The following is a 114,880-nucleotide window of genomic DNA, read 5'->3' as shown; positions in this document are numbered from 1 at the left end:
AACTCGGCAGCAAGATGCTCTCCGTGAGGTTCGATGAAATCGCGCCGGACCATGAGACGTATAACGAAATCGTCGCCAATTTGCTGTTTGAAGTGGCCAGGGAGAAAGAAATCGATCCTAGGCTGTGAGGGACGGAGCCGGTTCTGGTAAGCTTGTGTGATCGGAAGACCTTGACGGGGCGTGATTGGTATTCGTTGCAAACGGTAGGCGGCTTGGGCGTCTACCGTTTGCCCCTTTTGTGGTATAATGGAAGTAAAAAACTGAGGCGAAAAGCAAGCCGTTGGAGCTGAGAACGAATGACCGAACTGCTGGAACCGTCCGTTGATTTCGTGTTCAAACAAATCTTCGGCAGCGAAGAAAATAAAGACGAAGTGCTGTTGAATTTTTTGAACGAAGCGCTGCGGGAAACCGAGCCGAAGCCGTTTGTTAGCCTGACCTTGCTTAATCCGCAGTTGGATAAAAATGCGCTGACCGACAAGCAGGCCATTCTGGATGTCCGCGCCCAAAACGAGGATGGCAAACAGGTGAATCTGGAAATCCAGGTCAGCAATAAATACGACATGCCAAAGCGCAGCTTATATTACGCGGCGAAGATGTACGAGGAGCAGCTGGGGGAAGGCCAGTTCTACAAAAGCTTGAAGAAGGTCATCTCGATCAATATCTTGACCTTCAATCAAATCCCGAATGACCGGTTCCACAACATCGCTTTTTTCAGCCCCGGTGTATCCATAGCCAGTTCCCTCCCATCGTTGGCTTGATCCGTGACATTATAAAAAGAAGACCAGAGCTACGGCTCCGATCTTATCATCAAGTGAAATGAATAGATAACGACGCTGGAATTTTTAAGCCAGAACAAGGAAACGCGGGCGCTGTATGAGATGCGGAAGAAGGCGCTGCTCGACGAGCAATCCGCGCTAGACTATGCGGAATCACGGGGCAGGGCGGAAGGAAGACTTGAGGGAAAGTTGGAAGGGAAGCTGGAAGGAACGCTGGAGATTGCGGCAAATATGCTGCAAAAAGGCCTGCCTGTCTCTCTGATTGCTGAAGTAACGGGCTTATCGGAAATGGAGATCGAAGCGTTGAATAAAAAACTGCATTAGAATCCCAATTCGTTTCCTTTAATAAAAAGATCGGAGCCATAGCTCCGGTCTTTTTATATTTCATGAAAAACTTTCCACTTGTCGTAATACTTTCGCCATGTTCGTTTCGGCGCAAATCAGCGAAGATAAGATACACAAGGCGAAGCCGTCCATTCAGAGATTAAAATTCAATACCCGAAGGTGATAACGATGAGATTAGCCGAAGCTTTAATGAATAGAGCCGATTGCCAGAAGCGCATCGAACAATTGAAAGTCCGCTTGAACCGTAGTGCGAAGGTGCAGGAAGGAGAACATCCGCCGGAGGACCCGACGAATTTGTTCCAAGAAATGAACGACACGCTGCAAGAGCTGGAGTCGTTAATGACCGCGATCAATCGGACGAACGCCCAAACGGTGCTGCACGACGGAGTTACCCTTGCCGACGCTTTGGCGAAGCGGGATATTCTAGGGATTCGCCGAACGATGATCCAAGAGGTCATTAATGCCGCGGCGATTAAGCAGGACCGTTACAGCAGATCGGAAGTGAAATTCATTCCGACGGTTCAGATTGCCGAACTGCAGAAGCAGGTCGACCAGTATTCCAAAGCTTACCGGGAGCTGGATACCGGCATTCAGGAAATGAACTGGAAAACCGAGCTGCTGTAAGCAACGATCATCTGTGTTAGTTGGTAGCCTTTTGTCTGAAGGCGAGCACCACCCGCCAACTGGGCAAGTTGGACTCCCTGGTGGATGTGAGGGGCCATGTCCGCAGGTTCGATTCCTGCATTTATGATTTAAGCCCAGTACATCTTACAAGCGTACTAGTTCTTGTAATTGTAACGACCGGGTGCTGATTCAGACAAAGCGGCGAGGGCGGGGATGGGGAACTAACGATGATACGCGTCTGAGACGCTATATCATACATTGAGGTTGATGTACGGAAGGCGTACCGAGGCAGGGATTTCCTACAATCCCGCAGTGCCCGCGCATCCTATGCGCCGGTATCCTGTACGGCCGATCCGGCATGAATCTGCCATTATTTTGGGTTCGAATCCCAAATCGTGTGGGACGATTAAGCTCCGTGGGGAGCACTCGACTTTTAATCGAGCGAAAATGATATGCTGTGACCTTCAAAGGAATCCTCAGTGGCTTCCACAGCATACTGCGGCCGGGCTTTGCAATCCGCGGATACCGGACGGAGAAATCGACGCGACCGCTAAGGAGAGAGCGAACGGGAGAACGGCTGCAATGGAGCCGAACCGAAGTTCGTCAGCTCCAAGGCCGGAAGCTCCGGCTCCTCCGTTCTTAAGCGGGATTCCGCCAGGGGCGCAGGAGGGTTCCTTTCGCAGGTCACCAACCAATGAAAGGCAGCTTAGCGATGAGCTGTTGAAGGAGGATTTACCATGTTTAAAAAAGTAACCATTCAAACCGACGAGCGTGGCTTGCTGTTCCGTAAAGGAAGCTACGATAAATATTTGCAGCCCGGCACGTACCGCCTCTCGTCTTTTTCAGATGAGACGGTTGTCGTTCTCAATATAACGAGGCCTTTTGCGGTGGAGGGGAAGGACTTACAGTTGTTCCTCCACGATGACCAGCTCTTGCGGGAGCTGGATGTGATCGAAGTGCAGGACCACGAATATGTGCTGCATTACGAGGATGGCAAATTCGCCGGGCTGCTGACGGCCGGAAGATATGTGTTCTGGAACATTTTGAAGAAACACGCTTATGTCCGGGTGGACATCTGTCAGCCCGAATTGCCTGCGGAGGTCGATCTGGCGGTCCGGCCCAGACTGATGTCGTATTGCCAGACGTTCGAGGTGGCCAGCTACGAATCGGGCGTGCTGTTCTATAACCATGTGATGCAAAAAGAACTCAAGCCCGGCAAATATTATTTTTGGAAAGGGCCTACCGCTGTCACGGTGAAGACCGTTGACCTGCGCCAGCAGCAAATGGACATGACAGGACAAGAGATGATGACCGAGGACAAAGTGACCTTGCGGCTCAATTTTGTCTGCCAGTACAAAATCGTGAACCCTCTGCGCGCTCTCGAGATCAAATCGTTTGAAGATCAGATGTATATCCAACTGCAGCTCATTTTGCGGGAATATATCGGCACCCTGAAGCTGGACGATCTGCTGAAAATGAAGCAGGAAATCGCGGCGTTCGTGCTATCCCGGTTGAACGAGAAGAGCGAGGATTATGGCGTCGCCTTCGTATCGGCCGGCGTGAAGGATATTATCCTGCCCGGCGATATCAAGGATATCTTGAACACAGTGCTCCTAGCTGAAAAAAAGGCTCAGGCCAACCTGATCACCCGCCGTGAGGAAACGGCATCGACGCGCAGCCTGCTCAATACCGCCAAGCTGATGGATGAGAACCAGACGCTGTACCGGTTGAAGGAGCTGGAATTCCTGGAAAAAATCTGCGAGAAGATCGGCACGATCTCACTCACCGGCGGCGGCAACCTGCTGGAGCAGCTGAATTCGCTGCTGGGAGACAAGAGCGCAGGGAAAGCATAATCGATAGGTTTATCAGCGGGTCGCCTTGGCGACCCGCTTTTTAGGTTGGATTGATTTTGCAGCCGCTAGAGTTGTTCGTGCGCTCCACTTGCACGTTTCCATTGTGAAACGGCAATGCCCGCCAGGATGAAGCCGACACCCATCCATTGCAATACCGAGATCGGTTCGGCAAAGGCGAGCCAGGCCAGCAAAACCGACACCGGAAGCTGCACCGAGCCGAGCAGTGTTGCAAGTCCGGTGCTGATCCTCGGCGCGCCGAACATAAAGCACAGCGTTGGCACGAGCATACCCAACAGCCCGATGGCAAGAGCCAGCAGCCAAAATCCGTTCCACGTTACCTCGGTCACTATAGATACAGGTGGAAATAGGAGCAGCACGAGCAATAACGCGCCTGTTGCCATAAGGGGTCCCCGCAGCCACGGGCTTACTTCCGTGGCGACTTTTCCGCTGGCATACAGCGTACCGGCATGGGAGAAGGCCGAACCGATGCCGAGTACGACCCCTAGCAGCGATAATTGCGCCAATTGGCCGTCAAGCACGCCAGCGGCGCATATCGCGCCAATCATCGAGACCGAGACAGAGAGCAGCGACCTGCGATCCGGTATGACCCGTTGAAACAGCCATTCGTACAAAACCCCGATCCAAACGAATTGAAACAGCAAGACGACGGCGACCGAAACCGGAACAATTTGCATGCAGGCCGTATATAACGAGCCGGTTACGCCCATGAGCGTGCCAAGGGCCACTAGTTTCAACATCGCTGTCAGCGACGGCTTTCGGATATACCGGCGTTTCCATATGGCGACGCCCCACAGCAAAATCGTACCGACGACGAATTGCGCACCGCTGATCGTTCCCGAAGCGAGTCCGTGGGAGTACCCGATCTTGACAAAGGCCGCAAGCACTCCGTAGCATAACGCACCGGTCAAAACCAGCCCTGCCGCCCGTCTCTGCGACATGAAGATCATCCTCTCTATAGATAGCAAGCAAAGCAAAAAGGCAGACCTTCCGCCGGAGCAACCGGGGGAAAGCCTGCCCTACCGCACTCTTACCCGTGCAAACCGTATCCAACCGGCCGACGAAGCTTAGCCGTTCAGCGCATTTTTCGGCAGATCGGTCGGTAATGCAGCCGGTTGTTTGCAGCTGCTTGCGACATGGTAATGCTCGCCCCGTTCGGAGGATAGATGGAAGCCGTGCATCAATTCAAGCACATGATAAGCCAAATCTCCGTTGGCGCGGTGCTCTCTTCCGTTGATTAACGCATAGGCCATATCCATGACGCCCAATCCCCGGCTGTTTTCCGTGAACCCGTGCGTCAACGGGATTTCCATAAATTCGGTCTGATTATGCCGTTTGATATAGACCGGGCCGCCGAACGTATTGGGGTCTGGGACAATCAGCGTGCCGGTCGAGCCGTAAATCTCGATGTGCGGCAGCTTCGTCCCCCAGATGTCTACGCTCGTAATGATCGTGCCTACCGCGCCATTCTCGAAATCGATCGTTCCCGCGATATGCGTCGGAACCTCGACCGGAATTTTTTTGCCGTAGTCGATGTCGTTCGTGATTGTTCTTTCCGGATAGGTCATTTGCGCCGAACCAGATACGCGGCGGACCGGACCGATGAGATGAATGAGCGCCGTTAAATAATACGGTCCCATGTCGAACATCGGCCCCGCACCGACTTGGTATAGAAATCCCGGATTCGGATGCCAGCTTTCGGGTCCGGAGCCCATCATAAAGGCCGTGGCCGCGATCGGCTTCCCGATCCAGCCGTCATCGATCAGCTTGCGGCAGGTTTGAATGCCCCCGCCCAGGAATGTATCGGGCGCCGAACCGACCAGCAGGTTGTTCCGTTTAGCCGCAGCCAGTATGGTTTGACCGTCTTCCAAGCGGATTGCGAGCGGCTTTTCCCCGTACGTATGTTTTCCCGCTTCGAGCGCTCGAAGATGAACCTCCGCATGCGCGGCTGGAATCGTCAGGTTGATAACGATTTCGATCTCCGGGTCGGCCAGCAGCTCGTCGACCGTGCAGGCTTTCGGAACGCCGAATTCTTCCGCTCTTGCTCTCGCCCTGTCCAGGTCAAGGTCAGAGCATGCGACGATATCCAGGATGTCGAACTTTTTCCCTGCTTCAAAATAAATCGGGCTAATGTTGCCGCAGCCGATAATGCCCACTTTGACTTTTCTCACTTTGATTCCTCCCGTTTTACGCCTTGAACAGCTCGGAGATGTTCCGGTAGCTGATGGCGACGCTCTCCAATTGGTTACGAGTCGTCAAATCCTGCTCGACGAAGACGTATTTCGCAGCGCCGATCTGTTTCACGGCGTTCAGGATGCCTTCGATGTTCAGCGTGCCTTCGCCGACTTCCGCGAATTGATCGGCTTGGTGCAGCGTAAGGAACCGTTCGAAGGTGATGTCCGAATCTTCGCCGAGGACTTCCAGCAAATTAACCGGGCTGGCATTGGTCGGCAAATCTTTCTGATGAACCAAGTCGCAGCGGTTTCCAAGCTTTTGCAGGTAGGCAATCGGATCGACGCCGCCCCGGACGGCCCAGTACGTATCGAATTCGATCTTGACGAGATCCTGGTCCGTATTTTCAACAATAATGTCGAGCACATACTGTCCGTCGAATTGTTGGAATTCCTGAAAATGGTTATGATAATAAAAATCCAAACCGCCTTTTTTATACGCTTCGCCGTGCCGGTTCAGCAATTGGCAGCATTCGAGCACTTCCTGTTTGTTTTTGAAGAAGGCGATGCCCAAGGCGATGGCGGTACTGCCAAGCTCCTGATTATAGGCAATAATCTCTTCGTACCGGTCGAGCGGGCTGATGTGGCTGGAAACGACCTTCATGCCTAGGGCGTCCAACCGTTTGCGCAGCTCCGTGGCGTTCGGCTTCAGACCGTCTTCCGCGTTGTGATTGGCGATTTCCAGGTTGCGATAGCCGATTTCCGCCAGCTTCTCCAGCGTGCCCCAATAATCCTTTTGCAGTTCGTCTCTGACGGAATAAAGTTGAAGTCCGAATTGTAAGCTCATGATTTACACCCTCCTGAATGATGGTTAAAAAAATTATTTCTTTTTCATTTTGTCCCAGGCGGCCTGGAACTCGCTTAGCATTTGATCGCCGTTGATTTTGCCGGCAATATATCTCTGCATCGAAGCCCCGAACTCTTGCGCGGCTCCGTCCGGATATTTCGCCCAGTGCCAGCCGAGAATTTTGCCTTGCTCGATATATTGCAGCACTTCGGCGCCGATGCTTCCAAGATCGGCCGGGTTCGCCTTGATGTTGGAGAACGCCGGGATGAATTTGAACTCTTTGGTCAAATATTTCTGTCCGGTTTCGGAGGAGACGAGCCAGTTCAAAAACTCCTTCGCTTCTTTCTTGACCGGCGACTTGTTGTAGATGACCCAGTTGTTGGCCGGACCGACGAACAATTTATCGTTCATCGCCGGGTCGTCGTTGATCGGCATCGGGATGATGCCAACGTTCATGCCCGGATTGAGCTTGTCGAGGACGGGCTGGAGCCAGTTGCCGCCCTGATTGATCGCCGCTTTACCGGTTGCGAATTGCGTGGAAGCGCTGTTATAATCGGTCGTCAGACTGTTTTTGTTGCCGTATTTGATCATGACATCGAGCAGATGCGTCCAATCTTTGAAGATGGCGTTCCCGGTAATTTTGGTCGAGCCGTCGTTCAAGCCTTTGATAAACGCATTCGGGTCCGGCTGCTTGGCAAACGCGTTATTCGCGCTGTGGAAGCCGAGCGGAAACCAGTTGTCGAATTGGTTGACGAACGGTTGATTGCCTGCCGCCTGAAGCTTTTTGGCCGCTTCTTCCAGTTGAGTCAACGTCTTCGGAGTCTCGGTAATGCCCGCTTTGGCGAACATGTCCTTGTTGACCAGCAATCCGAGTCCTTCCAGCCCGACGGGCATGCCGTACACTTTGCCGTCCCGGGTCGTCGGCTCTTTGGCAAGCGGGATCTCGTCTTTCACCCAAGGCTGGTCGGAGAGGTCTTCCAAGTATTCGACCCACGCGTCCATCTGCTGGTAGCCCTCGTTGTTGAAAATATCCGGCATCTCGCCGGAAGCGAACCGTGCTTTCAACTGCGTCGCATAATCGTCGCCGCCCAGCAGCGTATCGATTTGCAGCTTGACGCCGGGGTGCGTTTTTTCGTATTCGTCTTTCAGCTTGTTGAATTGCTCGGCAATTTCCACCTTGAAATTCAAAATTTTCACTGTTACGACGCCTGCCGGCTTCTCTTGCCCTTTCGCCGCCTCGTTCCCCGCCTCATCTTTGCCGCCGCAGCCGCTCAATACGGAGCCCATCAAAGCCGCGGCACCTACAACCGATAGCCACTTTTTCATCCTGTCTGCCTCCCCCTTCATCGATGTTGTAGCGCTACATGAGCCCATTCTAGGGCAGATTCCACAGCTTCGACACTCATCGCATTGACTGTTTAGGTGGACAAATTTGCGTTCTTTGCTAGCCCTTGACCGCGCCCGCGGTAATCCCTTGAATAATATGCCGCTGCAAAATGAGGAAGAAGACGAGAATGGGGACGATGCCCATTACGAGCGCCGCCAGCGCCAAATCCCACTGCTTCATGAATTGGCCGAACAGCGAGTTGGTCGCCAATTGAATCGTCTGGAGCTCCGGCTTTTGCAAAATAAGCAGCGGCAGCAGAAAATCGTTCCACATCCATAAGCTCTGCAGGACGACGACGGTGATGGTCATCGGCTTCAGCAGCGGAAAGACGATCCGCCAAAAGATGCCGTAAGGCGTGCAACCGTCCATCACGGCCGCTTCTTCGATTTCGAGCGGGATCGATTTCATAAATCCGTGGTAGAGGAAAATCGCGAACGAAACGCCGAGTCCTGTGTAGCATAAAACAATCCCAGGCAAACTATTCAAAAAATGCAGCCAGTTGCCGACCTTCACAAGCGGAATCATTACCGCTTGAAACGGCACGACCATCGCGGCGATGAACAGGGAGAATAAAATCCGGTTCGCCTTGGTCGGACGGCGCAGCAAACGGTAAGCGGCCATGGAAGAGACGACGATCATGCACAGGTCGCTGAACACCGTGATCAGCAGCGAATTGCGCAAGGCGCGGGGAAATTTCAGCACCTCCCAGGCCCGCTCGTAGTTGTGCCAGTTGAGGCTTTTCGGCAGCCCGGAGGTGTCCGTCAGCAGCTCGGCGAAGCTTTTGAACGAATTGGCGAGCACAAAATAAAACGGCGAGAGAAAGAGCAGCGCGGCGAGCAGGATGATCAATTCGGTCGTGAACCATTTCGGGCCGTACGATTCGGCTTTCATTACATTTCGACCTCCTTTTTCTTCGTAATCGTGACCTGAATCAACGTAATAACGGTGACGACGACAAAGAAAACAAAGGCTTTAGCCGTCCCCAGTCCGTAGCGGTTGTTTTTGAACGCTTCGAAATAAATGTTCATGGCGATCGATTCGGTGGATTTGTACGGTCCGCCCTGGGTCAACGAGAAATTGAGGTCGAACGATTTGAACGCCCACGAGATGCTGAGGAACAAACAGACGGTGACGGCCGGCATGATGAGCGGCAGTACGATATGGCGCAAGGCTTGCAGGCTTGTCGCCCCGTCGATCGCGGCGGCTTCCAGCATGTCCTTCGGCACGTTCGTCAGCCCCGCGATATAGATGACCATCAGATATCCGGCCCCTTGCCAAACGCTGACAATCACAAGCGCCCAGAACGCCGTCGCTTCCGTACCCAGCCAAGATAAATTGAAAAATCCAAGACCGGTTATCCGTCCGATTGAGGCGAAGCTTTGCGTGAAGATGAACTGCCAAATAAAGCCTAACAGCAAGCCGCCGAGCACGTTCGGCATGAAGAAAATCGTCCGCAGCAGATTGCGGGTTTTCAGCGGCTTCGACAGCAAATACGCGATGAGGAAGCCGAGCACATTGCTGATCAGAACGACGGCCATGGTGAAACGGGCGGTAAACCAAAACGAACGGCCGAAATCCGGATCAGCGGTTAGGATCGTTCGGTAGTTTTGCAAGCCGACCCAGCCAATCCGGCTGGACACGCCGTTCCAATCGGAGAACGAATAATAAAGGCCGAGCAGGAATGGCAGCACCATGACTACGGCATACACGAGCAGCGCGGGCCCGACGAAGACCGTCTGCTGCACCGCTTGCGAGGTCAGCCATCTTTTCATAACAGGTTCCTCCCTAGTCTAGGATGTGTGAAAGTAACTTTATTGTAGCGACGGGGCCTAATCATTCCCACTCAGGAATTTGAGAAGATAGGTGGACGATTTTGACTCTGCGATGTTAGAATGAAAGCGCTGACAACACGAAAAGCAGGATGAGAAAGGCGGAACGACAATGCGTCTGCTGCTTACAAGCGTACGGTACAAGCTGATCGCTCTGATGCTGATTTCGATTGTGATTCCTACGTCCGCGTCGATCGTCGTTACCTACTTCTATACCAAGGAATCCGTGAAGGAACGGTCCATCATGGAAAATACGCGGCTGCTGTCCGAGGGGAAATCGAACATCTCCAATTTCCTCGGCGCGGTCAACAACGCTTCGCTTATTCTGTACTCCAACAAAAAGCTGGACGGTATTTTATCCAACGGCGTAGCCGACCCTGCGGATCAATCTTACGTGTACACCGCGCTGCAGCTCGTTTCCAAAGCAACGAACAATATTTATCAAGTGTATTTGTATTTGAATAATGGACAAGACTCGTTCTTAATGAACAAGGACAATTTCCTGCGCGGACAAGCGAAAGCTCCGCCGGCAGAGCTGAACATCGCCCCTTATGCCGCCAAATCAATTCCGACGCATTGGAGCAACGACTACGGCCTGCAGCAATTTCCGCAAACGAATCCGGGGCTTGTTTTTTCCATCTACCGCCCATTGTTTCGGGTGCCGACCTCGGAGCAGATCGGCCTGCTGGGGATTGACGTTCAGGTGGACGCCCTGCGCAAATTATGCGCTCAATTGTACGATGCGGCTCATGAGGACATGTACATTTTGGATGGGGACGGAACGGTGATCTATGCGTCGGACGAATCGGAAATCGGCAAGAAGCAGGAGCAATCCTGGGTCCGGCACATGCTGGGCGATGACGCAACGTCGGGGAGTATGGAAAAAGACGTATCCGGGTACGACGGCATCATTTTATTCGATAAAATCAAGCTGTCTTACTTGGATTGGACAGTCGTGAAGCGAATACCCGGAGATTATTTGTTCGGACATGCCCGTACATTGACCATGATCAATACCGTCATCGCCGTCTTGTCCTTATCCGTTGCGACCGCGGCGGTTCTCTACGTTTCGATCCGGTTCACGCATCCGATCAAGCAGTTGATTCGCAGCATGAGCAAGATTCAATCGGGCCAACTGGAGGAACCGATCGAGATCGTGCGCAACGACGAATTCGGTATTCTCGCCAAAAAGTTCCGCACGATGATGGAGACGATCAACGACCTCATTTTCCGCGAATATAAGCTTAAGCTCGCTAACAAGACGACGCAGCTCAAAATGCTGCAGGCGCAGGTCAATCCGCATTTCATCAACAACGCGCTGCAGTCCATCGGCGCTTCCGCGCTGGATAACGATGCGCCCGACGTGTACGAGCTGGTCTCATCCTTGGGCCGCATGATGCACTACAGTATGAATACGAAAGATACGATCGTGCCTTTATCGCAGGAGCTCGCTTACGTCGACCATTACCTGCTGCTGCAGCGGCAGCGGTTCGAGGAGAAATTGAAGATCGAGTACGCTTTGGACGAAGCGGCCGGCCCGGTTCCGATTCCGAAAATGATCATTCAACCGCTCGTGGAAAATTATTTTAAACACGGATTTCATAAGTCGCATCAGACGGGCGTACTAAAGATCGGCACGGCATTGCTGGACGGGAAGCTGCAAGTTGTCGTAGTAGACAACGGAACGGGCATCTCCGAAGACCGGCTTGCCACCTTGAACGGCAAATTGTCCGGCACGCCATCCGAGCCGTCCGATAGTGGAGAGCGGATCGGGCTGATGAACGTCATGTTCCGGCTTCGCCTTTACTACGGGGAAGAAGCCAGCCTGCAGCTCGAACCGAACGAGCCGCACGGTCTAAAAATCACGATGATAGTACCCACTACACATCAAGAGGTGACTGTGCTATGAAAGTGTTACTCGTCGATGATGAAAAGCATGTCCGTAAAACGGTCCGCAAGCTGATCGATTGGGAAGCCTTCGGCTTTCATGTGGTGCTGGAAGCGGAGGACGGCACGGAGGCGGTGGAGCTGATCCGGGAGCAGCGGCCCCAGTTGGTCATCACGGACATCATGATGCCTGTGAAATCGGGCCTTGAGCTGATGGAATGGATGGAAATTCACGCGTCGGACTGCAAAAAGATCGTCATCAGCGGCTTCAATGACTTCGAGTTTGTGCGCCACACCGTCAAGTACGGGGGTACCGACTATTTGCTGAAGCCGATCGACCGCGGTCATCTGCAGGAAGCGGTCGGCAAAGCGGTTGCCAGCTGGAACGAGGCCAACCGGGCCAAGCTTCAGTTTCACGAGAAAAATAAGGAAGTCAACGAGTTAAAGCCGATGTACCGCGACAAACTGCTGTCTCGGTTATTGACCGACGCCGCTTCGGGCAGCGCGCCGCTGCCTGGGGAATCGTATCTTCGCGAATTTCCCGTGCTTGCGGCCGTACGTTCCTGTCGGGTCGCCATTCTTGACCTGAACACGATGCAACGGCCGATCCGGGACAAATACAAGGCAAGTGTTGACTTACTTTTCTTTTCCGTGCTGAATATTTGCAACGATTTTGTGCAAACGGCGGGCCGAGGAACGGCTTTCCGCAATTGGAACAAGCCTTACGAAATCGTGCTGCTGCTCTGGGACGAGCCCGACATGGCTGCAAGATGGCTGCGGAAAATTTCCGAGGGGATCAGGCAGACGTTGAAAGGGGCGGTCGATGTCGGCATCAGCGCGGAATGCTCCTTCCCGGACGGCCTTGACCAAGCGTATACACAGGCGCTGGAAGCGTTAAACGGGCGAAACCTGCTCGATCTCGCTGCGCGCAACCATGAATATCGTCCGTCACCGGCGATGCCGCGTATTGGAACGGTGCGGTTCGGCAAATATGAAGAGAAGACCCGGCTGGCGGTCAGAAGCGGAAATCACGAGCAAATCCGGCATGCGGTCGGCGAATGGTTTCAAGACATTCGCGCCATGCCTGCGATTACAATGGAACAGCTAAAAATGTGGTGGGACGAGTTCAACGTAGCGCGGGCCGGATGGGTGGAGGAATTTTTCCAAGCAAGCCATGAATCGCCACGATGGCCGCATGAGAACGGTCCATTTGTCGTTCCGCTCGACGAGGACGGAAAGCTTTCTTTGTCGCAGCTGCAGCAGATGATGACGGACCGGCTGATCGAGCTGTCGCAAATTTTGATTTCCATGCAGGCGGTAAACAGCAACCCGATGCGCGAAATCGCCCGTTACATCGAAACGCACTATACCCAGGACATTACCTTGCAGGACATCTCTGCACGGTTTCACTTAAACCGCGAATACATTTCCCGCAAATTCAAAATGGAATTTCAGGAAACGATGATCGATTTCGTGAACCGGATTCGGGTGGAGAAAGCGAAGCTGCTGCTCATCAGCCCCTACCTCAAAGTCGTCCAGATCGCACAAATGGTCGGGTACCATGACGAAAAATATTTCAGCCGCGTCTTCAAGAAGCAGGAGCAGATGACGCCGAACGAGTTCCGGAAGCAGGCGTTGAAGGAGCTTGGCTGAGTTTGTTGAGAAAGTGGTCAATTGTGAGAATAGATGTTACGAGGGGGTGGGGGTATACACTTCCGGTTGCTGCTCCACCCCGCAAAGTGAAGGTGATTCAAGGAAGTTCAATCCGAATACTTTGCGGGGACCCCGAGTCCACAGGAAATTTTGATTTGAAGCTGCTTAGCAGCGGGTATTTCCTGTGGACAAAGGCGAACGCTAACGCTCCTCCAGTGCATACCCCACCTCACTCTGAAGCCCGCCCCGAGGGGACGGGCTTGTTTTTACTTCCTCCCAGCGGTTTCCACAGCTTTCGGCTCGCGAAATCGGGTATGATTTATATACATGGCGTATAAAAAGCGGGAAGCTTTTTTCGTTCTATCGGCGAATAGATTGTAAGCGGTTTCTATATTACTATTTAACCAGGTAAACTTTTGAGGACAAGCTGCACGACAAAAAAGAATGCGCTTTCTTCGCAACATAGACTATCCCGCAAGGAGGTTAATCCATGATTCAAGTTAACACCTTGGTCAAGTCATTCGGCTCCGTTAACGTCCTGAAAGGCATCAATTTAAACGTACAGGAAAAAGAAGTCGTCGTCATGCTCGGCGCAAGCGGCTCGGGCAAAAGCACGCTGCTGCGCTGTCTGAACTTCCTCGAAATTTATGACGACGGGGAAATTTATATTTTCGGGGAGAAGCGAGATCCTCACAAGTCGAACCTGAATCAGATCCGGCAAGAGGTTGGCATGGTGTTCCAGCATTTTAATCTGTTTCCCCATAAAACGGTACTGGAGAACGTGATCGAAGCTCCGATTCATGTTAAGAAGCTCAAAAAGAAAACGGCCATCGATACCGCCTACGACTTGCTGGACAAAGTGGGGCTGAAGGATAAGGCGCACGATTATCCCGGCATGCTGTCCGGCGGGCAAAAGCAGCGCGTCGCCATCGCCCGGGCGCTCGCCATGGCGCCGAGAGTGATGCTGTTCGACGAGCCGACCTCGGCTCTGGACCCCGAGCTTGTCGGCGAGGTGCTCCAAGTGATGAAGCAGCTTGCCAAGGAAGGCATGACGATGATCGTCGTCACCCATGAGATGGGCTTCGCCCGCGAGGTAGCCGACCGGGTCGTCTTCATGAGCGACGGAAAAATATTGGAGGAAGCCCATCCCGAACAGTTTTTTGTCAATCCGCAGACAGAGCGGGCCCAGCAGTTTTTGCGCAGCATCCTTTAAAAAAGCAACGCAACCTAAGATCAACTTACAGGAGGGACTTGTTCATGAAAAAAGGTATGATCGTTTCCTTGTTGTCGATGCTGGTAGGGGCTATGCTGCTCGCCGGTTGTGCTTCGACAGGCAACACCCCGTCTGCAGCTTCGGCCGACGGTAAAGATTCCGGACAAGTGAAAGCGTTTCATTTTGCAATGAGCGGGCTGTACAAGCCTTTCAACTACAAGGAAAACGGCAATCTGGTCGGCTTTGACGTCGAATTCGGGAGCGAGCTGGCCAAGAAAATGGGCGTCAAAGCCGAGCCGGTGACGAACCCGTGGGAAACGATCATTCCCGGTCTTCTTTCGAAGAAATACGATGCGATTCTGGGCAGTATGGCGATTACGCCGGAACGCCAGAAGACGGTCAGTTTCACGACGCCTTACTACCGGTCGGGCGCGCAAATCTTCGTCGCCAAGACGAACGAGACGATTAAATCCGCGAACGATCTGAAAGGCAAGAAGATCGGCGTGCTCAAGGCAAGCTTATTCAAAAGTTTGGCGGCCGAGCGGACGGATGCGGGCAACATTACCGAGTACGATAGCGATCTGACGGCGTTGCTGGATCTGCCGACGGGGCGAGTAGATGCGGTCATTACGGACGATTTGGTCGGCTTCCGCATGATCAAGGAGAGCGCCACGGCGATCAAGGCTGTAGGGGAGCCGCTGACGATGCAGGAAATGGGAATCGCGGTCCGCAAGGAGGACCAAGCCCTGCTGGATCAATTGAACAAGGCCATCGACGAAATGGTCAAGGATGGGACGTACGACAAGCTGAGCGAGAAATGGTTCGGCAAAAATATTTTGCAAAAGTAACGAAACGATATTCAGATGAGGTGACCCGATGATCGAAATCTTGCTGTCCAGTTACGACGTGTTTCTGAAAGCGACTTGGCTGACCGTTCGCATAACGTTTGTTTCTCTTCTGCTCGGAAGCGTCATCGGTCTTGTATTTGCCTTTTTCCGGCTGTCGAAGAGCCGTGTCTTGAACGCTGTAGCGAAATTCTACATTACGCTGATCCGCGGCACACCGCTTATTATCCAGATCGCCGTACTGTACTTTGGGATATCCAACATCATTTTGCTGTCGCAATTTTGGGCGGGGGTGTTCGCGCTGGCGATTCACGGCGGCGCTTACATCGCGGAAATTTTCCGCGGCGCGATTCAATCGATCGACCGCGGTCAGATGGAGGCGGCCCGCTCGCTCGGGATGACGTATCCGCAGGCGATGCGAAGAATTATTTTGCCGCAGGCGTTCAAAATCGCCATTCCTCCACTTGGCAACCAGTTCATCCTCGGATTGAAGGAATCTTCGCTTGTCGCTTACGTCGGCATGTCGGATTTGTGGGGAGCGGCGTTAAGCGAAGCGGCCTCGAATTTCAAGCAGCTCGAAACGTACGTGGTGGCAGGGTTGTATTATTTGGCGCTGGTTATGCTCTTTACGTTTGTGGTGGGCAAGCTGGAAGCCAGACTCGATGTGAACGCCAAAGCGAAAAGCAGGGGAGCGAGCGCCAAGCCGCGCGCCCGCTACAGCTCCTCGGAAGAGACGGTCAGCTTGTAGGCCATGATCGCGATCTCCAGCTTCAAACGATCCTCCGACGATTGAAGATTGCGCCGGGTTTTCTTCTCGATCTGGTTCAGCCGGTATTTCAGCGTATGGCGGTGAATGAACAGCTCGGCCGCGGTCACGTGCAGGCTCTGGTTATGGTATAGGTACGTTTCCAGCGTTTGAAGCAGGTCGGCTCCTTGCCGCTTGTTCTGCATCAAGGCTCCGAGCTGCTCCTCGGCAAACTGCCGCAAATCCATGCCGAGCTCTTGCATCTGGATCAGGAAGTGATACAGTCCCAGATCGTCATAATGGACGACGGACTTCGGCTTGTGCAGCAACTTGGCGAAGACGAGAGCTCGGTGCGCTTCCTGTGTGCTTTTGGCCAGGTCGGCAAGGTCAGTGTAGCTTTTGCCGATGCCGATCCGCAGCGGGTGTTCGGGATAGAACGCGCTCCATTTATCGGAGATGTCCCGTACGGCCAGAAGCGAAGCTTCCTCCGCGGCTTCGGGAGCCGTTCCTCTGTTTCCCGTTCCCATGAGAACGACGCAGCCGTCCAGCCGGTTGCGCAGCAGAAACTGGCGGTTATGCTTGCTCATCGTCTGGTTCACGACCTGATACAGCCGGTCCAATATGTCGTCCAGCGTACGGCGCTCAAGGTCAGGCGGAAGGTTCTCCACCTTGATTTGCAGCACGGCCTGACTACCGCTCGGATCGAAGCCCAGCTTTTTCCCGCGCTCGATCACTTCGGCTTTATTGGTAAAATTTTTGCTTAACACTTGATCGAGAAATTCGCCTTGAAAACGGATTTCCGTATCCAAAATTGCTTTATGCCGCAGGAATTCAATCGCATACACGGTGGCCGCATGCTCGACCGCGATCTGGTCGATGTCTTTCCATCGTTCTTTATCCTTGATGGCCGCAATCCAGCCGTAGTTCGTCTGATTCGCCATGACCGGATAGAGCGAAATTGTGTATTCGCTTTCATGATTGTTTAAATGAAGAAGCTGCTGTTCAAAAGGCGGCTGCAGCGGCTCGGAAAAGAGCAGAAGCCGATCCTGACCGATCCGGCGGACCGCGTCATGAACGATCCGATCCGAAACGATAGAGGCATCCGCATCGAACAGCACGATGCTGCCGTCCGTCAGCCGCGACAGTGTCTCGGTGATCGCCTGGATGCCTTGATTGTCCAAGACCAGACGGGTAAATTCCTTGTGGATGTTGATCGAATGCTCGAACATGCGGAATTGGTTGTTGACGATCTGTTCCAGAATCGCCTTGGTAATGACCGAAAAGTTGATATCCGTCGGGATTTCCAGCAGCGGAAGGGCGGAACGGTTCGCAATGTCGATGAACGATTGGGGAATTTCGCGCAAGTAAAACCCGGTGTACATCGCGACGCCGGACAGCTTCTTGTTGGACAGCAGCTTGTGGAACTGGTTTCGTTTCTCTTCGCTTTCCATCAGGCCGAAGCCGGTCGTAATCAGAAACTCGCCTTCCTGCAGCCGATCGATGTCTTCGATGACCTCGACGATCGTGACCCATTTGATGATATTGTTCATGCCGTCGAATCCGGCGACCAATTTCGTCTTCGACATCACGGGCAGCTGGATCGCTTCTTGAATGCTAATTCCCATAGGAATGATCCTCTTTTCTGTGCGGATTGGCTTGAGTCAGTTATATCATGGCCCGTAATTTCGGGCAAGCTGGAATTTATACCTGATGTATAAAAAATCGCGCACATTTTGGATTCGTCGGTCGAATAGATCGAGCGCTTGAGCTGGTTTAAACTACAAGTAATTGCAGCCATAACGCAGAGGCCGGAGGTGGAACGATGGCAGTCGATACGGTTCGGCAAACGGAACAACCAAGCGTCTTGGAGCGAACGCAGCATCTCATCAAGAAGGCGCTGGAGCATATGGGCTGCGCGGAATCGTTCTACGAGCTGTTGAAGCGGCCCCTTCGCTTGATGACGGTTTGCATTCCCATACGCATGGACGACGGCTCCGTCCGGGTATTTACCGGCTACCGGGCTCAGCATAACGATGCGGTGGGGCCGACCAAGGGCGGCATTCGGTTTCATCCCGCGGTAACGCCGGAGGAAGTGACTGCTTTGTCGATGGGGATGAGTGTTCAATGCGGTCTGACCGACCTCCCGTACGGCGGGGGCATGGGAGGCATCGTGTGCGATCCGCGCACGATGTCCGCCGCCGAGCTGGAGCGGCTGATCCGCGGGTATGTCCGGGCGATCAGCCAGATCGTCGGCCCGGCGAAGGATATCCTGGCCATGGATATGTACACGAATGAGCAAATGATGGCTTGGATGATGGACGAGTACAGCCGTCTCCGCGAGTTCGACTCGCCCGGCTTTATTACCGGCAAGCCACTCGTACTGGGCGGTTCGGCGGGCAGGGAGTCCTCGACGATCAAAGGCGTGACGATCGTGCTGCGCGAAGCGGCGAAGGCGTCCGGTATGCAGATCGGCGGCGCGAAGGTGATCGTTCAAGGGTTCGGCCATGCCGGAGGCTATCTGGCCAAATTTCTGCACGACGCCGGAGCGAAGATCGTAGGGATTGCGGATGCCGGCGGCGCTCTGTACCATCCGGACGGTCTGGATGTCGATTATTTGCTGGAAAAACGGGATGCGTCCGGCGCGGTCACCCATTTGTTCGCAAGCGCTATCTCCAACCGGGAGCTGCTAATGCAAGCCTGCGACATTCTCATTCCGGCTGCCGCTGAAAACCAAATTACGGAAGAGAACGCGGCCGGCATTCAAGCGAAAATCGTCATCGAGGCGACGAGCGGACCGACGACCGCGAAGGCTACGGAAATTCTCACCTCCCGAGGCGTGCTGCTCGTCCCCGACATGCTGGCAAACGCCGGCGGCGTTGTCGCTTCATATATCGAGCGGGTTCAAAACAACCAGGGCTACTATTGGTCCGAAGAGGAAGTTTATCGGAAGCTGGACCACGTTTTAGTCAAAGCCTTTCACGGGGTCCATCGGATCGCGCTGGAAAGCAAGGTGGACATGAGGCTGGCCGCCTATATGGCGGGCCTCCGCAAAATGGCGGAAGCCATGCGCTGGAGAGGCTGGATTTAACACAAGCGTAAAGAGGGGAACCGACATGACGGATACACATTTGATCAAACCGATTCTGGACTACAACTATCCTACGGTGGCCAGCGGAAAAGGAATTTATCTCTATGATACGGACGGCAAAACGTATATCGACGGCTGTTCCGGGGCGGTAACGGCGAGCATCGGCCACGGGGTGCCGGAAATCGTCGAAGCGATGAAGGCGCAGGCGGAAAAAGTATCGTTTGCGTACCGCGCCCAGTTTACGAGCGAGCCTGCCGAAGAGCTTGCGCGCCGGTTAAGCGAATGGTCCGAGGGGCGCTGGAACTGGTCCTTTTTCGTCAACAGCGGCTCGGAAGCGACGGAGACGGCGATGAAGATTGCGATCCAGCATTGGCAGGAGAAAGGCCGCGACCGCAAAAACCGCTTCATCTCCCGCTGGATGAGCTATCACGGCATTACGATGGGCGCTTTGTCCATGTCCGGCAATATTTTGCGGCGCAAGCGGTTCATCCCGCTGCTCGAGGATTACCCGTCCGTCTCTGCGCCGTACTGCTACCGCTGTCCGCTGAAGGAAGCGCATCCCGGCTGCGGCATGAAATGCGCGCAGGAGCTGGAAACGTCGATTCTGCGCATCGGGCCGGAGCATATCGCCGGATTTATCGCCGAGCCGATCATCGGCGCTTCGGGAGGAGCGGTAACGCCGCCGGAGGGATATTATCAGGAAATCAAGCGCATCTGCGACAAATACGATATTCTCTTCATCGCGGACGAGGTGATGACGGGGCTCGGAAGAACCGGCAAGAAGTTCGGCAGCGAGCATTGGGAGGTCACCCCGGACATCGTCGCTTTGGGTAAAGGCATGAGCGCAGGCTACACGCCAATGGCGGCGACGCTGGTCAGCGACAAGGTGATGGAGCCGATTCTGAAAGGGTCCAAGTCGATCATGGCGGGCCACACGTACAGCGCCAATCCGCAATCCGCCGCCGTCTGCCTGGCCGTGCTGGACTATATGGAAAAGCACGATTTGGTTCGCGCAGCCGAAGTGAACGGCGAGTATCTTCTCGGCAAGCTGCAGGAGATGGCCAAGCGATTGGATATCGTAGGTGACGTGCGGGGCAAAGGGATGCTGCTCGGATTGGAGTTCGTGCCAGATGTACGGACGAAGGGGATTTTCCCGCTATCGCTCGGCGTGACGGCTCGGGTCATCAAGCGTGCTTTTGACAAAGGACTGCTCTTGTACCCGGCATCGGGAGGCATCGACGGAGCGGCCGGAGACGCGATTATCGTCTCTCCGCCATTAATTATCACCCGAGAACAAATCGATAGCCTAGTAAGTATATTGGAAAATAGTATTTTCGAAGTGCAAGAGGAACTGCGGACGGAAGGTCATTTGAATAAAGCGGCGGTATAGGGGGAAGACGCATGGAGCTTGTAAAAAAGCGAAGCAAGGTCGCCGGGCTGGAGGACGCGCTTCAACACATACGCGACGGGATGACCCTGATGTACGGGGGCTTCGGAGGCGTGGGCAATCCTCCGTCATTGTGCCAAGGCATGTTGGATAAAGGCATACGCGATCTTGTTCTGATCGGCAACGACTGCGCGTTCCCGGATATCGGCATCGGGAGGCTGATCACGGCGGGCCGGGCCAGGAAGGTCATCGTTTCGCACATCGGCTCCAATCCAAACGCTGGCCGGTTCATGAACGAGGGCGTGCTTGAGGTGGAGTTCAGCCCGCAAGGGACGCTGGCCGAACGCATCCGCGCCGGAGGCGTTGGCTTGGGCGGCATCTTCGTCGATGTCGGCATCGGTACGATTGCCGAAGAGGGCAAGCAGCAGATCGTGCTGGATGGCAAGCCGTATTTGATCGAGACGGCGCTGACCGCCGAGGTCAGCATCGTGCACGCACAGAAGGCCGATCCGTACGGCAACTTGATCTATGACAAAAGCGCCCGCAATTTCAATCCGCTCGTCGCGATGGCCGGAGATTACACCATTGCCGAGGTAGACGAAATCGTGCCGCTCGGCGAATTGGACCCGGAATGCATCGTCACCCCGGGGATTTATGTCGATATGGTCATACCGAGTCAAGGAGTGAACTGGACATGGGCGTGGGAGTAGAAGACAGCCGTTACCGGATCGCCCGGCGGGCGGCGCAGGAGATTCAAGACGGGATGCTCGTAAATCTCGGCATCGGGATTCCGACCTTGGTGGCCAATTATGTGCCGCCGGAGAACCAAGTGTTTTTTCATGCGGAGAACGGCATTCTGGGCACCGGTCCGAGCCCGGCCAAGGGGAGCGAAGATCCCGCGCTGTGCAATGCCGGAGGCTTTCCGGTGACCATCGTGCCGGGCGCATCGTATTTCGACAGCGCGACGGCGTTCGGGATCATTCGCCGCGGCTATGTGGACATCACAATTCTGGGTGCGCTCGAAGTGAGCCAGAACGGGGATTTGGCGAACTGGATCGTTCCCGGCAAACGGGTGCCCGGCATGGGCGGAGCGATGGAGCTGGCGCAAAAGTCGCGCAAGGTCATCGTGCTGATGAATCACACGAACAAGCAGGGCGAGTCGAAAATATTGAAGCAGTGCTCGCTGCCTTTAACCGCGCCGCACTGCGTGGATATGATCATTACCGAAATGGCTGTGATGGAAGTGACGGACGAAGGACTTGTTTTGCGGGAAGTGATGGCCCCCTATACAGCAGAAGATGTCATCCGGCAGACGGCAGCGGAATTGATCGTTCCGTCCGTCGTGTCCACGATCCAATAAGGGAGGCAATCCGTGATGAATGAAGTCGTTATCGCGACGGGAGTCCGCACGGCGGTCGGAGCTTTCGGCAAGTCGCTGCGGGATGTGCCGGCCACCGAGCTGGGGCGTCAAGTGCTGACGGGCCTGATGGCAAAAACGGCGCTGCCGAAGGAAGAGGTGGGCGAAATTATTTTCGGCCACGGCTATGTGCACGGCGGAGGGCTCAATTCGGCGCGAATCAGCTCGCAGCGGGCCGGCTTTCCGCTAACGGTGCCGGGTCACGTTGTCATTAAAGCGTGCGGCTCGGGCCTCAAGGCAATCACAAGCGCGGCGCTGGCGATTGCGGCGGGGCAAGAGGAAGCCGTCATTGCGGGCGGCGTGGAAAGCATGAGCAACGTGCCTTATTTGGTCCGAAACCGCTGGGGCACGAAGTTCGGCCATGTCGCGATGGAGGATGCGCTGCTCGCCGACGGGCTGACCTGCTCGTTGGGGAACGAGCATATGGGCATGACCGCGGAGCGGTTAGCCGAGCAGTACGGCATTTCACGGGAAGAGCAGGACCGGTTTGCCTTCGAAAGCCACCGGAAGGCGGCCGACGCGGTCCGCAGCAGGCGGTTCAACGACGAAATCGTGCCGCTGGAGCTGCAGGAGCGGCAAGGCGTCCGGCTCTTCGATCGCGACGAGTCGCTGCGGGAAGATATCGAGCTGGCGAAGCTCGCCAAGCTGCCTGCTGTCTTCAAGCAAGGCGGCACCATCACCGCAGGCAACGCCTGCCCGATGAACGACGGCGCAGCCGCTTTGCTGCTCCTGTCCCGCAGCAAAGCGGAGCGGGCGGGCATCAAGCCGCTGCTCAAGGTCAAGGCGTTCGCCAGCGCCGGAGTCGATCCGGGCGTGATGGGCATCGGGCCGGTGCCCGCCGTCCATAAGGCGCTGCACAAGGCGGGGCTGACGCTCAACGATATCGGGCTGATCGAGCTGAACGAAGCGTTCGCCGCGCAAGCCCTGGCCGTCATCCGCGAGCTGAAGCTGAACCCGGAGCGTGTCAACGTCAACGGCGGCGCGATTGCGCTGGGGCATCCGGTAGGCGCTACCGGAGCGAAGCTGACCGTGACGCTGATGCACGAAATGCTGCGGTCCGGCGTGAAGTACGGCATGGTGACGCTGTGCATGGCCGGTGGCATGGGCATTGCCGTGATCTACGAGAACGTGAGCGAGGCGTAGAGGGTTGATATTTTTGGGGGTTCGGTGAAATGAGGAGCGGAGCGAGCGGAATCATTCTGGAGAAGCGCAGCGGTCGCCTTTGTCTCCGGATTCTAACCTCTAAATGGGTTATTGAATGAAAGAATCCGGGGACAAGAGCGATCGGAAGAATGATCCGCACGCACAGCACTCTCCTTTTCACCTTATCTGCGCACAAGGAGGAGTAACATGTCAGAGCTCCAAGCACGGATTAAGCAGTGGATGCGCACGAACAGCGAGGAAGGTATGGCCTTCCTGCAGCGGCTGGTGCAGGTGCCAAGCACGCAGGGCCATGAAGCGCCGGCGCAGGCTTTGGTCGCCGAGAAGCTGCAGCAGATGGGCTTAGAGGTCGACGTATGGGAGCTGGACGGGGAAGCTTTGAAGAAGCATCCGTACTTTTGCTCCTCGCGGCCGGATTTCGATAACTGCCCGAATGTGGTCGGCATTCTGCGCGGGTCCGGTGGCGGCAAGTCGATCATTCTGAACGGCCATATCGACGTCGTCCCGGAGGGGGAGCGCGAGCAGTGGTCGGACGATCCGTACAGCGGTGCAATCCGGGACGGCAAAATGTACGGCCGCGGCGTCACGGACATGAAAGGCGGCAACGTCTCGCTGCTGCTGGCGATCCAAGCGATTCAAGGGCTGGGTCTCCGATTGAAAGGCGACGTCATCTTTCAGAGCGTCGTCGAGGAGGAAAGCGGCGGGGCTGGCACGCTCGCGACCGTGATGCGGGGCTACCAGGCCGACGCGGCAATCATCCCGGAGCCGACGAATATGCGTATTTTTCCGAAGCAGCAGGGCTCGATGTGGTTTCGGATTCAAGTGAAGGGCCGAGCGGCGCACGGCGGTACCCGGTATGAGGGAGTCAGCGCCATCGAGAAAAGCATGCTCGTCATCCGCCACATTCAAGCGCTGGAGGAGAGGCGCAACGCCCGGATCACCGATCCGCTTTATCAAAATACCCCGATTCCGATCCCGATCAACATCGGGGTCATCCAAGGCGGCAACTGGCCGTCCTCGGTTCCCGATCTCGTTCGCTTAGAAGGTCGGATGGGCGTCTCGCCTGAAGAAACGATCGAGGAAGCGAAGCTGGAGATGGAGCAGTGGCTGGAGCGGCTTGCCGAGCAGGACCCGTGGTTCAAGGAGCACGCTCCCGTGTTGGAATGGTTCGGCGCCCGCTGGATTCCCGGGTCGATGGACATGGAGCACGAGCTCATGCACACCTTGACGGAGCAGTACCGCAAGGTCGCCGGGACGGAGCCGGTCATCGAAGCGTCCCCGTGGGGAACCGACGGCGGCCTGCTGACCCAAGCGGGCAAGACGCCTGCTATCGTGTTCGGGCCGGGGGTTACGGAGGTCGCTCATTACCCGAACGAATATATCGAGCTGGAAAAAGTGACGGAAGCTGCGGAAATCATTGCTTTGACGCTTATCCAATGGTGCGGACTGGACGAAACGAACGGTTAAACTGGCGTTTTTTTGCGGTACGGTAAGGTAAGGGACCTCATCTCTCATGTTTATTTTCAAGCCGAAAGGGGAACAACCCAATGACAGCCCAACGTAAATTCGTATCGGTTGCAGCCGAATTGCCGGGAGCGAAGACAAAAGCGCTTCTGGAGCGCAGACAGCAAACGGTATCCAAGGGAGTCGGCAATAACCATCCTTTGTTTGTCGAGAGAGCGCAGGGGGCGCTGCTGTACGATGTGGACGGCAACGTGTTCCTGGACTTCGTCGGCGCGATCGGCACCATCAATACGGGCCACAGCCCGGCCGAAGTCGTAAACGCCATCAAGGCGCAGGCGGAAAAGTACATTCATACGTGCTTCCATGTGGGGATGTATGAACCTTATGTGGCTTTGTCGGAAAAGCTCGCCGAGATCACCCCGGGCGATTTTGCGAAGAAAACCGTGCTCTTGAACAGCGGCGCGGAGGCGGTTGAGAACGCGGTGAAGATCGCCCGGAAATATACGGGCAAAACGGGTATCGTCTCGTTCACCCGCGGCTTCCACGGCCGTACCCTGCTCGGCATGTCCTTGACGAGCAAAGTGAAGCCGTACAAATACCAAATGGGGCCGTATGCCCCGGCAATTTATAAAGCGCCTTTTCCGTATCCGTACCAACGTCCCGCATCGATGACCGAAGAAGAGTACGGGGACTTTTGCCTGAAGCAGTTCGAGGATTTTCTGCTGACCGAGGTCGCCCCGGAAGAGCTGGCGGCGGTCATTATGGAGCCGGTGCAGGGCGAGGGAGGCTTCATCGTTCCGCCAAAATCGTTTGTGCAGGGCGTCTTTCAGATTTGCAAGAAGCATGGTATCTTGTTTATTGCCGATGAGATTCAGACCGGCTTCGGCCGGACCGGAGAAATGTTCGCTTCGACGCTGTTCGATATCGAGCCGGACCTTATCACGCTTTCCAAATCGATCGCCGCAGGTCTTCCGATCAGCGCCGTCGTTGGTAAAGCGGAGATCATGGACGCCCCGAACCCGGGCGAAATCGGCGGAACCTATGGCGGAAGCCCGCTCGGCTGCGCCGCGGCTTTGACCGTGATCGAGATGATGCAGCGCGAAGACCTCCCGGGAAAATCGCGCGTCATCGGCGAAACGATCCGCAATCATTTTCACAAGCTGCAGGATGAGTTTAAAATCATCGGAGACATTCGCGGCTTAGGCGCGATGTGCGCCGTAGAGTTCGTCGATCCGGATACCGGCAAGCCGGCGAAAGAGTTCGTTGCAGCTTTGCTGCAAGCTTGTTATCGAAAAGGAGTGGTCCTGCTCGGCGCAGGAGTCCACAGCAATATTGTCCGTTTCTTGACCCCGCTGGTCATTACGGAGGAGCAGCTGCAAGAAGGGCTCGACATTATCAGCGAGGCCATGGCAGAGCTGAGCGCCGTATCAGCCGGCGCGGGTAAGGCGGACTGATCGTATCGCATAAGGAGGCGGATTTACTTCATGAAAAAGCATGCATTCATCGACGGAACTTGGGTTGAGACGAAAAACTACACCCCGCTGTACTCGCCGTACTCCAAAGAGAAGCTGGCCGAAATCGCTTCGGCTGACCTCACTGAGACCGAACTGGCGATCGAAGCGGCGGTCCGCTGCAAGCCAGTCATGCGAAGCATGCCGGCCCACCAACGGGCCCGTATTCTGGAAACCGTGTCCCGCCTGCTGGAACAGCGCCGCGAAGAAGCGGCCCGCCTCATCGCGCTGGAAGCCGCTAAGCCGATCAAAGCCGCTTTGATCGAGGTGGACCGGACGATCCAAACGTATAAGCTGGCCGGCGAGGAAGCGAAGCGGATTCACGGCGAAACGCTGGCGATGGACGCTGTTCCCGGAGGGGAAGGTCGCTTCGCTTATACTGTGAGAGAGCCGCTGGGCGTGGTCGGGGCGGTCACTCCGTTCAATTTCCCGATGAATCTGGTCGCTCACAAGCTGGGCCCGGCCATTGCCGCGGGCAATACCGTCGTCCTGAAGCCTGCGGGCCAGACGCCGTTATCCGCGTTCTTCATCGCGGAGCTGTTCATGGAAGCCGGACTTCCGGCCGGCGCGCTGAACGTCGTCACCGGCGCCGGCAGAGTCATCGGCGATAAAATCGTCGAGGATCCCCGCGTCGATGTCATTACGTTCACGGGAAGCCCGTCCGTCGGCAAAAGCATCCGCGCGAAAGCCGGATTGAAGCGAGTCACGCTGGAGCTTGGCTCCAACTCCGCGGTTATCGTGGACAGCGACGCCCGGATCGATTCCATTATTGCGCGCTGTGTGACGGGCGCTTTCTCGTTCCAAGGCCAAGTCTGCATCTCCTTGCAGCGGGTGTACGTCCTGGAGGATAGGTATGACGAATTTGTCGAAAAATTCGTCGCAGCGGCCAAGCAGCTCAAGCTTGGAGACCCGCTGGATGCGGATACGGACGTGTCCGCTATGATCTCCGAACGGGAAACGGAGCGGGCCGTGGCATGGATTCAAGAAGCCGAGCAACAGGGGGCAAGCGTGGCGCTGGGCGGAACGGCCGAAGGCGGGACTCTTGCGCCTACGGTGCTGCTGAACGTTCCTCCTGACGCACAAGTGTCGTGCAAGGAAGTGTTCGCTCCGATTGTGCTGATCAACAGGGTCCGCTCGGTGGAAGAGGCGGTAGACTGGGTCAACCATTCCGTCTACGGGCTCCAAGCGGGGATTTATACTGACAACCTGCACACCGCCATGAACGCAATCGATAAGCTGCATGTCGGCGGCGTCATGATCAACGACATTCCGACTTTCCGGCTCGATCACATGCCCTACGGTGGCGTGAAAGAAAGCGGCGTCGGACGCGAAGGCATCAAGTACGCGGTGGAGGAATTGACGGAGCTGAAGCTGGTGGTGTTTAACCGGAGTCGGTAAGGTGTTGGGGAAGGTCTAAAAAGGAAAAGTATTCATCAAGCGCCGGATATTTACCGATTGAAATCACCTGCTCTGAAAGCAGTTCAACATCATCATTGGTTCAGAGGAGACGGCGTCAAATTTTTGCAGAGGCTTGAATTAAACAGAGGTAGATCCAGATATTGTGATCTACCTCTGTTTTATATTTTTCTAAATTTAGTAAACTGTAACCTCGTAAATAACTTGATTGCTTGGATACGGAGCTATTTTTATACTCTATCCTTGAACTTGCCAATCATTACGATAGCTTCATCACAAGTCCGCCGACCGAGGAATGTGTAAAAAAGCTTTTGCTCCGAATAAATAAAATTTTGCACTATCTATCGGTAAAGATAGGGGACGATCCTAAATGGTCCTTCTAGAAATAGCGGAACACTGCTTCTTACGAAGCCACTGCTAATCCTCTCTATCCTCCAAGATCTGATCAATAATTAATAAGTGTTGTGTAATCCGCTTCTTCCGATAATGCTTGCACCAATTCTGTACGATAGATAGCAAAAACAAAGAAGTTACAATAACAGCGATTGGAGCAAAAGATACAAAAATCGATGAAAATAACTCATTAATGCTGCTTTCATCAGATAACGAGGCAGATCCATTTTTGCTTTGAATCGAAAGAAAATTATTCGTAGTGGAAACGAAAACTCCTAAAATAAAAGTGCCCACAGGTAATATAAATTTTACGAAAAGATCGACAGCAATTTGAAAATACGTTGTTTCAGTATCATACGATTTAAGTAAGATACGGATTTCTTTTAATTCTTGGGTTTCGATCTGGTTATAGGCATAGTAAGTTTGATGAAACCTGTAGTTTTTAATTTTCTTTTTATTTCTTCCCCGAACTTGATTCCAACTTTTCGTGTGCTGCGCAATCGGACCTTCTAGGCGTGACTTGAACATCTCTAATAGAATGGCTTCAATCGTTACGAACAAACAATCGATAATGATGACAATCAGTGTAGTTTGACTCATGGTTAGCCTCCGAAGATGGAAGAAGATACATACACTATACGGCATAATGGGTTTTGGTTCTAATAATTTTACATAGATACAGGGAAATGTAAATATCTGTAGAATGTATCGTGAATGCGAAAAAACCGCTCTTAAGAAGCGTAGATGTGGTCAGGTTCACGTGAAGCTGGATAAGAAGCATGTGGACTTGGCTCAATCGATTTTGGGGATGGAGCTTAGGGGAGAGGGTTACATGGTATGAGATGGTCGGAAGTTTGCAGCCGTTACCCTAGATTGTTTTGGTGGAAGCCCTTAAGGCCATGTCGAGCAATCACATGCGTCATTTTATATGAATAGGTAAATTGTAAAATTGCTGTATATAATTACATTTTTTAATAAAATAGGGATGCGTGGAGGTGGGCTATGGAGAAATTCGGAAGTAAGAAGGATGGCGTTTTTGCGGCTATCCATTGGGGGCTTATTATTGCCCTGATTTTTTTGGCGGTGCTTAGCATTTTGTTGAAATTCTGGATCATTATCCCGGTGCTGCTGCTTATTTTCGCTTTTTTCATGTGGACGTGGTTCACAACGAATTATGAGGTACAGCAGGATACGCTCATCGTCAAATCCGGCCCTTTTCGCTGGAGAATCCCGATTTCGTCCATACGGCGGATACGGAGAAGCAAGAACGGAACTTCCAGTCCGGCTCTGTCGCTAGACCGTTTGGAAATTACCTACACCCAAGGAAGTATCCTGATTTCGCCCGACCAGGAGCAGCAGTTTTTGACGAGGTTCAAAACGTTAAACCACAAAATTGAAATCGAATCCTAATACCAAGCAACCACGACGGCCCTGCAATCCTCGCTGGAATGGCAGGGCAGGATTCCTGTTGGTCATTGTAAGGAGCTGTGGGGGCTAGTTGTCGTTCCGGCCTTCTTCCTGCTGCGCAAGGTCTTTAACCCACAGATTCATATCCTCGAATTTGTCGTAAATCTCGACGCTTTTCGTCAGTCTGCCGTAGTAACGGTATCCCATCTGCCCGAGGGCGGCATTCATGCCGAACGAAAGGGCTCTCGCCAGTGAATAGGCGCAATAGATGCTCCTACTGCGCAATTCTTCCTCCAGAGCAAAAATGAGCACTCTCATGAGCCCAAGTTTGCGGTAAGCGGGGAGCGTAGCACAATCCGTAATTTCCGCATTGCGGTACGCTTCGTTAATTTCCGCCGAGGCGGCGCTGATCAGCAGACCCGCTTGTTCCACGATATAAAAGACGTTGCCCTCCCGAATGACCTTCTCGACGTACCAAGGCTGACTCATGGGGGTCGGGTACGTTTGAAACACTTGGCCGTACAAAGCGGCAAGTGCCTCGGCATCTTCCGGCTGGGCGATGCGCAGCGTGCAGTCTGCGGGGATCTGCGGGTGTTCTGGTTTCAAGGGGAGCTGAAGCACTTGCCCCAAAATCTGATCCTCCTCGATCCAATAATCGCTGGTCCGGCGCTCCAGATCGAAATAAACAGCCATGCAGTACGCATCGCTGCCAAGGAAATAGCCCTTATAAATCCCTTCGAGCATACAGCCTTTAGATAAAAAGGCAGGCCAATCTTCTTCGCGCGACTTGACGAAGGCTTTGGTTAATGCATGCTGGCTGGCAAGCTCGCACATCCGCCCGTAAATAGCATCGATATTTCCCCGGTAATCATCTACCCGTATTCGTTTGTTAAAGAAATCGAGGCAGACATGCATCTCGTAATCGCATCCTTGCTCAACATGATTGGTATAGTAAGCTTGTTCTTCCAGCATTTTTTTCCTCCTCAGAGCTTTTCGTAGAAAAGCTGACTTCGTAAAGCTGACTTCGTAAGCATAGGCTTAGTTTTCCAAAGGAAAACTATCTTCGTAAGCATGGGCCAAGCTTTCCGCAGGAAAGCAGTCTTCGCAAATCCGTCCATCCCTAAGTTTAAAGCAAAAACAGGGCCAATGCGAGAGAGGATCACGTCCATTCTCCCGGCGGACAAAAAGTTTTGCTGCAAAACGATGGCAAAGTGCAAAAGATTTTGCGGCGCTATATGGCTTCCATCCGGTCTGTAAGGATATTTCGTCCCCAATCCTCAGTTGGCATCAACTTTGCTTATATACCATATGGTAAAAATAATGACAACCTGAAGAGGGGAGAGAATGAACGATGAAATGTATGTGGTGCGATGCGGAACCGATCCGCGAGAGTGTAAAAGATTGCTATTGGGTCGCGCCGGACGGGAAAACGGCGGTGCAGATTCTGGAAGCTCCGGCGCTGGACTGCCCTAATTGCGGACAATACGTTACCGAAAGCATGTCGCAGCGAATCGAAGAGGCACTTTATTTGAATGATTTCTTTGCGCTGGGAAGCAAGTTCCGTTACGAAGAGCTGATAAACGCGCCGCGAATCAACAAATTTTCGAACAAGGGCTGACCCGAGACCCAGGGACGCGGCTACTACCTGCCACAGCCCGAATAAAGCCCTCGACGCTCCCTAGGGGGATGCGCGAGGGCTGTTTCGCTTGCCTGGACGTTCTCGCCGGGGGCTGACCGCCCGTCGTGCTGCGCCATACCAGCCCCCAAAAAGGCATGTATAGCAGCCCACCACACAAACTTCCGCATGCCAAAATCCTTGCACGGCCCCCGCCTACCTAGCGCCCTAAGGGGGAGCCGCCAAAACTCCCCCTATCGCAAATGCCTCACGCCTCTGCGCCCGAAGCATCCTCCTTCTGCTTCACCGCTTTGATCAGCTTCTCCTTCATTTCATCCCGCTTTTGCCGGCGGTCTTTCAGCGAGGTATGCTCGGAAGCTTCTTCGTACGATTTTCTGCGGCCGATACGGTGCAAGTTTTCCGGCACCAGGTTGAATTTTTCGTCCTTCATGAGGGCGATAATTCCGGTGCTTGCCGGCACTTGTTGGATGCCGTAAATTTCGTTGAAATATTCGTCGGCGCGGCCCGGGACATAATTTTTCGGTTCCGGGTATCCGACGATAACGCCTTCATAGTTGCGCAGAATGACCTTGTCCTGGCTTTGCGAGATCAGATAGTTCGGCTGCAGCGCGATTTTACCGCCGCCTCCGGGAGCGTCGACGACGAAGGTCGGGACGGCATAGCCCGAAGTATGGCCGCGCAGGGCCTCGATAATCTCCAGCCCTTTGGACACGGGCGCGCGGAAATGACCGATGCCTTCGGACAAATCGCATTGATAAATATAGTAGGGGCGGACGCGGATTTTGACCAGCTCGTGCATGAGCTTTTTCATAATATGCGTGCTGTCGTTAATGCCCGCCAGAATGACCGCCTGATTCCCGAGCGGAACGCCAGCGTTAGCCAGCATTTCGCAAGCCTGCTTTGCCTCGGCCGTAATTTCCAGAGGATGATTGAAATGCGTGTTCAGCCATACCGGATGGTACTTTTTCAGGATGTTGCACAGGTTTTCCGTAATGCGCTGCGGGAAGACGACCGGAGCCCGCGTGCCGATCCGGATAATCTCGACATGGGGGATCGCCCGCAAATTTTTCAATATATATTCCACAATATTGTCGTTGATGAGCAAACCGTCGCCCCCGGACAGGAGCACGTCGCGGACTTCCGGCGTGCGGCGGATGTAGTCAATGGCGTCGTCCAGCTGCTTCTTGGGAACCCCCATGCCCACTTGGCCCGAGAAGCGGCGACGTGTACAGTAACGGCAGTACATCGAGCATTGATTCGTCACCAGAAACAGCACCCGGTCTGGATAACGATGGGTTAAGCCCGGCGTCGGGGAATCTTCGTCCTCGTGGAGCGGGTCCTCCAGATCGTATTTCGTCTTCAGCAGCTCTGCGGAGATCGGCACCGACTGCAGGCGGATCGGGCAGCGGGGATCGTCCGGGTGCATAAGCGAAGCGTAATACGGCGTTATATTCAATGGAATCGTTTGCGTCGAAATGCGCACGCCTTCCTCTTCCTCGGGCGTCAAATTGACGACCTGCTTCAACTCGTCCAAGGTGCGGATCGTATGCGTCAACTGCCACAGCCAATCGTTCCACTGTTCCTCCGTCACGTCTTTCCACAGTTCGACGACGTCTTTCCAATGCCTTTTGCTGCTGAGAGGGGGAACGTTTGCTTTGCTTTGCGGGTCCATCATCGGTACGCTCATCGCGAGCACCTCCATCAATCGTTTTCACTTTGATAATAAGCAAAAATCGTGCCAAAGCCGGATGATGCCGGCGTGATAAAAGTAAAAAAAATTTGTCCAAAACAGCTAAATTGTAAATATATTAAATTGTGTAATATATTATAAATATTGTATAATAATACCATATACCAATGCGCAAACGAGTCAATTGGCTGCCGGGGGAAGGAAAAAAGGGGGAAAGCGGATGAGGGGATGAAGCGTTCCCGAATAGTCGGGATACCGTCGAACCAAGGTTACCTTTTTGTTTGGCCGTGTTTTTAGGGGAATTTGCGCCGGATCGGTATCCCCTCATGCTTGGCTTGATGCGAAGGACAAGCTTGCAGCGGAGGCCGGTCCCGGCATACCAATTACTTAAAGGAGCAGGCAAGCCATGAAAAATGTAACCATTTTAATCTTAGGGTTCAGGGAAATCGTTTTATTGGGGCTGACGACGTATCTTAGCAATCAGCGGGACCTTTGCATCTTTAGCGAAAAGTATGAATCGGAGAAAGAAACTTTCGAACTAATTCAATGCCTTCGGCCGGACGTTTTAATTTTTGAATTGAATCTGGAACAAGAAAAGGTGTTATCGGTTATTGAAAAGATGTGCAAAGCTTTTACGAACCTGAAGATCATGATTTACTCCGCTTATGAAAGCTTTTTTTTAGAAGACAAGGTGCTTTTAGCGGGTGCGGCCGCTTTTTTAACCAAAGATACAACGATGCATGAAATCTATGAATCGATCTTGATGGTCAGCAAAAAGTTCAAAATCTCCAATTACAAAAAAGCGGAGAGCAACTGCCTGTCCCCTCAGGAAGAAAAGGTGCTTGAATTTATTGCCTTAGGGCTTACAAACAAGGAAATTTCCAAACAACTTCACATTAGTGAGCGAACGGTTTCTTATTACGTAAGCAGCATCTTGATCAAGCTGGACGCACAGAGCAGAGTGGGGGCGGCATTAAAGGGCGTTTTAAAAGGCTATGTCAAAAACGAAGTCGTTGAGCTGATCCTGAAATAAGGAGCTTGCAATCACAATCCGCCAAATTGCAGAAACAGGCAAATGAATTTTTCTACATTTTACGTTATGCAACAATAATGGAAATAGTAAGATAAGAATCACACCGGGGATGGTTAACCTTCAAAATCAAAGCAGGGAAAGGAGGTACCGCAATGACAGACAAAAATCAAAATATTTTTGAATTGGATGTCCAAGTATTGAAAGGGCAATCATCCGTCGAACCTCAAGTCACAAGCGTCGCTCTCTGCACGCCGGGCTGCAATCCGACAGCTACGCTGTGTACAAGCTGCGCGTTTAACTGCACCTACAAAGCACCTTGTAAGTAAACCAAGCCGGTCATGCAAAAGAAGAGAAGCAGCTCTTGCTTCTCTTCTTCCCAATGCACAAGTGACTTGGTTCAGTATATTCCCACGATAAGGACGGATGAATATGGCTAAACTGCTCGCGGATCCATCCCTCACCCGATTCGGTTCTTTATTTACGGCCCTACCCTTTGTTATGATGCGCATGCCATTATTGCCGCTGGAGTCGTTTCGGACGATTCGCGAAGGGGATTTTTACATAGACTCGCTGCAGCGGTTGCTTGACACCGATTATGTAAACGAAGCGATCGCTGTAGCCAGCCCGAGCTTATATGAAGCGCTCCCGCATTTGGAGCGGCGAACGGATGAAAGGAAGACAAAGCAGGCGGCATCAAGCGCCTTGAAATATATATCGCGCATGTCGACGCGACCGACCCCATTCGGTCTATTTGCGGGCGTAGCCGTCGGCTGCCTGGCCGATACAACCGATGTCCGCTTGAATGCCCCCGAATATTACCGGAAGCGGACAAGACCGGATATGGAATGGCTGCTGCAGGTGGTTCATCAATTGGAGCGGCGCCCGGAGGTCGTCAGGCAGCTTCGGGTGATAAGAAATCATGCCGTTCAATGTACCGGCGGAAGACTGGAGTTGCTTTATCCGACAATGTCGGGACAGGCCAAACAGGCGGAAAACGGACACGATAACAAGATATCCGTCCGGGCGACTCCCCCGGCGGTGTACGCGTTGGAGCTTGCCGATCATCCGGTGAAATTCGAAGAGCTGATCCGCAGCTTGGCGTCCCGATATGGAAAGGAAGGCACGGACGAGCAGGTGATTGCCGACTTTGTATGGACCTTATTTACGAAGGAATTTTTAATCAGCGAGCTTCGGCCTCCGTTGACGGGAGTTTCCCCCCTAGACTATGTAATCGAGAGGCTTGAGCCTATACAAGGCGCGGATGAAGAGAAACGGCTGTTATCCCATGTGCGAACCCTGATTCAGGAATACGACGCCTGTCCGTTGGGGGAAGGAACGGAGCTGTACAGGGATCTCACGAAGCTCATGCGACAGCACGGAGAGACCGCGTCGGTCGTTCAAGTCGATTTGGCACTCTCTTCGCAAAAGATCGAGCTCAACCGCTCGATCGGCGAAGAAGCGGCGCGAGTCGGTGAAATCTTATGGCGGCTTTCCCAGTCTCAACGCGGTTTTGCCCATTTAAAAGAGTACCATACCCGTTTCTTGGAGAAGTACGGGGATTGCTGCGACGTGCCTATACTGGAATTGTTGAACGAGGAGACGGGACTCGGCGTTCCGGCTTCCTATCTGGTCTCGCCATTCAGCAGGAAAGAGGAACCTTCCGAAAAAACAAAGCGGGCTATCGAATGGGAACGTCTGACCATGGACAAGCTTGCCGGCGCTCTGTTCCATCGTGAAATGGAAATTGAATTGACGGACGAGCTCATCGAGCGGTTGGCGGATGGGGACAGCGATGCGGACGAGGCTCCCGATTCGATCGAGGTATATTTCGAAGTCATGGCTTCGTCACCAGAGTCGATCGACAAGGGAGAGTATACGCTGGCGCTGGGGCCTAATCCGGGGTCTCTTGAGGCCGGGTCCACCTTCGGTCGGTTTCTCGATATGTTTGACGACGAAACCCGGGACAAGCTGTGGCAAATCCGAAGCCGTCAACAACAATCCCGGCCCGATGCGGTCTTTGTCGAGGCTTCCTATATTCCCCAATATGGGAGAACAGCCAATGTGATGCTTGCGCCGAATTTGCGCGATGTTGAAATTGCGATCGGAACGAATAGCGCCGCAGGAAAGATTCCCCTGAAGCTGGATGACATTCTTGTCAGCGCCACAGCGGAGAGGTTGTATCTCAAATCGGCTTCCTTGGGCAAGGAAGTGGTTGTAACGGCCGGACATATGCTTAATTTTCAACAATCTCCGCCGGTATATCGGTTTATGCGCGAGCTCTCCTTTGAAGGCGTCCGAACCTGGCAGCCGTTCGAATGGGGGAGGCTGGAGCAGTTTGTTTTTTTACCCCGCGTGCGCTACGGCCGGACCATACTGTCTCCTGCGAAATGGAACTTGTATCCGCATAATGTTTCAACCGCCGGCAAGGTGGAGAGCGATGGCGAGTGGCATGACCGATTCACCGCCTGGAAGAACGAATGGATGGTCCCGCGCTACGTTTACATGGTGTTTACGGATCATCGCATTCTGCTGGATTTGGAGAATAAACAATTTATGGACGAAGTGCGAAAAGAACTGCTGGCGAATCAGCACGTCGTTCTTCACGAAATGACAGGCTCGTTCGAAGAGCGTTGGGTCTCCGGAGCCGGGGGCCGTTATAGCATGGAATGCGTAGTTCAGCTTGAGAAACGGCAAAAGACCTCCCGTTCCGTTCCGATCTCCCCGATCGTCAAAACGTGTTCCAAGGAAGAGCTGGCGAAGCTTCCGGGAAGCGACTGGTTATTTGTGAAGCTGTATGGCGGGGAGGATCGTCAGGATGAAATCATTGCGGGCGCCATTGTTGAATTTGCCGAGGCGGCCTTGCGGAATGAACTTGCCGATTCCTGGTTTTACATGAGGTACAAAGACCCTGATCCTCATATCCGGCTTCGGTTTCACGGACAGCCGCACGTATTGCTCGGGAAATTATTGCCCTCGCTGCACGATTGGGCCAACGCTTGCATGAAAGAAGGTCTGATCCAGAAACTGTCGGTTGATACGTATGAACGGGAAGTGGGGCGTTACGGAGGACCGTCCTGCATCTCCGATGCGGAGCGGGTATTTTTTGGCGATAGCAGGACCGCCGCGTCTTTGATTCGTTTGCTGCGTTATACGACATTGGAGTGGCCGAATTATGTGGTTGCCGCCGTAAGCGCGATCCAGATCATGAGTGAGTTCGGGATGAACTATTCCGAGCAGTTGGACGTACTGAACAGAATGATCGATAAAAACGATTATCGGGACGACTATCGGCCTTGGCGGCGGGAGCTGATAAGCGTTCTCGGTTCCGATCAGTGGCAGGAGTTGAGACAACGGCCTAGCGGGGAGTCGATCCTGCAGTCGTTCGCACACCGATCCGCCGCTTTACGCGCCTATGGGGAACGGGTTGCGGAGGAAAACCTGAACCGAAGGCTGTGGAACGAAACGCCGAATATCATCTCCAGCCTCATGCATATGCATTGCAACCGACTGTTGGGGATCAATCAGGAGCTGGAAAAAAAATCGTTGGCTTTTGCCGGCCATGCGCTCGATAGCCTTCTTCAATATTGGAAGCATGTGAAATAAGCGAATCGGCGCCTTGCGGGATGATAAAGGGGGAGACGTAATGCCGGACAACCGGACCGAAACTATGGATATGATCAGCGTTCCTAACGTCATTCGCTCATTTGGCTATTGGCCCCGCGTGTTTCAATTGCTTTGGAAGGCTTCCCCATTTTATCTTCTCGCCATGACGTCGCTAAATTTAATACAAGGCTTTTTACCGGCTCTATCGATCGGGGCAACCCAGCAATTAATCAACAGCCTTACGTCAAGCTGGGATGAGATGGTCGGCTCTTTTCTTTTTTTTGTCGGCGTGATGTTGTGCACGTTGTTGTCCTCCTCATTGCAAAGTTATGTGGAAACGCTGTTCCAAGGAAAGCTCTCCAACTCGATAAACCTACAGGTGATGGAAAAGGCGGCCAGCCTGACGTTGTCCGATTTTGAAAATGCCAAGGTGCAGGATCAACTGAAGCGAGTCCAGAACGATTCCGGACATCTGCCCTTTCAGATCACCAAACAGATGTTTGGCATCGTCAGCAATCTGGTTTCTTTGGCCGCGATTTCGGCGATTTTAGTGGTGTGGAAATGGTGGGTGGCGCTTCTGCTTTTCCTCATCCCGTTGGTTTCGTTTGTCTTCTATTTACGATTCGGACAGCGGCAATTTGTAGTCAATTGGAAGCGGGCGGACCGGTCCCGGACGGCCTGGTATTTAAGCTATTTGTTGACCCGGGACAGCTCCTTTAAAGAAGTTAAGCTTTATAATTTCGCAAGCCATTTGATTGCAAAATACAGGGAAATCGTGGAAGGCTTTTTGCGCGAAGACCGACGGCTGGCCCGCAAGCAGGCAGGGCTCACGTTTACTTTTCAATTCATTGATTTAGGGATGTTTTCATTGATCCTATTTTTGGCATTCTGGTCAGCATTTCAGCGGCAAATTCAGCTTGGGAATGTGGTCGGCATTATTCAGGCCATTACCCAGATCCAGAGCAAATCGCAAAGTATGGTTCAACAAGTGCTGGGTTTGTGTCAAAGCAATCTATACATGGAGCAATTGTTTGCTTTTTTGGATATTCGTGCAGGCAGGACGGAAAGGCGGGACAAGGATGCTCCTGCTCCGGATAAACCTGAAGACAGGCCGGTTCTTCGGATCGAAAGAATCGAATTCAAGGATGTATCTTTTAGCTATCCGGAGCAAAATCAGGCTACCCTGAGGCACATCGGCTTTACCATGGAGCGGGGAGAATCGCTGGCTATTGTCGGGCACAACGGATCGGGAAAATCGACGCTAATCAAGCTGTTGATGCAATTGTATACGGCCGGTCAGGGACAAATTCTGGTCAATGGCCTGCCTGTGCAAGCCTACGACCTTTCCGCGTATCAGGAGCGAATCGGGGCCGTTTTCCAGGATTTCGTACAATATGAAATGCCACTGCGCCATAACGTCGGATATGGGAACATTGAAGAAATGGATAATGAGCGGAAATTATGGCAAGCTTCCTCGGCTGCGGGCATCGATGCTTTCATCGAAAAGCTGCCCAAGCGGTTCGATACCCAGCTCGGCCGTTGGTTTGAGGACGGCTATCAATTGTCCGGCGGACAATGGCAGCGGGTGGCCATCGCAAGAGCGTTTATGAGAGACGCCGATGTTTACATTCTCGATGAACCCAGTTCATTTCTCGATCCGCAGGCCGAGCGCGAAGTGTTCGAAAGATTCCGCGAGCTGGTCAACGGCCGCATCGGTATCTTTATCTCTCACCGGTTATCCTCCGTCGCATTTGCGGACAAGATTATGGTTCTCCATCAGGGGGAAGTCGTTGAGATAGGTACGCATCGCGAGCTGATGAACAACAACGGAACGTATGCCAAGCTTTATCGTATTCAAGCGGATACCTATATTCGGCAGGCTGCGGAGCAGCGGGATTATACCAATATCGTATAAAGGCGGGATCGGACATGGAAGCTGCGAAGGATTGGGTATGCACAACGGCGAACAGCGAATTGGCCGCAAGCTTGAGCTTGGAACTGGCAAAGCGGTTGAAAGACCCGGCCCGGGTCAAACAAATCGTGACCGCCCCCGGCAACATTTCCATGCTGGGCGGCCACCCGTGGGACGACGTCGCCTTGGCGGCCGGTTACCCCGGGACCATCCTTCTGTTTACGCAATGGGACCGACAGGCCCCCGACGAGGGTTGGGATCTCGTTGCCCATAGTCATTTATTGGCGCTGCAGGAAGGCTTGAGGCAAAAAGGCTGCCCGAATATATCCATGTTTTGCGGACTCGCGGGCGCGGCGTTCGCCGTGATGTCCGCATCGCGAAAAGGAACGCGGTATACGGGATTTATGGCGGAGCTGAATGAGCGGATCGCGGACGGGGTATTGGATATGGTCAAAGACTTCAGACAGTCTGCAGAGACGGAGCGGGGCGTTTCGCCTACATTTTACGATGTTATTATGGGCTTGACGGGAACGGGCCGCTATTTGCTGGAATGGAAACATAACGACAAAGCCGCTTCCGCTCTAACGGCGATATTGGAGTATCTGGTCGAGTTGACTTATCCGATCGAGGTGAACGGTTATTCCGTTCCCGGATGGTATGTTCCGCAAAAATACCAGTTTACGGATCAAGACAAAGTGAACTTTCCCAACGGATCGTTTAATTGCGGATTAGCTCACGGCATTCCGGGCCCGTTTGCTCTCATGAGCCTTGCGCTTCAAAAAGGCGTCGAGGTGAAGGATCAAAGAACGGCGATGCGGCGTATCGCGCAATGGCTGATGGATCACGCGGCGATGGGAGAACACGGACATTTCTGGCCCAGCGTGATTTCCTTCGAGCAGGAAACGGCTCAAGAAGGGGAGCTGCAACGGACGAGAGACGCATGGTGTTACGGGAGCGCCGGCGTTGCCCGTTCGTTATTTCTGGCCGGCAGAGCTCTTGGCGACGAGCTTTTGTGCCGCTGGGGGGTGCGCGGGTTCGATTCCATCTTCGCCCGACCGGAAGAGCAATGGAGGTTGGACGGCCCAACGTTTTGCCACGGCCATTGCGGACTGTTGCAAATGACGTTAAGAATGGCCCAGGATACCGGGGAGGAGCGATTTAAGGGTTACGTTGATCGGCTTTCGGATATCGTGTTCCAATACTACGAACCCGATTCGCCTTTGGGATTCCGGGATCTGGAAATCACCCAAGGGATTGAAAAAGCCGGCTTGCTGGACGGAACGCCGGGCATCGCTCTGACCCTGTTATCGTTGTCGCTACGTACAGAACCGACATGGGATTATCCTTTTTTAATCGCCTAGCGCCGAAGAACCGTCCGGACAATCCGGACGGTTCAGAGTATTGAGAAAGAGGTTATTGGCTGAATTAGAGATGCAAACGGAGGTGGGGTATGCACTGGAGGAGCGATAGCGTTCGCCTTTGTCCGCGGGAAATATCCGCTGCGAAGCGGCTTCAAATCAAAATTTCCTGCGGACCCGGGGTCCCCGCAAAGTACTAGGACTGAGCTTCTCTGATTCAACTTCACTTTGTGGGGTGGAGCAGCGACCGGAAGTGGATACCCCACCCCTTCGTAACCTCTATTACTCAATTCACTACTTTCTCAACAAGCTCGACCGTCCGGACAATCCGGCCGGTTTTTTATTTTTTCCATCCATTTTGGAAAGGTAAGACTTTTGTAAGCCTTTCTTTAATGGACCGTAAGACGTCTCGCTTATCATAAAATCATCGAATAAGAAAATAGGGAGGAAACATCGTCATGCGGCACATCGTAAAAACCGAAGGCTTAACCAAGCAGTTTGGCAGACAGCATGCCGTCCGGGATGTCAGCTTAGCCATATCGGAGGGATGCGTATACGGGCTTCTTGGCCCGAATGGAGCCGGGAAGACGACGGTTCTGAAAATGCTGGTCGGTCTTCTGCGTCCGACTTCAGGGACAATCGAGCTGTTCGGCGAGCCTTGGCAGCGACAACAATTAGCCCGTGTCGGAACGTTGATTGAGACGCCGGGACTTTACAATCATTTAACCGGCAGGGAAAATCTTCAGGTTCATCAGCGCTTGCTGAGACTGCCGAAGCAGCGGGTTGACGAAGTTCTCCGGATCGTCGGACTGAGCGAGGTGAATCCCCATAAAAAAACGGCCGCCTATTCGCTTGGCATGAAGCAGCGGCTTGGCATCGCGATTGCTCTGCTGAACCAACCGAAGCTGCTTATTCTCGACGAGCCGACCAACGGGCTGGACCCGATGGGCATCCGCGAAATGCGTTCCCTGATTCATTCGTTTACCGAACAGGGAATGACCGTTATTCTGTCCAGCCATATCCTTAGCGAAGTCGAGCAGATCGTACAGGAAGTGGGGATTATCAATCGGGGACAGCTTCAATACCAAGGTACGCTTCAAGATTTGAAGAAACTGGGCAGCGAAAAAGATGATCTTGAATCGTTGTTTATGCGGTATATCGAAGAAAGCGGAGAAGGGAGAGTCGGCTGATGGCGTACTACGATTCGGAATGGCTTAAATACCGCAGAACCTTAACGCCGTGGCTCGTCGTCTGCGGCCCGTTGGTTTTTGCTTTGGCTCAGATGGCGTTTAATATGATCAGTCCCCTTGAAAATACGTGGGAACATATCTTGATGAATGTGCATAATTGGTGGGCGATTATCGGGTTTCCGTTCGGCGTAATCCTGCTGACCGCTCTTGCCGTTTTTTATGAAAGGCGTTCCGGAGCATTAAAGGTGCTGAATGCGTATCCTCTGCAGCCGGCAAAGCAGTATGCCGCCAAATTTGCGGTTACTTCCGTTCATGTTCTCATCGCCAGTTTCGTCTTTGTCGTATTTGTATTTGGCTTGAACTTTTGGGCCGCGTCCGGGTCCGTTCCCTGGGACAGCTTGCTTACCGGTTTTCTGTGCGCCTGGCTCGCGGGATTGGCGCAAATCGCGATCATGCTGTGGATTGCTCACGGCTTCGGCTTTGGATTGACTGTCATCGTCGGCTTCATCGGCATCGTTTCGGGAATTCTTATGTCCGAACAGCCCTACTGGATCATGAATCCGTGGGCCTGGCCGATCCGCTGTCTCATTCCTCTCTTCAAATTTCATACGAACGGTTTGCCGCTAGAGCCCGATAGTCCGCTTCAAGACCCGTCCCTTATCTTAATCGCCGTTGTCCTGGGGATCGTTTCGGCAGGAATTGTTACCGGCTTCGGCATGCTATGGTATAACAGGCGGGAGGTCCGTTAACCGATGTTCGCGAGCGTTTGTTCGGAGTGGATCAAATATCGGCGAACGGCCATTCCGTGGATTGCGTTTTTGGCTCCTCTGGCATTTATGGGGATCGTATTACTGTATGCTTATCCGCATCATGGGGAGAAAACCGCCGATACGTTGGTTCAGGATATGATGGATCAAGCCGCACAGCTCTGGTACGGCGTTTGGTTTCCGTTGGGTTGGGGACTTCTTACCGGGTTATCCGCCCAATTCGAAGCTGCTTCCGGCAATTGGCTTGCCTTGCGCGTTAGAGAAGTTTCGCCTGCCAAGCTTTATGGAGCCAAAATGATTGTCCTTGCGATCTATACGGGACTCAGCACTTTATGGCTGTTCATTCTGCTTGCCGTTGCCGGAAACTTATTGGGCGTTCCCGACGCCGAGCCGTGGTGGGCCGTAGCGGCCGCATTGCTTGCGGGCTGGATCGCCTCCCTCCCCTTATTGTTCATCTCCTTATGGCTGGCGGAAGCATTCAATTGGGCGGTTGCCGTCGGGTTTGGGACCATAGGCATATTGATCGCCTCCCTTATCGGGGCGACGAGTCTTGGCAACGGCAACTGGACATTTATTCCTTGGTCCTGGCCGATAAAATTTACGTATATGAGCTATCTTTCCCTGACGCAGAGCGGGGAGAACCTATTTCCGGTAACCGTTTATTGGAACGTTCTTGTATCGGCTATCGTCCTGAGTATGGCAATAACAGGAATTAGTGTAAAATGGTTTAAAGACAGAGAAGTCAAATAGACGGACGCGGAGTGAAAACGGTGACCTATGTGCTGCGAACCGCATCATTAACCAAGAAATATAAAAGCAGGAACGTGATCAATCATGTGAATTTAAACATCCAACGCGGAGAAATCTATGCCGTCCTAGGCAAAAGCGGCGCGGGGAAAACGACGCTGCTGCGTATGCTGATGGGGCTGGTCAACCCGACCGGCGGGGAAATCGAATGGTTCGGCCAAAAATCGATACGCACCAATCCCCGGCTGTACGAAAAAATTGGCATCATGACAGGAGCTTCCGGATTTGTCCCCCACTTGACCGCCGCGGAAAATCTGGACATTCACCGGATGTTGATGGGCGTCCCTTCCCGCCGGTACGTCGATGAGGCGCTGGAAAACGTAAATCTTACGGCCGCCAGTAATATCCGCTTCGCCAAATTATCGTTCGGCATGCAGCAGCGGCTTGGCCTCGCCAGAGCGCTGCTGCATCAGCCGGAATTGCTGCTGCTGGATGAGCCGTTTAACGGGCTCGACTCACAGGAGATGCAGCAAATGTACCATTTGCTCGGCAGCTTGTCCCAGAGCCGTAAGACGGCAATGGTCATTTCGAGCCGTGTGGTAAGCGTCGTTCAACCGATCGCGAGGCGGATTGGTGTATTGCATGAGGGGACGATCGTTGCGGAACTTGATGACGATACGCTGGCGCTCAAGACGCGTCAATATATCCGTCTGAGAGTGAACGACGACATGAAAGCCAGCTTCCTGCTGGAACAATACATGGCTGTTTACGATTACATCGTTTTGCAGCCGGGATTGATTTTGATTTATGAACACATGGAGTGCTTGCCGGACATTGCCCGTCTGATGGTCGAGCATAAGGTGGATATTTTGGAGCTGTGCCCGGTCCAAAGAAAAATGGAGGACTATATGATGGAGCTGATGAGAGAAAACGGCCGGGAACCGAATCCTTGACGAAGGCGGGTCATGAAGGAGGGAAACCGCATGCTGACGCAAACCGTCACAGAGCTGATGAAGTTCAAACGTTCGAAAATGGGTTGGATTGTCGCCTTTTTGGTTATGGCGGATTGTTTCTCATGCTTCTTGCAGCTTGGTGCCAAAGACCTGACCTGGGATATGTTTTTAAACGAAAGATATATGAACCTCTGGATTCGTCCTGCACTGTTCACCTTTATTACGGGCTACCTCTTCACAAGGGATATTGGACTGCAAAGCGCCGGCATGCTTTTTACTTACCCGTTTCGCAGAAGCCAATGGTATTTCTCTAAGCTGGCAACGGCGGCCGCGATCATCGCCATGCTGCTGGCTCTTTCCTTTGCGATGCGTGTATTGATTGGACTGCCGCTGCTCTCCGAGCCTGCGGGCTTTGCTATTCTGAGCCGCCAGTTTATGCAGCTTGTTCTGACATGGCTGATCTATATCGGGCTTGTTCCGCTGTCCGCCTGCATTGCCTTATGGGTACGAAGCACCGTAATACTAGCTATGGCGAGCCTTGGAATTCTCATTCCCGGCTTTATGCTGGCCGTAATGTCCAGCGAATATATGAACTTGAATCCCTGGCTGCTCCCCTATTTATATTCGCACTATCCAAGCAACTTGCCGGATATGCCTTTATGGGACACGGGGTTATTCGTGACAGGAACCGTCGTTGTATTGTCCATGTTGGTCGGTTTGTACGTGTATACGAAAAAAAACGCCAATTACGAGGAAAGGGCGTAATTAGGCGCAGGCGAACGGCTGGCGTCGGCAAGCTCTTTTGAACTCATGACAGGCAATAGACGTGTTGATTCCTACCTTAGAGACAGGAATAATTTTACATTCGGGGCAAGGATGGAGTACCATGGAATTATCGCGAAAGATTGCCAAGAAGGTGAATAATAATGAGTTCAATTTCTATTTTGGTTGTGGAAGACGATTTGGAAATTAGCCAGCTTGTCGCAAGCGCGCTTGAGAAGGAAGGGTACGAGGTAGATATGGTTCATAACGGGGAAGAGGCGTGTCGCAGATTTCTGGATAGGCATTACGATTTGGCGATTCTGGATATTATGCTGCCGGGGGTTGACGGATTGGAGCTGCTGCGCAGAATCCGTGAAACGGACAAAATTCCCGTATTGATCTTGTCGGCCAAAGATCAGGAAGTCGATAAAATCGTCGGTTTGGGCCTGGGCGCGGACGATTATCTCACGAAGCCTTTTTTGCTTGGAGAATTGCTGGCCCGGGTGAAGGCCCAACTGCGCCGTTATCTTTATTTTCGACCCGGCCATTCGGACGCAGCTCCGGTTTCCATATTAACCTACAACGGCTTGAAATTGAATTTGTGTACGATGGAAGTGAGTGTGAATGATCGGCTTGTCGCGCTGACTTCAAAGGAATTTGCCATTTTAAAATTATTGATGTCCTCGCCCAAAAGAGTATTTACGAAAACGCAAATTTTTGAGCAAATATGGGACGACCCTTACGCTTCCGAGACGGACGAAAATACAGTGATGGTCCATATCCGAAGACTTCGCACGAAGATCGAGCCGGACCCTTCGCAACCCGAGTATGTTCAGACCGTATGGGGAATCGGGTATCGGCTGGGGGGGAAGGAACGCCAATGAGCGCCGTTTCGATCCTTCTCGTGTTTTTTATGGCGGCTTGCGCCGTTTTATTGGCTGCTTATATCCAATGCCTCAGGCAAATACGAAGCATCACCCAAACGCTGCTGGAGTTTCAGTCCGGATGCGAAAGCGGCCCTGTATTTATCCGAACCCGCAGCATGGCCCTGAAGAGGTTGGCCGAGCAGTTGAATCTGCTTGCGGAACGCGTAAGGACGCTTACCGAGCGTATGGAGCATCTGGAAGCGGTGCAGAAAAGAATCATGACCCATATCGCGCACGACTTGCGGACTCCGCTCACTTCGCTTTCCGGCTATGCCGAGATGTTAAAGAACGATAGGGCATGGGACGAAGCCGCGGCCAAAAAATACATCGATATTATTTTTGCGAAGTCTCAGCGCTTAAGCGAATTGGTCCGGAATTTTTTCGAGTGGGCGAAATTGGAAGCCGACGATGCTCCCTTGAACTTTCAAAGGGTCGAATTGACGGCCAAGCTGCAGGAAATCGTTGTGAATTTCGTGCAGGAGTTTGAAAAAAAAGAAACGGTTCCGATTTTGGAGCTCCCTCGTCACCGGGTTTTTGTCTGGGCGGATGTATCCGGGCTTGAACGAATTTTGAACAATCTGATCTCCAATTCCATTCAGCACGGCCATGACGGAAAAACGCATGGCATTAAAGTGTGGGAAGAAAAAGACAAGGAGAGGGTCTGGATCGAAGTGTGGGACCGTGGGAGAGGCGTTGATCCTTCCGATATCCCGTTTATTTTTGAACGTCTCTATAAAGGGGGAGGACCCTCTCTCGAAGCTTCGCGCGGAAGCGGGTTAGGGTTAAGCATAACCAAAAAATTGGTCGAGAAGCACGGGGGCGAAATTGTTGTCCGCAGCACACCTTTTGAACAAACGGCCTTTTCATTTTATTTAAAAACAGCTGAGCCCTGATTTTTCTCTGTTACAATTAGGGCATGAAGCCATGGGCTCCGGGGTTATTTTTCCCTCGGAGCCCTATTGCGTTGGAGGGATTGCCCTTCGGAAAGGTAATAAGACTACGGCTTCCTCGCGATCCCGTACCGGTTCAGCTTGTACTGCAAAGCCTGCCGCTTGATCCCCAATGCTTGAGCGGCAAGGCTGATGTTGTACCCGTGACGCTTGAGCGCGTCGACGATCGCCTCCCGCTCCATCTGCTTCATCCGGTCCGTTAATTTCCCTGCCGGGAACGCCGTGAGGTCCGGCTTCCGCAGAGCGGGGGCCGGCACGGGACAGGGAGCCTCCCTCAGATTCGCCGGCAGGTAATGATCCTCAATGATCTCCTCTTCCGGCTCGATCATATTGAAGGCGGATTCGATGGCATGCCCCAATTCGCGAACGTTACCGGGCCAAGCGTAGGCCATGAACCGCTGCATGGCGGACGGAGCCATGCCCATAATTTTCATGCCGAACATCGGATTGAACTTCTCGATAAAATGCTGCGCGAGCAGCGGAATGTCCTCATGCCTGCGCAGCAGCGGCGGGAGCTGCAGGTTGACAACATTGAGCCGGAAAAAGAGGTCGTGCCGCAAAATGCCTTTGTCCAGCGCTTCCTGCGGTTCCATGTTCATCGCCGCCACGATTCTGACGTTCACCTGCTGCTCCGTCGTCCCCCCGATTCGCCGCACGATGCCGTCCTGCAGCACCCGCAGCAGCTTGGCTTGAAGCAGCAGGTCCAAGCTGTTGATCTCGTCCAGAAACAGCGTGCCGCCGCTGGCCTGCTCGAACAAGCCCGCTCGGTCCACCGCTCCAGTGAACGCGCCCCGGGTTGTACCGAACATGATGCCTTCCATCAGGTCGCCGGGCACGGCGGCGCAATTCTGTGCAATAAACGGATGATTGCGGCGGACGCTGGCGTTGTGCATGCTCTGGGCAAACAACTCCTTGCCTGTGCCCGTAGCCCCGCAGATGAAGACGGGAGAGCTGGTGCGAGACGCTTTTTTGGCCGTAGAAACCGCTTCCAGAAACGCCGGGCTTTCTCCGATTAAGTCGCTGAAATGATAGCGTGCCGCACCCGTCTTTTTGCCGTCCTTCTGCTTGGCTTGGTACAGCTGGTGACGCAGGTCCAGAATTTGATCGTGAAGCTGAACGATGCTTGTAATATCCTTGGCGACCTCCAGAGCACCCGTAAGCTGGCTGTTATCGAAGAGCGGATACGTGCGGTTGATGGTCGTAATGCGTTTGCCCGTAACGTTGACGTAGGTCTGTATTTTTTCGGGCACCTCTTGTCCAGTCTGCAGCACTTTGGCCAGCGTGCTCGTTTCGTGGGTTAAGGAAGGGTAGACGTGAAAAATATTTTTATGCAGCACTTGCTTCCGCGCAAGGCCGTCGATCTCCGCCATTTTGTCGTTATAAAAGACGGTCGTGCCTTCCTGGTTCACCAGATGGACGCCCACGTCGACCATATTTAATATTTTCTCGAAATATTGGGACCCGAATTCGTTCGGATCGGACATCAGGATCACCGCCTCCAGAAAAATCTCTCAACTAAAAAAATATGACATATCGAATAAGAAAAGAACACCGGCCCCCTCGCGCGAATAAGGTACGGAACTATTCTACTTGATAAACACAATTAAGGCAAAATTTTGAAATGTTAAAAGAGTCATGGACGCAGAGAATTTTGCACTCGTAGAAAGCCTGGCGAAAAAATTTGCGCCGCCGAGAACCAAACGGAGACTGCCAAGACTCTAATGGGGTGTATTGAATATGCGGGAGAGGAAGATGTACAATGAAACCTTATAAAATCCTGATCGCAACAACGGTTGCGGCGGCTTGTTTATGGCTTCGATTCCGGCGGCGCAGTTGCCGCAGAAGGCTTTTGCAGCAGAGGAGTTGATCGGAAAGTCGCTGACGGAGCTCGATCGGAAGACGGTGGAAGGGGCACGTCAGGCGATGCAGGAGCTGTGGCAGGGCAAACCCGTACACATCGAGCTGGAGGATAAAGTTATGGGAGAAAATGACGTTCAGTTTGTCATTGCTTCCAATCGTACGTACAAGAGTTTTCGCCGCTGGATAAAGAGCAGCCCGTTCGTCTGACGACCTATACGATGCCGCAAATCGAATTTTATAAGGAACTGGAAATGCGGATCCCGATTCGCTGATGGGTTTAAAGCCGTGCGGTCCTTGGTTGATGGACTTGCACGGCTTTTTTTAGACTACATCCAAGCGAAATAAACGACGGCGGCCAGGAGCAGGTTAGGGAATCCGATCATAAAACAATACGTTGCCCACTTCCCTCTGGCCGCTCTATCATTGGCGGTACTGGTCCAATAGTTGGCCCTCGCCCGATCACCGCTTACCCAGGAGCCTGTAAGGATGGCCGCCACTCCTATAAAAATCAGCCCGAATATCCCGGCATACGTATAAACTATGGCAGGGTCTTGCAAAAAGATAGCGGTCAGTGCGATAACGAGCAAGCAGCCTAGCCCAAGGATGAAGGAGTTTCTCATAAGCGATCACACTCCATTTTCGATGAAATCTTATCCGTTAGTACTTTCTCATTTAAGTTTACTATCGATTACAAAAATTTTCCATAGTTCTTCGATCGGAACGACGGATCTGGCGCGATCGGTAACGGGGCCGCCGTCCGCCCACAAGAACGGATAAATCAAAACCCCCTGATTTCCATCGATAGGCCGCATCTCTTCCGCCCAGCCTTCCCAACGAAAAGTCTCATAAAATTTTTGCACATCGCCAAAGCAAGTCCAATATAAAAAATCCGAAAACCCCATATCCAAGCTTTCCCACTCCAATGTATCGGGAGCAAAATAAAACACATCTCCCGGCTTACCCTCGAAAGCTCCGCCGTTCAGCGCAAAAAAGCCACCAACTACGTCGTCGGCTATTAAGAACGATGAAGGAAGTCTTGTGCTTTTTCCATCGGCGTCGATTTCATTCCACGTGATCAAATTCCTCGGCAGCCGACGACTGCCGGAGCCCAAGATGCGCAGCCAACCGTTCTCGATGAGAATGCCACCGGTATAGTACGCGACCGTACCCAATACGGATCGGGTCGTCACTTGCAGTTGATGCAGCACTTCTGCGGCTTCTTGCGGATTCGCAGGTAAAATCTCGACAGTGTTGGCCGCTTTGGCAACCCAGTCCTGCACTTCCAGCCATGTGGATTCCGATTCGTCAATGAGTTCATCCAACGATTTCATTTACAGCACCTCATTCTATGTAGAGATCGAATTAACTTCGACGAGAGCAAAATCCCGGCATTCGCACTCGACGGTGGCCTGCCGTAATGTTTTCATCCCTGTGACGGTAATGGAGCTGCCGTTGGTTAATTCGCCGTTTACAAGGATCATCTCGCCGGTTGCCCCTGTTTTGCGAAGCCATCCGCAGCCTCGGACAAGATGGTTTTGAACGAACGACACCGTGATCCAGTAGTCGTCCAAGGAATCCGGCCAGTGAAGCGGCTTGATACCTTCTGCCAGCAGCCGTTGAATACGCCAAGTTCCATGGGTGGGTACAAACACCTCTCCGTCCTGTGCGCCTGCAGCCGCTTCGTCCAAGGTCGCGGGCGTCGCGTTTGAAAGATAAAACGCATCCTTGGCCTCAGGCCCTGGAGTCAGGTGACCGCTGCAACTGATCAGTCTTATGATCAGACCGCTCGTGGCTCCAACGTAATCGCCAGCAGACAACCGTGCTTTGCTTAAAGGAATGACGGTGGCAGCCGTTATTTTGTTGCCTTGGAGCCTCAACGGACGCGCGGAATGTTCAAGTAACATAAAGGTCATCGTAAGTAAGCCCTCTCTTCATCCAAAAATTATACAACAACACGATCTCGATAAAAAATTTAACTATGCCGGGTTTGCGTTTTAAAATGGACGAGATATTTGATCGGACGTATATATACTGCTATACCACTTCTATCCAATCTGGATGCGGATATATCAAAATTTAGAGTTTATTATTGGAAAAATAGGTATAAAGTAGTATAATTCAACTGTCTCCAATTTTTCGTCAATCCTCAATCCTACAAAAAACGAGGGGCAGCATAACCTGACAGCGTGGCAAATTCCATATACTGCATGAAAAGAATCTCATACGGCGCGACGTTATCTATAGTTGGTTGGGAGGTCGAAAATGTGATTATTTTTGCCGATTGGTTACAGCGTACAGACTATCCGGTCGCAAGCATAGCGACCATGGAGCATCAAGTGCTAAAAAAGTGGGATGAGCAGATCAAATCCGCCGGCCTGCACAGGGATACAGTGCGTATATCTCGGCTCTCGCCTGAAAGGATACGTGAAAAGCTTGTATCGCATTCAGCGCTCATCCGGGTGTTGTTGAGCGAAATAGAAGCCATGCAGGAATTATTGTACATAACACATTTTTTTGTCATTGCCGACCCTTCAGGAGTCATCCTGGAGCTCGGGGGGAAAGACGATATTTTGCAGAATCTAAGGTTAATCAATATTGGACCTGGAACATTGTGTACGATTAAGCACTCCGGGTACAGTGCGATAGCTATGGCGATGGAAACGGGAATGACAGCTATCGTTCGGGGGAATGAGCATACGCTTCAATTATTTCGGGATGGGAACTGCATTTGCGTTCCGATACGGGTTGGAGGAGTCGTTCAAGCCTATGTAAATTTAATGTTTGCCGTCGAAATTGACCCGACCTTCGCTATCCCTTTATTGCGGTATATCGCCACCCAGGCTGAAAAACGGCTTCAAGCGGATATCGGGGGGGGAGGACGTGAGGATGTCTACGATCGGTTTGCAGCATACCAGCTTACCGGACGGCAAAAAGAAGTAGCTTATAAATGGCTTCAAGGTCAGACCTGCGTACAAATCGCACAATCCCTCTATCTCTCGGTGCATACCGTCCGTACGGTGCTGAAGACCATTTATGAAAAGACGGCAGTCAATAGCAAAGTGGCTTTCATACGCAAATTTACCGGGTGAGCAATAAATACCTCATTTGCGGTATTTATAGGGTATCTTATTTGAGATAGTATGAATTCAACCCACTATTCATCGCAAATCGTCATCCTGTGTCTGGCGAATACTACAGGAGACGTTGATCTTTTGGAAATGAACTCTGAATAAAAGTCGGAATTTTCAAATGATTCATGCGGATTGTGGGATGCTGAGCTTTAAGCTTCAACAATAATCGAAGGGGAGGGGATTGGCGGTTAAGCGGTGAGGGCGTCTATTTATATGTAATACAAAATTCGCTTTAAAATAGGAGGAGAAGTGAACGATGAAGAAGAAAATCCTTTCCGTTGTGGCAGTACTAGCAGTTTGTATGTCGCTCAGCACATCGGCCTTCGCAAGCGGTATAGCTAGGGACGATCGTACGAATATATTTTCTGACCCAAACGATGATTTTACCGGATACTTTTCAGAAAAACATACCCGACATGAATTTTCCTGGTATAACGGCACGGGTAAGGACCAAACATATTACCTCTATTTCTGGCAGCCTAAGGGTACGACCAAACAAGGCTACGGAATCCTATCTGTAGGCGTTAGCGGCCCTCGTCTGGGAGCGTCTCAACAGTTGTGGAACTCAAATGGGCGTTCTGATTGGCAAGTTTTTGTTCCGGCTGGCGACACCCTGTCTGTAACAACTGGGGCTGTCATGCCGGGTGAAATTGATCCAAGCGTACCTTATGAACTCGATTTTCAAAGAAGCTACCACCCGCAGTAATTTGAACATGGCGGCGGCATTGCCGCTGAGTGGATGTCTTCGAGCAGGTACGATGTCGACGATACGCATAAAAAGCGCCGAGTTTTTAGTTGGCGCTTTTTCCTATTTTCGGCCCTGTACCAGCGTAGCTGTCACGAAGGGCAATTGCATGAAAATTAATTGTAAAATTATTTACGCGTATACTTTGCCCTGGTGTCACAGACGCACGACCAAGACATCAGTACCCAAGTTAGAAAAATTTCAGGCATTGGTGTACTCAAGCTTCTCGCATATGACCAAACTGCAATCAGCCATACTCGCCTGGGCCAATCAAGATGAACAGATTGCAAAGCGAGTGAAGGCGATAGAGCAAGAGCCCATAATGTCGTTGGTTTACTCATAGGTTGGGAAGTATTAGGCCTCATTGCGCAAGATGGTTTGATCAATTCGGTGAATAAAGGGTTACTTTCTATACTCACTATTTTCGAAAAAATCCTCTTCTAAATAAGGATAGTTCAGTAGTGCTAGATCTTCTTTATCTAAATAACTGGTTTGATATTCATCTGAATGGGTATTGATCTTTAAACACCCTTTTATTCTTTTCATTTGTGGATAGGAGGAATGATTTTCTACAAGCATGTCTAGATCGTTCAACCGCAACAGCTTTCCAAATAATTCAAGAAATTTAAGATACCCGATATCAAATAATCGAGTTATAAATTGAATACTAATAAAAACATTCGTATCTACACCATATGCTTCGAGATTTGCCTTCCGATAACGTTCTGTATAGTCATCCTCATCATCTAAATTAATGCTCATTGAAAAATATGTGCAACTGACACTTACGCGTTGAGTATAAGACCTATTCCATACTTCTGCCTCATAATCAATTAATTCTACAAATAATACTTCGCATATCATATTGTAGAGCAAATTCCCCAATTCTTCTTTAGGCAAATTAGAACCAATACATAACGAATAATCCATTTTACTCATACCTCCAATACGCTCTAGTTACTTGACGGCCTTCAATGAGACTAATAGTTCATTTAAATGTTTTAAATCCTTGTGAGTTTGACTTAATATAAACTCAATAAGTTCAGCCCTTTTTTCAATAGGATAATCATTTAAATTTAACACTACTCTTCTTGCTTGATCCGTAGTTTTATCTCTGAGCATTTTAAGAATGTTCTTTAGATTAGTTGATTCAGGAGCATAACAATCAAACACCTGCCGCTCTATTATGAAGTCCGGGTTTTTATTAGGATTAATACCATATCCGTTTCCACCAAAACCATTTCCATTGGGGACTTCGTCGAGCATTATCGTGCGGTATCCGTTTTCCGCCAGCACATCGGTGCCGAAATGTGAAGCTAGACGCTGAAGAAACTGCCAATCCGTTTCTTCATATTGCAGTAAAAACTTGCGGATGCTCCGGTCTCCGCTAATTTAGAGCATGAAAAAAGGCTCATTCCTCCTCATAGTCAAGTTGGAATAAACCTTGAAAGTTTGTCAAGTTCTTGTGTTTCTTGTGTTGGTTGTATTGTACGGGTTTTGCTCTGGTAAATCAAAAGGAATAATCTAAGATCTTTTGCTTTTTAACTCAGAAATGATCTCTGTAATTCCACTTGTGATTGCAGAACCGATGACCTCGGAATAATTATTAAATGAAGAATTGCTTTCTATTATTGAATCAAGTAAATTTTTAAATTTTCCTTCAACCATAATTCTAACACCCTTAACTAATTCTCCAGTATCCCCATTTTGTAAATCATCTTCTAAAATAATAAAATTGTCCATAATGTCTAAAACTTTTTTAAAATCCCCATCTACTACTATTGTAACCCCCGTTGCAGTTTCTCCAGAGTTTTCAATAAGAAATTCATCTTCAAAAATTTGAATCTGGTTTTTCAAAGAAGCTCATCCTTCCATTATTTTTTGCATTCTCCGGAATTATTTTTTTAGCATCTTTTTCATAAATTCCCAACCAGCCAGTTGGAACAAAATCTTCATAAGATCCAGGTTCTCCAAAAAACGAGTAAAAAATTTTGTTGTCAAAATCTAAATAAAAGGAGGTTTCAACTTCGGAATTCACTCCATCCAAGTATACCTCAGAATACAAGTTAAAGTAATCAACCAATTCTGTATAGTTTACTTTATATTCTTTCATAGCTTCTTGAAACTGTCCTATATTTTTTTCAGACAGTATTTCGCATCCTACACGTTCTTCATAATCAGCCTCTGTTTCAGTTACTTCAGGTTGATTGAGTTTTCTTCTGAAGGCGTTGTCTAATGCTAGCAAATCCATAATCCATAATTCTTTTTCGCTCACATACCAATTATGTTTTCCTTCATGTTTCACTAAAACTACCACGGTATCAGGAAAATTTGGTTCTACTTTCAAAGCTGAACACCCCCCTACTTAAGTATTTTAGCATTTTTAGCGAATTCTTCGATCCAATCGATCCAGATAGGTGGAGCTCAAGAGACAATCCTGGCTGATGAGGGTCAACTATTTTCGGCGCGGTTCTACCTTGATTTAAAGGGTTCTTTTTATAATATTTCTGAGGAATTGCATTCTCCATTATCATATCATGAAACCAATTATCAACTTCAAACTCAATAATGTAAGATCCTTCGCCTTTTTTTTGCAAGAAATATTCTGCATGTTCTGAAGTTTCAGCACTCACATTTAAATTACTTTTTTTAGTCACTACAGAAACAGTTCCGTCATCATTTACAATCATTCCTTCAAAGCTGCCGTGCTCGCCCTTGGTTTGCACTCTGTAATACTTTACAGTATTTTCTTTGTCAGGTGTGCTAACACGCGAGCCACTTTCACCCGGCGCCTCGGTTTGTTTTCCTTGAGAAGCCCTGGGTGGTGTAGACTTACTCGACATCCGATTGGAAATCTCATACCACCTACCGCTACGGCTAAGGCAGCCATAGGAGCTGCGAATTCCGCAAGCAGGCCCCCCGTAATCATCGCAATGTCGACGGACATTCGGTAGTTGTCTTCGTTGCCGTCAAACAGGGTGTCTCTGATGAAGTTGAATGCTTTTGATTCGGTATCTCCTTTATTTGCGAAGCTTATATCCTGAATCCCTTCGCCTATATCGGCTATTCCCAAAGCGACCATGTATGCCGCAGATGCTACTGCAACAGCTCCTGCGGCAGCTACAGCAATACCGAATCCCGTCCAACTAGCGAGTGCGCCGAACCCTACGGCAGCCACGCCAACTTCGCATATAATAGCCCCTGCACACGGCATTGAGCAATCCGAACGCAATGCCTGCTATGCCCTTGTTTTTGCGCTCCTTGCTCGCTTCGTGAACATAGGCTTTGTAAGCTTCGAGCTTCTCGGCCGCTTGAACCGCTTGCCGCTGGCCTTCCGAGCTAAAAGCTCCTTCTAAAATTATGTATCTGTATCAGCCGGCAGGGCTTTGTTTCTTTTATTGGCAATATTGGACTTTGAATTCATGTGAAAATCTCCATATTTTTACCAAGACTGTGTCATTGCTTGCATTACTCTGCGGCACTCTGGCGGGTTTGAAGCGATGCTTTTTGACGAGGCTTCCTAAAATGGGATAACATAGAGATGGTCATTCGTTTAATTATTGGAGGAATTCATATTGGAAGCTGTTATACGGCATCGGTGGAATTTAAGCGAGATGGAAGCCATTGAATTACAGCGGGAATTAGCTCAAAAAGTGATCACCGAGGACCGGCTTGACCCGATTCATCATGTTGCCGGAGTAGATGTTGCATATAGCAAAAACAATGACACGCTAATTGCGGCGATTGTCGTTTTAGAATTAGATTCATTGAAAATCGTAGAATCCGTTGTTATTGAAGATACGGTTCAATTCCCATATATCCCAGGTTTATTTTCGTTCCGAGAGCTTCCTCCGATTATAAAAGCATTTGAAAAGATAAAGACCACTCCGCAGCTAGTCGTTTGCGACGGACAAGGGCTCGCCCACCCTAGACGATTTGGATTAGCCTGTCACTTGGGGGTCCTTTATGATATCCCCACCATCGGGTGTGGAAAAACAAAGCTGTCAGGTAATTTTACAGAACCCGATCAACATAGGGGAGCCCAGTCACCATTAATCGATAACTGTGAGATCATCGGGAATGTATTAAGAACACAGAAGAATATTAATCCCATCTTTGTTTCCATCGGCCATCGGATATCCTTAGCGACTGCCTGCCAATGGATACTCGAACTCTCACCGAAATTCCGGTTGCCCGAAACGACTCGGCAAGCCGATCAGCTTGTGAAAAAGACCTTGTCGCTTCACAACCATTCCCGGAGTTAATAAAAGATGGGCGAATACCGCCCATCTTAGACTACATAGTAAGCCACAACGAAATCCATCAAGTCTTTAGCATCCAGAAGGCTTCATTCAACCGTCTAGTATGGTAACGGATAAGGTATTTTTACCAGACTGTTATCTCCCTAAAGACTCATTTAATGATGATGATAATTATTCCTCTAGCTTATAACGGCTTCTATATTCAGGAATTCTGTCACGAACAACATTATAGCTCGGATCTTCTTCACTTATTTCCCATGTTTCTACTATATCTCCTGTTTCATCATAAGTTATAGTAATTATGTGAACATTTCTAACCACAATACTTTGAGATCTTAATCGACCATTCTTATAGAACTCTTTTGCAATACCATTCGTCGTATTATGATCGGTCTCATTTAATTCCTGCAACTCGCCTGTGGGATAGTATACTCTCTCAATACCGGTTCTAAAACCATCTTGCACGTCAAATTCCCAGACAAGTAGCCCATTATTATAGTCTACTATTACTCCGTTAAAAGGTACTGTTTTATCCTGATCAATATAAAAGATATGTTCACCGGTATGAATATCATCTTTAACAAAAAGATCATAATAATTTATTTTTTTCATATATCTACATCCTAAATTTTTTTACTTTAAAATAATCACATAATTGAGGCATTAGCAACTTTGATCTAGTAGTCAGTATTGACAAATTTATCTCAGTTGAGAGGTTATACAATTTATTTTACAGACCCTCTTGCTTGTACCATTAACCTACTCCAATGCCTTCCGGTAATGATTATTATTTCTTCCTCTAGGGTTACCGCGTATTCTTCAACATCTTTACTTATGCTTGCTTCGTCATCGATCTTTCCCTCCTTTGGTTTTGCCCATGCAAAAAGGCTCATTCCTCAGCGTTCGAGTGGAATAAGCCTTTGATAAGTTTATCAAGCTGTTTGTCAAGTTTTTTAAGTGTTTGGGTTTAATCGTTAATGGGGTAGCCCCACCAAGCTTAAACTACTAACTTAATTACTTAATCTTTGAAGGAAATCTGCAAACACGGCTCTTGTTGCGTTACCGCAGCAATTCATTTTTATTCTGATGTTTTCTATAAGACTTTTATTACTCAATATTAATTGTTTATTCTCTGCATTGATAAAACTTCTCAATGAATCTGCACATACTTCTATTAATTCTTCATCATCAGTGTCAATCAATAATAATAGAGCTCTCAGTTCATAAATATTATTTGCATCATCCAAACAATAAGCCAAATTGCGTTTCCATTCCACAGTCTTATTACTAATTTCGTTTAGTAAAACTTCCCAATCTTGTTGAGTGAATTTTGATAAAATTTCAGTGGCTCTTATAGCACCAACATCATACCAAAAATCATTTTTACTGTTTTCATCAGAAAATTCAGTAATATATTGATTAAATTTATCGTACAAGTCGAAGCATCTCCTATCAGTTAAGCTAAGGTATTGGATCAAAATTTGTTGTTGGTTTTCCTCCAACTGGGAAACCAGAAATAATATCATCTCCATGTTTTATAACTTCAATTTCTACACTATGTATTATCCCTCGATGTAGAGTTAGCCCTTCTGAGCTACGTATCCCTACAGCTGGAGAATCACCAACTTTTTTGATTGAATTGATAATTCCAGCATCAGACCATGATTCGGGAAATAAAGTACTTGTCTTTATTTTTGATAGATTTCCATCAGGAAATTGTGTAGTAAATTTCACACTCCTTGTTCCATCAGGATTTACTCTTATTTCTTGAACAGCATAGTTTGGGTTCGCATTATTAATATTTGGTGAGTGCCCTCCTATGAGTTTATTAGAGCCTGTAATTCTTTGTCCTTCAAGTATTTTTTTCTCAACTTCTGGACTTAACTTAGACACCACTGACACTATCGGAGATGGATTACCCGTCTCCTCAGTCTCCGAAGGCTTCCCAGATGTTTTCCCTGTGCTTGGAGCTTCCGCATCCTCCATCTGCTTATTCGTACCGGGACCGCCTCGCTGCGGTTTCCTTTCCCCGGCGCCGGGTGGTGTAGATTTACTCGACATCCGATTGGAAAATCTCACGCCACCTACCACTACGGCTAAGGCAGCCATAGGAGCCACGAATTCAGCGAACAGGCCCCCTGTAATCATCGCAATGTCTACGGACATTCGGTAGTTGTCCTCGTTGCCGTCAAACAGGGTGTCCCTGATGAAGTTGAATGACTTTGATTCGGAGTCTCCTTTATTTGCGAAATTTACATCTTGAATCCCTTCGCCTATATCAGCTATTCCCGAAGCGACCATGTATGCCCCAGATGCTGCTGCAACAGCTCCTGCGGCAGCTACAGCAATACCGACTCCCGTCCAACTAGTGAGAGCGCCGAAGCCTACGGCTGCTACGCCAACGGCGCAGATCATAGCCCCGCACACGGCATTGAACAATCCGCCCGCGATGCCTGCTATGCCCTTGTTTTTGCGCTCCTCGCTCGCTTCGTGAACATAAGCTTTGTAAGCTTCGAGCTTCTCGGCCGCTTGAACCGCTTGCCGCTGGCCTTCCGAGCTCAGCATGGGATAGTTCTGCGGGACCGTGCCGGTAATTCGTATTTTCGAAGCCAACAGCTTATGGATTTCATCAATCCCGACGCCGCTCATCGGTCCTTGCATGAGAGTTAAGCTCTTCGTCGCTTTCAAGCTGACTTGCTTCGGCGGAGGAGGGGGAGGGGGCGCGTCCGGGTCTGCGCTTGGATCAGTCCATCCGATCGTTAATTCCTCACCAGGCTTGACGCTGATTTTCTTCGAGCTTGTAAACTGTATTCCGTCCTTGTCATTCATTGTAATGGACAGCTTGCCGCTTGTGAAGGTGATGTTTCCTTCGCCCAATTCCATTGCTTTCCCATAGTTGCTGACGAATGATTTTACATTGGGATTACTCATCTTCGGATGGCTCTTCATGCTATCTCCCGATCCACGAACAGAGCTGGTGACAAAGGCATGATTTTCGTTACTATCCGGAAAATAGAGCTGGATGCGTGACCCTGCTTGGGGCATGCTGTACCATGCATTGTTGCCTTCTGCTGCATAAGGAAACCAACTCGTCCCTGTGTGTGGCTCATCGTCGTCGATGTCCAGATGAATCTTCACCATTTTCCGGTTTACGGCTATCGCTCTTCCCTCCAGCGACAATCCGGTTAGCAGCGGATTGACACGATAGGGCCGACATATTCCTTTGGGAGAAGCGATCGTGTAGGTCATTCTGACACTGCCGCCATGCAGCTCGATTGTCGATCCAACCACGACAAGCTCTTTGCCGCGGAGCGTAACCGTATTTCCCACAGGGAGCAGTTGGTCGCTTACGACCTCATAGGCTCTGAAATCTTCCTCCGTCAAATCCGTCTGACCTTGCTGAGCCGTCGAAATCATATAGTCCTTCAATGCTTTCGTTACAACGTAGGAACCTTCGCCAAGCTCGATATGTCGGTCAATTTGCGGCATCCCAAACCACAGCCTGGGCTTTGCCTCGGTTACATCCGGTACCAAAACGGTGCCGAAATGTGAAGCCAGACGCTGAAGAAACTGCCAATCCGTTTCTTCGTATTGCAGTAAAAACTTGCGGATACTCCGGTCTCCGCCCGCCATATCGATGAAATCTGCATGCGGGTAATGCTGCAGCACTTGCCCGATTACGTCAGCGTAGCTCATGCTTCGATCTTGGAAGCTGCGCGAACGACGTTTTGTATCCAGCTCATAGGTGGAGGAGATGCCTTCCACTTCGGCTACGTAGACATCTCTGGTCATGCGAATTGTTAGGTTAGAGACAGTACCGGCGAAGATGCGTTCGTCCCGCTCTCCGACCCGTTTGAACACTTCAATCACATCGCGGTGACTGGCGGCTTCCATATATTTTTCCATCTGCTCTTCCGGGATGATTCCGCTAAAAGAAACCCGCGCATGTTCGCCCGGTTGTCGCACGATCTTGATGGCAGTTACCGCTTCCAGCTCATAGGGCCAGCGCAGCTTCATTTCCCGGCTGGCCATCGTTATTTCAAAGGCGCTCATACATTCGCCCCCTTTCTTGCCCGTCGGTTTTATCCTTTCTTGTCCATGAGGATGATGCCGCCCCATTTGCAGACTAGCGTTGCTTTCTCGGTCAGAACCGGCTCACCGCCGACCAGAACGTCTTCTTTGTCTTGCATCCACCGGGTCCCTGGCTCGAACACAGGCTGGCAGGGCAGCATCCCGTTCGCCGCTTTATCGATCTCGGTTGTTGATGTGAAAAAGAACCAACTGGTTGTTGTAATTTCCTCCTTGGCGCCGGGATTATTCGGATTGTTGCATGACCCGAAGGAGATGATGTTTTTGCCGACTGTGCAGTCGGTAATATTGAGCAGTGGTTGTTCCTTCACGGTTACCCCATGGCTGGATGGTAAATTCAACACGTCCGGAGCGCTGCCGCAGGAGCAGCGAATAGGGGTTCCCCGTACGACATAAGTCGCTTTCACGTCACCGGTATCTTGTATACCCGCCATGTTCCTCGTCTCCCTTCACCGTTTCTGCTTTTGTTAACTGAAATCCGTACAAGTCCCTGCGCAGCAGGCTTTCCGCGAGATCCAACCGGATGACGGTATAGGGCTGAAGAACACTAGGTACATGAAACATGACCTGGTCTCCGATACGGCTTTCGTCAAGGATCAGGCGGGTTACCAGACCTAAGGGGTCATGCTCGCTGTGTGCGGATTTACAATCGATGACATCCAATTCCGGATGCCAATACACTTGCTGCTGGCCGTTTTGCTTGTCGATTAGAATCGCCATATGCAAAGCCAGAGCGGGAACATATTTTTTCAGTATTCTTTTAAAACCGTTGGATACGAGCTGCAAAGGCCGCTCCAAGTAATCCGGATATTCGTTGTTCTCGTGATGCCGCACATACAGAATAGGGGGATCCTGGTTTGGATTGCCCCCGAATACTTTTGCGGAGGAGGGAACGATCGGCACTGCGCTTTGTATTCTCGTATCCTGTGAAATTAGGAAATAATCCATCGCGATTCCCGCCGTTTCCTTCTAAAAGTTTCGTTGATACTTTTTATACCCATCGAATGCTGCGTCGCTGACTCTCATCCAAAACAAGCCGTTCCGCAGCTTCCTTGGAAAAGAGTGCGCCGTCCAGATTGGCTCCGGTAAAATCGGCACCGTCTACGATCGCGTCGATAAAATACGCTCCCGCTAACTCTGCGTAAGCAAACGAGGCTCCGGTAACGTTTGCGCCCGTAAAGTTTATACCCTCGACCCCGTAGTACCGGCATTGTTCCGCATCCCACGTATTTTGGTTCGCATGGATTTCGCTGAGATCGGCCCCTTGGAGATCGCAGCTCCGCAGGTCGGCGTCATACAGGCAGGAGGCACGAACATCCGCTTCCCGCAGGTTACAGGCTTCAAAACGGGTCCCCACGCCTATGCAGAAGCGCATATCGCTGCCGGTTAAATCCGCTTGCCGGAAAACCGTATATCGAAAATCCAATCCTGCGAAATCTCCACCGGAACCGTCAATAGCGGGGATGATTTCGTATACATACGCCAATTCTTCTTTCTTTTTGAGCCACTTTAGCGCTTGAATCGGATCTTTTGTCTGCCGCTCTTCGCGATATACTTGCTCGCTAATATCCATATACTCGCCTGCCCGGATTTCAAAATGCTCCGCCATGGCAATTGGACGAAACTCTTCCATCGTCAGGAGCTGAGGCATTGCGTAACGGATGAGATGGTGAACGTACAAATGAAACAAAGGCGCTTTCTGCAAGGCCAAACGTTCTACCTGCGATTCACTGATCGCATCAAAATAGGCCTTCCTTCGAACATTCAAGTCGTGCTTCCATTGTTCCCAGAAGCGGAATGCCCAAGCCGCCGAATAGTCCGCCTCGCATTCGCTTGCGTCAAGAAACCACGTGCTGTCATACGCTTGCAGCCTGTTCGTATATGTGCCGGACAGGAGGGAGGTTCGCAGCATGGAACAAACGATAAACCCGATTGGAGATTTCTCACCCTTCTCTTGCATCGTTCGAATCTTCAGGCAAAATGCCTCGAACGTCTCTAGCCATTCCCGGGCGAGCGCGTCTTTGTGCTCGATATAATAGGCGTGCAGACGCCGAATGTGTTCTGCCGTTACATCCTCTACGACCGTAGCGTTAAAATGGCGCCATGCTTCTTCTTTTTTCATCGTTGCTATGTCCTTAATTGGTTTTGACTTGCGAGCCGCTAATTTTGATTTCGCCTTCTTTGATCTCGATGGAGTTTCCTTGACATTCCATTTTTAGAGATTTGCCAGCGGCTACTTTAATGTCCGGCGCTTCGAACGAAATCTCCTCTGTCGAGGAGAAGTGAATCTTGTTCGGGCTTGCGACGGTGATGACTCCATCGTCGGTCAGCTTGATATAGACGCCTGCATTTGCCATAATTTCGATGCCAGTCGGCAAAAATTTGATAATTTGTCCATGCTTCGTTTTTAAATAGGGAATATCCGGGTTGCACATCGGATCTTCCGGTTGTCGAGCCGCGTCCGGCGCCTCTCTTCGCACGGAGCTGATGGCAATCGCCCGTTCTTCCCGAGAATTCGGAAAATAGATGCGAATACTGTCTCCTACCTCCGGCATGCAGTACCAGCCCGTATTGTCTTCTGAAGCAAAAATGGTCGAGTACGGAAACCAGGAAGCTTCCTGCGGATGCTGCTCATCATCGATTTCAAGATGAACCTTCACCTGATCACGCTTGACGTGCAAAATTATTCCTTGAAGGGATAGTCCGATAATGGCTGTATTGTATGCGGTTGGAACGACCAAGCCTTGCCGGGGCGCGAGTACGTAAGCATGCTGCAGGATGCCTTCCGTCATGACAGATACGGCTTCACAGACGAACAACTCTTTTTGCCGAAATACCACTTGAGTCCCCAGCTCTAGCATCTCATTCGTATGTACTTCATAGGAGATAAAATCGTGCTCGTTCGCTTCTTTTCCATGGTTTTGCGTAATGTCGCGGTATTCACTGATCCGCTTGTTTACGGTAAAGGAGTGTACATCCAGATTTCCTTTCCATTTTCCTTCGGGAATGCCAAAAACGAATTTAGGTGCGGCAAAATAGGGGACGGGGACAAGATAAGTGTGAAACCGGGAAGCCATACGCTTCAAAAATTGCCAATCCGTTTCCTGATACTGAAGTACAAACTGGCCAAGCGTTTGTCCGCCGGAAGCCAGATCCATCACGTCTGCATCGGGATAGGAAGAGATTACCCGTTCGAGCACCTGCCCGTAAGTCATGCTGCGATGCTGAAACGATTGATTATGCGGTTGAACGTCCAGAAGATAGGTGTAAGAGGCGGCCTCAATTTCAATAGAGTACACTTCTCCAATTTTCTTCATGCGGACATTCGTCACGATCCCGCTGAACAAGGTCGCGTAATCGTCCGCAAGCCGCTGTCTCACCTCAATAGGGGTGTGAAGGGATGTCGTGTCGACATAGCTATCTTGCAATTGCTCGGGAACGATCCCCGTTAAAGTCAGTCTGGCATGCTCATTGAGTTGTTGCTCGATCCGAAGCTCGGACAGACGGCTGAATTGATAAGGGGTAATTTCCAGTTGGTCATATGTAATAAGGTTTGAACTCATGTCGTACTGAACTCCCTTCCGTTACTTGCGAATCTCTTTCAGCGATTCCATGAGGCCCATGGCAATCGGCTTCCAAATTCGTCGTTCCTGTTCCCTGCAGTTGAAATTGCAAACCAGTCCTTTGCCGCGCCATGCCGTCAAATATACGAGATTGAACACCTTCCCGTCCAAAGCGGGACTGAGAAAAAGCAGGTAACCTATCGTTTTATCATTCACTTGTGTGACGCCGTTATCGATCCAATCGTTGGAAGGTTGAAATTTGGTCATCATATCCAGCATAGCGTCCTTGGCCGCTTCGACTTCGTCATCCTGAAGCGGCTGGGGGGTGTATTGAAAGCCTAGACTGGTGTCATACGCCGGATCGCTGTAAATGTACTTCGGTCTTGACTCGAAGGGGTATTTGGCTCTGGCAATCGGCTCCGGCATTAGGGCGAACCCTTTGGGAAGACGGGTAGACAGGGCGTACTCCGGGATGAGAATCTCTTCAAATTCCATCGATCCGTATTTCGTATGAAGCGCACCTTCCATGATGCTTGCGCTCACTTCTTGCTGCGACAGCATTTCTTTTGCCGGGGGCGGGGCTTCGCCTGCCTTGATCTGTTGCTTCCATTCGAGTATTTTTTCGTCCATAGATTCCATCGTTCATGCCGCCTTTTTATCCGTGGTTTCGTTTATGCTAGGAGAGGAGGAGTTCCCATTTAATAAGTACTTGTTCCTTATATCGGCAATATTAGACTTTGAATTCATGTGAAAATTTCCACATTTTTACCAAGACTATGTCGTAGTTTGTACTGCTCCGCAGTACGCCGGCCAAATAAAAAAAATGATCTTCGACATTTCGCGAAGATCATTTTATGTTTTTTCGTTCTATTTGGTCATGGCTCATGTTCCTCAGAACGGCTTAACCAGCATCAAGTACAGCACGAACAGCGGGATGAGGATGACCAGCGTGCCGAACACATCCCATGTGCGGGAAGCTTTCCGATACGCTGCGGTAAGCGCGCCTTCCGCCTCTGCGATGACGCTTTGCTTCATCATTGTCCGTTGGGCGGGAATGAGGAGAATGCCCCAGATCAAGCCACTGAGCACAAACAACGCTTCCGACGCTGTCATCCAATTCAGCTCCGCGAGCGAATACCCGTTCAAGGCGGCCATGATGTGGCCTGTCGCAAGCAGCAGGATAACGCCGGGCAGCGTAAACCAATAATCGGCGTGCATGACATTGCGCGCCACCCGCCGGAGATGGGCCAGATCTTGACCGCGCTCCGCCGACAGCTTCCAGAACGCCGCCGTAATGATGTTGCCGAGAAACAATACGGCCCCAAGCACATGAAGAAAAATCAACGCTCCCATGTTCATTTCTCCTCCTCGTGATGATCCAGCATTGCCGCGCATTCCAGCAGGGCATCGATTTTGGCCTGGTGATAACGAATCCCGATGGTGAGGGACAGCAGCTGATGCTTGGGCATCTGCTGATGATATTGGTCATGCATCCCTTGAAGGATGCTCAGCTTCGCTTCGTGCTGCCTACGGCTTTGCCTGATCCAATCCAGCATTTCGCCCTCGTCCATTTTCCCGCCAAAAAACAGCCTCATGCACACATCGGAGCGCACGTTATCTTCCTCGATCGGCTGCTCGTAATATTGAGCCAGAACCACTCGGCCAGCCTCCGTAATGGAATATTCGTTTTTGTTCGGGCGGTCCTCCTGTATAATCGTGCGTTTCTCGATACAGCCTTCCTTTTCCAAGTTTTTGAGCGTCGGATAGACGCTTCCGTAGCTTCCTTCGAAGAAAAAGGAGATCGGTCCTTCAAAATTTTTTTTGATTTCGTACCCGGTCATCGGCCGCTTGCTTAAAAGGGCAAGAGCCACATATTTTGCCTGCAGTTGCATCGGCGCAGCCTCCTTTGATGATATAATCATTATTCATATTCATAATGTTAATATAAGTTGGCAGCGGTGGTTTGTCCAGTTTTTTCTTGCTGCATAAAAAAGCTCCCGAGATCTTGATGATCAGGGAGCTGATGTTCGTTGAAAAATCAATTATGGTCCTATTGACTATGACATTAATGGTATGGTTTATAATCCTGATAACGAATGGAAAAGAGGGTGAATGAATGGAACAACGAAATCTAGTAGTGCTAGGAGTATCCGGAAGTCTGCGCAAGCAATCGTCTAATACACGGCTGCTCTCGTTCATCGGAGGAATGATGCCCGCCGGTATAGAGTTTCGTATGTATCAGGGGCTCGCGAGTCTACCACATTTCAGTCCAGACTTAGACGGTGACGAAGCTCAATTGCACGGGGCGGTGCACGAATGGCGGGAGGAGCTGCGAGCGGCGAATGCGATCATGATCTGTACGCCGGAATATGCGCGAGGAGTGCCAGGCTCCCTCAAGAATGCGCTGGACTGGGTCGTATCCTCGGGCGAGTTCATGAACATGCCGACGGCGGTCATAAGCGCGTCTCCGCATCCGGATGGCGGTGCTATAGCGCTGCAGTCGCTGACACTAACTCTAAAGATGATGAGTGCGGCTATCCCGGACGAAGCATCACTTGCCGTTCCGTTCGTGAGTAAAATGATCGGGCCGGATGGCAGCGTGACGGATACGAACACCTTGTCATCGCTGCTCAACCTGGTTCGGGCGCTGTCGCAGGCCATTCCGGAGAAATAATTTGTTATGGACTGACGTGGCAGTCGGTGAGCTAATGCAGCATGAGACGCATCACATGGCGCCGACTTCCCGCAGTACCTACCTCGACAAAACCGAACTCTTTAAATTGCGGAACAAATCCCATAAAACGATAACTTGGAGAATCGGGGGCAACAGGGTAGGCTTCAACAACGGTTGCGCCCCTTTGACGGGCATATTCAACAGCCGCTTGAAGCAGTTGTCTCATGACCCCTTGTCCGCGAAACTCACGAGCAACATAGAAACAAACCAAAGACCAAACATGATCGGGATTCTCATTTGTTTCGTATAACCCTCCGAGGTCACGATAAGTTGAGCGCGGAGCGATGGAGCACCATGCTACAGGCTCGTCGCCCGCATATCCCAAGATGCCTATGGAAACATGTTCTTGAACCATGTTCCGGATCGCAGATTTTTTGCTTACCTTGTTTTTCCGATCCTCAGGTTTCCCGCGCCAAACCATACACCAGCAATTCTTTGGTCCGCCCCGACTTTCAAAAAGCTTCTCAAAATCCAGCCAACGACCTTGATCGACTTCAAAGAAATCTAGCTTTACAAAAGGATTGGAAATATCCATTACCATTATGACCTCCGATTTTCCATGAATTTCCCTTTAGGTCGCTCTTAACCCATCCGGATCACTGCAGAGGACCTGAGCTTTTACGTGGAGTTTTTCTGGCAATTCGGGAGTGATGTAAAAATAACGGACCTATTGAAGCCATTACGTACATGAAATCGAATCTATGCGGCTGCTCTATTGTTAAAACGGGCGGGATAGTTTAAATGTATGAGAATTCTACATTTTGAGAAACAGCGTTAACATGTAATGACAAGCAAGCTGAACACTGTGTAGCTGTAGACAAAGGCAAAAAACAAGGGGACGGATGTATCGTTCCAGTCCCCTTGCCTATTCCTTTACTCCCGCCGGAAATTCGACGATCCGCGGACGATTAACTCCGAATCCACCTTAAACGTGCGCTTGTCGTGGAACTGATTCTCGTTCATCTGGTCGATCAGCTTCTCAACGAGCAGGGCGCCCATCGTGTACTTCGGCTGATTTATGGTGCTCAAGGTTGGCGTGATGTACTTGCTGATCCGGTTGTTGTCGACGCCCACGACGGCGAGCTGGGCCGGGATCGCGATGCCGCGCTCGGCACAGGCTTTGTACACGCCCAGGGCCATCTCGTCGTTGGCGGCAAAAACAGCCGTGAAATGCAGGTTCTTGTCGAACAGCCGCTTCATCGCCTCGTAGCCGCCTTCTTCGTTGAAGTTACCGTTCTCGATCAGCTCGGGACGGAAGGGGATGTGATAGTCCCGAAGCGCCTTCAAGTAGCCCTCCAGTCTTTCGTAGCTGTCTATCGCTTCCGCGTAGCCGCTAAGGAACACGATATCCCGGTGTCCGTTTTCGACGAGATGCTGCACGACTTCTTTAGAAAACTTCACGTTGTCCGTATAAATACAAGGGATGCGATCGTGCTCGATATACCGCCCGACGACCGCGAGGGTGTATCCCTTTTCGGAAATCTGGCAGATTTCTTCATCCGACATCAGCGGAGCGATCAGGATGGCGGCGTCCACCGTCCGGTTCATCAGCAGCGTCAAATATTCCGCTTCCTTCTCCTTCTGGTTCTCCGCGTCGCAGATGATGACTTTATATTTGCGGGCGTAAGCCACATTCTCGATCCCTTTAATAATCTCGGCAAAATACGAGGCGTTGATATCGGGTACGATGACTCCGATCGTCATCGATTTTTGCGAGCGCAAATTTTTGGCGACGGCGTTGGGGTGGTACCCAAGCTCCTCGATCGCTTTCATGACTTTTGCTTTCGTCTTCGACGTGACGCTGCTGCTTTCGTTCAGCACTCGGGAGACGGTGGCCGGCGAGACGCCCGCCTTGGCGGCGACGTCGACGATTTTGATATCCATATGCATCAACCTTACTGGAAATTTATATTTGACAATGAAGGAATGGCTTTATTATAATTTATCCTGAAATCGATTTCAAATCATTTTTGTCGAATGGGCTGAAAATCGTTAAAAAACGCTATTTATTTTACATGAAGGGGAGTTCGAACATGAAAATGATATCGATTTCATTAATTATGAGTTGAATAATGTCCGAAATCGTGGAAAATGGCGTTTTATTTTTACACCAAAAAGAAATCGATTTCATTTTACAAGGAGGTGACGTGAGGCTATTATGATCATACTTTTGAAGGATTTCCGGGTCAATCGAGTGCTGTGGATGATGATCTTGCCGGTGCTGCTCTTTTTCGCAGTGTTCAGCTATTTGCCGATGGCCGGGGTGTATTACGCGTTTACGAATTACCGGTTTGACGGTGGGTTGTTCGGCAGTCCGTTTGTGGGCATGCAGAACTTCGAGTTTTTGTTCGAATCCGGCGTCTTGTACAACCTGACGAAAAACACGATTCTTTACAATCTGGCGTTCATCCTGCTGGGTAATGCGCTGCAGCTTCTGTGCGCCGTGTTCCTGAGCGAGCTTCCCGGCAAGCTGTTCAAGAAGACGACGCAGTCCGTCATGTTCCTGCCTTTTTTCATCTCGTTCGTGCTCGTCGGGGCATTCGTCTTCAACCTGTTCAACTCCGACACGGGCGTGGTGAACACGGTGCTGAAGCAGCTCGGCTTGCCGCCTTACGATTTTTACCTGAACACCGAGCCGTGGAAATATATTATTGTGTTCTTCCATGTGTGGAAGGGGCTCGGCTACGGCACGGTCATTTACTTGGCCGCTATTATGAGCATCAGCGACGAATACCATGAAGCGGCGAAAATCGACGGGGCGAATATTTTTCAGCGCATCCGTCATATTACGCTGCCGCTACTTGTGCCGACGTTCATTTTGCTCATTCTGCTCAGCCTTGGGGGCATCCTGAAAGGGCAGTTCGACTTGTTTTACCAGATCATCGGGAATAACGGCATGCTTTTCGACTCGACGGACATTATCGATACATATGTGTACCGGTCTTTGACGGTTAATTTCGATATGGGCATGGGAACGGCGGCGGGGCTGTACCAGTCGTTCTTTGGGTTTCTGCTGGTCATGCTCGTCAACTATGTAATTAAAAAAGCCCGCAGTGATTATGCGCTGTTCTAAAAAAGGAGGAGGGGGACGGAAGTGAAGATCCGCACGGAAGCTTCGACGGTCGTGTTCAACGGAATAGGGTATACAGTCATTACCGTGCTGGCGGCGGTGTGCCTGCTGCCGTTTTTGCTCATTATTTCCGGGTCGCTGTCCTCGGAGATGGACATTATTACCGAAGGCTTCAAGCTGATCCCGACCACGCTGTCTTGGGAAGCGTACCAAGCGGTGTTCAGCAATCCGATGCAGATGGTCAAGGCGTACCAGGTGACCGCCGGTTTGACGATCGTCGGCGCGGCGCTAGGGCTATTTCTGACCTCCATGGCCGGTTACGTGCTCTCCCGCAAAGAATTCGCATACCGCAACTCGGTGTCGTTCCTCATCTACTTTACGACGCTGTTCAGCGGAGGGCTGATTCCGTGGTATATCGTCGTGGTCAATGTGCTGGGACTTAAGGACAGCTATTTGGCGATGCTGCTTCCGCCGATGCTCAGCGCGTGGAACATTATTTTAATGAAGAATTTCATGAAATCGATTCCAGACTCGATCACCGAATCGGCCAAAATCGACGGGGCCGGAGATTTCACGATTTACTGGAAGCTGATTCTGCCACTGTCGACGCCGGGACTGGCCACGATCGGCCTGTTCCTCGCGCTGGCGTACTGGAACGACTGGTTTCTGGCCAATATTTTCATGACGTCGGAGGATAAATACCCGCTGCAGTTTCTGCTATATAAAATACTGGCCAGCGCTGCGGTGCTTAAGACGAGCGTTGCCGGGAATTTGTCCGCGGATTTCAAGCCGCCCGCGGAGACGCTCAAGATGGCCGCAGCCGTCGTGGTGACGGGGCCGATCGTGTTTCTGTATCCGTTCGTGCAGCGCTATTTTGTCAAAGGGCTGACGATCGGTGCGGTGAAGGGCTAAGGCAGACGAATATAAAGCGTTTATAGGATGAGGAAATTTCTAATTCGAAACCATAGGGGGAAAGCGGATGAACCGTAGGCTAAAATCGGTGGGATCGGCGCTCATGGCGCTGACGTTAGCGGCAGGACTGTTGGGCGCGTGCTCAGAGAAGCAGGGGACGGCGGAGCCCGGCGCGAATCCGGCCAAGACGGAGTCCGGTAAGCCGGACACGTCGAAGAAGGTGCAACTCGTCTGGTATCTGCTCGGCGACGCGCATAAGGATTCCCAGAAGGTCATCGACGAATGGAACAAAATGCTGGAGAAGGATTTGAACACGACGGTCAAGGTGAATTTTACGACGTGGAACGAATGGCAGACGAAGTACAATCTGCTGCTGGCCTCGGGCGAGAAGGTGGATATGATTTTCGCTTCCAGCTGGGCCGGCTTCTATAAATATGCCAAGCAGGGAGCGTTTCTCGACTTGTCGAAGCTGCTGCCGGTCTACGCGCCGGAAACGTGGAAGACGGTGCCGAAGCAGGATTGGAACGATGTCTCCACCGGAGACAAAATTTATGCCGTGCCGAGCACGTTCTCGGAATATACCCCCAATGGTATCGTGTACCGGGAGGATTGGCGCAAGGAGCTGAACCTGCCTGAGATCAAGGATCTGGCTACGCTTGAAGCGTATTTGGACGGTGTGAAAAAGGCGAAGCCGAAGGTTACCCCGATTGGCGGCAAGGCGTGGAACGAGATCAACACGTTGTTCTTCTCGGTTCACGACTTTCAAGGGATCGGCGGCGACAGCGGCGTCATCGCGGCCCGATCGTACGATAAGCCGAGGGAGATCGTGGCGTATCCGTTCACGCAAGAGTTCGCGGACTGGGCGAAGAAGATGAAGAGCTGGGCGGACAAAGGCTACTGGTCTTCGAATACGCTTTCCTCCCAGACGGAGGCGGGTGACCTGATCAAAGCGGGCACGGGCGCGGTCTATTGGCGGAATCCGGCTGCGGCGGGCGGCTTCATCACCGATGTGAAAAAATCCAACCCGGACATCGAGCTGGTTTACTTCCCGTTCACCCGGTTTCACAAGTATGCGGTGCCGAATCTGTCGATCAACAACGGCATGGCGATTCCGAAAAACGCGCCTAACCCCGAACGGTCGCTGATGGTGCTGGATAAGCTGCGGAACGACCCGAAGTATTTTGACCTGATGACCTACGGGATTGAAGGGCTTCATTACGACAAAAGCGCGGACGGCAAGCACATCGTCGTTCCGGCCAAAGGGCAGGACCCCAAGGCGGTCAAGAAGTATGACATTGCGAGCTGGGGCTGGCGCTACGAGCCGAACATGCGGAACGAGGAAGGCGGCTGGGCGGGATTCGATAAGTTAAACGAGGAATTCAAGTCCCAGAGCAAGCCGAATTTGTTCGCCCCGATCCTGATGGATTACGAACCGGTAAAATCGCAATTGGCGGCGGTCAACCAAGTGTTCCAGCAGTACGGGCAGCCGCTGATGCTGGGGCTCGTCCCGGACGTGGATAAGGCGCTCGACACTTACCGAAGCAAGCTGAAAGCGGCCGGTGTGGACGCCGTACAGGACTACGTGCAGAAGCAGGCGAACGCTTACTATGACGAGAAGGGCATCAAGTAGCGGGAGGCAGGCGTTTGAAAGGAGGTGATCCGCCCGCCGGTATGGCTCGAAATGGGGAATTCCCCCAAAAAAAATCGGTAAATTCAAAGGAGGAAGAAATGGAATGAAAAGTAGCAAACGGTGGCTCTCGATCGGTTTGGCGCTGACGCTCTTGGGAATCTCAGCTCCGTCCGCGTATGCGGGCCCGGGCGGATCGGTCGACGCCTGGCTGACAACGGCGGATCAAACGAGTCTGCTCACGAAGCAAGCGCCGCTGCAATTCTCGGACGACAGCGGTTCGAATCCGACGACGATCGATATCAATCCCGGTCTTACTTACCAGACGATGGACGGCTTCGGCGCCGCCATCACCGGCTCCTCCGCTTACTTGATCAACAAGAAAATGTCACCGGGCCAGCGGGAGGCGCTTTTGAACAATCTGTTTACCGAGAAGGGAATCAACATCGGCTTTGTCCGCCACACGATCGGAGCGTCGGACTATTCGGTCGACGCCAACGGCAATGCCGGCAGCTACACGTATGACGATGTCGCCTCCGGGACCGATTACCCGCTGAATCATTTCTCTATTGCCAAAGACGCCGATGTGACGAGCGTGCTGCGGGCGATTTTGGATAAAAATCGCAGCCTCAAGGTACTGGGCTCCCCATGGACGGCGCCGCCTTGGATGAAATCCGGCACGCCGACATACAATGGCGGATCGCTGAACGGCATCCCGAATGTGTACACCTCCTACGCCAATTATTTTGTGAAATACGTCAACGCTTACAAAAACGCCGGCATCCCGATCTGGGGAATCACGGTGCAGAACGAACCGGAGCATTCGACGGCGAGCTACCCGAGCATGAGCATGGGAGCGGCGGAGCAGGCTTCTTTCATTAAAAATTACCTGGGTCCGGCGTTCCAGCGCGGCGGCTTATCGACGAAAATCATCGCGTTCGACCACAATTGGGACATCGGCGTGAACTATGCTTCTACCGTGCTCGGGGATAGCGGGGCAAGCGCCTATACGGACGGAACGGCGTTTCATTGCTACGGCGGGTCGCCAAGCGCCATGACGACGGTCCACAACGCTTTTCCGTCGAAAAACATTTACTTTACGGAATGCAGCGGCGGGGAATGGAGCACGGATTTCGGCAATAATCTGAGCTGGAACATGTCCAATCTGCTGATCGGCTCTCCCCGGAACTGGGCAAAAACGGTGCTGCTGTGGAACATGGCGCTCGACCCGAAGGGCGGTCCGACCAACGGCGGATGCACGAACTGCCGCGGCGTGGTGACCATCGATCCGAACAACGGAAGCGTGACGAAAAACGTGGAATATTACGTGATCGGGCATGCGAGCAAATTCGTCGCGCCGGGAGCGATGCGGATCGATTCCACGAACTTCGGCGGCAGCGTCGAGAACGTCGCTTACCGGAATCCGGACGGTTCGCTCGTCTTGATTGCGGCCAATGTCAGTTCGGCCTCCAAGACGTTCAAGGTGCGTATGAATTCGCAGTCGTTCACTTATACGCTTCCGGCCAAGTCGGCGGTGACCTTCAAGTGGAAGCCTTCCCCTGGCAGAGACGGGCGGAGCGGGCCCGGTCTCGATAGCGGTACGCTGACAGGCGCGGTTGAGAGTAGCGAAGTAATCGAATAGAGGAGGGATCTAGCCTCTGCTTGAACCGGCAACATCCGTTTGACCTTCGGGTCAGGCGGATGTCCGGGAAGACGCAAGATTTGTACAAATAGTCAGTATTCGGCAGGGCTAGGATGGGTGCCTCATTGCTTTATACAAATCAATTTTACGATCAATCATGGCTTGATACGACATCAGTCGATCGATTTGCGATTTTACGTTTTCCCCTTGCTTTTCAAGCAGGAAGATACGTTGGTCGATAGTCTTGTTCCCCTGTACAAATTCCTTGATATCCGAAATGGACATCCCCGTCTCCCGAAGACAACAAATAAATTCAAGCATTTCAATGTCTTTTCTTTCATACAGGCGTATGCCGCTTTCGTTGCGATTCACGAGTGGCATAATGCCTTCCTTTTCATAATATCGCAAAGTATGAATGGATAAGCCGGTTTGCTCCGACACTTGACCGATCGTGTAGCTCATCATGAATCCCTCCTGTGGAAGCCTATTCAAAATAAAGGCCCACCTGTAACAAGGTGAGCAATGGAAGCAATATTATTATAATTCCTGGTTCGTCGGCCTTACAATGATTTCATTGACAGCCGTATGTTCCGGTTGGGAAATCGCATATAGAATCGAATGGGCGATGGCTTCGGCCGGCAATGAAATTTGCAATGCATCGCTTATACTTTTTTTAATGTCTTCGTTCGAAATGGTATGAACCAACTCCGTTGATACGGCACCGGGGCAAATAATCGTTGTGCGAATGTTATTTTCGGCTTCTTCTTGCCGCAAAGCATCCGTTATCGCCCGGACGGCAAATTTTGTTCCTGAATAGACGGCCCATGTTTTTCTTACGATATGTCCCGTCACGGACGAAACATTAATAATGTGCCCTTGTTTTCGTTCCCGCATATACGGAAGAACCGCAGCAATACCGTAAAGCACGCCTTTCATGTTTACGTCAATCATGCGATCCCATTCGTCTACCTTCTTTTCGTGTAAAAAAGAAAGCGGCATGATCCCTGCGTTGTTAATCAGAACGTCAATTTGTCCAAAGGTATCGAAGGTAAACTCGGCAAGCTCTTCCATTTCCTTATGAGAAGTAACGTCAGTCGTTTTAAAGATGGCGGTGCCGCCTTGTGTTTCAAGGCTTGCTTTAAGCTGCTGCAAGCGTTCCTCGCGTCTAGCGGCAAGTACAACCTTGGCTCCGTTAGCGGCAAGCACTTTGGCAGTGGCTTCGCCGATACCGCTTGATGCTCCGGTCAAAATAACGACTTTTCCTTCCACGTTCAACATATCAGACCATCCCTCCAGGTTTCGAGATTTTTCAAGTATAGAACCTAGAGTGTTCTCGAGGTCAAGATGAAACGATGAGAATGCCGGTACGTTGGAATCGGGCAACGGGCATGTGGGCTGACCACCCGCCATACAGGGCCTTAACAAAAGTCGGGAGAGGAGCGCGTTTCGAAAACAGATTTTTGCAGCGATCCTCAACGAAACCCATTTCGTTTCTTTAGGCTCGTGACTCACTTTCGATCTTCTTCTGCGGTCGGAGCAGAAATAATCCGAGCACGACCGCGAGTGCGAGAAAGACTGCGAAGAACCGGAAACCGATGTTCGAAGCATGGATCAGAGTGTCCTTTGATTGATGACCCAATTCCTCAACTCCTGCCCCGGATAGCAGCCTCGAAGCGACATCGGACTTGGCGACCAACTGCACAACTGCCAGTGCAAGCGCCTGGCTGATTGCCCGGCACATGTTGTATACGGTCCAGAACATGCCGGATGCGGAACCCGCTTGCTCTTGCGGAGCGGCCGATAATACCGCTTTCGCAAGCGATGGCCAGGAAAGTCCCGTAGCGGCGGAAATGATCATAAGCGGGATGATGACAGCGATGTTCGACAGATGGGGACCGAGCTGCCCAAGCATCAGGAGCGCGAGGCCTATCAGGAACGACCCGAGTAGAATCATTCTTGCGGGGCCGAAACGGTCGGCCAGCCTGCCTCCGAATGGAGCTGTGAATAGTTGGGGAACTGACAGCGGGATTAGCATGAGTCCCGATTCCAATGGACTGAGATTTTGAGCGCCTTGCAAATACAGCGTCAAAAGAATGGTGACGGCGAAATAACCGATACAGTAGCCCATCGTGACCCCGAGCCCTATCGAATAGTTTCGGTAAGCAAGGAGGCTCAGATGAAACAACGGATGCCGCGCTTTCATCTCAATAAATACGAACGCAATCCACAGGAACATCGCTGTTGCGAACAGCCCGAGTGTCTTTCCCGATGCCCATCCCCATGTCTGACCCTCAGACAAGGCGATAAGCAGGGCGGTCAGCCCTGGCCCGAACGTCAATAGGCCGGGCCAGTCAGTCTTGACCTTCTCACCCGCAAAAGTATCTCTAAGAAAGACGATGCCGGCGGCTAAACCTATGACACCGATCGGAACGACCGAGTAGAACATGGAGCGCCATCCGAACTCGCCAATCAGTACGCCCCCGAGAACTGGACCTATGAGCGAGCCGGTCACCCATGCGATGTTGTTGATGCCGAGAGCGACCCCGAGCTCATTGGGCGGAAATGTCCGTATTAAGATCGGAGTGGATGCCGCCATCGCCATAGCGGCGCCGGTACCTTGCAGCAGACGAGCCGCAATCAGCGCTTCGCCGGAGCCTGCCATACCGCAAAGCGCGGTAGCAAGCGTAAACAAAGCGAATCCCCATAGAAAAATACGTTTCGTTCCGAGCATATCCGACCATCTGCCGGAAGGAAGCAGGAATACGGTACTTGTGATGTAAAACGAAGTAATCGTCCACATCCCGGTTCCGATCGAAAGGTGCAAATTCTCCATTAGCGGCGGCAGACCGGTGACCACGATCGTCGCGTCGAGATTGGTAATAAACGACACAAGCGTGACCACGAATAAAACGGACCATTTGCCCGACTGCATGATTTTCATCATCTTGTTTGCTCCTCCGTGGACCATTTCTTCTCATGGCCTAGCAGCCATCGTTTTCGCGATATACCTCCTCCATAACCGCCCAAGTCGCCATTCAAGTTGATAACGCGGTGACATGGAATCAGAATCGCCAGCTGATTGGCGCCATTCGCTTGGGCTACGGCGCGATAAGCGCCTGGCTTTCCAATCGCCTTGGCAATGTCTGCATATGAAGTCGTCTGACCCGGTGGAATCTCCCGCAATTGTTCCCATACCCTCTTCTGAAAAGGCGATCCCAGTAATCTCAACGGCGTTTTGAATTCCGTTAGCTTGCCTTCGAAATAATCCTCCAGCTCACTCTCAATCGAACGGATCGGCGGTGCGCTGCCTGGAATGACCGCGGATTTTGTCCTTCTTCTCAGACGTTCAACCTCGCGTTCCAAGCCCCGGCGGTCTACGAATTCGAGCAAATAAAGCGATTCATCATCAGCGATTGCGATCATTGGGCCAAGCTGCGTATCCAGCCACGAAGCCTTCAAAATCTGTTGATTGCCCAACTGGGCAGGCGCTGCACCCATAATACGGGAGAACGCGTCCCTGAAGCCGCTGCCGGATTCATAACCGGTGGATAGTTGGGCTTCGATGACCGCACTGCCCGCCCGGATATGCTTCAGAGCGATTCCCATTCGACGGGCTCTCGCATATTCGACAAATGTCATGCCGAACCGCTTCTTGAACTGGCGTCGGGCCGTTGAAGCATCCACGGATAATTTCCGGAAGTCTTCTTCCGTCCAGCGTCGTTCCGGATTTTCTTCCACTGCGTTGACTAGCTTTTGAACAAGCTCCGAGACATGGCTGGGATGAGACAGCGGACGGCAGCGCTGGCAGGGGCGGAACGATGCCAGAAGGGCTTCCTTAGCCGTCTCGTAAAATTCGCAGTTCTCAAATTTGGGTTTTCTTGCCGGACATGTCGGTCGGCAGAACACGCCGGTTGTCTTGACGCCGACATAGAAGATGCCCTCATATTCGGACTTTTTATCGATAAGCGCCCGGTAATACACGAGTTTCATGTCGGCCGGTATCATTCTGCTCCTCCTTTAATCTTGCAGTTTCGGATTCAATGGATGCCTTACGGAACTAATTATGATTATATCGCTTCCGAAAAAAAGTGCCGCCGAAAATCGGGCATTGATTTTTTTGCATATCAATCCATCTGAAAAACACCATTCAAAAAAAGCTTCATCTAGCGATGCCGTGTCGGGCATGCCAGATGAAGCTTTCTCTTGTTTGCGGCACTATTCCTCTTCTTCCGGTTCCTTGTCCATACCAATTGCCGCGTCGAACACGGATTCCCCGGGGACGTTGGTGATGTCCTCTTTCGCCCGAACCTGCTGCTGGATGTTCTCGTAAAAGCTCTGAAACGACTGGTCAAGCAGCGCTTCACGGTTCGGATCGTTATTGACGTCGGAATCGACTTCCAGGCTTCGGAAATCCGGAGCGTCTTCGTCTGCCGTTTTGTTGGTATCCGGGGTCATTGGCAATTCCTTTTCATTTCCTTTCCCTCCAGCGGTCACTTGTTGTTCAAGTTTCTCAGCACTTGGGCCGGCATTTCTTTGCGGTCTTCCTCGGCTTTTTTCTCTTTGGTCTTATCGTCCGGGTTCGCCGAATTGTACCGGGCTGCGTCCATCCCGTCCATAATATTCATGGGAAATCCCTCCTTTACCGATATCATGGCTTTCGCCGGCCGATTTTATTCCGCGGGTCCGCGGGCCTTCATATAAACTTAACCTTGTCCCAAGCGGTTTTATAATATAATGGTTCAACGAGAAACAGCCATATTCTTCTAAACAACGAGGTGGAGCATGAACAAGACGGCACGTTCGTTAGGCATCGCGCTGCTGGCGGTTGGCTTGGCTATTCCGACATGGAGCGGAAGTATCACAAGTGTCCGGGCGGAAGCGTCCGGCAGTCCATCCGTATCCTTGCTATATTTCAACGACGGACACGAAATCAGTCCGGTGACCGATAAGCTCGGCACCCGCGGCGGCGTGGCTCGGGTGAAGACGCTGGTGGACAGTGTAGCTGGCGAGAAAATCGTTGCTTTCGGCGGCGATCTGGGAGGCGGGACGTTATTCGGCGGCGTTTTTAAAGGGCATCCGATGGTGGAGGCCTTTAACCGGATTCCGGTCGATATCGCGAATTTCGGGCAGCACGATTTCGACGCGGGCGTCCCCAATACGCTGGAGTTGATCAAAAATTCGCGCTTTCAGTGGATCTCCTCCAACTTAATCGGAAGCGACGGCAAGCCGTTCGGTCAAGTGCCGGAGTACGTTGTCATGGAGAAACAAGGCATCCGCATCGGCATCCTCGGCCTGACCAGCGCCATGGAAACGACAGTGCGGGATGAGCGGGTCAAGAGTCTGAATGTCATCGAATCCGCGCAAAAAGCGGTGGGCAAGCTGAAGCAAGCGAAAGTGGATCTGATCGTGGCGTTGACGCAGGAGCCGGTAGCGGACGATAAAGCGCTGCTGGCGGCCGTTCCCGACATCCGGGCGGTCTTTACCGAAGAGGAAGCGGAAGAGAAGTCGTTTGTCTATGAGGTCGACGGCGGCAGTCGGCTGATTTTCTCGCCTCAAGGCAACATGGGGTCGATCATCCGGCTCATCGTGTACAAAGAGACGGACGGGACGATCCGGTTGTCCCATGAGATATTGAAAGTCGACGAAACCGTTCAAGAGGACAAGTCGCTTGCCGAGCTGGCTGCCGGATATCAGACCAAGCTGGACGCGGAGTTAGGCAAAAAGGTGGCCTCTTTTACCGGCGATTTGCCTTACGGGGATAACCACGAATCCCGCTTCCGGGAAACGGCCATCGGCAATTGGATTGCCGACGCGTACCGCGATTATTACGGGACCGACATCGCTTTTGCGAACGGCGGCGGTATTCGGGCAAGCGCCAAAAAAGGCGATTTTACCCTAAAGGACGCCAAATCGATATTGCCGTTCGGCAACAAGATCGTGAAGGTGGAAGCGACCGGAGAGATGGTGCTGGCCGCGCTCGAAAACGGAGTGTCCGGCGTGGAGAAGCTGGCGGGGGGCTTTTTGCAGGTCGCCGGCATCACCTACGAATACGACGCGGACAAGCCGTCCGGCCAACGGGTGCGGAACGTTCGAATCGGCGGACAGCCGATCAACAAAGACGCCGTCTATACGTTGGCTTTGTCCAACTATATGTTCACCGGCGGCGACAATTACACGATGTTTGCCAAAGCAAAGCCTCTCGTAGGCGCAGGGGAGGCGCTGACGGATTTCGAACTGCTTGCGGCGTATGCTTCCAAGCAGAAGCAGATTGATGTCCAGCCGGAGGGACGGATCGTCGTCAAAGGCTTCGCCGACGTACCGTCCGGTCATTGGGCGCATGCCGCGGTCAAAGGGTTGACCGGTACAGGCGTCATGAGCGGCGCGGGTGAAGGGCGGTTTGCCCCCAACGCAGGTTTGTCCCGCCAAGAAGTAGGCGAAATGGTGTCCAAGGCGTTGTCCGGGAAAGCGAACGTTCCGGTGTGGAACGAGCTGGGACTGGGCGGCGCGGATATGGCGGCACCGGTTGTGCGCCAGGAACTGGCGCTCCTCGCCAAATGGCTGTACGAGAACAAAACAGGCAAAACGCTGCCCGCCGCAGCGAAGTCGCCGTTCGCGGATGACGCTGGGATGCCGGACGGCATGAAAGAGGCGGCAGCCGGGCTGGCCCAGCTCGGGCTCGTCGAGGGGCGGCAGCCGAACCAATTCGCCCCGAAGGAACCAGCGACGCGGGCGGAAGTGGCGCACTTGGTCTGGAACATCCACAGCAAATAAATTCAAAACAAGCCGGTGCTTGCCTACTGCGAGGTAACATCCGGCTTGTTTTCCATATTCAGCATTTATTCAGCTTACGCTCAACCAACGCTCAGCCCAAACTAAGGTTCCATTAATGTACAGCGCCTATACTTCAAAGTGTAAGTGAAACACACATTCGAAAACAAAGGAGACAAGAAACCATGAAAACAATCGGAAAAAAATTGATGGCAGGAACCATTGCAGCAGGCTTTCTTCTCGGAGGAGCCGGATTATATTACACTCAAGCGTATGCAGCAACAACGACTACGGAAAGCGGCACAACCGCTGATAACGCGCAGCAGGGACACGGGCACGAGAAGTTCGGCAAAGGCGGCTTCGGCCGGGAAGAGCACAGCTTCCGCGGCGGCGTGAACATCCTGAAAGAAACCGCCACGCTGCTTAACCTGGATGAGAAAACGCTGATGGACGAGCTGAAGCAAAACAAAACGCTGGCGCAAGTCGCGCAAGAAAAAGGGGGCTTGACGGAAGACGCCCTCATCCAAAAGCTGACCGACACCGAAACGAAGGCGATTGACGATGCGGTGAGCGCGGGCAAGATCACGCAGGATCAAGCGGACAAGCGTAAATCCGGTCTGGCGGACCAATTGAAGAAAGCCGTAACTGCGACGAAGCCGCAAGGTCAGCACGGCGAAAAAGGCGAAAGAGGAGCTTTCGGGATGATGGGCAATCCCGAGAATCTGACGAAGATTTTGGGTATTACCCAGCAGGAGCTCACCGATGCGATGAAAGCAGGCAAATCGCTGTCTGAAATCGCGCAGGACAAAGGCATTAGCCGTGACCAGCTCATCAGCCAAATCAAATCGAACCTGGACGATGCGATCGGCAAATTCGTAGACCGCAAGCCTGGCCAACATAAGGATGCGGCTTCCGCAGACGCGGCTAACAGCGCAAACTAAGGTAAAAAGCAATATAGGGAAAAAGGTCTTGTCTCTTTCATAGAGGCAAGATCTTTTTTTATACCAATGCGCAACTCTCTTTGAGATCTTGAACCATAAAATGGTAGAATAGGTTTGGATGCATTTTGAAAAACAGGTTTAGATTTCAATAGAGGAACAGGAGTAGATGGTGTTGAAAAAGGTTATGCTGCTTGGCGTCGTCGGCGGACTGGCATGCATTGCAACAGGCTGCACCTGGATGTCCAGCACGAAAGAACAGGACAAGCTCTCGGGCTCCATCAAGGTCGTATATTGGAACAAAAACAGCTTTATGCAAAACTACGGAAATCTTTTTAGCGCCAAATATCCGGATCTCACGGTTGAGGTTCTTCCTTTGGACGGACTTTACAAGCCGCAGCAGGATAATAAAAAAGCCTTTGACGATTACGTTCAGCTTTACAATCCTGATGTATTGTTGTTGGATTCGGAGCAATTCGAAAGATATGCAGGTTCCGGCAAGCTCAAAGCGCTGGACGCCGATATGAAAAAGGACGCCTTTGATACGAAAGGCTATTATTCAGGCGTTCTGGAGTATCTGAAAAGAGCGGGGGACGGCAAAATTTACGGACTCGCTCCCTATTTTAACTGCGAAGCCGTTTTTTACAATAAAAAGCTGTTTGCGGAGCATGGCATCCCGTTCCCGGAAAATAAAATGAGCTGGAACGAGCTCATTTTGTTATCTCAACGATTTTCAAAGCAAAACGAAGATCCCCCGGTCTACGGCTTGGAAGGCCGTCAGCTGACGAATCCGTTTATATTCGCTACGACGGTTGGCGCCAGCTACGGGCTAAAATATTTGGACCCCGAATCAAAGAAAATGACCTTGAACACTCCCGAATGGACGAAAATTTTTAAGCTGGTTGCGGAGGCGTTTCAGAAAGGGAATTTTTATAAGGCTGACCTGGCCTCTAGCCCGAAGCCGTCTCCGGGAAGCAAAAGAGACGAGGTGCTGAAGCAGCAGTATCCGTTCTTAAACGGGCAAATCGCCATGACGATTCAAGGTGTCGATTTCGTCGATGTATTAAGTACGACAGACGGGGTACCTTTTGAGTGGGATATGGTTACCGTTCCGGTTGATCGGGGCAACCCCAATAGCGGCAATTCCATGTCGGTGAATGAAATATTTTCGGTCAGCTTGAAAGCACAAAATCCCGCGGCCTCTTGGAAGTTCATCGAATACGTGAATAGCGATGCTTTTGCCCGCATTATGACCAAATCGACCCTGAAAGCCTTACCTGCCCGATTGAGCGCCATACCTAAAGAGGAAAGAAACGTGAAAGCTTTCTACGAATTAACCCCGCCGAACGAATCGATGTATAAAGGCTTTGATAAGCTGCCCGGCGGCTTTTTGATGACCTTCGATTCGATTATTAACGAGGAGATGGAGAAGTTATTAAAAGGTAAGGGCACGGCGGAAACGGCGTTGCAACAAATCGAGGCCCGCTCACAAGCGGAGCTGGATAAAACCAAGGATGAAATTCCGGTTGCTCCGAAAAGCTAGTTTTGGTAATATCGTGTAAATTGGGAGAGGGGGACTTACGATGAACTATCCGGTTTTCAAAGAAAGAGCAACGATTGGCGTAACCGCTCCGTCCTCCGGGGTGAGTCCGGAACTGCACGAGCTGATCAAGTTCTCGTGCAGCCGTATGCAGAGCAGAGGCTTTGGCGTCGTTTGCGGAGAAACGGTGTGGACACAGGAGAAGGCCAAGTCCTCGCCGGCTCAAGTCCGCGCGAACGAATTTAACGCTATGATGAAGAATGACGCGATTGATATGATCATTCCGCCTTGGGGCGGAGAGCTGCTGATCGAGATTCTCGAGTACATCGATTTTGAGCATGTGCCGAGCAAGTGGATTTTGGGCTATTCGGATATCAGCGCATTGCTGTTGGCGCTCACTTTAAAAACCGGCCTGGCGACGGCTCACGGAACGAATCTGGTCGATTTGCGAGGCGAATATTCCGACGAGACAACCGCCATGTGGCAAGCGGTCTTATCGACAAAAACAGGCGAGTCCGTCCTTCAGCATTCCTCGCCGAAGTATCAAAAGGAATGGACACACGCCGATCCTTCGCCATGCATCTACCATTTAACGGAGCCTACATATTGGAAAATCGTGTCCGGGGCAAAAACGAACATCCAAGGCCGTTTGCTTGGCGGTTGTATCGATATCATCCGGCATTTGGTCGGCACCCCGTTCGGCGATGTGCGGCATTTCCAGAAGCATTTTATTCATGAGGACCCTATCATCTGGTATTTGGAAAACTGCGAGCTCCCCACAACCGATTTGCGCAGGTCGTTAGTGCAAATGAAGCTGGCCGGCTGGTTTGAGCATTGTTCCGGCATCCTGTTTGGCCGCAGCAGCGCCAATCGTCCGGTAGAAGGCTACACGGCCGAAGACGTCTATCAAGAGCTGGCCGAAGAGCTGCAGGTCCCTATTGTTTACGATATCGATTGCGGCCATGTCCCGCCGCAGATGACATTTATCAACGGAGCGTATGCCGAAATCGAGGTCGAAGACGGTAAAGGGACCGTAAAGCAAGTTTTTAAGCCATAGCCCATAGCCCAAGTAAAAAAGGTCAAAAAGACAGCGTAAACGTATCTGGAGCTTGTTGAGAAAGAGGTTTTTTACAAAATAGAGATGCATACGGAGGCAGGGTATCCACTGGAGAAGCGATAGCGTTCGCCTTTGTCTGCGGGAAATACCCGCTGCTAAGCGGCTTCCAATCAAAATTTCCCGCAGACCCGGGGTCCCCGCAAAGTACTTGGATTAAGCTTCCCTGATTCAACTTCACTTTGTGGGGTGGAGCAGCGACCGGAAGTAGATACCCCACCCCCTCGTACACCTCTATACTTCAGTTGACCTCTTTCCCAACAATCTCAGAACAACGTAAACGCGTCTTTTTGACCTTTTTCCATCTACAACGAAATCAAATCCCGCGAGAGCTTGTTCAGCCGCTCGCAGCCGTTGTCCGTCACCAGCACCATGTCCTCGATCATGATCGAGCCGACACCGTAGCCGTAGTACGGTGTTTCTAGACAGATGACCATGCCCGGACGGAAGACGGTTTCCTCCGACGGGCTCAGGAACGGGGCTTCCTCGGCGGCGAGGCTCAGTCCCGCGCTGTGCCCCAGATGGCCCCGGTTGTAATTTGGGAGGCCCGAGCGGCGGATCAGCGGCATCACTTCGTCAAAAGCGTGCTTCATCGGCATCCCCGGCTCGATCAGCTCCAGCAGCCGGTCGTGTCCGGCCCGCAGCGCACCGTAGATGCGCTTCACCGTATCGGACGGCGAGCCGAGCACGAACGTGCGCGCAATGTCCGAGCCGTAGCCGGCCACGTCGACGCCGACATCGAATTTGATCAGATCGCCCGGCTGTCCCGGACGCGTGTCGAAAATATGCGCAGGCGCAAAATGCGCCCCGACCGAAATCATATGGAAGCGGGAGGACGAGCCGTCGGCATGGGTCAGCAGCGCGAGCCGGAAGGCGTCGGCAATTTCGGCGGCCGAGCTGCCCGCCCGGATTCCTTTAATCGTTTCGGCGATGCCGATTTCGGCGTACGCGCAGCTCTTGCGCAGCTGCGCGATTTCCCAAGGCGTCTTGAGCGCGCGCAGCTCGGTCAGGATCGCTCCGGCTTCCGTGAATTCCAAGCCCGGCACGGCTTCGCGCAGCGCATTCACGGCTGGATACCGCATGGAGTTCAGTTCCACGGCCACCCTGCCGCCGTTGATTCCGTGTTCAGCCAGCACCTGCCCGAGCAGCCCGAACATCTCCTGTACTTGATGGTTCACGGGCCGCCGCCCCTCGTAATTGCCGCCGCGCAGCCCGAGCGGATCGTCTACGTCGACCCAGGTCGGGTACGTGCGCAGCTCGCACCCGGGCAAATCCGCCGGAACGCCCGCGGCCTCAAATTCGTTCATGATGATCACCGTGCGGCGGCTCGGGTCGCGGAACATTACGGCTAGCGCGACTTCGTTCATACGCAGCGTATACATAAACGTGCTGGGGTGACCGGACAGATAGTAGAAATTTTCACAGCTCGACGCCACGAGCGCTTCCACATTTTCCTTCTCCATGATCGCCCGCGCCCGCTCCGCGACGCTCTTCAAATGCTCTGCTTTGCTCGGAACCACAATGTCCACTCCTTCGAAATCTTACTCGTTACTCCGTCTCCGGCGTGCCTTCGATTTGCCGCAAAAACTTACGTGCCCGCTCCGTCTGCGGCTGGACGAAAAACTGCTCCGGCGCGCCCTCTTCCTGAATTTTGCCGTCGCTCATAAAAATAACCCGGTTCGCCGCTTCCCGCGCAAACTTCATCTCATGGGTGACGACGATCATCGTCATGCCTTCCGCGGCAAGCTGCTTCATGACGGACAGCACTTCGCCCGTCAATTCGGGATCGAGTGCGGACGTCGGCTCGTCGAACAGCATCATCTGCGGCTGCATGGCAAGAGCCCGGGCAATCGCGACCCGCTGCTGCTGGCCGCCGGACAACCGGGAAGGATATTCGTTCTTTTTATTGAGCAATCCCACCTTGGCGAGTAGCGATTCTCCGATTTCGACGGCTTGCTTCTGGTGCATCTTTTTGACAATCGTGGGAGCCATAATGACGTTCTCCAAGGCGGTCATATGGGGAAACAAATTGAACGACTGGAACACCATGCCGGTTAACGTACGGATGTGCCGGATCGCCTGCTTCTTGCTTGCAGCGTCCATGGAGGCGTCCCATGCCGCATCGCCTATCCGGATCGATCCCGCGTCAGGCTCCTCCAGCCCGTTCAGGCAGCGCAGCAGCGTGCTTTTGCCGGAGCCGCTCGGGCCGACCAAGACCACGATTTCGCGGGAGCGAATATGTAGATTGATGTCGCGGAAGACGACCAGATCGCCGAAGCTTTTGCCGAGTTGGTTTACCTCGATCATGCAGATCACACGCCCTTAATAAGCTTTTGACAAACGAGATTCAATGCGGTCTAAAATGTACGAAAAGAACATGCTCATCACCCAATACATAATAGCAATGGCGATATAAAACGGCATGGCGACATAATATTGCGCAATCAACAGTTGGGCGGAGCGCAGCAGCTCGGTCACGGTAACGACGGACACGAGCGACGTCTCCTTCAGCATTCCGATGAACGTGTTGCCCATCGGCGGGATCGCCACACGGGCAGCCTGCGGCAGCACGACCCGCCGCATCGTCTGCCAGGGCGTTAAGCCCAGCGATAGCGCGGCTTCCGTCTGCCCTTTGGGAACGGAAAGAATGGCGCCGCGGAACGTCTCGGACAAGTAGGCGCCGATGTTGATACTAAGTGAAATAAAGGCCGCTGTGAGCGGCCCGAGCGTAATCCCGTAGTCGGGTAGTCCGAAATATATAATGAAGATCTGTACCAGAATCGGGGTTCCGCGAATGATGGACACGTAACCTTTGGCCAGATTACTTATGAGCCAATTTCCTTTGAGACGGGCTATGGCGACGGCCATTCCGATGATCAGTCCGAAGAACATCGAGACGATCGTGATCAGCAGCGTATAATACGCGCCCGTCAATAGAAATTGGAAGTTCTGTAAAACCAGTTCCATGCCGTGCATCCTCCCGGTCCGCGCTGATTAGAAGTTCGGGTCTACGCCAAACCATTTTTGGAAAATCTCTTTGAACGTGCCGTCGGTTTTCATCTCAGCCAGCGCTTTATTTATCGCATCGAGCAGTTCCGGGTTGTTCTTGCGGATGGCGATGCCGGCAAAATCCTCTTTAATCGGATCGCCGACCGCTTTGACCTTGAACTGGTTTTTCTCGATCAGCGGCTTGATGGCGAATACGTTATTGATCGTCGCGTCGATGCGGCCGACATTCAGGTCCTTCAGCGACGTGATGACATCGTTATATGTGGCGATTTCAAACGTGCCGACCTTCGGCATCGCGACGTCGCGCAAATATTTCTCGTCGTTCGTGCCGAGCCCGACGCCGATCTTTTTGCCTTTGAAGTCTTCGAGCTTTTGGATCGTTGTGTTGTCGCTCTTGACGATGACGTTCACCGCGTTTTTCACGTAAGGCGTCGAGAAGTCCATCGTTTTCTTGCGGTCTTCGGTGATCGTGACCTGGCTTACGAGCGCGTCGTACTTGTCCTTTTGCAGCCCTTCGATCAGTCCGGAAAATTCACCGGTGATGAATTCGACTTGAACGCCCAGACGTTTCGATACCGCCTTGGCAACGTCCGCATCGAAGCCGTCGATCTCGTGTTTGTCATTCAGGAAGTTGTACGGGGCATAGGTGCCCATGAGCCCGACACGGATTTTGCCGGCTTTCTTGATTTGCTCAAGCGAGTTAGCGGCGGTTGTCGTCTCGGCCGGTTTCTTGCCGGCGTTCGCATCCGGTGTCGGCGCCGGGGCTGGCTTGCTTCCGCAGCCCGCGAGCGCGATCGCAAGAACGCTCAGCAGCGAAACGGATTTCACAAATTTGCTTAATTTGATAGACATAACAGTTGCCTCCTTGTGGTCTTCGTAGATGTGATATAGGTTATCCGAGCAAGCCTCGGAATTCGAACTTGGCGGTTTCTTCGGCGATCTCCGACGGCGAATACGCGGATTGGAAATCGACATCGTGCATGGGGCCGAACAGCCATTTGGACAGCACGCCGGTAATTAAACAGACGAGAATGTTGGCCCGCAGCGACAAATCGCTCGTCCGTGGCAGCATCCCGAGCTCGATGGCCCGCTCAATGTTGCTTTTGAACGCTTCCTCGAACGCGATCCAGGTCTGCGAGACGGCTTCCCGCACCGGCGGATCGGCGCCTTGGCCTTTCATAAGCAGCAGAGCCATCAGATCGCGGTTCCGGTCGGCGAATGCGAACAGATCCGTAAGCAGCCGCGCGGACGAGCTCACCATGTCATCTACTGTACCTGCGTGCTTGCGGTAGCCTTGCCCGATGACTTGGATCAGCTTCTCTTTGCCGCCTTCGATTAACTCCAGCGCGAGCTGTTCTTTGCTTTGAAAATGCCAGTAGAACGTGCCTTGCGACACCCCTGCAGCTTTGACCACGTCGGAAATTTTGGTGCCGTGATATCCCTTGCGGGCAAATAAGTCGAGAGCCGCGGCCATCAACTGCTGACGGCGGTCCTGATCTTGTTCTTGTACTGGTAAAGCAGGCAGCTTCCATCGCCCCTCTCCACTTAACTGACGAGTCAGTTAAGGTTAATTCCGATGGGTTTACTATATTTTAAACAAGCCCCCATGTCAAGCCCCAATATGCGAATTTTGTCGAAATTTGGAGGGACTCGTTTATAGGATATCCTAAGGAAAGAGAAGTTATCCAGATATTGGGGATAGGTTGTGGACATTTTTTTACAACAGGGAAGGGAAAAAGGTGATAAAGTTTACATTTTCCATGGAAAAAATAGGCGATTCGTAGCATTTGGAATTAGAGCGATTCCTGTTGCAAGCGCTGGAAAAATAATAATGGGATGTGCCAAGATGTCATCTTTCATGAAATTTATTCAGCAGGTCTGCTCGGAGAGATTTCGTTAGGTCTGAAAAGAGATACTGTGGAAGGCTTACTAGGCGAACCCCAGGATATTTCTGTCTCCTCAACACCATACATTTTAAACTATGGTTCGTTACAACTTTCCTTTTCCAGCAATGATCCTCACGCCACTCTTCAATCCATTCATCTGTACTTTGATGAAATCGTCGAATTTCCACATGGATTGCAGCTTGAAGGCTGGTTACCCAATAAATCAGTAAGCGCAGAGGAGTTTCTTATCCATGCCGAGCATTTCAATGTGGTACTGGAGGAGGATGAACAGCATACCTTTAAAAACCCGCAGATAGGGTTTAAGTCTAAAGCGGACGTTATTGTGGTGTTTACGATCGAAGAAGAGAGCGTGAAACTTTATAGCATACATTTGGGTAAGCGGCCACGATAACATATTAAAAATGAACTATTAGCTGGCATCGTCCAATGTCTGAGGAGCATCGAAAACCGCTAATCCATATAAAGGAGGATTATATTTTGATTAAACCTTCTTTAAAATTTCTAGGGGTAGTATTTCCTCCTGATTCAGATGATGATTTCTGGGTAGTACTTAGTGCAGAGATAGGAGAGGAGGGGAGTAAAGACGTAGATGTGTTTTACTTTAACTTGACTACTCCTAAAAGATTAATGTATGTGCTACAGAACCAAAAGGCAGTTTTTAAAAAAGGTTTAATCATAGTTGATAAGTATGACTATGAAACAGCGAAAAAAATAATAGAAGATATAATACTAGAATGCAGGGGCGAGACTTGGCAGGAAGTACGAAGTAATATCATGAACTATTGCATGTCTGAGTATGGTGACTAATTTTAAAATCCTATTGCCGAATGAACCGGAAGGATATGTATTTTACCCCCATAATCATCTGTTACCACTATTTAGTCCCAAGACCTTGTATTCCTTGTCTTACGGTTTTTATATAGAGACGCCCTACGCTATCCGACCAGCGGAAAAAAAGGTCAAATAATCGGACGCTTTGGCTATTCGGTATTGTCCGCGGACGTTCTAAGATAAAGGGAGAATACCGAATGCAGAAAGGGTGCTCTTATGGCGACGTTCGATGTGCAAAACGGGCAATTTTGTCTGGACGGGGAACCGATCCGTCTTGTTTCCGGTGCGATTCATTATTTCCGGGTGGTGCCCGAGTATTGGCGGGATCGCCTGCTTAAGCTGAAAGCCTGCGGCTTCAATACCGTAGAAACGTATATTCCTTGGAATCTTCACGAGCCGAAGCCGGGCCAGTTCCGTTTCGACGGGCTGGCGGACGTGGTTCGTTTTGTTGAGATCGCCGGCGAGGTCGGTCTGCATGTGATCGTGCGGCCGAGCCCGTACATTTGTGCGGAGTGGGAGTTTGGCGGGCTGCCGGCTTGGCTGCTCGCCGACCCGGGCATGCGGGTGCGCTGCATGCACCGGCCGTATCTTGACCGTGTCGACGCGTACTATGACGTGCTGCTACCGCTGTTCAAGCCGTTGCTGTGTACGAACGGCGGCCCGATTATCGCGATGCAGATCGAGAACGAGTACGGCAGCTACGGGAACGACCGGGCGTACCTGGTTTATTTGAAGGATGCGATGCTGCAGCGGGGAATGGACGTGCTGCTGTTCACCTCCGACGGACCGGAGCATTTCATGCTGCAGGGCGGCATGATTCCCGGCGTGCTGGAAACGGTGAACTTCGGGTCCCGGGCGGAAGAAGCGTTCGAGATGCTGCGGAAATACCAGCCGGATGGACCGATCATGTGCATGGAATATTGGAACGGCTGGTTCGACCATTGGGGCGAGGATCACCATACGCGGGACGCGAAGGACGTGGCGGACGTATTCGACGATATGCTCCGTCTCGGCGCTTCGGTCAATTTCTACATGTTCCACGGCGGAACGAACTTCGGCTATATGAGCGGGGCAAACTGCCCGCAGCGCGATCATTACGAGCCGACGATCACCAGCTACGATTACGATGTGCCGCTGAACGAATCCGGCGAGCCGACGGATAAGTTTTACGCGGTGCGGGAAACGCTGTCCCGCTACATGGAGCTGCCGCCGCTGGAGCTGCCGCAGCCGATTCCGAAGGCCGCCTATGGAAGCGTGCCGGTTCGCGAAGCGGCTTCGCTGTTCGGACAGCTGGACAGCCTGTCGGAGGCGGTCCGCCACACGTGCCCGGAGCCGATGGAGGCAGTCGGACAAAACGACGGGTTCATCCTGTACGAAACGTTCATCTCCGGGCCGCGGGAGGAACGGGAGCTTGTGCTGCAGGATTGCCGCGACCGGGCGTTGGTTTATGTGAACGACGAGTTCCTGGGTGTCATCGAGCGCTGGGACCCGAGCCAAAAGGTATCTTTCGCCGTGCCAGAGGGCGGAGCGACACTGCGTATTTTGGTGGAAAATATGGGCCGCATCAACTACGGGCCGTTCATGCTTGACCGCAAAGGCATCACGGAAGGCATACGTCACGGCAACCAGTTCCTGTTCGGCTGGAACATCTATCCGCTGCCGCTGGAGGACGTAGCCCCGGTCAGCTTTGACGGGAAGGAAGCGGAGCCGGGATACCCGGGCTTTTACCGCGCGGTGCTGCCGATCGAGGGACAGCCGGCGGATACGTTCCTGCGCCTCGACGGCTGGAACAAGGGCACCGTGTACGTCAACGGCTTCCATCTGGGCCGTTACTGGAAGCGCGGGCCGCAGCAGACGCTGTATATCCCTGCGCCGCTGCTGCGGGAAGGGGAGAACGAGATCGTCGTGTTCGAGCTTCATGGAACGGAGAAGCGGGAGCTGACGTTCACGGACCGGCCGGAGCTCGGACCGGTATCGCAGGTAACGCTATAATAAGGTGACTAATGAGGCCGGTGCCGACCTATCAAGGGTTGGCGCCGGTTTTTTATGGTTTGTGGGTATTTTTGGATACTCGCTTCGAGATGACATCAGCCGGCGAAACGTGTTACATTGAGGGAAAGCGTGGATTTGGCCAGAAGGGAGACGGCGCCGGTATGGACCGTTTATTCCATTTTCCTAATATGACACAGACGCTGCAGGTGACCGGCTGTCACTTCGGCATCAAGCCGCCGGGTTGGCGATACCCGCGGCATCATCATCATTTGTATGAGCTGATCTGCTGCCTGGAAGGCGAATCGGTGCATGAAATTAACCGGAATTCCTTGACGCTTCGTCAAGGGGATTGGTTGCTGATCAAATCGGGCATCCGTCACGAGTCCGCAGCAGCCGCAAGCTCATATTACCGGTTCTTCAACGTGCATTTCGACTTGGACGATGCGGAGGTGCGGAGCGTGCTCGGGATTGCGCCTTACGCCCATATTCCGTCCGAATCTGCGAGCCGCGGGAAGCTTACGTTCTACGTACAGGAATTGGAAGAAATGATGCGGCAGTACGCAGCTCCCGATACGCATGGAGACACGTCTTGGCGCGAGGAGCTGAATCCCCGGTTCGAGGACCGGCTGCTGCTGCAATCTTATACGTTACTCATCGTCCGGGATGTGCTTGCGTTAATCCGGGAGCGGGATGCTTACGCCGGACAAGTCTCGTCCAAGGAGGCTACTTTATTTGCCATCGATGTGGCTCATGCGATCGAAGAGCGGCTGGCCGGCAGCTTTCATGAAGAGGCGACGATTTCCGCCGTGGCGGAGGAGCTTCACCTGAGCCGCAGCCAATGCTCGAAGCTGTTCTCCAAGGTGTACGGCTTGTCGCCCAAACAGTACGTCAGCCGAAGAAGGCTGAGTCTGGCGAAGGAGCTGCTGGTGACGACGAACCTGCCGATGACGGAGATCGCCGAACGGCTCGGATTTCAATCCGCGAGCCATTTCTCCCGGCAATTCCGCCGGTGGACCGGCCAAGCCCCGAGCGATTACAAGCCGAAGCACGACGGCTGCTCATAACTCCGCGGCCGTGGTACGCGTGCTTTTCCACTGCACGCGGCCGCGGCGCACGGGAGTGGTCCGGCGATCTTGTCGGCACTATGTCTGCCTTCCGAACGAGTTATTCTCAATTTTGTAAGCGTTTCAATTCATTTTGGCCCGAAAGAAGCGGCATCCCTGCTATGCCACAGGCGGAGCAGCTCCGTCTCGCGGGCCGGGTCCAGTCCGGCTTTGCGCTTCTCCTCCGACTGGCGGCTTCGATCCCATGCAAGGGTGTCGCGAACCGTGTCGATTAACGGCCTGGTTGTCAGCCCCGAAGCAAAAGCCTTCGTATTGTCCATGGCGAACAAGCCGATCAAGCTGTCGCTTTGCAGCCAGAGAGGGAGCTCGATCCATTCCCCAACCTGCTGCTCTCTCAAGAACGGTTCGGTGACCCAGGTGAACTCGGCTGGCCGGCTGCTGAACCGGGAACAAGCGTCAACAAGCTGCTCCATCGTAGAGTCGCTGCCGCTGGCATGAAACGTGCCGACCGTCTGCTTTTCGACCAAGTCGATAATCCACGCGGCGAGGTCTCTCGCATCGATCACCTGAACACGCCCTTCTTTCGGCGGCACGAGCACTTCTCCCCCTTGGGCGATCCGATGGGGCCAGTACGTAAAGCGGTCCGAATAATCGTATGGGCCGACGATCAGACCGGGCCGGATGTGCAGCGCTCTGCCGGGCATGGCGTCTTCGACCGCTTTCTCGCAAAGCGCTTTGAGCGCGCCGTAATGCTGCGTCACGTCCTCGGTGCTCTCATCGGAAAGAGTTGCGACAGGAGCGTCTTCCTTTACATGTAACCGCTTTAAATCCTCATACACGGATACGGATGAAATGAACGTATAATGTCCTACGCGTTCCTTCAGCAGTTCGACCGAGGAACGCACGACGCGGGGAACAAAGCCGCACGTATCGATCACCGCGTCCCACGTCCTGCCCTGCAGCAGCTCAAGCTCGCTTTCCCGGTCCCCGATAAGGTGCTCCGCTTCGGGAAACACGTCTTGACCGTGCCGGTTGCGATGAAAGAGTGTCAACGTGTGCCCTCGATCCAGCGCCGTCTCTGCCAAAGCCCTCCCTAGAAACCGGGTACCGCCCAAGATTAACAGGTTCATGAAGCCACCACCCATTTAAAATTTTATATTTACGTAAAAATATTTTATTACGTTGTATGTTGGTTGTCAATTTATAAAATCGGCGAATTATTTGAAAGCCACCCGACCTCTGGGGACACCCTCTTTTTTCGTCTATTTTCAAAGCTTTGTTTTATGATTGAAAATCATTATCAATTAGAAATATAATAAAGTAAAATCACTTGATCCCTAGATTGTGCGAGAGAGGGCGATGATCATGAGCTCCACTGTTTTTAATAGAACATTTTGCGGACTGTTGGAGCGTATGCATCTTCCCAGTGCCAATACAGGAGTGGAAAGAATCCAATTTCCTGAAACGGTCGGTCAGGGAACGATTGAACGAATTCGGCTTCATAGCGGAATGGAAATTCATATATGGGACTTTCAACTGCGGGAAGCAGATGATGTTGAAATCACTTCTCCGGTTTCTTTTATAGATTTGAATTTTCTGCTTCACGGCCATATTGATTATTGTATTGACGGAGTATCTCAACATGCCATAGAAAACTTTAGTCAGCTATCGTTCAGAAACCAAGCGAAGAAAATTAAATATATCGCCGGAGTGCAGATGACTTTTCTGAAAATTAGAGTACCGCCTCCAAGGTTCGATGAATTTATGCAGCAAATATATTCTGATCGGAGTCTGGACTTCGGGCCCGTTGACGAGATGTTCGGCGGATCCTATTGTCAAGAAGCGCTCGACCCCGCCATACAGGTTATCTTATGGCAAATGATGAGATGCCCCTATCCGAAAGGACTAAGAAATATGTACATGGAGGCCAAGGTGACGGAGCTTCTTTCGATATATTTTTGGCAGCTGATTCGTCCGTCGGTTTGCAACTCGCAGGGGAAGGCATCCGTTCTGCGCGGGGACGACGAAGAAAAAATTCACGCAGCCGGGCAGCTGCTGCTTCAAAATATGGAGAATCCTCCATCACTCATTGAAATAGCAAGGCATGTCGGCTTAAATGACTTCAAACTGAAAGCCGGATTTAAGGAGTTGTTCGGTACGACCGTTTTTGGCTACTTGCGCGAGAAAAGATTGGAAAAAGCGTTTTACCTGCTGCAGCAAGGTCAATTGAATATTTCCGAGGTGGCGTATTCGGTAGGCTATTCAAACCCGGGGTACTTCGCTTCCGCTTTTAAAGAAAAGTACGGTTTAAAGCCGAGCCAATTATAAAATCAAATCAGGTTATGATGAAAACGGGATGGAGTAGGTCAAAACTACTCCGTCCTTTTTTTGTCGACACCAACAAGAAAAAATCCATCCGGTGACAGAAAAAATCCGCGCAGTGGAAGACACAAAAATGATAAAAATGATAACGTATCGAAGAGGAGGACACAAATGCGTTGAATCCGGGCTGACGCTCGAAAGGCATTTGGAAGTATGGATGCAGAATTGAAAAAGTCAATGGAAGGTGATGCTTTCTATGAAAAAAATGCTGATTTTATATGTGCTTGGGCTAAGTTCGTTTCTAGCCTCGTTATCGCAAACGATTATTACACCGATCTTGCCCGATATGGTCAATCAATTAAATACATCGTACTACTGGATAAACATGAGCATCTCCATTTTTATGTTCATCTCGGCGATGATGCAAATCGTGTATGGTCCTCTGGTTGACAATAAGGGACGCCGTAAAATTGCGATTCCAACGATGATCTTATTTATTATCGCCTCGATCGGCTGCGCTTTTTCCATGAACGTTTACATGCTGTTGTTATTTAGGGCTTTACAAGCTGTTGGAATTGCCGCGACATCGGTGGTGGCGGCGACCGTTATCGGCGATTTGTTCGAAGGCAGTGTGCGGGGAAAAGCGATGGGAACGTACCAGATGTTTTTGGCTCTAGGTCCTATTATTGGCCCTACGCTCGGCGGTATCATTGGCGGTTATGTCGGAGTCTTTATTCTTTTGGCTGCAATGGGTCTTGCATTAGTGTTGGCAACCGCGCGTTTTCTGCCCGAAACAAGGCCTGAAGGAGCGGTGGGTAAACGGTTCGGCGTTCGCAGTTTTGTGAAAATTATGGGAAATCGCACAGGATCGGCAATGCTGTTGATCGGGTTTACGCAATATTTTGCTTTTTATAATTTCCTTGTCTTTTTGCCGAATATTTTAAATTACAATTATGGTCTCGACTCCAAGCAAATCGGCTTTGTCTTTTTGCCAATGTCTGTGTTGTTGATGTTCGGCAGTTTCTTAGGGGGGCGAATTCAAACGAAGATCGCGCCGCGCAAAAGTCTGATTATCGCATGCTTGTGGAATCTAATGATGGTCATTGGTTTTATTTGTCTTGCTTCGGTCTCATTAACCTTACTCATGATAACGACTGCCCTCTACGGGCTGACTGCGGGCATCTCGATGCCGATGCAAACTACCATTTTGGCTGAGGAATTTGTTCTTGACCGGGCGACGGCCGTTGGGGTGTATAATTTCATCCGTTTTGTAGGAATGGCTTTAGGACCCGTCGTTGGGGGATTGTTGTACTCCGATGGCAGCTTTGGCTGGTTGTTTGGATTATCTGCACTTCTGTTCGGCATGGGCATATGGTTTGGAGGAACGAAATTGAAAACTAGGAATCTGTCCGACGGATTGAATTTGGAATAATTACCCAGCGGCTGACTCATATAGGAAGGACGAGACCGGACGGCCATCCATTGTGCTGGGCAGAAAATATTACAATTTCTATACCGGGCAGAGGCTCGGTTATTTGGTTGTTTATATTCGGGAACGAGCGCTCTATGACCTCTATAAAAATATGGTTTTCTCCGCTTTGGGGCAACTCCATGCTGCTGTCGGAAGGCCAGTACGTACTCTCGGCACCGGACGCGTCGCTGGCCGGAACGACGATTTACGATCCCGAACTGTTCGAGGTTGGCGAAGACGGCTACAAGCTGACCCGGCTGAAGGGAAATCCGGCCATTATTTTCAATTATCATTTGACCGGCGGCGTTCAGAATAACGGTCTGGATTGGCGCATCGTCAGCATTGTGTCGCAGAAGGAATTGTTCAAGCAGTTGAACCGCATCAAACAATATGCCTATGTGCTGCAAACGTTGCTGATTGGCGCCGGATTCGCCGTCTCGTGGTACGTGTCCAGGCGGATCATCAATCCGGTCAACCGGCTTGTCCGCACGATCCACAAGTATACGTCTTGCTGCTTTCCGGCATAGGGGATAGAATTCGATCCAATTTTTCGATCTGCTCCGGAGTAAGAGACGAAATAAGCAGCTTAGATATTTTCTCCTCTGCACGCTGGCGGGCTTCCCATACTACACGTTCATGCGTTGTCATGGCGGGTAAAATGATTTTCTGCTTGCGCAGCTCCTCGATTGCCGCTCGGAGCAAATAGATGGCATTCCCGTTTTCTAACGTACATTTCAATATGATTTGGGAGATTGACCGGTATTCCCGAAGTGTAAAAATTACAGTTCAGAGCTAAATCTGGGTACCACCCCGTTACGACAGGAAGCGGTAGTTCAAATAAACAGCAGCAGTCTGTGGCTTTAAAGTCCTAGTCCGCCGCTGTTTTCTTTTCTAGTCAATCTAATTCTTATTTTTTTGTGGACTGACGATTTTTTAAACCATGCCCCTTAAGTCCAAACGCTTGCCGCCGGTTCCATCATTAGGCTTGACATAAACCATCTCGTAATGTTCAAGCATTTTTCTTAGAACAAATTTGTTGAACATGTTCGTTTTTGGAACGTTGCTTGCAAGTCCGGTCGTGTACGAGCGATCTACTCACATTAAATTTCGGTGCAAACCCTCCTATGAGACAACCTCCTCTCCGCAATGTTTCATCACAATATAGATTTATGTACCTTGGATCGCTTCGGACTGGGTTAAAATCTATTGTCAAAAAGGAAGTTGAATTGTATTTTTAAAATCATCTGGAGGTGATTTTAATGGAATTTAAAAAGCGCTTGTTGGCAATGGGCACCAAGCTTGAAACTCCTTATTACGTCATTAATGGAAGCACAAAAGGACAAACCGTTATGATAACTGCTGGAGTTCACGGGAAAGAAATTGCCAGTATTCGCGCAGCAGAATCACTTGTAGACTCGCTTAAGAAAACCAGGATCCGGATCGAATGCGGGACATTGATTATTGTTCCGCTTGTCAATCGACCAGCTTACAAGCGGCGCATCAGAGGCATTCCCGATTTGAACCGGACATTTCCGCGAACATTTAAAGATAAGGCGCGCCACCCGCTGTCAGCCGCATTATTTCAATTAGCAAAGCAATACCAGCCATCATGGTATGTTGATCTGCATGAAGCCGACGGCTTGTCCAAAATAAACCCAAAAGTTTTGGGACAGACATTGATAGCTAATCCCAAAAGTGCAGCAATACCTGCAATTAAACGAATTGTTGCACACTTGAATCGCTCTATTGTCCCCAAATCAAGACAGTTTACGTTGCGGTTACGGAATTTATCAGGTTCAGGACGCCAAGCCGCATATCACTTATTGAAAGCGAAAGCAGTTACTGTAGAGACATGCTGGAGCCTGCCCATGTCCACCCGTGTAAACTTTCAAATGAAAATACTGGAGAGCATTTTAGTCGAAGCGAAGTTGATTAAGGGTGGAAGTATCAACGCTAAAATCCCTTGGTTTTACGATTATACCGTTAATCGTGACAGGTCGTTTTTTTCGAAAATTCCACATTTGAGTTATTTTGGCGATAATCAGCTACGATACTTAATTTAATACATGCTGAATCAAGAAACGATAGTCGCTGGGTATTGAAATGCCTTTGGATGATGGCGCACCTAGAAGGTGTGGTTAATGCAAGGTCATAGCCCACACCCTTGTATATAACAAAAAGTATCATAGCATGGTACAGAGGTGACCAAAATAAAGGGTGTGATGCGATGGCTAACATAGAGGTCGTCTGGAGGGGCCCTGTAAAACGTGCCTTGGGTATCGGGACCGCGAGCAGGGAATATGTATCTGCTTTAAGAAGACAAGGCGTAAACGTCAAGGTGGACAACAACAGCTTCGGATATATGAAAAAAGGCATTTTGAAAAAAAGAAGAGTGTTAATCTATCATCAGTTGCCCAGAAAATTAAATATAGCGCAGGAGCGTAAACGGTTTGATCGCATTATTTTAAATACCGTTTGGGAAACGACCCGTATTCCTCGAAGTTGGTTCCCGAATATCAATAAATTTGATGCAGTATGTGTACCGACCAAACAAAATAAAACGGCTCTGCAGCAAAGTGTGCGTCAAGGTGCCTATTTTTATTGTTCCACATGGAGTCCATATCAAAAAGTTTAACCCAAACAATAAAAAATACCCATTGCCAATTGCCAAGGGACGCTTTGTATTCGTTTCTGTATTCGGCTTTCAGCACCGGAAAAATCCTGAAACATTGCTAAGGGCTTATTGGGAACTGTTCTCAAAACACGATAAAGTGCTGCTCGTCATCAAAACGAACGGGTATTTGCGAAACGAAACCGGACAATGGATTCGAAACCAGATAGAGAGCTATAAGAAAAGGCTCGGAATCCGTAAAAAACAGCACCAATTGTCGTCATCACCAAACACATGAATTCCAATCAAATAAAGGGCATCTACACGCTCGGAAATGTATTTGTTCTCCCTACAAGAGGCGAAGGCGTAGGACTGCCTTTTATGGAGTCACTAGCCAGTGAGGTTCCAGTCATTACTACGGGCTGGGGCGGGCATATGGATTTTTTAAGTCAAAAAAATTCCTTTTTCATCAAATATAAGCTTCAAAGTCCGCTTGTCAGCATGAACAGCAGGCACGCGATTGCACGAAAATTTCGTTATTTATTTTCTGGGAAGAGACAACGGTGGGCAGAGCCATCTTTATCCAGCTTAAAAAGCCTGATGAGATTGGCGTATCGTCATCCTGAGTTATGCAAAAAGAAAGGCCGGCAGGGACGCCTGAACATGAAAAAATTTTCGTGGAACCGAGCCGGAGCCGCTTTGAAAAAAGTTCTGGAAATGAAATAAACAAACTACTATGTTTTTTGCAGAAAGAGCCTGACTTATTGAAGGTTTTGGTAATTTTTACCTTGATAGATGGACACGAAGAAGACCTCTCGCCGCATTAATTATTTGCAGATGTTCACTTGACGGTTTTAAATTATGAGTTGGACTTTGAACCTGAGCATGACCAAGTAATTCTCGTAAAATCGCTACGTCGACTCCGTGTTTATGTAATCCAGTGGCATAGGTATGCCTCAGCATTTGGATCGAGCTCGGGGCAGAGGTGGGGAGAAACGGCAGTCTGTTTGTCGTTGCGGGTATGTCGCCATTTTGAAACTGGACGCAAAAGTCGATGCGAAGGAAGGCACTTGCATTTACGCGTCCTTCATTATAGAATCGACGAAGATGATAATCATTATCAATTATTTTTTTCAAACATCTGATATTCGTTCAAAAATATGAAAGTGATGCAATTTGAAAGGAACGCTGTATTGAAAAGGATATTGCCTTTTGCAGCGAATTACAGGAATTCATGAGAAGATATGTGCTTTTGTTACAAGGGCTTTCAACAGGTGTTCGGCGATTTGTAGCTAGCGAAGCGCTATTTGGTCTGGGCGTAGGCTTGTTCAGTCTTGTGTTGAATTTGCATTTGCTTTTCAAGGGAGTCAGCGAGGAGCAGATTGGGCAGATTACTTCGGTTAGCACGCTAGTTGCAGGTATCATCGCAATTCCAGGAGGTTTGCTTGCTGGCAAATTGGGCCGAAAAAAAGTGCTGGTCGCGGGAATATCCCTGATGGCTGCCGGTTATGCGATGTTTGCCGCCAGTACTGCATTGTGGTTGTTTTATGCAGCCCAAGCCTTACAGTCGATCGGCTTTACATTGATCATTACAAGTGAAACGCAGCTGCTCTTCCATTATTGCCATTCGAAGAGGGAGGAAACGCAGGCATATAGTTTATTAATGGCCGTGTTTATGCTATTTAGCGTCTTCGGCACTTTACTTGGCGGTTATCTGTCTCGCTCTGCCGCGGAAGTTTCAACTGGATATGAACTTCAGTTGTGGCTTGCTACGCTCGCCATTGCACTGCTTGCCATTGTACGGGGAAGGCTACTACCTGCGGAAAAACATGATAGTGACAAGAGAGAAGCTGCTGTAGAAGCCCCTAACACGACTACTTTTTTTACAAAGAAGGAATTTCGGAGTCGTTACTTGAAAAGCGGGCTTCCAAGCAAACAAGTGTGGTTCCTTTCGGGATTTGTTTTGTTATCCGGCTTGATGACATCAGTGACGCTCCCTTTTTTGAATGTCATTGTGAAATTCCGGCTCGATTGGAGTGACGAGTCGGTTTCTATGTTGCTTGCGGCGAACGGACTTATTTTATTCGTCGGTTCCTTGATGGTTCCATCTATCGTAACACGCTTCGGTACTTCCAAGGCTTATCTGATTTTATTCGGGGTCAATATCCTCTTTGCGTTGGTTTTGTTCGCAGCGCTGCCGGCGAGTATGTTCGCGTTGATGCTGTTATTGCGGGGCGGCATGTTTACCATGCTCAATAATTTGATCGAAAGCCACTCCATGTCTATGGTTGCAGAGCCGCAAAGAAATCTGTTTGCCGGCATTAGATCCGTTCTGCTTCTTATTGGGCTGGATACATTTTGCTCGGCAAGGATTACCGGTTGCCTTTCCTGATCACAGCAGTTGTTCTCATGTTTGGTGGCGCCTACTTTTGGTATATTGTGAGGCCAATGCTGCAAGAGGGAAGCGAGGAAAGAACAGCTTTACATTAAATGATTTTAAGGGGCTGGAGGCTTCATGTTTCGGCATTCCAAATGTCCGAATAGGCTATAGAAAGAATCGCATGGAAGGCGGCAGTGTAGGAGGCATCATGGAAGAGTCAGCGTTTGAACAATTTCATCAAAGCTATCGAAATCAGCGGGGGTTCGTTCCGGAAACGACTTCCGACTCATCGGCAATGGGTGCAATGGCTCTTTCTGCTCATGTGGGAAAAGGCCATTTCACGAGTCAGAAGATTCGTCCGGGCCTGAGGTTGAGTACGGCGGATTGGCACGTGTACAACAAGAGGATCGATGTGCTGCTCGACGAAGCGACCGCCTCGCTCGATCCGGAAAATGAGACCGCAGTGCAGCAGGCCATCAATGAATTGGTAGCCAATAAAACGGTCATCATCATTGCGCATCACCTGAAGACGATCCAAAATGCGGACAAGATCCTTGTGCTTGAGTAGGGACAACTCGCTGAATCCGGTACTCACAGCGAACTATGTGAAAAAGAGGGACTCTATGCGAATTTATGGAGTTTGCAGCAAGATTCCTATGGATGGCAAGTCAAATAAATGAATGAGGATGAGGAATAAGGCCAATAAGGTTTTCCAGTAATCATGAGGCTTTTTGTCTAACAGAATTCGGCGCGATACCGTGAGCTGCTGTCCACATTCTATCTGTGGACTATGCAATTGTTCCAAGTTGACCTATAACGCACCCAATTTAACATTTGTTGAATAGGGTGTTTTTTTGTCTCTGCCCGACCCGGTTTGCTCTAATGATACGGCAAGATGTGGGGTGCCTTCGGGTCCGTTCAATTGGCTCACCCGTAAGATAATCATTAATTGACAATGATAATCAATTTCATTTAAAGTGAATGAAAGCATGTTTTGTTTAAGGCCTAAACAAAACAATCCGAGTAGCTGTAGAATGGATTGCCTAGAGGGTGGAATATGAAAAAGCAAACGATCTCCAACCCATTTACCGAAAACTTTACCCGGATTTCAGATTCTTTGTGTGGCTCAGGCCATGTGAAAGAACAAACGGAGAGCATTGCTTACCTTTCCCCATTTTGGGGAACCGGCTGTCATCGCCGTGTTTGCTTACGGGAAGGGTTGGAGCTTGATTACAGCGAAATGCTTCTTGGGCGACGGCTATCGATAGAAAGTACCGTTCGCCGGCCGATGTTGGAGTTGGCGCTTAACATCGATAGCGGTGCGGACTGGTTCGTTGACGGCCATAAGACTGAGTTTCCTTCCAGGGGCGGTAACGCGCACCTGGTTTACATGAATCAGGTCAAATATTATGCAGATCTGCCCGAAAACAAGCAGTTGACGCATCTGGAGCTGCGATTCGATCCCGTTCTGTGGAATGAATTTCTTCATGACCTGAAAATACGGCCAGAGCAAAGATTTGTTTGCATGGAAGCGCCGATCAGCCCTGCGATGCGTGCTGTGGCCCAGCAGTTAGCCTGCAATCCTTATCGGGGTATGACCGAACGGTTGTATATGGAAGGAAAGGCACTCGAATTGCTTGCTCTGTATCTCCGGGCAGCAGAAGCAGTAACAAAGCCGTCTTCTTGCCTGAAACCTTGTGATGTGAAGTGCATCCACGAAGCAAGGGATATTTTAATACACAGGCTGGACCATCCGCCAAGCTTGGTTCAATTGGCACGGATGGTACATATCAACGAGCAGAAGCTGAAAAGCGGGTTCAAGGAAGTATTTGGCACGACAGTGTTCGGATTCATTCGTCAGCAACGGCTTGAGAAGGCGAAGCAGTTGCTGGAAATGGATAAAATTAGTGTAAGCGAAGCGTCCTCGTTGGTCGGTTACAGCAATTTCAGCCATTTCGCGTCTCTATTTCGCAAAACGTATGGCTTCAATCCAAGCTTATATGGAAAAAACAATAACCTGTAATCCGGTTTATGCAGCGTTCCGATAAAGGGACGTTGTTTTTTATTTCGCATTCTCCTTCCAGCGGCAGCAATTCTCCGGCAATTGGCGGTGTACGGTTTTCGTTCGTTCTATGCTGTATATAGAACAGGAGGAGATGAAGGATGATTCTTACAAATAATAGCGCGGGGGGACGACGGCATCGATGGACAACGAAGGATATGCTGGTCGCTGGTCTTCTCGGCGTTGTCTTTTCGATTGTAATAATCGGAGCGAACTACTTGTATATGGTGGCGACGTCATTGGTCGGTCCAGTATATTCTCGTGCGCTCATCGGTGTCTACATGATGCCGGGGATGATGGCCCTTTATATGATTCGCAAGCCCGGAATAGGCTTTGCAGCGGAAGTTATAGCCGGGTTTATCATGATGCCGTTTACTTCTTATGGATGGATGATGGTGTTCGGACAGTTGGTAAACGGCATCGCTTGCGAGTTGCCTTATGCCTGCTTCCGTTACCGGAAATATAGCACAGGCTTTATGCTGGCTGCAGGAGCCGTTACAGGGGCACTTGGTGTTCTAAGCGAATATCCGCTGGCAGGCTATGCGGCGCTTGCTCCAAGCGTGCAGATTGGTATGTTCATTATAACGGCGGCAAGCTGCATGGCGGCTGCATGGTTGATCCGGCTGCTGTCGGACGCTTTGATGAGGACCGGTTTGCTGGCGGACTACCGCAATCATCGACCGACCGGCATGAACCGGTGAGGCCACGCCGATGAATATGATTGAGGTGGAGGGCGTGACATTTCGTTACGATGGCGACGCGGCACCGGTTTTACGTGGGGCTACGCTGACTGTGCGGCAAGGTGAAACGGTGCTGCTGCTCGGTGCATCGGGATCGGGTAAAAGTACGCTCGCGCTAACCTTAAACGGCTTAATCCCGCATGCGGTACGCGGCGAGTTCGGCGGTCAGGTGCGGGTAGGGGGGCTTGATACGAAGACTACCGCTGTTGCAGAGCTCGCCTGTCATGTCGGGATGGTGTTCCAGGATCCGGAATCTCAGCTAGTAACATTCACCGTAGAGGAAGAAGTTGTATTCGGGCTGGAAAACTTGCGGCTCGCTCCCGAATTGATGGAGCGGCGAATGGTGGAAGCGCTGCGATCAGTCGGACTGCTGCACCTGCGCAAGCAGAAAGTTGAACGGTTATCCGGCGGGCAGAAGCAGCGGCTGGCCATCGCTTCCGTGCTTGCGATGCGGCCACGCGTCCTTGTTTTCGACGAACCGACGGCGCAGTTGGATCCAGCGGGCCGGGCGGAGGTATTCGATATCATCGGCAAGCTGAGCCGAAGTGGCGAATATACGATCGTGCTCATCGAACATCATCTTGATGAGTGCGTCGCGCTGGCAGATCGCGTAGTAGTTCTGGGCGCAGGAGGCGTCACGCTTTGTGAAGGAAGCCCCCGCAATGTTTTTCGGGATCATTACGAGCGGCTTTGGGAGGAAGGCATATGGCTGCCAAGCTCAGTTCGGCTGTGCCGGGAGCTTGGACTCTCCGAAGTTGCATTGACGGTAGAGGAAATGGCACAATTGCTGCTTGACGAGTTTCATGCAGGTTCGAGAATTACCGCGCCGTATGACTATCATGCGGTAGCTGCCCCGCCGATACAGCCGCAAATGCAGAGGAAACGAGTATCGATGCCGGCTTTGGAAGTCAGACCCGAGACGCTTGCTCGTTCTGCAGCCGGCGCGTTTCTGCGACCGTTTGCACTTACTGTACCTGCCGGCGGTTTTTTCGCCATCGTCGGAGAGAATGGCGCAGGCAAAACAACCTTTGCCCTGCACCTCATCCGTATGTTGCCGATCTGCAAAGGTGTCTTGTTTTTGTCAGGTCGCGAAGCGGCTGGACTTTCTACTGAAGAACTGGTGCGCGAAGCGGGGTTTGTCTTTCAAAATCCCGAACATCAGTTCGTCACGGATTGTGTAGAGAAGGAATTGAGCGCAGGGATGAAGGGAGCTGCTATGGCCGAGGAAGAAGTTGGGATACGGGCTGCGGCGTTAATGCGGCGCTTCGGATTAGAGGCATGCGCTGCAAAAAGTCCTTATCAATTGAGCCAAGGCCAGAAGCGCAGATTAAGCGTTGCCACCATGTTGGCAACAGAACGTAAGATACTTCTGCTCGACGAACCGACATTCGGGCAGGATCGGAAAAATGCCGAGGAAATGATGAGGATGTTGCAACGGCTTCAGAGCGAGGGGGTTACGATCATTCTCATTACGCACGATCTCTCTCTGGTTGCGGAATATGCCGATCACGTCGCTGTTTTGTCACAAGGACACGTTCGTTTTCAAGGCTCGCCCGGCGAGTTGTTCCAACGAACGGAACAGCTTGCCGAAGCAGGGCTGCGGCTTCCTCCGGCAGCTGCGCTGGCTGAACAGTTGGCACATCATTATCCCCAGTTTAGAGGAGTCTCCACCTATACGGATCTGTTGAGAGTATGTACCTGTTTAGGGATATATGCAACGAGGAGGCGTAGCCAAGCATGAGCAATCACGCCGATGCCGACGCATCTTGTCTCCACAGTCTCAATCCTTTGGCTAAGCTGATCGCAACATGTCCGGTCACCTTTTTTCTTACTTTGACGACCAATATATGGACGCCGATCGTTTTTATTATTTTCTCGTCTGCCCTGACCTTGTTGTTTGGCCGAATCTCGCCGCTTCGGTATGCCAAGATGCTTGTGTTGCTGCTGCCGTTTGTGGCCGGGTTCATACTGACTTATTCGTTTATGATCGGCGGGAATGGTGCGGTTATAACCGATCCGCTGCTTACTGCCGGTGCGCTCTCGGCCCGTGAATCGGGCGCTTTATTTGGCCTTGCCACAGGGCTGCGGCTGCTTTCGCTTTATACACTGATGCTCTTATTTACTTTGACGACGGATTCATCCGAGTTTGTGAGAGCGCTTGTTCAGCAGTGGCGGTTGAATGACCGTTTCGGGTACGTCATCCTCGCGGTGATGCGCTTTATACCGGATATGCGGCGCCAGTATTTAGCCATTCGATGGGCACGTAAAGTAAGAGGATTGTCGCAAAAAAAAGGGCTGCTGCCAATTGGCGAACGAGTGAGCGGCAGCATGCTTCCGCTTCTGGCCTCTGCCGTACGACAAGCGGAGCGGGCTTCTCTGTCGATGGAGGCAAGAGCGTTTGGCGCATTTCCAAGGCGAACTTATTATCGTAAAATGACGTTTCGGATGGCTGATTGGTTATTTGTGGCAGCTTTTTGGTTGTTATCCGGGCTTTGGATAGGGTTACTTGATCAGTATGGCTTGCTCGGCACGATTTCTTTTTTAAAGATGTTTGCGTGATTGAATAAGAAGTCTTTCTATCACGTTGTGGTTTGTCTGGGTGGCCATCGTTTCGCGCGCGACGCGGTGGGAGATAAACCCCATTAGAAAACGATACGCAAATTTAAGAAAATCCGTTAAGCGTTAAAAATGGTCCATAGGCATATAGCGGCGTTTGAGGGATGGCATCCCATACTTTCAGGTTTCCCGGCATTCACAATGCCGGGCCTGCCTTACGGCGGGTAACGGGTGCAGGAAGTAATACTCCCTGCGTTTCCCCTTTAGAGGACCGAAGGGGGGATCATTTTTTAGCTCGTAGGCAAAAACAATTCGCTGCTTGGCAATCTGAAGAGAGAACCGAATAGTTTTCTTGCTTAATTTAGTTAGGGAATTACGAAATCTTGCTCTCGAAGAAAATAAAGAAATGGTTTTGTGTCATGGAGATATTTGGGGAACCTCGACAAATGAAAGTTCCCCTAATTACTAGATAAAAATCAACATTTAAATTTAACAAAGCCTAATTTTTTGTTATTTTTCAGTGTATATTTTCAACTTGGCAATTCTGAATTCCCAGGAGAGCATTCGCTGGGCAATAACGGGTTGCACCAGTAATGATTGGAGCTAATCCGATTATTCCCCACCAATTTTTGTAATACAGCCCCATCAACACAATCGTGACCCCAATTGAAATTCTAAACACCTGCTCCGTTTTCCCAACGTTACAATTCATTTTTAAACCTCCCTAATAATAGTTTGGTTTGCTGTTATAACAAAGTTATTTCATGCTCTTGTGACCAGCTATTTTTCCACTTTTTTATCGAAGCAAATTTGAACGTTCGTTACTTCATATTTATCTTGCCCTCGATTACAAAAATTTAAATGTATGACTGAGTATTAAAAATTGGTTGTTCAATAATGTGAAGACTTAAATGAACTAAAAGAAACAACAGAATAAACTCGAATTAATTTGGATATATTATGCAAAAATAGTAGCAAGGAGAAACGAATTGAAAAAACAATATTTTCACGAATCGAAGATTCCTGACTTTCCGGAATCATATTGGCTCGCCTCAACAACGCTGCCTGATTTTACTAAGCTTACGCAAGATGTAAAGGTGGATGCAGCCATAGTGGGAGCAGGAATCACAGGAATCTTAACGGCTTATCTGCTCTCAAAGAAAGGACTCAAGGTTGCCTTAGTGGAAGCCGGACATCTACTTTCAGGGACAACAAAACACACTACAGCCAAAATTACGGCACAGCATGATTTGATTTATAGTGAATTGCTCTCTCACTTTGGCAAGGAAAAAGCAATAATGTACTACGATGCTAATCGGGAAGCCATGGAATTTATCAAAAAAATGGTTCGGGAGCAAGAAATCCTGTGCGACTTAATGGAGGAGGACGCATACATATATACCTCCTCTAATGCCTATGTGAGTAAGCTGACGTCTGAAATTCAAGCTTATGAAGCTTTGGGAATACCCGGCACCTATGTGGAACAAACTTTGCTGCCTTTTTCCGTCGAAGGAGCTATCGTAATGCCTAAGCAAGCTCACTTTCATCCTGCAGCTTTTATAGTGCATATGGTGAAAGAAGTAATTCGACTCGGAGGGGACATTTACGAAAACACGACTGCGATCAGCGCAGATCCGGGGACAACGATTTCGTTGACCACCTCGGAAGGTTATAAAATCACCGCTGATTATATCGTGTCGTGTTCGCATTTTCCTTTCTATGATGGGGGAGGGTTCTACTTTTCCAGGCTGCACGCGGAACGGTCGTATGTCTTACTTGCTGAAACGGAAAAAGCATATCCTCAAGGAATGTACCTAAGCGCGGAGGAGCCCAAACGTTCGCTTCGGCCGATTACAGTCGATGGAAAGCGGATGGTTTTGATTGGCGGAGAAAGCCACAAAACGGGACAGGGGATCTGCACAATCAAGCACTATGAGGCGTTGCAGCAGTTCGGCGAAGAAACCTTCGGATTGAAAGAAATCCACTATCGTTGGTCGGCCCAGGATCTGATTTCACTGGATAAGATCCCCTATGTCGGTCCAATTGCTTCCGATAAACCTAATATTTTGGTTGCCACCGGGTACAAAAAATGGGGCATGACATCAAGCGTGGCAGCGGCCTTGTTGAACTCAAGGCTGATCTTAGGCGAAGATACCCTGTATAGCGAGCTTTTCACCCCATCCAGGTTTCATACGGACCCCGATATTAAAACGTTCCTGATCCAAAATGCTGATGCAGCCGGACATTTCATCGCCGGCAAGTTGGAGATGGTCCACCAAACGACGGAGGAGCTGCAGAATGACGAAGGGGCCGTTGTCCGGGTTCATGGTAAACGTGCGGGCGCTTACCGGGATCCCCAAGGAAAGCTTCACGTGGTAGATACTACCTGTACGCATATGGGATGTGAAGTTGAGTGGAATGCCGGTGAGAGGACATGGGACTGCCCCTGCCACGGATCAAGATTCTCCTACGAGGGAGACGTATTGGAGGGGCCAGCGGCGAAGTCTTTGAGAAGGATCGAGTCCTACTAAGTTCTCCAAATAAGTGATTACATTATAAAGGGATGAAGCTAAAAGATGGAAATGGAACCCTTCACATCAGATGTCGCTATCCTTGGAATCGGTACGGCCGTTCCTGCCTATCGGTTGGACCAACTCGAGGTGTTGGAAAGATTGACCGATGCACTAAAAGAACATTCCGACTCCATGCGATGGTCGAAGCGAATCTTTAAACAGTGCGGGGTGGAAACCCGTTATACTTGCGAGCCGGACCTGCTGAGTCCGGCTGCCGAATGTCGCTATTTTCCTTCAGATTCTCTGGAAAATGTACCTTCAACGAAGGAACGTATGGAGCGGTATAAGAGGGAGTCCGTCCCTTTGGCGTTGGAGTCGTCGAAAAAAGCCCTGGAGGATAGCCATACGGCCGTGTCGGATATTACGCATTTGATCACGGTGAGCTGTACGGGACAATTTCTTCCTGGAATGGATGTGGATTTGACTATGCGTCTCGGTTTGTCGCCGAATATCCAGCGAATGCCGCTGCAATTTCTTGGTTGTGCGGCCGGGTTGAAGGCGGTCAGCCTAGCGAGACAGATCGTGGCGGGCATGCCTTCAGCAAATGTATTGATTGTTTGTGTGGAACTCTGTACGCTACATATTCAGCCCTCCAGCCAAAGGGAGGCGTTGTTTGGCGCTTCGTTCTTCGGGGATGGTGCATCCGCTTGCGTTGTAGGCAGAGCCCGTCCTGAGCATAAGAAAGTTTTTCGGCTGGGTAAAGGGAATACAGTCCTTCTACCCGATTCCACCGATGAGATGGTATGGGAAGTCGGCAATTACGGGTTCGACTTATTTTTGTCGCCGAATATTCCTAAGCTGTTGGGCCGATACGTCCCAGCAGAGATTGAGCAAATTTTCAACGGGAAGACCTTGCCGGAGCTATGGGCCATTCATCCCGGAGGGCGAGGTATCATAGATACATTGCAAGATTTGTTCGCATTATCGGAGGAGCAAACCCGTCCTAGCCGAAATACGCTTCGTAATTACGGAAATGTATCCTCGGCTACTATCTTATTCGTTCTTGATGAATACAGACGCGAGCTGACGCCCGCGAGAACGGATACCCATCCCATATGCGGCATCGCCTTAGCTTTTGGCCCTGGACTCACCGCGGAGCTGATCGAAGTGGATTATTTTCCGAACGGGATCCCATTAGGAGCAGGCGTAGGGATATCCTATGTTTAATCGGTTGAAGCATCGTACCGCTGAGCCGGAGCTGATGGATGATTTGTCCATAGGAGGGCCCGAGCTCCGTGAAGCGTTGAGGCATCTTCGCAGGCTGAATCGGATATTTCACGCTGCACTGCCCATACTTTACGGAGTGTCCCAACTATGGATACAAGCGAATAAACCCAAAAGCTTCTCTATACTTGATGTCGGCTGCGGATCAGGCGATGTGAACCGCCGTTTACTCAAATGGGCTGATTCCAACCGGATCGATTTGGCGATCACTTTGGTTGATATTACGGAAGAAGCCTGTGAGGAGGCAAAAAGGATTTTCTATCATGAGCCTCGAGTACAGGTAATGCGCGGCAATTTGTTTGAACTTCCGGAAAAAACTGCAGACATTGTGACTGGGACACAGTTCCTGCATCATTTTACGGATGGAGAGCTTCCTCAAACTGTAAGTAGCATGCTTAAAGCATCCCGGTGGGGTATAGTGATTAACGATATCCATCGGAATTGGATTCCTTGGGTAGCCGTCTGGCTTACTTCGAGAATCGTTTCGAGAAACCGGTATATCCGGCATGACGGACCGCTCTCTGTGGCCAAAGGCTTTCAATCCTCCGATTGGCAGCACCTTCGTCAAAGCCTAGGAATTACTCGTTTCACTTATTCATGGATACCGTTATTCCGGTATGCTGTCGTCATTGGAAAGGATAGGCTGTAACTTCATTTGTCATATGGAGCTGAAGATTATGCAATCGATTCGGGATATGGCAGTGATTGGCGCGGGAATCGCTGGGAGCAGTATAGCAAAGGCTCTTGCCGATCGGGGTTGGGACGTCATTCTGATTGACGGGAATCGTTTTCCCCGTCATAAAGTCTGTGGCGAGTTTTTATCGCCGGAATCCCAAGTCATGCTGCGTTCTTTGGGTTTTCAAGAAACTGTTGAATCGCTTCAGCCTGCAAAGATTCACCAGGCACGCATTATCATGAGTAAAGGTGATACCTTAGACATTCCCCTTCCGGGCACCGCCCTAGGGATAAGCCGGTTTGCCTTGGATACAGCACTCCATCAATCGGTGATAGGGTCCGGTGTTGAATTGATCACTGGGCAAAAGGTCGCCTCTGTGACCCCCGCAGACCATGGGTATATAATTGAAACGCGACATGGCGGAAAAGAGTTTTCTTTCCATTCAAGAGCGGTAATTGCTGCTTGGGGAGGCAAAGGGGTACCAAAGGTTTTGGGTCAAAGATCTCCCGATTCAAGGTATATCGGTGTAAAATCCCATTATACAGGCATTAATTTAGGGCCGGTTGTGGAGCTTTATTTTTTCCCGGGCGGCTACTTGGGCCTCTCTCCCGTTGAGGGCGGTATGGTGAATATTGCAGCCTTGCTGAAGAAGAATACATTCCTAAACAAGGAAAAAACAGTTATCGACTGGATCTACGCCGCGGGACGAAGAAATCCGAAGCTTAAGGCTATACTAGACAAAGCCGTTCCGGTTCCCGGGACGCAAGCTGCTGTAGCACCCGTCCATCTGAATCACATTTGGTCCGCATGGGATCGGTTCCCGCTTGTAGGGGACGCGGCCGTTATGGTTCCTCCTCTCTGTGGAGACGGAATGTCCATGGCGCTGCGTTCAGCCTGCTTATGCACACCGCTTGCTGACCTTTATCTGCGAGGCGAGAGCACCGTTAACCGATGGAAATGGGAATACACTCGTTCCCTTAAGCGTGAGTTCAATGGTCCCTTGCGTTGGGGCCTTTTACTGCAATGGTTGTTCTCCTTGCCGGTATTTCCCAGGTTGATGCTGAGTATAGCGCAATCCTTCCCCGTATTGCCAGCTTCTTTAATTCGAGCAACCCGCTTGAGAGAAGGCGACCTGTAAGCGGTTCTAGACCGGTTTTGCATGGATCTGGTCGTTCTCTTGCTTCCACTTGGGTAATACACCCTCAGTCTAATTGCGACATAAACTAGGAATAAATTAGGTTGAGGGGTGAACTTGCAATGAATTACAGCACTTATTCGTATCCTGCTGACGTTACTCTTATCACCGAAATTGAAAAAGCAATCAACGGTGAATGCAGTGCCATTACTTGCTATGAACAATTAGCAAAGCACGCACCGAGTGAAGAAGCAAGAGGGTTCACAGAACTGCCGTAGATGAGTAACAAAATCGGCTTCTGTCCGTGTCGCTTGGATGAGCGGCGCAACGATTGCCTGATGTGCCATGACGAATATATTCAGGATCAAAACGTGCAACTTTTCCGGGTTTCATCGGTAATGAAGCATGCACGTCTTCCTTGGCTTGAATACCCGTTTTTTCGTCGGTGCTTAGCACGTGGATACCACATTCGACCGCATTCTTCGCATCATGATACACGTCACAAATCGGTTTTGACCTCGGCTTCGAAATGTTCCGGAACGTCAATTTTGGAATTCAGCCAACACCGGCTTTGGTGAGGCTTTAGATCCGTATCTTTTTAAAAACCGCCGAGCTGCCGCACGGAAATCGGGGCGATGATACCTTGTAAAATGGCTTCTCGAGCAAGAGCGCCAGGCGTCCAATGACTTTAAGGCAGTCCAAACTCTTCCGGTTGTTGACAGGCGAGCCTGAAACCACATTAACATTTCCCAGTTGAAGCGCTCTGAAGTAGAAAATCCAGGAAGCGCCAGTCGTTACTCCTGATAAAATCAGGAAAAGAAGCGATTTAAGGCTGATATCAAGCAGGTTGTACTGAATATTTCCCGCAAATACAATGATCCAGGCAAAAATGACAACAATTCCGGTCCGAAGGGCGGTAGCCAGGTTGGAATCTATTTTTTGAATTCCGATCTTAGCAAGAATAGAAGTGATACCGGCAAACAGCGCCGCACAAGAAGCGTAAATAACCCACATTACAAATCCTCCAAGTAGCCCACATATAAAATCTATTAGAAACGCAAAGTCAAACGACGCCAAAACGGGAGAACAAGCGCCAAACAAGATCCCTGCGGCTGGATACACCCGTTTTGACAAAAATCGATTTGATGTGATCCTGCACGGTATAGGCGGAAATATGCAGCGAAAGCGCGAGCTCCTTGGTGGACATGCCCCTGATGAGCGCATCGAGTATTTGCTTCTCGCGCTCGCTCAGTTCGCAGGCTTCGACCATACGGCGCAGCGTATCTGCCGGTCCGGCTGGCTAGAACGATACGGCAAGCCGAGGACCGTCCGCCGGTCCGTGCAATCAATTGACTTGCGCGAATGGTC

At 51.1% G+C, this 114,880-nt stretch carries 111 protein-coding genes and 3 pseudogenes (1 of these 114 cut by a window edge); 66 read left to right on the top strand and 48 right to left on the bottom strand.

From position 1 onward, the window contains the following. From ET33_RS26640 to ET33_RS26625, 5 genes are all read left to right on the top strand, one after another. A protein-coding gene (locus ET33_RS26640) for a metallophosphoesterase (RefSeq protein ID WP_036689394.1) crosses the window boundary here: on the top strand, nt 1–128 show its end. 2,458 nt of this gene lie to the left of the window's left edge; 128 of the gene's 2,586 nt are visible here — the last part of the coding sequence; its start codon lies beyond the left edge, outside the window; it ends in the stop codon at nt 126–128. A 168-nt stretch (nt 129–296) separates the two neighbouring features. After that, nucleotides 297–758, top strand: coding sequence for an Rpn family recombination-promoting nuclease/putative transposase (locus tag ET33_RS39955; RefSeq protein WP_051775652.1), 462 nt, complete (start codon nt 297–299; stop codon nt 756–758). Nucleotides 759–878: 120 nt separating this feature from the next. Continuing rightward, nucleotides 879–1,100 carry an RpnC/YadD family protein gene (locus tag ET33_RS39950; protein WP_051775650.1) on the top strand — a complete coding sequence of 74 codons (222 nt, stop codon included), beginning with the start codon at nt 879–881 and terminating at the stop codon, nt 1,098–1,100. A 189-nt stretch (nt 1,101–1,289) separates the two neighbouring features. After that, nucleotides 1,290–1,745 (top strand): DIP1984 family protein, encoded by a 456-nt coding sequence (locus tag ET33_RS26630; protein WP_036689392.1) that lies wholly within the window; start codon nt 1,290–1,292, stop codon nt 1,743–1,745. Between the two features lie 737 nt (nt 1,746–2,482). Next, complete coding sequence (locus tag ET33_RS26625) at nt 2,483–3,598, top strand: slipin family protein (protein WP_036689388.1); 1,116 nt, start codon at nt 2,483–2,485, stop codon at nt 3,596–3,598. A 65-nt stretch (nt 3,599–3,663) separates the two neighbouring features. On the opposite strand, the gene ET33_RS26620 is transcribed toward ET33_RS26625, so the two are convergent. From ET33_RS26620 to ET33_RS26595, 6 genes are all read right to left on the bottom strand, one after another. Beyond that, a complete protein-coding gene (locus ET33_RS26620) occupies nt 3,664–4,557 on the bottom strand; it encodes a DMT family transporter (protein WP_051775648.1) in 894 nt (297 codons plus the stop codon). Nucleotides 4,558–4,683: 126 nt separating this feature from the next. Further along, entirely contained in the window at nt 4,684–5,787 is a 1,104-nt protein-coding gene (locus ET33_RS26615; protein WP_036689383.1) for a Gfo/Idh/MocA family protein, read from the bottom strand. A 16-nt stretch (nt 5,788–5,803) separates the two neighbouring features. Next, on the bottom strand, nt 5,804–6,634 hold the full coding sequence (locus tag ET33_RS26610; protein WP_036689380.1) for a sugar phosphate isomerase/epimerase family protein: 831 nt from the start codon (nt 6,632–6,634) through the stop codon (nt 5,804–5,806). Nucleotides 6,635–6,667: 33 nt separating this feature from the next. Continuing rightward, complete coding sequence (locus ET33_RS26605) at nt 6,668–7,960, bottom strand: ABC transporter substrate-binding protein (protein ID WP_036689377.1); 1,293 nt, start codon at nt 7,958–7,960, stop codon at nt 6,668–6,670. 118 nt (nt 7,961–8,078) lie between these two features. Next, on the bottom strand, nt 8,079–8,912 hold the full coding sequence (locus ET33_RS26600) for a carbohydrate ABC transporter permease (protein WP_036689374.1): 834 nt from the start codon (nt 8,910–8,912) through the stop codon (nt 8,079–8,081). Next, nucleotides 8,912–9,793, bottom strand: a complete 882-nt coding sequence (locus ET33_RS26595; protein WP_036689370.1) for a carbohydrate ABC transporter permease — start codon at nt 9,791–9,793, stop codon at nt 8,912–8,914. The genes ET33_RS26600 and ET33_RS26595 overlap by 1 nt, the downstream gene beginning before the upstream one ends. Nucleotides 9,794–9,962: 169 nt before the next feature. Between ET33_RS26595 and ET33_RS26590 the strand changes: the two genes are divergently transcribed. The 5 genes from ET33_RS26590 (at nt 9,963) to ET33_RS26565 (ending at nt 16,196) form a co-directional block, all read left to right on the top strand. Continuing rightward, nucleotides 9,963–11,759 carry a cache domain-containing sensor histidine kinase gene (locus ET33_RS26590; RefSeq protein WP_036689367.1) on the top strand — a complete coding sequence of 599 codons (1,797 nt, stop codon included), beginning with the start codon at nt 9,963–9,965 and terminating at the stop codon, nt 11,757–11,759. Beyond that, nucleotides 11,756–13,390 carry a response regulator transcription factor gene (locus ET33_RS26585; RefSeq protein WP_036689364.1) on the top strand — a complete coding sequence of 545 codons (1,635 nt, stop codon included), beginning with the start codon at nt 11,756–11,758 and terminating at the stop codon, nt 13,388–13,390. Before ET33_RS26590 ends, ET33_RS26585 begins: the two co-directional genes overlap by 4 nt. Nucleotides 13,391–13,880: 490 nt before the next feature. After that, nucleotides 13,881–14,603, top strand: coding sequence for an amino acid ABC transporter ATP-binding protein (locus ET33_RS26575; RefSeq protein ID WP_010496599.1), 723 nt, complete (start codon nt 13,881–13,883; stop codon nt 14,601–14,603). A 44-nt stretch (nt 14,604–14,647) separates the two neighbouring features. After that, entirely contained in the window at nt 14,648–15,451 is an 804-nt protein-coding gene (locus tag ET33_RS26570) for an ABC transporter substrate-binding protein (RefSeq protein WP_036689356.1), read from the top strand. Between the two features lie 28 nt (nt 15,452–15,479). Then, nucleotides 15,480–16,196: an amino acid ABC transporter permease gene (locus tag ET33_RS26565; protein ID WP_036689351.1), complete on the top strand. Its 717-nt coding sequence runs from the start codon at nt 15,480–15,482 to the stop codon at nt 16,194–16,196. Here the strand turns inward: ET33_RS26565 and ET33_RS26560 are convergent. Beyond that, on the bottom strand, nt 16,163–17,818 hold the full coding sequence (locus ET33_RS26560; protein ID WP_036689348.1) for a PucR family transcriptional regulator: 1,656 nt from the start codon (nt 17,816–17,818) through the stop codon (nt 16,163–16,165). The two genes, ET33_RS26565 and ET33_RS26560, sit on opposite strands and share 34 nt — an antisense overlap. A gap of 197 nt (nt 17,819–18,015) precedes the next feature. On the opposite strand from ET33_RS26560, the gene ET33_RS26555 reads away from it, so the two are divergent. From ET33_RS26555 to ET33_RS26520, 8 genes are all read left to right on the top strand, one after another. Further along, nucleotides 18,016–19,281, top strand: coding sequence for a Glu/Leu/Phe/Val family dehydrogenase (locus ET33_RS26555; RefSeq protein ID WP_036689347.1), 1,266 nt, complete (start codon nt 18,016–18,018; stop codon nt 19,279–19,281). Between the two features lie 25 nt (nt 19,282–19,306). After that, nucleotides 19,307–20,671 carry an aspartate aminotransferase family protein gene (locus tag ET33_RS26550; protein WP_036689345.1) on the top strand — a complete coding sequence of 455 codons (1,365 nt, stop codon included), beginning with the start codon at nt 19,307–19,309 and terminating at the stop codon, nt 20,669–20,671. A gap of 11 nt (nt 20,672–20,682) precedes the next feature. Next, the gene (locus tag ET33_RS26545) at nt 20,683–21,378 is read left to right on the top strand and encodes a CoA transferase subunit A (RefSeq protein WP_036689343.1); all 696 of its coding nucleotides are present in this window, start codon (nt 20,683–20,685) and stop codon (nt 21,376–21,378) included. Next, nucleotides 21,363–22,028: a 3-oxoacid CoA-transferase subunit B gene (locus ET33_RS26540; RefSeq protein WP_036689340.1), complete on the top strand. Its 666-nt coding sequence runs from the start codon at nt 21,363–21,365 to the stop codon at nt 22,026–22,028. Before ET33_RS26545 ends, ET33_RS26540 begins: the two co-directional genes overlap by 16 nt. Nucleotides 22,029–22,043: 15 nt before the next feature. Further along, complete coding sequence (locus ET33_RS26535) at nt 22,044–23,228, top strand: thiolase family protein (protein ID WP_036689338.1); 1,185 nt, start codon at nt 22,044–22,046, stop codon at nt 23,226–23,228. A gap of 207 nt (nt 23,229–23,435) precedes the next feature. Next, complete coding sequence (locus ET33_RS26530) at nt 23,436–24,713, top strand: peptidase (RefSeq protein ID WP_036689335.1); 1,278 nt, start codon at nt 23,436–23,438, stop codon at nt 24,711–24,713. 80 nt (nt 24,714–24,793) lie between these two features. Further along, on the top strand, nt 24,794–26,164 hold the full coding sequence (gene gabT / locus ET33_RS26525) for a 4-aminobutyrate--2-oxoglutarate transaminase (protein ID WP_036689331.1): 1,371 nt from the start codon (nt 24,794–24,796) through the stop codon (nt 26,162–26,164). Between the two features lie 30 nt (nt 26,165–26,194). Continuing rightward, nucleotides 26,195–27,619 (top strand): aldehyde dehydrogenase family protein, encoded by a 1,425-nt coding sequence (locus ET33_RS26520; protein WP_036689327.1) that lies wholly within the window; start codon nt 26,195–26,197, stop codon nt 27,617–27,619. 435 nt (nt 27,620–28,054) lie between these two features. Here the strand turns inward: ET33_RS26520 and ET33_RS26515 are convergent, their stop codons facing one another. Beyond that, nucleotides 28,055–28,630, bottom strand: a complete 576-nt coding sequence (locus ET33_RS26515; protein ID WP_036689324.1) for a hypothetical protein — start codon at nt 28,628–28,630, stop codon at nt 28,055–28,057. Nucleotides 28,631–29,032: 402 nt separating this feature from the next. Between ET33_RS26515 and ET33_RS26510 the strand changes: the two genes are divergently transcribed. After that, on the top strand, nt 29,033–29,440 hold the full coding sequence (locus ET33_RS26510; protein WP_036689321.1) for a PH domain-containing protein: 408 nt from the start codon (nt 29,033–29,035) through the stop codon (nt 29,438–29,440). Nucleotides 29,441–29,524: 84 nt separating this feature from the next. Here ET33_RS26510 and ablB read toward each other — a convergent pair whose 3' ends face one another. Then, entirely contained in the window at nt 29,525–30,409 is an 885-nt protein-coding gene (ablB, locus tag ET33_RS26505; RefSeq protein WP_036689318.1) for a putative beta-lysine N-acetyltransferase, read from the bottom strand. 379 nt (nt 30,410–30,788) lie between these two features. Here ablB and ET33_RS26495 point away from each other — a divergent pair, with 379 nt between their 5' ends. Next, nucleotides 30,789–31,055, top strand: coding sequence for a YokU family protein (locus ET33_RS26495; protein WP_036689312.1), 267 nt, complete (start codon nt 30,789–30,791; stop codon nt 31,053–31,055). Nucleotides 31,056–31,320: 265 nt separating this feature from the next. Here ET33_RS26495 and kamA read toward each other — a convergent pair whose 3' ends face one another. After that, nucleotides 31,321–32,745 carry a lysine 2,3-aminomutase gene (gene kamA / locus ET33_RS26490; protein ID WP_051775663.1) on the bottom strand — a complete coding sequence of 475 codons (1,425 nt, stop codon included), beginning with the start codon at nt 32,743–32,745 and terminating at the stop codon, nt 31,321–31,323. A 424-nt stretch (nt 32,746–33,169) separates the two neighbouring features. Here kamA and ET33_RS26485 point away from each other — a divergent pair, with 424 nt between their 5' ends. The 12 genes from ET33_RS26485 (at nt 33,170) to ET33_RS26435 (ending at nt 46,907) form a co-directional block, all read left to right on the top strand. Continuing rightward, a complete protein-coding gene (locus ET33_RS26485) occupies nt 33,170–33,796 on the top strand; it encodes a response regulator transcription factor (protein ID WP_036689306.1) in 627 nt (208 codons plus the stop codon). Between the two features lie 152 nt (nt 33,797–33,948). Then, nucleotides 33,949–34,122: a gallidermin/nisin family lantibiotic gene (locus tag ET33_RS37790; RefSeq protein WP_081890515.1), complete on the top strand. Its 174-nt coding sequence runs from the start codon at nt 33,949–33,951 to the stop codon at nt 34,120–34,122. Nucleotides 34,123–34,225: 103 nt separating this feature from the next. Beyond that, a complete protein-coding gene (locus tag ET33_RS26480; protein ID WP_036689297.1) occupies nt 34,226–37,399 on the top strand; it encodes a lantibiotic dehydratase in 3,174 nt (1,057 codons plus the stop codon). A gap of 40 nt (nt 37,400–37,439) precedes the next feature. After that, nucleotides 37,440–39,314, top strand: coding sequence for an ABC transporter ATP-binding protein (locus tag ET33_RS26475; protein ID WP_036689292.1), 1,875 nt, complete (start codon nt 37,440–37,442; stop codon nt 39,312–39,314). A 14-nt stretch (nt 39,315–39,328) separates the two neighbouring features. Further along, nucleotides 39,329–40,672: a lanthionine synthetase C family protein gene (locus tag ET33_RS26470; RefSeq protein ID WP_051775646.1), complete on the top strand. Its 1,344-nt coding sequence runs from the start codon at nt 39,329–39,331 to the stop codon at nt 40,670–40,672. A gap of 455 nt (nt 40,673–41,127) precedes the next feature. After that, on the top strand, nt 41,128–41,859 hold the full coding sequence (locus tag ET33_RS26465; protein ID WP_036689287.1) for a lantibiotic protection ABC transporter ATP-binding subunit: 732 nt from the start codon (nt 41,128–41,130) through the stop codon (nt 41,857–41,859). After that, nucleotides 41,859–42,608 (top strand): lantibiotic immunity ABC transporter MutE/EpiE family permease subunit, encoded by a 750-nt coding sequence (locus ET33_RS26460; protein ID WP_036689283.1) that lies wholly within the window; start codon nt 41,859–41,861, stop codon nt 42,606–42,608. Before ET33_RS26465 ends, ET33_RS26460 begins: the two co-directional genes overlap by 1 nt. Before the next feature lie 3 nt (nt 42,609–42,611). Then, the gene (locus ET33_RS26455) at nt 42,612–43,376 is read left to right on the top strand and encodes an ABC transporter permease (RefSeq protein WP_036689280.1); all 765 of its coding nucleotides are present in this window, start codon (nt 42,612–42,614) and stop codon (nt 43,374–43,376) included. Between the two features lie 11 nt (nt 43,377–43,387). After that, nucleotides 43,388–44,326 (top strand): ATP-binding cassette domain-containing protein, encoded by a 939-nt coding sequence (locus ET33_RS26450; RefSeq protein ID WP_051775644.1) that lies wholly within the window; start codon nt 43,388–43,390, stop codon nt 44,324–44,326. 30 nt (nt 44,327–44,356) lie between these two features. After that, a complete protein-coding gene (locus ET33_RS26445; RefSeq protein ID WP_036689276.1) occupies nt 44,357–45,091 on the top strand; it encodes an ABC transporter permease in 735 nt (244 codons plus the stop codon). Nucleotides 45,092–45,252: 161 nt separating this feature from the next. Further along, nucleotides 45,253–45,972, top strand: coding sequence for a response regulator transcription factor (locus tag ET33_RS26440; protein WP_036689273.1), 720 nt, complete (start codon nt 45,253–45,255; stop codon nt 45,970–45,972). Continuing rightward, nucleotides 45,969–46,907, top strand: a complete 939-nt coding sequence (locus ET33_RS26435; protein WP_051775642.1) for a sensor histidine kinase — start codon at nt 45,969–45,971, stop codon at nt 46,905–46,907. The genes ET33_RS26440 and ET33_RS26435 overlap by 4 nt, the downstream gene beginning before the upstream one ends. A gap of 104 nt (nt 46,908–47,011) precedes the next feature. Here the strand turns inward: ET33_RS26435 and ET33_RS26430 are convergent, their stop codons facing one another. Beyond that, the gene (locus tag ET33_RS26430; RefSeq protein ID WP_036689270.1) at nt 47,012–48,448 is read right to left on the bottom strand and encodes a sigma-54 interaction domain-containing protein; all 1,437 of its coding nucleotides are present in this window, start codon (nt 48,446–48,448) and stop codon (nt 47,012–47,014) included. Between the two features lie 325 nt (nt 48,449–48,773). Here ET33_RS26430 and ET33_RS26425 point away from each other — a divergent pair, with 325 nt between their 5' ends. Next, nucleotides 48,774–49,031: a hypothetical protein gene (locus ET33_RS26425; protein WP_036689268.1), complete on the top strand. Its 258-nt coding sequence runs from the start codon at nt 48,774–48,776 to the stop codon at nt 49,029–49,031. 119 nt (nt 49,032–49,150) lie between these two features. On the opposite strand, the gene ET33_RS26420 is transcribed toward ET33_RS26425, so the two are convergent. The 3 genes from ET33_RS26420 to ET33_RS26410 are packed head-to-tail and all read right to left on the bottom strand — an operon-like array spanning nt 49,151 to nt 50,737. After that, nucleotides 49,151–49,444: a DUF5316 domain-containing protein gene (locus ET33_RS26420; RefSeq protein WP_036689264.1), complete on the bottom strand. Its 294-nt coding sequence runs from the start codon at nt 49,442–49,444 to the stop codon at nt 49,151–49,153. Between the two features lie 48 nt (nt 49,445–49,492). Further along, a complete protein-coding gene (locus ET33_RS26415; protein ID WP_036689261.1) occupies nt 49,493–50,155 on the bottom strand; it encodes a DUF2625 family protein in 663 nt (220 codons plus the stop codon). Nucleotides 50,156–50,170: 15 nt separating this feature from the next. Beyond that, the gene (locus tag ET33_RS26410) at nt 50,171–50,737 is read right to left on the bottom strand and encodes a hypothetical protein (protein ID WP_036689256.1); all 567 of its coding nucleotides are present in this window, start codon (nt 50,735–50,737) and stop codon (nt 50,171–50,173) included. 351 nt (nt 50,738–51,088) lie between these two features. On the opposite strand from ET33_RS26410, the gene ET33_RS26405 reads away from it, so the two are divergent. Together ET33_RS26405 and ET33_RS26400 are read left to right on the top strand one after the other, a co-directional pair. Next, nucleotides 51,089–51,913: a helix-turn-helix domain-containing protein gene (locus ET33_RS26405; RefSeq protein ID WP_036689253.1), complete on the top strand. Its 825-nt coding sequence runs from the start codon at nt 51,089–51,091 to the stop codon at nt 51,911–51,913. 298 nt (nt 51,914–52,211) lie between these two features. Further along, nucleotides 52,212–52,661: a hypothetical protein gene (locus tag ET33_RS26400; protein WP_036689250.1), complete on the top strand. Its 450-nt coding sequence runs from the start codon at nt 52,212–52,214 to the stop codon at nt 52,659–52,661. Between the two features lie 441 nt (nt 52,662–53,102). On the opposite strand, the gene ET33_RS26390 is transcribed toward ET33_RS26400, so the two are convergent. From ET33_RS26390 to ET33_RS37785, 5 genes are all read right to left on the bottom strand, one after another. After that, on the bottom strand, nt 53,103–53,630 hold the full coding sequence (locus ET33_RS26390) for a hypothetical protein (protein ID WP_036689246.1): 528 nt from the start codon (nt 53,628–53,630) through the stop codon (nt 53,103–53,105). A 27-nt stretch (nt 53,631–53,657) separates the two neighbouring features. Beyond that, nucleotides 53,658–53,966 (bottom strand): CdiA C-terminal domain-containing protein, encoded by a 309-nt coding sequence (locus tag ET33_RS26385; RefSeq protein WP_051775641.1) that lies wholly within the window; start codon nt 53,964–53,966, stop codon nt 53,658–53,660. Nucleotides 53,967–54,224: 258 nt separating this feature from the next. Continuing rightward, on the bottom strand, nt 54,225–54,557 hold the full coding sequence (locus ET33_RS26380) for a hypothetical protein (protein ID WP_051775639.1): 333 nt from the start codon (nt 54,555–54,557) through the stop codon (nt 54,225–54,227). Beyond that, nucleotides 54,532–55,047, bottom strand: a complete 516-nt coding sequence (locus ET33_RS26375) for a hypothetical protein (protein WP_036689244.1) — start codon at nt 55,045–55,047, stop codon at nt 54,532–54,534. The genes ET33_RS26380 and ET33_RS26375 overlap by 26 nt, the downstream gene beginning before the upstream one ends. After that, nucleotides 55,022–55,543 (bottom strand): hypothetical protein, encoded by a 522-nt coding sequence (locus ET33_RS37785; RefSeq protein WP_235206823.1) that lies wholly within the window; start codon nt 55,541–55,543, stop codon nt 55,022–55,024. The genes ET33_RS26375 and ET33_RS37785 overlap by 26 nt, the downstream gene beginning before the upstream one ends. 771 nt (nt 55,544–56,314) lie before the next feature. Between ET33_RS37785 and nfi the strand changes: the two genes are divergently transcribed. Continuing rightward, the gene (nfi, locus tag ET33_RS26365; RefSeq protein ID WP_051775661.1) at nt 56,315–56,965 is read left to right on the top strand and encodes a deoxyribonuclease V; all 651 of its coding nucleotides are present in this window, start codon (nt 56,315–56,317) and stop codon (nt 56,963–56,965) included. Between the two features lie 168 nt (nt 56,966–57,133). Here nfi and ET33_RS36695 read toward each other — a convergent pair whose 3' ends face one another. From ET33_RS36695 to ET33_RS26315, 10 genes are all read right to left on the bottom strand, one after another. Continuing rightward, complete coding sequence (locus ET33_RS36695) at nt 57,134–57,574, bottom strand: toxin-antitoxin system YwqK family antitoxin (RefSeq protein ID WP_051775637.1); 441 nt, start codon at nt 57,572–57,574, stop codon at nt 57,134–57,136. A 398-nt stretch (nt 57,575–57,972) separates the two neighbouring features. Then, nucleotides 57,973–58,398, bottom strand: a complete 426-nt coding sequence (locus tag ET33_RS26355) for a hypothetical protein (RefSeq protein ID WP_036689237.1) — start codon at nt 58,396–58,398, stop codon at nt 57,973–57,975. 25 nt (nt 58,399–58,423) lie between these two features. Then, nucleotides 58,424–61,015 (bottom strand): EndoU domain-containing protein, encoded by a 2,592-nt coding sequence (locus tag ET33_RS26350; protein ID WP_036689236.1) that lies wholly within the window; start codon nt 61,013–61,015, stop codon nt 58,424–58,426. Nucleotides 61,016–61,044: 29 nt separating this feature from the next. Further along, nucleotides 61,045–61,485: a DUF4280 domain-containing protein gene (locus ET33_RS26345; RefSeq protein ID WP_051775635.1), complete on the bottom strand. Its 441-nt coding sequence runs from the start codon at nt 61,483–61,485 to the stop codon at nt 61,045–61,047. After that, a complete protein-coding gene (locus ET33_RS26340) occupies nt 61,460–61,999 on the bottom strand; it encodes a hypothetical protein (protein ID WP_051775633.1) in 540 nt (179 codons plus the stop codon). The genes ET33_RS26345 and ET33_RS26340 overlap by 26 nt, the downstream gene beginning before the upstream one ends. A 43-nt stretch (nt 62,000–62,042) precedes the next feature. Further along, nucleotides 62,043–63,173 carry a pentapeptide repeat-containing protein gene (locus tag ET33_RS26335; protein ID WP_051775631.1) on the bottom strand — a complete coding sequence of 377 codons (1,131 nt, stop codon included), beginning with the start codon at nt 63,171–63,173 and terminating at the stop codon, nt 62,043–62,045. 13 nt (nt 63,174–63,186) lie between these two features. Continuing rightward, complete coding sequence (locus ET33_RS26330; protein ID WP_036689233.1) at nt 63,187–64,614, bottom strand: contractile injection system protein, VgrG/Pvc8 family; 1,428 nt, start codon at nt 64,612–64,614, stop codon at nt 63,187–63,189. A gap of 21 nt (nt 64,615–64,635) precedes the next feature. Further along, the gene (locus ET33_RS26325) at nt 64,636–65,253 is read right to left on the bottom strand and encodes a hypothetical protein (protein ID WP_036689231.1); all 618 of its coding nucleotides are present in this window, start codon (nt 65,251–65,253) and stop codon (nt 64,636–64,638) included. 252 nt (nt 65,254–65,505) lie between these two features. After that, the gene (locus ET33_RS26320) at nt 65,506–65,967 is read right to left on the bottom strand and encodes a DUF2269 family protein (RefSeq protein WP_036689229.1); all 462 of its coding nucleotides are present in this window, start codon (nt 65,965–65,967) and stop codon (nt 65,506–65,508) included. A 2-nt stretch (nt 65,968–65,969) separates the two neighbouring features. Next, nucleotides 65,970–66,506, bottom strand: a complete 537-nt coding sequence (locus tag ET33_RS26315; RefSeq protein ID WP_036689228.1) for a PadR family transcriptional regulator — start codon at nt 66,504–66,506, stop codon at nt 65,970–65,972. 224 nt (nt 66,507–66,730) lie between these two features. Here ET33_RS26315 and ET33_RS26310 point away from each other — a divergent pair, with 224 nt between their 5' ends. Further along, complete coding sequence (locus tag ET33_RS26310; protein ID WP_036689225.1) at nt 66,731–67,288, top strand: NADPH-dependent FMN reductase; 558 nt, start codon at nt 66,731–66,733, stop codon at nt 67,286–67,288. 31 nt (nt 67,289–67,319) lie between these two features. Here ET33_RS26310 and ET33_RS26305 read toward each other — a convergent pair whose 3' ends face one another. Both ET33_RS26305 and ET33_RS26300 read right to left on the bottom strand, forming a co-directional pair. Then, entirely contained in the window at nt 67,320–67,883 is a 564-nt protein-coding gene (locus ET33_RS26305; RefSeq protein ID WP_036689221.1) for a GNAT family N-acetyltransferase, read from the bottom strand. Nucleotides 67,884–68,221: 338 nt separating this feature from the next. Next, the gene (locus tag ET33_RS26300; RefSeq protein WP_036689220.1) at nt 68,222–69,232 is read right to left on the bottom strand and encodes a LacI family DNA-binding transcriptional regulator; all 1,011 of its coding nucleotides are present in this window, start codon (nt 69,230–69,232) and stop codon (nt 68,222–68,224) included. 274 nt (nt 69,233–69,506) lie between these two features. On the opposite strand from ET33_RS26300, the gene ET33_RS26295 reads away from it, so the two are divergent. From ET33_RS26295 to ET33_RS26280, 4 genes are all read left to right on the top strand, one after another. After that, complete coding sequence (locus ET33_RS26295; protein WP_036689216.1) at nt 69,507–70,421, top strand: ABC transporter permease; 915 nt, start codon at nt 69,507–69,509, stop codon at nt 70,419–70,421. A gap of 21 nt (nt 70,422–70,442) precedes the next feature. Continuing rightward, nucleotides 70,443–71,330, top strand: a complete 888-nt coding sequence (locus ET33_RS26290) for a carbohydrate ABC transporter permease (RefSeq protein ID WP_036689212.1) — start codon at nt 70,443–70,445, stop codon at nt 71,328–71,330. A gap of 67 nt (nt 71,331–71,397) precedes the next feature. Beyond that, entirely contained in the window at nt 71,398–72,960 is a 1,563-nt protein-coding gene (locus ET33_RS26285) for an extracellular solute-binding protein (protein ID WP_036689208.1), read from the top strand. A 103-nt stretch (nt 72,961–73,063) separates the two neighbouring features. Next, complete coding sequence (locus tag ET33_RS26280) at nt 73,064–74,599, top strand: glycoside hydrolase family 30 protein (RefSeq protein ID WP_036689205.1); 1,536 nt, start codon at nt 73,064–73,066, stop codon at nt 74,597–74,599. 108 nt (nt 74,600–74,707) lie between these two features. On the opposite strand, the gene ET33_RS26275 is transcribed toward ET33_RS26280, so the two are convergent. The 6 genes from ET33_RS26275 to ET33_RS40315 all read right to left on the bottom strand — a co-directional run bounded on the left by ET33_RS26275 (nt 74,708) and on the right by ET33_RS40315 (nt 79,224). After that, a complete protein-coding gene (locus ET33_RS26275; RefSeq protein ID WP_036689203.1) occupies nt 74,708–75,061 on the bottom strand; it encodes a MerR family transcriptional regulator in 354 nt (117 codons plus the stop codon). A gap of 75 nt (nt 75,062–75,136) precedes the next feature. Beyond that, the gene (locus ET33_RS26270) at nt 75,137–75,877 is read right to left on the bottom strand and encodes an SDR family oxidoreductase (RefSeq protein ID WP_036689202.1); all 741 of its coding nucleotides are present in this window, start codon (nt 75,875–75,877) and stop codon (nt 75,137–75,139) included. 217 nt (nt 75,878–76,094) lie between these two features. Further along, nucleotides 76,095–77,543, bottom strand: a complete 1,449-nt coding sequence (locus tag ET33_RS26265; protein WP_081890506.1) for an MFS transporter — start codon at nt 77,541–77,543, stop codon at nt 76,095–76,097. Continuing rightward, the gene (locus ET33_RS26260; RefSeq protein ID WP_036689201.1) at nt 77,540–78,604 is read right to left on the bottom strand and encodes a bifunctional transcriptional activator/DNA repair enzyme AdaA; all 1,065 of its coding nucleotides are present in this window, start codon (nt 78,602–78,604) and stop codon (nt 77,540–77,542) included. The genes ET33_RS26265 and ET33_RS26260 overlap by 4 nt, the downstream gene beginning before the upstream one ends. A gap of 210 nt (nt 78,605–78,814) precedes the next feature. Next, the gene (locus ET33_RS26255) at nt 78,815–79,054 is read right to left on the bottom strand and encodes a hypothetical protein (RefSeq protein WP_036689194.1); all 240 of its coding nucleotides are present in this window, start codon (nt 79,052–79,054) and stop codon (nt 78,815–78,817) included. A gap of 35 nt (nt 79,055–79,089) precedes the next feature. Further along, nucleotides 79,090–79,224: a hypothetical protein gene (locus ET33_RS40315; protein WP_010500956.1), complete on the bottom strand. Its 135-nt coding sequence runs from the start codon at nt 79,222–79,224 to the stop codon at nt 79,090–79,092. 157 nt (nt 79,225–79,381) lie between these two features. On the opposite strand from ET33_RS40315, the gene ET33_RS26250 reads away from it, so the two are divergent. The 4 genes from ET33_RS26250 to ET33_RS26235 all read left to right on the top strand — a co-directional run bounded on the left by ET33_RS26250 (nt 79,382) and on the right by ET33_RS26235 (nt 84,902). Beyond that, a complete protein-coding gene (locus ET33_RS26250) occupies nt 79,382–81,370 on the top strand; it encodes a 5'-nucleotidase C-terminal domain-containing protein (protein WP_036689190.1) in 1,989 nt (662 codons plus the stop codon). 182 nt (nt 81,371–81,552) lie between these two features. Continuing rightward, nucleotides 81,553–82,308 (top strand): hypothetical protein, encoded by a 756-nt coding sequence (locus ET33_RS26245; protein WP_036689187.1) that lies wholly within the window; start codon nt 81,553–81,555, stop codon nt 82,306–82,308. A 172-nt stretch (nt 82,309–82,480) separates the two neighbouring features. Beyond that, entirely contained in the window at nt 82,481–83,848 is a 1,368-nt protein-coding gene (locus ET33_RS36690; RefSeq protein WP_161783571.1) for an ABC transporter substrate-binding protein, read from the top strand. Between the two features lie 40 nt (nt 83,849–83,888). Continuing rightward, entirely contained in the window at nt 83,889–84,902 is a 1,014-nt protein-coding gene (locus ET33_RS26235; RefSeq protein WP_036689185.1) for a S66 family peptidase, read from the top strand. Between the two features lie 362 nt (nt 84,903–85,264). Here the strand turns inward: ET33_RS26235 and ET33_RS26230 are convergent, their stop codons facing one another. The 5 genes from ET33_RS26230 to ET33_RS26210 are packed head-to-tail and all read right to left on the bottom strand — an operon-like array spanning nt 85,265 to nt 89,442. Continuing rightward, entirely contained in the window at nt 85,265–86,479 is a 1,215-nt protein-coding gene (locus tag ET33_RS26230; RefSeq protein WP_036689183.1) for a M24 family metallopeptidase, read from the bottom strand. Nucleotides 86,480–86,507: 28 nt separating this feature from the next. Beyond that, complete coding sequence (locus ET33_RS26225; RefSeq protein WP_036689180.1) at nt 86,508–87,266, bottom strand: amino acid ABC transporter ATP-binding protein; 759 nt, start codon at nt 87,264–87,266, stop codon at nt 86,508–86,510. A 15-nt stretch (nt 87,267–87,281) separates the two neighbouring features. Continuing rightward, nucleotides 87,282–87,926, bottom strand: a complete 645-nt coding sequence (locus ET33_RS26220; protein WP_036689178.1) for an amino acid ABC transporter permease — start codon at nt 87,924–87,926, stop codon at nt 87,282–87,284. Nucleotides 87,927–87,953: 27 nt separating this feature from the next. Continuing rightward, nucleotides 87,954–88,820, bottom strand: a complete 867-nt coding sequence (locus ET33_RS26215) for a transporter substrate-binding domain-containing protein (protein WP_036689176.1) — start codon at nt 88,818–88,820, stop codon at nt 87,954–87,956. Between the two features lie 40 nt (nt 88,821–88,860). Beyond that, nucleotides 88,861–89,442 carry a TetR/AcrR family transcriptional regulator gene (locus ET33_RS26210; RefSeq protein ID WP_036689174.1) on the bottom strand — a complete coding sequence of 194 codons (582 nt, stop codon included), beginning with the start codon at nt 89,440–89,442 and terminating at the stop codon, nt 88,861–88,863. A gap of 362 nt (nt 89,443–89,804) precedes the next feature. Between ET33_RS26210 and ET33_RS26205 the strand changes: the two genes are divergently transcribed. The 4 genes from ET33_RS26205 (at nt 89,805) to ET33_RS26190 (ending at nt 93,762) form a co-directional block, all read left to right on the top strand. After that, entirely contained in the window at nt 89,805–90,266 is a 462-nt protein-coding gene (locus ET33_RS26205) for a hypothetical protein (protein ID WP_036689171.1), read from the top strand. Between the two features lie 86 nt (nt 90,267–90,352). Further along, nucleotides 90,353–90,682: an Imm8 family immunity protein gene (locus ET33_RS26200; protein ID WP_036689168.1), complete on the top strand. Its 330-nt coding sequence runs from the start codon at nt 90,353–90,355 to the stop codon at nt 90,680–90,682. A 240-nt stretch (nt 90,683–90,922) separates the two neighbouring features. Further along, on the top strand, nt 90,923–92,698 hold the full coding sequence (locus ET33_RS26195) for a glycoside hydrolase family 35 protein (protein ID WP_036689166.1): 1,776 nt from the start codon (nt 90,923–90,925) through the stop codon (nt 92,696–92,698). A gap of 161 nt (nt 92,699–92,859) precedes the next feature. Further along, complete coding sequence (locus ET33_RS26190) at nt 92,860–93,762, top strand: AraC family transcriptional regulator (RefSeq protein ID WP_036689165.1); 903 nt, start codon at nt 92,860–92,862, stop codon at nt 93,760–93,762. A 128-nt stretch (nt 93,763–93,890) separates the two neighbouring features. On the opposite strand, the gene ET33_RS26185 is transcribed toward ET33_RS26190, so the two are convergent. Beyond that, on the bottom strand, nt 93,891–94,892 hold the full coding sequence (locus ET33_RS26185) for an NAD-dependent epimerase/dehydratase family protein (RefSeq protein WP_036689164.1): 1,002 nt from the start codon (nt 94,890–94,892) through the stop codon (nt 93,891–93,893). Between the two features lie 235 nt (nt 94,893–95,127). Here ET33_RS26185 and ET33_RS36685 point away from each other — a divergent pair, with 235 nt between their 5' ends. The 3 genes from ET33_RS36685 (at nt 95,128) to ET33_RS26170 (ending at nt 98,082) form a co-directional block, all read left to right on the top strand. Beyond that, nucleotides 95,128–96,090: a helix-turn-helix transcriptional regulator gene (locus ET33_RS36685; protein WP_161783570.1), complete on the top strand. Its 963-nt coding sequence runs from the start codon at nt 95,128–95,130 to the stop codon at nt 96,088–96,090. Between the two features lie 250 nt (nt 96,091–96,340). Then, nucleotides 96,341–97,516, top strand: a complete 1,176-nt coding sequence (locus ET33_RS26175) for an MFS transporter (protein WP_051775625.1) — start codon at nt 96,341–96,343, stop codon at nt 97,514–97,516. 134 nt (nt 97,517–97,650) lie between these two features. Further along, nucleotides 97,651–98,082, top strand: coding sequence for a hypothetical protein (locus tag ET33_RS26170; RefSeq protein WP_152570707.1), 432 nt, complete (start codon nt 97,651–97,653; stop codon nt 98,080–98,082). Here ET33_RS26170 and ET33_RS37780 read toward each other — a convergent pair. Together ET33_RS37780 and ET33_RS40685 are read right to left on the bottom strand one after the other, a co-directional pair. After that, nucleotides 98,057–98,332: pseudogene (locus tag ET33_RS37780) on the bottom strand (DUF4158 domain-containing protein); the annotation flags it as partial. The gene ET33_RS26170 and the pseudogene ET33_RS37780 sit on opposite strands and share 26 nt — an antisense overlap. Before the next feature lie 156 nt (nt 98,333–98,488). Continuing rightward, a pseudogene (locus ET33_RS40685) lies at nt 98,489–98,614 on the bottom strand (hypothetical protein); the annotation flags it as partial. Between the two features lie 200 nt (nt 98,615–98,814). Between ET33_RS40685 and ET33_RS26165 the strand changes: the two are divergent. The 9 genes and pseudogenes from ET33_RS26165 (at nt 98,815) to ET33_RS26130 (ending at nt 107,907) form a co-directional block, all read left to right on the top strand. Beyond that, a complete protein-coding gene (locus ET33_RS26165) occupies nt 98,815–99,618 on the top strand; it encodes a succinylglutamate desuccinylase/aspartoacylase domain-containing protein (protein WP_081890502.1) in 804 nt (267 codons plus the stop codon). A 164-nt stretch (nt 99,619–99,782) separates the two neighbouring features. After that, nucleotides 99,783–100,190 (top strand): hypothetical protein, encoded by a 408-nt coding sequence (locus ET33_RS39945; protein ID WP_235206821.1) that lies wholly within the window; start codon nt 99,783–99,785, stop codon nt 100,188–100,190. Nucleotides 100,191–100,439: 249 nt separating this feature from the next. Continuing rightward, entirely contained in the window at nt 100,440–100,892 is a 453-nt protein-coding gene (locus ET33_RS39940) for a glycosyltransferase (RefSeq protein WP_327204070.1), read from the top strand. 526 nt (nt 100,893–101,418) lie between these two features. Next, nucleotides 101,419–102,558, top strand: coding sequence for an MFS transporter (locus ET33_RS26155; protein WP_051775623.1), 1,140 nt, complete (start codon nt 101,419–101,421; stop codon nt 102,556–102,558). A 400-nt stretch (nt 102,559–102,958) separates the two neighbouring features. After that, nucleotides 102,959–103,222, top strand: a pseudogene (locus ET33_RS40460) (ABC transporter ATP-binding protein); the annotation flags it as partial. Nucleotides 103,223–103,603: 381 nt separating this feature from the next. Further along, nucleotides 103,604–104,569 carry a helix-turn-helix transcriptional regulator gene (locus ET33_RS26145; RefSeq protein ID WP_036689159.1) on the top strand — a complete coding sequence of 322 codons (966 nt, stop codon included), beginning with the start codon at nt 103,604–103,606 and terminating at the stop codon, nt 104,567–104,569. 140 nt (nt 104,570–104,709) lie between these two features. Further along, the gene (locus ET33_RS26140; RefSeq protein ID WP_051775621.1) at nt 104,710–105,309 is read left to right on the top strand and encodes an ECF transporter S component; all 600 of its coding nucleotides are present in this window, start codon (nt 104,710–104,712) and stop codon (nt 105,307–105,309) included. A gap of 10 nt (nt 105,310–105,319) precedes the next feature. Continuing rightward, the gene (locus tag ET33_RS26135) at nt 105,320–107,089 is read left to right on the top strand and encodes an ABC transporter ATP-binding protein (protein ID WP_051775619.1); all 1,770 of its coding nucleotides are present in this window, start codon (nt 105,320–105,322) and stop codon (nt 107,087–107,089) included. Beyond that, nucleotides 107,086–107,907, top strand: coding sequence for an energy-coupling factor transporter transmembrane component T family protein (locus ET33_RS26130; RefSeq protein ID WP_036689158.1), 822 nt, complete (start codon nt 107,086–107,088; stop codon nt 107,905–107,907). The genes ET33_RS26135 and ET33_RS26130 overlap by 4 nt, the downstream gene beginning before the upstream one ends. A gap of 514 nt (nt 107,908–108,421) precedes the next feature. Here ET33_RS26130 and ET33_RS26125 read toward each other — a convergent pair. Next, nucleotides 108,422–108,616, bottom strand: a complete 195-nt coding sequence (locus ET33_RS26125; RefSeq protein ID WP_036689157.1) for a YgaP family membrane protein — start codon at nt 108,614–108,616, stop codon at nt 108,422–108,424. Nucleotides 108,617–108,893: 277 nt separating this feature from the next. Between ET33_RS26125 and ET33_RS26120 the strand changes: the two genes are divergently transcribed. From ET33_RS26120 to ET33_RS39020, 5 genes are all read left to right on the top strand, one after another. After that, on the top strand, nt 108,894–110,435 hold the full coding sequence (locus ET33_RS26120) for an FAD-dependent oxidoreductase (RefSeq protein WP_036689156.1): 1,542 nt from the start codon (nt 108,894–108,896) through the stop codon (nt 110,433–110,435). A 51-nt stretch (nt 110,436–110,486) separates the two neighbouring features. Then, entirely contained in the window at nt 110,487–111,644 is a 1,158-nt protein-coding gene (locus tag ET33_RS26115; protein ID WP_036689531.1) for a type III polyketide synthase, read from the top strand. Continuing rightward, on the top strand, nt 111,637–112,350 hold the full coding sequence (locus ET33_RS26110; protein WP_036689154.1) for a methyltransferase domain-containing protein: 714 nt from the start codon (nt 111,637–111,639) through the stop codon (nt 112,348–112,350). The genes ET33_RS26115 and ET33_RS26110 overlap by 8 nt, the downstream gene beginning before the upstream one ends. A 28-nt stretch (nt 112,351–112,378) precedes the next feature. Beyond that, nucleotides 112,379–113,515 carry an NAD(P)/FAD-dependent oxidoreductase gene (locus ET33_RS26105; RefSeq protein ID WP_036689150.1) on the top strand — a complete coding sequence of 379 codons (1,137 nt, stop codon included), beginning with the start codon at nt 112,379–112,381 and terminating at the stop codon, nt 113,513–113,515. 119 nt (nt 113,516–113,634) lie between these two features. Beyond that, a complete protein-coding gene (locus tag ET33_RS39020; protein WP_161783568.1) occupies nt 113,635–113,790 on the top strand; it encodes a ferritin family protein in 156 nt (51 codons plus the stop codon). Between the two features lie 304 nt (nt 113,791–114,094). Here the strand turns inward: ET33_RS39020 and ET33_RS26100 are convergent, their stop codons facing one another. Together ET33_RS26100 and ET33_RS26095 are read right to left on the bottom strand one after the other, a co-directional pair. Then, nucleotides 114,095–114,526, bottom strand: coding sequence for an EamA family transporter (locus ET33_RS26100; RefSeq protein ID WP_051775617.1), 432 nt, complete (start codon nt 114,524–114,526; stop codon nt 114,095–114,097). Nucleotides 114,527–114,575: 49 nt separating this feature from the next. Next, nucleotides 114,576–114,782, bottom strand: a complete 207-nt coding sequence (locus ET33_RS26095) for a helix-turn-helix domain-containing protein (protein WP_036689147.1) — start codon at nt 114,780–114,782, stop codon at nt 114,576–114,578. Nucleotides 114,783–114,880: the final 98 nt, after the last annotated feature.

It is taken from the genome of Paenibacillus tyrphae (assembly GCF_000722545.1).
Taxonomy (GTDB): domain Bacteria; phylum Bacillota; class Bacilli; order Paenibacillales; family NBRC-103111; genus Paenibacillus_G; species Paenibacillus_G tyrfis.
This window is presented reverse-complemented; position numbering and strand designations above follow the sequence as displayed.

Bases quoted from the DNA above. Each gene is read 5' to 3' on its own strand.
- ET33_RS26495 (WP_036689312.1), top strand. From the start codon at position 30,789: ATGAAATGTATGTGGTGCGATGCGGAACCGATCCGCGAGAGTGTAAAA.
- ET33_RS26455 (WP_036689280.1), top strand. From the start codon at position 42,612: ATGTTCGCGAGCGTTTGTTCGGAGTGGATCAAATATCGGCGAACGGCC.
- ET33_RS26400 (WP_036689250.1), top strand. From the start codon at position 52,212: ATGAAGAAGAAAATCCTTTCCGTTGTGGCAGTACTAGCAGTTTGTATG.
- ET33_RS26185 (WP_036689164.1), bottom strand. From the start codon at position 94,892: ATGAACCTGTTAATCTTGGGCGGTACCCGGTTTCTAGGGAGGGCTTTG.
- ET33_RS26315 (WP_036689228.1), bottom strand. From the start codon at position 66,506: ATGCAACTGCAGGCAAAATATGTGGCTCTTGCCCTTTTAAGCAAGCGG.
- ET33_RS26300 (WP_036689220.1), bottom strand. From the start codon at position 69,232: ATGGATATCAAAATCGTCGACGTCGCCGCCAAGGCGGGCGTCTCGCCG.
- ET33_RS26125 (WP_036689157.1), bottom strand. From the start codon at position 108,616: ATGAATTGTAACGTTGGGAAAACGGAGCAGGTGTTTAGAATTTCAATT.
- ET33_RS39020 (WP_161783568.1), top strand. From the start codon at position 113,635: ATGAATTACAGCACTTATTCGTATCCTGCTGACGTTACTCTTATCACC.
- ET33_RS26340 (WP_051775633.1), bottom strand. From the start codon at position 61,999: ATGGATTATTTCCTAATTTCACAGGATACGAGAATACAAAGCGCAGTG.
- ET33_RS37785 (WP_235206823.1), bottom strand. From the start codon at position 55,543: ATGTCGAGTAAGTCTACACCACCCAGGGCTTCTCAAGGAAAACAAACC.
- ET33_RS26620 (WP_051775648.1), bottom strand. From the start codon at position 4,557: ATGTCGCAGAGACGGGCGGCAGGGCTGGTTTTGACCGGTGCGTTATGC.
- ET33_RS26425 (WP_036689268.1), top strand. From the start codon at position 48,774: ATGGCTTCGATTCCGGCGGCGCAGTTGCCGCAGAAGGCTTTTGCAGCA.
- ET33_RS26260 (WP_036689201.1), bottom strand. From the start codon at position 78,604: ATGATACCGGCCGACATGAAACTCGTGTATTACCGGGCGCTTATCGAT.
- ET33_RS26630 (WP_036689392.1), top strand. From the start codon at position 1,290: ATGAGATTAGCCGAAGCTTTAATGAATAGAGCCGATTGCCAGAAGCGC.
- ET33_RS26470 (WP_051775646.1), top strand. From the start codon at position 39,329: ATGGAAGCTGCGAAGGATTGGGTATGCACAACGGCGAACAGCGAATTG.
- gabT (WP_036689331.1), top strand. From the start codon at position 24,794: ATGACAGCCCAACGTAAATTCGTATCGGTTGCAGCCGAATTGCCGGGA.
- ET33_RS36685 (WP_161783570.1), top strand. From the start codon at position 95,128: ATGAGCTCCACTGTTTTTAATAGAACATTTTGCGGACTGTTGGAGCGT.
- ET33_RS26550 (WP_036689345.1), top strand. From the start codon at position 19,307: ATGACGGATACACATTTGATCAAACCGATTCTGGACTACAACTATCCT.
- ET33_RS26335 (WP_051775631.1), bottom strand. From the start codon at position 63,173: ATGAAAAAAGAAGAAGCATGGCGCCATTTTAACGCTACGGTCGTAGAG.
- ET33_RS26295 (WP_036689216.1), top strand. From the start codon at position 69,507: ATGATCATACTTTTGAAGGATTTCCGGGTCAATCGAGTGCTGTGGATG.
- ET33_RS26460 (WP_036689283.1), top strand. From the start codon at position 41,859: ATGGCGTACTACGATTCGGAATGGCTTAAATACCGCAGAACCTTAACG.
- ET33_RS26165 (WP_081890502.1), top strand. From the start codon at position 98,815: ATGGAATTTAAAAAGCGCTTGTTGGCAATGGGCACCAAGCTTGAAACT.
- ET33_RS26110 (WP_036689154.1), top strand. From the start codon at position 111,637: ATGTTTAATCGGTTGAAGCATCGTACCGCTGAGCCGGAGCTGATGGAT.
- ET33_RS26575 (WP_010496599.1), top strand. From the start codon at position 13,881: ATGATTCAAGTTAACACCTTGGTCAAGTCATTCGGCTCCGTTAACGTC.
- ET33_RS26345 (WP_051775635.1), bottom strand. From the start codon at position 61,485: ATGGCGGGTATACAAGATACCGGTGACGTGAAAGCGACTTATGTCGTA.
- ET33_RS26390 (WP_036689246.1), bottom strand. From the start codon at position 53,630: ATGGATTATTCGTTATGTATTGGTTCTAATTTGCCTAAAGAAGAATTG.
- ET33_RS26520 (WP_036689327.1), top strand. From the start codon at position 26,195: ATGAAAAAGCATGCATTCATCGACGGAACTTGGGTTGAGACGAAAAAC.
- ET33_RS26480 (WP_036689297.1), top strand. From the start codon at position 34,226: ATGGCTAAACTGCTCGCGGATCCATCCCTCACCCGATTCGGTTCTTTA.
- ET33_RS26190 (WP_036689165.1), top strand. From the start codon at position 92,860: ATGGACCGTTTATTCCATTTTCCTAATATGACACAGACGCTGCAGGTG.
- ET33_RS26445 (WP_036689276.1), top strand. From the start codon at position 44,357: ATGCTGACGCAAACCGTCACAGAGCTGATGAAGTTCAAACGTTCGAAA.
- ET33_RS26310 (WP_036689225.1), top strand. From the start codon at position 66,731: ATGGAACAACGAAATCTAGTAGTGCTAGGAGTATCCGGAAGTCTGCGC.
- ET33_RS26280 (WP_036689205.1), top strand. From the start codon at position 73,064: ATGAAAAGTAGCAAACGGTGGCTCTCGATCGGTTTGGCGCTGACGCTC.
- ET33_RS26385 (WP_051775641.1), bottom strand. From the start codon at position 53,966: ATGCTCGACGAAGTCCCCAATGGAAATGGTTTTGGTGGAAACGGATAT.
- ET33_RS26545 (WP_036689343.1), top strand. From the start codon at position 20,683: ATGGAGCTTGTAAAAAAGCGAAGCAAGGTCGCCGGGCTGGAGGACGCG.
- ET33_RS40315 (WP_010500956.1), bottom strand. From the start codon at position 79,224: ATGAATATTATGGACGGGATGGACGCAGCCCGGTACAATTCGGCGAAC.
- ET33_RS26245 (WP_036689187.1), top strand. From the start codon at position 81,553: ATGAAAACAATCGGAAAAAAATTGATGGCAGGAACCATTGCAGCAGGC.
- ET33_RS26225 (WP_036689180.1), bottom strand. From the start codon at position 87,266: ATGATCGAGGTAAACCAACTCGGCAAAAGCTTCGGCGATCTGGTCGTC.
- ET33_RS26530 (WP_036689335.1), top strand. From the start codon at position 23,436: ATGTCAGAGCTCCAAGCACGGATTAAGCAGTGGATGCGCACGAACAGC.
- ET33_RS26325 (WP_036689231.1), bottom strand. From the start codon at position 65,253: ATGGAATCTATGGACGAAAAAATACTCGAATGGAAGCAACAGATCAAG.
- ET33_RS26515 (WP_036689324.1), bottom strand. From the start codon at position 28,630: ATGAGTCAAACTACACTGATTGTCATCATTATCGATTGTTTGTTCGTA.
- ET33_RS26135 (WP_051775619.1), top strand. From the start codon at position 105,320: ATGAATATGATTGAGGTGGAGGGCGTGACATTTCGTTACGATGGCGAC.
- ET33_RS26410 (WP_036689256.1), bottom strand. From the start codon at position 50,737: ATGACCTTTATGTTACTTGAACATTCCGCGCGTCCGTTGAGGCTCCAA.
- ET33_RS26140 (WP_051775621.1), top strand. From the start codon at position 104,710: ATGATTCTTACAAATAATAGCGCGGGGGGACGACGGCATCGATGGACA.
- ET33_RS26435 (WP_051775642.1), top strand. From the start codon at position 45,969: ATGAGCGCCGTTTCGATCCTTCTCGTGTTTTTTATGGCGGCTTGCGCC.
- kamA (WP_051775663.1), bottom strand. From the start codon at position 32,745: ATGGACCCGCAAAGCAAAGCAAACGTTCCCCCTCTCAGCAGCAAAAGG.
- ET33_RS26235 (WP_036689185.1), top strand. From the start codon at position 83,889: ATGAACTATCCGGTTTTCAAAGAAAGAGCAACGATTGGCGTAACCGCT.
- ET33_RS26585 (WP_036689364.1), top strand. From the start codon at position 11,756: ATGAAAGTGTTACTCGTCGATGATGAAAAGCATGTCCGTAAAACGGTC.
- ET33_RS26565 (WP_036689351.1), top strand. From the start codon at position 15,480: ATGATCGAAATCTTGCTGTCCAGTTACGACGTGTTTCTGAAAGCGACT.
- ET33_RS26330 (WP_036689233.1), bottom strand. From the start codon at position 64,614: ATGAGTTCAAACCTTATTACATATGACCAACTGGAAATTACCCCTTAT.
- ET33_RS26540 (WP_036689340.1), top strand. From the start codon at position 21,363: ATGGGCGTGGGAGTAGAAGACAGCCGTTACCGGATCGCCCGGCGGGCG.
- ET33_RS26115 (WP_036689531.1), top strand. From the start codon at position 110,487: ATGGAACCCTTCACATCAGATGTCGCTATCCTTGGAATCGGTACGGCC.
- ET33_RS26255 (WP_036689194.1), bottom strand. From the start codon at position 79,054: ATGACCCCGGATACCAACAAAACGGCAGACGAAGACGCTCCGGATTTC.
- ET33_RS26430 (WP_036689270.1), bottom strand. From the start codon at position 48,448: ATGTCCGATCCGAACGAATTCGGGTCCCAATATTTCGAGAAAATATTA.
- ET33_RS26205 (WP_036689171.1), top strand. From the start codon at position 89,805: ATGTGCCAAGATGTCATCTTTCATGAAATTTATTCAGCAGGTCTGCTC.
- ET33_RS26215 (WP_036689176.1), bottom strand. From the start codon at position 88,820: ATGTCTATCAAATTAAGCAAATTTGTGAAATCCGTTTCGCTGCTGAGC.
- ET33_RS26465 (WP_036689287.1), top strand. From the start codon at position 41,128: ATGCGGCACATCGTAAAAACCGAAGGCTTAACCAAGCAGTTTGGCAGA.
- ET33_RS26440 (WP_036689273.1), top strand. From the start codon at position 45,253: ATGAGTTCAATTTCTATTTTGGTTGTGGAAGACGATTTGGAAATTAGC.
- ET33_RS26220 (WP_036689178.1), bottom strand. From the start codon at position 87,926: ATGGAACTGGTTTTACAGAACTTCCAATTTCTATTGACGGGCGCGTAT.
- ablB (WP_036689318.1), bottom strand. From the start codon at position 30,409: ATGCTGGAAGAACAAGCTTACTATACCAATCATGTTGAGCAAGGATGC.
- ET33_RS26510 (WP_036689321.1), top strand. From the start codon at position 29,033: ATGGAGAAATTCGGAAGTAAGAAGGATGGCGTTTTTGCGGCTATCCAT.
- ET33_RS26485 (WP_036689306.1), top strand. From the start codon at position 33,170: ATGAAAAATGTAACCATTTTAATCTTAGGGTTCAGGGAAATCGTTTTA.
- ET33_RS39950 (WP_051775650.1), top strand. From the start codon at position 879: ATGCGGAAGAAGGCGCTGCTCGACGAGCAATCCGCGCTAGACTATGCG.
- ET33_RS26265 (WP_081890506.1), bottom strand. From the start codon at position 77,543: ATGATGAAAATCATGCAGTCGGGCAAATGGTCCGTTTTATTCGTGGTC.
- ET33_RS37790 (WP_081890515.1), top strand. From the start codon at position 33,949: ATGACAGACAAAAATCAAAATATTTTTGAATTGGATGTCCAAGTATTG.
- ET33_RS26535 (WP_036689338.1), top strand. From the start codon at position 22,044: ATGAATGAAGTCGTTATCGCGACGGGAGTCCGCACGGCGGTCGGAGCT.
- ET33_RS26195 (WP_036689166.1), top strand. From the start codon at position 90,923: ATGGCGACGTTCGATGTGCAAAACGGGCAATTTTGTCTGGACGGGGAA.
- ET33_RS26570 (WP_036689356.1), top strand. From the start codon at position 14,648: ATGAAAAAAGGTATGATCGTTTCCTTGTTGTCGATGCTGGTAGGGGCT.
- ET33_RS26420 (WP_036689264.1), bottom strand. From the start codon at position 49,444: ATGAGAAACTCCTTCATCCTTGGGCTAGGCTGCTTGCTCGTTATCGCA.
- ET33_RS26350 (WP_036689236.1), bottom strand. From the start codon at position 61,015: ATGAGCGCCTTTGAAATAACGATGGCCAGCCGGGAAATGAAGCTGCGC.
- ET33_RS26560 (WP_036689348.1), bottom strand. From the start codon at position 17,818: ATGGGAATTAGCATTCAAGAAGCGATCCAGCTGCCCGTGATGTCGAAG.
- ET33_RS26250 (WP_036689190.1), top strand. From the start codon at position 79,382: ATGAACAAGACGGCACGTTCGTTAGGCATCGCGCTGCTGGCGGTTGGC.
- nfi (WP_051775661.1), top strand. From the start codon at position 56,315: ATGGAAGCCATTGAATTACAGCGGGAATTAGCTCAAAAAGTGATCACC.
- ET33_RS26105 (WP_036689150.1), top strand. From the start codon at position 112,379: ATGCAATCGATTCGGGATATGGCAGTGATTGGCGCGGGAATCGCTGGG.
- ET33_RS26145 (WP_036689159.1), top strand. From the start codon at position 103,604: ATGAAAAAGCAAACGATCTCCAACCCATTTACCGAAAACTTTACCCGG.
- ET33_RS26210 (WP_036689174.1), bottom strand. From the start codon at position 89,442: ATGGCCGCGGCTCTCGACTTATTTGCCCGCAAGGGATATCACGGCACC.
- ET33_RS26305 (WP_036689221.1), bottom strand. From the start codon at position 67,883: ATGGATATTTCCAATCCTTTTGTAAAGCTAGATTTCTTTGAAGTCGAT.
- ET33_RS26285 (WP_036689208.1), top strand. From the start codon at position 71,398: ATGAACCGTAGGCTAAAATCGGTGGGATCGGCGCTCATGGCGCTGACG.
- ET33_RS36695 (WP_051775637.1), bottom strand. From the start codon at position 57,574: ATGAAAAAAATAAATTATTATGATCTTTTTGTTAAAGATGATATTCAT.
- ET33_RS26595 (WP_036689370.1), bottom strand. From the start codon at position 9,793: ATGAAAAGATGGCTGACCTCGCAAGCGGTGCAGCAGACGGTCTTCGTC.
- ET33_RS26555 (WP_036689347.1), top strand. From the start codon at position 18,016: ATGGCAGTCGATACGGTTCGGCAAACGGAACAACCAAGCGTCTTGGAG.
- ET33_RS26270 (WP_036689202.1), bottom strand. From the start codon at position 75,877: ATGTTGAACGTGGAAGGAAAAGTCGTTATTTTGACCGGAGCATCAAGC.
- ET33_RS26415 (WP_036689261.1), bottom strand. From the start codon at position 50,155: ATGAAATCGTTGGATGAACTCATTGACGAATCGGAATCCACATGGCTG.
- ET33_RS26610 (WP_036689380.1), bottom strand. From the start codon at position 6,634: ATGAGCTTACAATTCGGACTTCAACTTTATTCCGTCAGAGACGAACTG.
- ET33_RS26320 (WP_036689229.1), bottom strand. From the start codon at position 65,967: ATGGGAGCGTTGATTTTTCTTCATGTGCTTGGGGCCGTATTGTTTCTC.
- ET33_RS26605 (WP_036689377.1), bottom strand. From the start codon at position 7,960: ATGAAAAAGTGGCTATCGGTTGTAGGTGCCGCGGCTTTGATGGGCTCC.
- ET33_RS26130 (WP_036689158.1), top strand. From the start codon at position 107,086: ATGAGCAATCACGCCGATGCCGACGCATCTTGTCTCCACAGTCTCAAT.
- ET33_RS26625 (WP_036689388.1), top strand. From the start codon at position 2,483: ATGTTTAAAAAAGTAACCATTCAAACCGACGAGCGTGGCTTGCTGTTC.
- ET33_RS26275 (WP_036689203.1), bottom strand. From the start codon at position 75,061: ATGAGCTACACGATCGGTCAAGTGTCGGAGCAAACCGGCTTATCCATT.
- ET33_RS26590 (WP_036689367.1), top strand. From the start codon at position 9,963: ATGCGTCTGCTGCTTACAAGCGTACGGTACAAGCTGATCGCTCTGATG.
- ET33_RS39955 (WP_051775652.1), top strand. From the start codon at position 297: ATGACCGAACTGCTGGAACCGTCCGTTGATTTCGTGTTCAAACAAATC.
- ET33_RS26600 (WP_036689374.1), bottom strand. From the start codon at position 8,912: ATGAAAGCCGAATCGTACGGCCCGAAATGGTTCACGACCGAATTGATC.
- ET33_RS26170 (WP_152570707.1), top strand. From the start codon at position 97,651: ATGACCTCTATAAAAATATGGTTTTCTCCGCTTTGGGGCAACTCCATG.
- ET33_RS26100 (WP_051775617.1), bottom strand. From the start codon at position 114,526: ATGTGGGTTATTTACGCTTCTTGTGCGGCGCTGTTTGCCGGTATCACT.
- ET33_RS26175 (WP_051775625.1), top strand. From the start codon at position 96,341: ATGAAAAAAATGCTGATTTTATATGTGCTTGGGCTAAGTTCGTTTCTA.
- ET33_RS26475 (WP_036689292.1), top strand. From the start codon at position 37,440: ATGCCGGACAACCGGACCGAAACTATGGATATGATCAGCGTTCCTAAC.
- ET33_RS39945 (WP_235206821.1), top strand. From the start codon at position 99,783: ATGGCTAACATAGAGGTCGTCTGGAGGGGCCCTGTAAAACGTGCCTTG.
- ET33_RS26095 (WP_036689147.1), bottom strand. From the start codon at position 114,782: ATGGTCGAAGCCTGCGAACTGAGCGAGCGCGAGAAGCAAATACTCGAT.